This is a genomic window from Methylorubrum suomiense, from assembly GCF_022179765.1.
Classification (GTDB): domain Bacteria; phylum Pseudomonadota; class Alphaproteobacteria; order Rhizobiales; family Beijerinckiaceae; genus Methylobacterium; species Methylobacterium suomiense.
This window is the reverse complement of the sequence record NZ_BPRE01000005.1, coordinates 1-111,510: the sequence shown is the minus strand read 5'-3', so window position 1 is coordinate 111,510 and position 111,510 is coordinate 1. Positions and strand designations below refer to the sequence as shown.

The window sequence follows — 111,510 nt, the reverse complement described above, 5'->3', positions numbered from 1 at the left end:
GCGCGAAAGGCCTGGCGGGTCTCGGGCAGGAACAGGGCGTCCTGGGTCCAGGCGTCCGGGTCGGCAGCGTCCACGGGCTCCGGGATCACATTGTAGTCACCGGCCAGCACCAGGGCGTCCTCGCTCGCCATCATGGCGCGGGCATGGAGGCGCAGGCGCTTCATGAAAGCGAGCTTGTAGGCATATTTCGGCCCGGGCGCGGGATTGCCGTTCGGCAGGTAGATCGATGCGACCCGCACCGGCGCGATGCCCTCGCCGTGCACCAGAGCCTCGATGTAGCGGGCCTGCTCGTCCTCCGCGTCACCCGGCAGGCCGCGCAGGAGCTGCGTGGAGGTGAGCGGCGCGCGCACCAGCAGGGCGACGCCGTTATAGGCCTTCTGCCCAAGGGTCTCGACGGCGTAGCCCGCCGCCTCGATCTCGGCGCGGGGGAACGCCGCATCCTGGCATTTCAGCTCCTGCAGGCAGACCACGTCGGGCCGCGCCTCCTCGAGAAAACCGAGGAGATGCCCGACCCGCTGCTTGATCGAGTTGACGTTCCAGGTGGTGATCCGCATGGGGCCCCAAAGCGCGAATGGCGCGACCGATGGCTTCGTCATCGGGCCTTCGCGCCGCGCTGGCAAGGCGGTGCGCGAGCGGCGCACTGGAACCCGCGACGCGTGCCCCGCGCCGCCGTCTGCCGAGATGCCCGCGGCGGGGGCGACCCAGGGCCGGGGCACGGCCGCCGTTGCATGAGGCTCGGGACGAGGATCGGGGGAAGGGATTCGATGGACGCGTCCTGGTTCGAACCGGTGCGGGCCTATTGCGAGCGCACCGACGCGGCCTTCTGGTCCGAGCCGGTCAACGCGGCGACCAACGCCGCCTTTCTCGTGGCCGCGTTCCTGGCGGCGCGCATCGCGCCGGGCGATCGGCCGGTGCAGGTCCTCGCGGGCGTGGTCGGCGTGGTCGGAATCGGCTCCTTCCTGTTCCACACCTTCGCCAATCGCTGGTCTCTCCTCGCCGACGTCATCCCGATCGCGATCTTCATCTACGGCTATTTCGGGCTGGCCCTGGCCCGCTTCTTCGGCCTTTCCCCCGGGGTCGCCGGGCTGGCGACCCTCGCCTTCGCCGGGGCCGGCTTCGGCCTGTCGCCCGCCCTCGATGCCCTGACCGGCCGCGACGTGGCCGCGCTCACCAACGGCTCGATCGATTACCTTCCCGCGGTGCTGGCGCTCCTCGGCGTCGGCCTCGCGCTCGCGGGGCGGACCGCCTGGGCGGGCCGGGCTGTGCTGGTCACGGGCGGCCTCTTCCTCGCCTCGCTCGCCTTCCGCACCATTGATGCCCAGGTCTGCACCGCGCTGCCGCTCGGGACGCATTTCCTGTGGCACAGCCTCAATGCGCTGGTGCTCTACCGTCTCCTTACCACGGCGGCACGGTTCCGGGCGGCGCATCCCGGCTTGCCGGCAGCGGTATGACGGCCCGGCACGATAGGGGCAGCCGCGCCTGGTCCCGACGGCCATTCTCAGATTCGCCGCTTTTCTCGGGCTCCTCGCATTAGCGTCCGGTCTCTCGCCTCCGTCGTCGCACGGGGCTCCAGGCCGCAACCGACCGGCGAGGCCTGGCAACCGTGATCCGCTTCGAGAACGTCTCCAAATTCTACTCCGTCTACGGCAAACGGCGCATCATCCTCGATCGGGTGAATTTCACCCTGCGGCCGGAGATCAGCTACGGCATCATGGGCATCAACGGGGCCGGCAAGTCGACCACGTTGCGCCTGCTCGCGGGCGTCGAGGAAGCCAGCCGCGGGCGCATCATCCGGGGACAGCGGGTGTCCTGGCCGATCGGTTTTTCGGGAGGCTTCAACCCGAAGATGTCCGGACGCGACAATCTCATCTTCGTCTCGCGCATCTACGGCGAAGATCCGCGTCAGGTGCTGGAATTCGTCGAGGACTTCGCCGAACTCGGCGTCTACATGGACATGCCTGTCGGCACCTATTCCTCCGGCATGAGCGCACGCCTCGCTTTCGGCGTCAGCATGGCGATTCCGTTCGACACTTATCTGATCGATGAGACCCTCGCGGTCGGCGACGCGCGTATGCAGAAGCGCTGTCAGGAGCTGTTCGAGATGCGGCGAGCGACCGCCAACATCATCCTGATCTCCCACTCGATGGAGCAGATCCGCACCTATTGCAGCCAGGCCATCATTCTCGTGAACGGTCAGGCCGTGGTCTACGACAAGGTCGACGAGGCGATCTCGGCCTATCGCCGCCTGAACGGCTGATCGCCGACACGGTTTCGCCGCGAGCCCGCGCGAGACCACGGGCTGGCGCCGATCCATCGCCAACGACATCGAGGGCGTATGAGCACCGAAATCAGCACCCCGTCCGGTGCCCCCCTGACGACCGGGGAACGGTCGACGGCGGTGGCCGAGTCGCTCAAGCGGTTCGCTCGGGTCGCCCGCCACTCCGATCGCAAGAAGGGCATCCGCGCCTACCGGACCCACATCAAGCGCGATCCGATGATCCCGCTGCTGTTCGTGCTCGTCTTCGTGCTGCCGACGCTCGTCGGCGCCGTCTACCTGTACCTGATCGCCTCGGACCGTTACGTGACGGAAGCCCGCTTCGCCCTGCGGCCGGCCCTGGGCAACGTCGACAAGGTCGACAGCGAGCGGACGGGCACCGATTCGAGCCTGCCCAAGCAGATGGTGATCCAGGATACCCTGATCACGACGAACTACATTGCCAGCCGAAAGATGGTCGAAGTCCTGGAACGGCAGCTGCCGGTTCGGGAAATGTATACCCGCGACAGCATCGACTACTTCTCGCGCGGCCCGCAGAACCAGCCGATCGAGCGCTTCATGCGCTACTGGCCCCAGCGCGTCCACACCACGGTGGACAACCATGCGGGCATCATCACGCTCACCGTCTCGGCGTTCGACCCGACCGAATCCTACAATCTCGCCCAGGCGATCATGGCCGAGAGCGAGCGGATGGTGAACGAACTCAGCATGCGGGCCCGCAACGCGGCACTCGCCGAGACCGAGCGCGAATTGGCCGTGGCCGAGGAGCGGATGCTCAAGACCCGCCTCGCCGTGCGCGAGCTGCGCAACAGCGGCGGCGTCCTGGATGCCTCGGCGACCAACACCACCAATCTCACGACGATCTCCGAGCTGCGCAAACAGCGCATCTCGCTGTCCGTCCAGCTGACGCTGGGCCTGCGCGACCTCTCGCCCGATGCGCGCCCGATCCGGGATCTCAAGACCCAGATCAGCGATCTCGATGCCAATATCGAGAAGATCGAGAGCGAAATGGCGAGCGCCGACCCGAGCCGGAAGAAGGTTCTCTCGGACCTTCTCGGCCAGTTCGAGGCCTACGAGAACCAGCGCAAGGAGGCCGAGGCCTATTACGGCCGGGTGCTGGCCGCCAACGAGTCGGCGCGGATCGTGGCCGGTCGGCAGGTCGAGTTCTTCACGCCGGTGGTCGAGCCGATCATGCCGGTCTCCTCGACGGAGCCCAAGCGCGCCCTCTGGCTGAGCGCCATCGCCCTGGGTGCGATGGCTGCGTTCGGCTCGGCGATCGGCGTTCGCAAATACCTCTTCAGCTGAGGCCTACCGGCGCATTTTCGCGGACGGGGCCGTCAGCCGATGGCGCCGGGCGGGCGGCGGGTCGGCGGCGCGAGGGTCGGGTCGGCCGGGTTGTCCGGAGCGGGGGCGAGCGCCGGCTCCGGTTCGGGCGCGGGCGTGGCGGTCGCGACCGGTGCGGCGGGGCTGCCGGTCCACCCCTGCGCACGCCAGCCCTCCGCCCGCTCATCGAGATCGACCGCGCCGCCGCGCCGCATCAACGCGACGACGCGCTCGGCCAGATCACCGTCGGCCCGCACCGTCACCAGTGTGCCGCCTCGGCGCAGGCCCTCCGCATAGGTCTCCGCGTCCTTGCCGCTGAGGCCCGCGCCGGTCAGCGCACCGATCAGTCCGCCCGCGGCGGCGCCGACGCCGGCGCCCGACAGGGCGGTGATCAGCCAACCCGCCGCGACGATCGGACCGACGCCGGGAATCGCGATCAGGCCGAGCCCGGCGAGCAGTCCGGCCCCCCCGCCGAGCACCGTGCCGACGGTGGCCCCGGCTCCGGCCCCATCGGCGGCTTCGGCCTCCGCCGGGCGCGCGACCGGGCCCGGCTCGCCGGCTGCATTCGGCCGGTCGGTGGCGTCGAGGGAGACGATTCCGATCTCGGATTGCGGCACGCCCTCCGCCTCGATCCGATCGACGATGCGGGCGGCGTCCTCGTAGCTGTCGAACAGCGCGGTGACGGCTCGTCCTGCCATGGCGGTCTCCTCTCGGCGCTCCTGGGCGAAGTGCTCCACCAAGCCCTCGGCTTCCGGCTTGGTTCCGATCCGCCGCCGTTAACCCGGCGCTAACCCTGCGCCCGGCAAATCCTGCCGGGTAGGCGAGTGGGCCCGTGCGGGGGATGACGGCGACATGAGCGAGACGGCCAGCGCCGCTCCCGCGGGAGGACTCGGCTCCCTCTCGGCGTTCGTGCCGAATCGCGCCAGCCTCCAGGCGCTGTCGAAGCGCACCGATCTGTTCTTCGCCACCGCGGTGATGGGCATCCTCACGGTGCTGATCTTCCCGCTGCCCGCGATCCTGCTCGACCTGTTGCTCGCCGTCTCGATCATCATGTCGGTGCTGATCATGATGACGGGCCTGTTCATCGATAACCCGCTCGAATTCACCGTCTTCCCGACGCTGCTGCTGATCGCGACGATGCTGCGGCTGGCGCTGAACCTCGCCTCCACCCGGTTGATCCTCGGCCACGGCCACGAGGGCACGGCGGCGGCGGGTCACGTCATCGAGGCCTTCGGCCATTTCGTGATGGGCGGCAATTTCGTCATCGGGATCATCGTCTTCGCGATCCTCATCATCGTGAACTTCGTCGTCATCACGAAGGGTTCGGGCCGCATCGCGGAAGTGGCCGCCCGCTTCACCCTCGACGCCATGCCGGGCAAGCAGATGGCGATCGATGCCGACCTCTCGGCCGGTCTCATCGACGAGAAGGCCGCCAAGGCCCGCCGCGCGGCGCTCGAGGAGGAATCCTCCTTCTTCGGCGCCATGGACGGCGCCTCGAAATTCGTGCGCGGCGACGCGGTGGCCGCGCTCCTCATCACCGGCATCAACATCGTCGGCGGCATCGTCATCGGCGTGGCCCAACAGGGACTCGGCTTCTCGGAGGCCGCCAAGACCTACACCTTGCTCACCATCGGCGACGGGCTGGCGAGCCAAGTGCCGGCACTGATCGTCTCGACGGCGGCGGGCATCCTCGTCTCGAAGGCGGGCGTGAAGGGCTCCGCCGACAAGGCGCTGGGCAAGCAGATGGCGAATTACCCGAAGGCGCTCGGCATGTCGGCGGGCGTGATGGGGCTGATCGCGCTCCTACCCGGCATGCCGATGCTGCCCTTCCTCGGGCTCGGCGCGGCGGCGGGCTACGCGGCTTGGCGCATCGCCAAGACGCAGCGCGAGGCACCGCCGGCGGTCAGCGCCGACGGCTCGCCCGCCACCCCCGGCGCCGCGCCCGCGGAGGAGACGGTCACGGACCTGCTGAAGCTCGACGACCTGAAGCTGGAAATGGGCTACGCCCTGCTGCCGCTCGTCAACGGCGAGGGCCAGGACCGCCTGACCGACCAGATCAAGGCCCTGCGCCGCCAGCTCGCGGCGGAACTTGGCATCGTCATGCCGTCCGTGCGCATCCTCGACAATGTCAGCCTGGAGGCCAACACCTACACGGTGCGGGTCAAGGAGATCGAGGCCGGCACCGGGCAGGTGTTTCCGGGGCAGTTCATGGCGATGGATCCCATGGGCGGGCAGGTGCAGCTTCCTGGCCTGCACCTGATGGAGCCGACCTTCGGTCTGCCCGCGACCTGGGTCGACGCCGCCCTGCGCGACCAGGCGCAGCTTAAGGGCTACACCGTGGTCGATGCCGCGACCGTGATCTCGACGCACCTGACCGAGGTCATCAAGGCGCATGTCTCGGAACTGCTCAACCATGTCGAGGTGCAGAAGCTGCTGCGCGAACTCCCCAAGGATCACACCGAACTCCTGAAGGAGATCGTCCCAAGCCAGATCGCCACCACGGGCATCCAGCGGGTGCTGCAATTGCTGCTCGCCGAGCGGGTCTCGGTGCGCGATCTCGGATCGATCGTCGAGGGGATCGCCGAGGTGGCGGGCCATGTGAAGAATCCGCGCGACATCGTCGAGCATGTGCGCGCCCGGCTCGGCCGCCAGATCTGTGCGCAGTACCAGGGTCCCGACGGCACGCTGCCGATCATCACCCTGTCGCCCGCCTGGGAGCAGGCCTTCCTCGAATCCATCATCGGCGAGCGCGAGGAGCGCTATCTCGCGATGCAGCCCTCGCGGCTGACCGAATTCGTCAACACCGTGCGCGACCGCTTCGAGCAGGCCGCCCGCATGGGCGAGATGCCGGTGCTGGTGACCTCGGTTCAGGCACGGCCCTTCGTGCGCTCGATCATCGAGCGCTTCCGCCGGGAGACCCCGGTGATGAGCCAGGCGGAGATCCATCCGCGGGCACGGCTGCGGACGGTGGGCTCCGTGTGAGCTTAGGCAGCGGGCCACCTTCAGGCCTCATGGCGCCTCCCTCCCACTCCCCTCATCCTGAGGAGGCGGCGCGCAGCGTCGCCCTCGAAGGAGGGCTCCAGGAAACGCGCGACCTCCTTCGAGGCCCGCCGAGGCGGGCACCTCAGGATGAGGGGGGATGGGTGAGAGAGGCGCACTGAGCAGGCGCCGCAAAAAACCTCAGTCGTGGCCTTCGATGGCGCGCAGGACCGCGACCAACTGGTCGGCCTGATGGCGCGTGAGACCCGTGCTGATGATCGTGCCGTTGCGGCAGATCGAGCAGGTGCCGTCCTCGGACACCCGCACCTTGATGGAAGCCATGATGTTCGTAACCCGGACGCCGGACTGGCGCCCATGCTGCAAGCTTAACCGTTCGTGAAGGCCGGGCAAGCGTGCTTGTCCCGCCATCCACGATGGCGGCACGTAACCATACGGGGGCGCGGCGTCATCCTGCTCGAAACGGTCCGCAGCATCGCTTGCCATGCATGCCCCGCAAGCGACGCCGACCCCGCACGGGCCGGAGCCGCGCGCAGCGGTCTTCGGCGTTCAACGGAGCGGAAGCCTCAAGCCTGCGGAGGCGGGTGCCGGCGACGGAAGCTTATCGAAGAGCCTCAAACCGCCTTCTTCTCGAGGCGCTTCTCGATGATGTGGTTGTCGAGCCCCGGCGCCACCAGCGGGGGCTCGGGCGGGTTCTGATCGGTCTTATGGAGCGCTTTCGACAAGCGCGCGCGCTCGAACAGAACCACCACGACGATGGCGATCGCGAACGGGATCAAGAGGTAGAACAAGCGGAAGATCAGCAGGGCTGCGAGCACCGGCGCCTTCTCGGCATCGGTCTGGAGCTGCATGGCGGTGAAGAACACCAGCTCGAACACCCCGAGTCCGCCCGGCGCGTGCGAGGCGAGCGCCACCGAGAACGAGGCGAGGAAGATACCGAGCACGGCGATGAAGCCGGGGTTCAGGCTGTCGGGGAGCGCGAAATAGATGATGCCGGCCGCGCCGAGCAATTCCAGCGGCGCCGCGATGAGCTGGCGCACCATGATCTGCGGCCGGGGATATTCGATCTTGAAGGAGCGGATCGTCAGGGGGCGGAAGCGCAGCACCGAGCCGAGCACGTAGAGCGCCACGAAGGCGAGCAACGCGAAGCCGACGAGTCGGGCGGTGTGCGGGTTGGTGAGTGCGGCGGGCAGAAGGCTGTCGAGCCGCGACAGCAGGCCCGGATCGTAGACCAGCACGAAGCCACCGAGCAGGATCGTGCCGAGGCCGAAGGTGAAGGAACAGAGCGCCACCAGCACCGCGACCTGCGCCGCCGAGAGCCCCTTCGCGGTGTAGGCCCGGTAGCGCACCAGGGCGCCGGAAAAGACCGAGGCGCCGATATTGTGCGAGAGCGCGTAGGTGGTGAAGGAGCAGACCGAGACGAACATCCACGAGATGCCGCGCACGCCCAGATGCAGCAGGGCGATCCGGTCGTACCAAGCGAGCGCCGCGTAGGCGACGAGGGTCGAGAGGGCGGCGAAGAGGACGTGATGCGGCGGGATCGCCAGGAAGGCGGCTTCGATGCTCGCCCAGGACTGATCCTTGAGTTTGCCCCAGAGCAGGTAGCAAGAGGCCGCCACCGCCGCGAGGCCGATCAAGCCCCAAAAGATTTCACTGATCTTCTTCATGGATACCGGCCGCCTCCCTCGGGACCGGTCCCTCCTGCGCCAGGGCCGCTTGCATCGCAAGCGGGACCGAAGCAACCGGCTCGATGCGGCGGGCTCTTGCCCGCCGATCGTGACGGTTTCATGCCGCCACGAGACCTTTCGGTCGGCTCAAGCCCGGGCGCGCAGCCCGATCGCGTCCATCTCGGCCTGCTCGCGGGCGGCTTCCGCCGCGCGCTCGGCGGAGCGCTCGCGATCCTCCAGGATCTCGACCTTCTTGAGTTCCTCGAAGGCTTCGCCGAGTTCGGCCTTGGCCTCGGCGAGCTGGCCTTCCAGGGCGGCGGCGGACTGGCGCATGTTGTCCCGGCGCGAGGTCGCGGCGCGGGCATAGGTCGGATAGGCGAAATGGGCCGGGTCGGTGATGCCGGCGCGGGCCTCTTCCTGGGCGACCTCGCGCTCCAGCTCGGTCGCCATCCGGATGAAATCGGCCATCATCATCTCGATTTGCGCCACCCGGCGGCGCTTCTCATCCACTTGGAACCGCCGCAGCCGGATCAGCGTGTCACGCGATTTCATGTCGGGCCATCCACTCCTACGCTACGCCGGCGAAAGGGCTGGACGCGCTCGCCGGATCCTCGCGGACCCGAACCCCCGACGCGATGCCATCTCACCCGCCGCCCACGATGGCGGCCAGCCGTGCGTAACCCTCGCTGATGGAGGTTGCTTCTTCCTTACCCTGCCCCAGAAAAGCCGTCAGATCCGGCATGAGCGCGACCGCCTCGTCGACCTCCGGTGACGCCCCCGCCCGATAGGCTCCGAGCCGGATCAGCTCCTCCATGTCGGCATAGGTCGCCAGGACCTTACGCGCCCGCCGCACGGTGGGCAGATGCGCCGGATCGCAGGCGCGCGGCATGGTGCGGGAGACCGAGCGCAGCACGTTGATCGCCGGGTAGCGGCCCGTTTCGGCGATGCGGCGCTCCATCACGATATGGCCGTCCAGGATGCCGCGCACGGCATCCGCCACCGGCTCGTTATGGTCGTCGCCCTCGACCAGCACCGTGAACAGACCGGAGATCGCGCCCTCGCCGGTGCCGGGGCCTGCCCGTTCGAGAAGGCGCGGCAATTCGGAGAAGACGGTGGGCGTGTAGCCCTTGGCGGTGGGCGGCTCGCCGCCGGCGAGCCCGATATCCCGCTGTGCCATGGCGAAGCGGGTGATCGAGTCGATCATGCACAAAACCTGCGCGCCCTGATCGCGGAAATACTCGGCCACCGCCAGCGTCACGTAGGCGGCGTTGCGGCGCATCAGCACCGGCTCGTCGGAGGTCGCCACCACGACCACCGAGCGACTGAGCCCCGCCGCGCCCAGATCGTCCTGCAGGAATTCCTGAACCTCGCGGCCCCGCTCGCCGACGAGGCCGATCACCGCCACGTCCGCCGCCGTGTAGCGGGCGAGCATGGAGAGCAGCACCGACTTGCCGACGCCGGAGCCGGCGAAGATGCCCATGCGCTGGCCGCGGCACATGGTCAGGAAGGTGTTGATGCACCGGACCCCGAGATCGAGCGGCGCGCCGACGCGGCGGCGCCCATGCGCGGGCGGCGGATCGGCCCGAAGAGGATAGATCGCCGGTCCCTGGGGGAGGGGGCCGAGCCCGTCGATGGGGCGTCCGAGCGCATCGACGGTGCGGCCAAGCCATCCCTGGGACGGGCGCACCGCCCCCGCCGCCTCGTCGCGCACAAGGACCGGGCAGCCGCGGCGCACGCCCTCCAGCGATCCGAACGGCATGGCGAGCGCCCGGTCGCCCGAGAAGCCGATCACCTCGCAGGGGACGGTACCGGCGCCCCCCGCCTCGACCACCACGTCGAGCCGCCCTCCGAGCCGCATGGCCGCGACCGGGCCGGCAACCTCGACGAGCAGGCCGCGAATCGCCGTGACCCGCCCGAAGATCTCAAGGGTCTCGACCGTGGCCAGGGCGGCGAGCGCCGCGGACAATCCGCCGGTTTCCCGCTCGCCCGTCATCCTCTCGCCATGGGCCCGGTCCCTCCCCACGCCACCGATCCGGCCGATGTCTTAACATTGCCGGGGGCCGATCGGCACGGGCCGGGTCGGCCGCCGGCCCCTCGGAAAAGCGTGAGCGATAACGATCGCGCGATGTCTCCCATTTGCAACAAACGGGGCATTCTCAAGGATCAGAACGGCTTAACCCGACCGCCCGATCCGCGTCGGAGCCTTGCCGATCATCTCCGGAGAACAGATTGCCAACCGTGGTGGGAATCGCCCTCGGACTCGAAGAAGATGAACCTTGCAAGCGGGATTCGGCTTTTGTTAACGGTTAAGGAATAGCGTTTCTGAAGTGGGAATGAGGGTGCGTCCGCCGAGGCCGTCGGCGGGCGCCCGGCGGCGGCTTGTCTCAAGCGCCCTGATACGGCCTGGCCGGGGTGGGGACCGACGATGCGCGTACTTCTGATCGAGGACGACAGCGCCACGGCGCAGAGCATCGAGTTGATGCTCAAATCCGAGAATTTCAACACGTACACGACGGATCTCGGCGAGGAGGGCGTCGATCTCGGCAAGCTCTACGATTACGACATCATCCTCCTCGACCTGAACCTGCCCGACATGTCGGGCTACGAGGTCCTGCGCTCCCTGCGCGTGGCGAAGGTGAAGACGCCGATCCTGATCCTGTCGGGCATGGCCGGCATCGAGGACAAGGTGAAGGGCCTCGGCTTCGGTGCCGACGACTACCTCACCAAGCCCTTCCACAAGGACGAGCTGGTGGCGCGCATCCACGCCATCGTGCGCCGTTCGAAGGGCCACGCCCAGTCGGTCATCACCACCGGCGACCTGATCGTGAACCTCGACCAGAAGACGGTCGAAGTGTCGGGCTCCCGCGTGCATCTCACCGGCAAGGAGTACCAGATGCTGGAACTCCTCTCCCTCCGGAAGGGCACGACGCTCACCAAGGAGATGTTCCTCAACCATCTCTACGGCGGCATGGACGAGCCGGAGCTGAAGATCATCGACGTGTTCATCTGCAAGCTCCGCAAGAAGCTCGCCAATGCCTCCGAGGGCAAGAACTACATCGAGACGGTGTGGGGCCGCGGCTACGTGCTGCGCGAGCCGGTCGAGGGCGAGGACCGCATGGCGGTCTGAGCCGCGCGCCGTGACGACGAAAAAACCCCGCTCCGGCGGGGTTTTTTGTTTTGGGGTTTTGCTCGGGAAACGGGACCGACGACTTCCCTTGGCGGCGCGCCTCCCACCCATCCTCCTCATCCTGAGGTGCCGCGAAGCGGCCTCGAAGGAGGGCTTCAGGGATCGCGCACCAGCTGGAGTTCGCCTTCGCAGCATCTCAGGATGCGGGGAGGGGGGTGGGAGAGAGGCCCACCGGCCGACGAAAACCCCGCGACCGGTTCGATCGCGGGGCGTGTCGATCGATCAAGCCAGTCCGAGCTTCTGCGCGAGACCGATCCGCTGGAGCTTGCCGGTGGCGCCCTTGGGGATCTCGTCGAGGATCAGGATCTTGGCCGGGACCTTGAAGGCGGCCAGCCGCTCCGAGGCGAAGCTCTTGATGTCCTTCTCGCCTGCCTCGACGCCCTCGCGCAGCACGATCGCCGCGGCGACGTCCTCCCCGAGCTTGTCGTGCGGGATCGCGAAGGTGACGCATTGCGACACCGCCGGATGGTCCATCAGGATCTCGTCGACCTCGCGCGGCGAGATCTTCTCGCCGCCGCGGTTGATGATCTCCTTGAGGCGCCCGGTGATCGCGAGATAGCCCTCGGGCGAGAGCGTGCCCTGGTCGCCGGTGCGGAACCAACCCTGCTTCGTGAAGGCCTCGGCATTGGCCTTCTCGTTGTTCTCGTAGCCCTTCATCACGTTGTCGCCGCGGATGACGATCTCGCCGGTCTCGCCCGCCGGCAACGGCTCGCCGTCGGAATCGACCACCGCGATCTCCGGGCCCGCCGCGAGGCCGACCGAGCCCGCATAATGGGGCTTCGGCGGGAGCGGGTTCGAAGCCATCTGGTGCGCCGCCTCGGTCATGCCGTAGGCCTCGATGACGGGCGCCGAGAACGTCTCCTCCAGCTCCTTCATCACCTGCGGGGGCAGCGAGGAGGAGGAGGAGCGGATGAAGCGCAGGGGATTCTTGGCGATGATCTCGCCGTTGCGGGCCGCCCGCCCCAGGATCGCCTGATGCATCGTCGGCACGCCGGTGTACCAAGTGGGGCGCACCTCCTCCATCCAGGCGAAGAACTTGAGGGCGTTGAAGCCCGGCGTGCAGGAAACCTGCCCCCCCGCCGAGAGCGGCGCCAGGATGCCGGCGATCAGGCCGTGGATGTGGAACAGCGGCATGATGTTCAGGCCGCGATCCTCCGCCGTGAACTGGAGCGCGGTGCGGATGTTGCGCGCGGAGGCGCAGACATTGGTCTGCGTCAGCGGCACGATCTTGGGCCGCGAGGTGGTGCCGGAGGTGTGCAGCACCAGCGCGATCTCCTCCGAGCTGGCCGGGCCGCCCTTGGCGGCAGGTTCGGCGGCCTCGTCGGCGAAGGCGAGCGTGAAGCTGCCCGCACCCTCGTCGGGGGCCGCCTTCAGGCGGGCGACCGGCAGGCCGAGCTTCTCCGCCACCGCCACCGCGGGGGAGGCCGATCCGTCGGCGGCGATGAGGAGCTTGGCCTTGAGGTCGGTCAGGTAGAACTCGAACTCGTCGGCCTTGTAGCTCGGGTTGAGCGGCGCCGAGGTGCAGCCGGCCGCCACCGCGATGAAGGCGGTGGCCATCTCCGGGCCGTTCGGCAGCACGATCGCGACCCGGTCGCCACGGCCGATGCCGCGGGCGTTGAGGTCGGCCACGGTGCGGTCGACCAGGGCGCGCAGCGCCTGGAAGGTCAGCGGCACACCGCCGGGGCTCGACAGGGCGGTGGCCGCATCGTCGCCGGCCCGAATCAGGTCGTAGAGGGTGGTCGCGGCCACGCTGGCCTCCTTGGCGTCGATGGGGGACGAGGCGGAATTGTCGGGAAGGAGCATGGTGTCAGGCTCCCTGGATCGCGAGGCGGCCATTGGCGCGCTCCAGGCTTTGGGCCAGGAGACGCATCAGGGCGAAGACCGTATCGATATGCGGGGTCGGCGTGCCGGTGAGGCGGCCGAGTTCGATCACCGAGCCCACCAGAGCCTCGAGCTCGATCGGCCGGCCGGCCTCCACATCCTGAAGCATGGACGTCTTGTGCGGGCCGACCTTCTCGGCGCCCGCGATGCGCTTCTCGATGCCGAGGCGGAACGTGACGCCGAGCCGGTTCGCGATGGTCTCGGCCTCGCGCATCATTTCCGCCGCGATCGCCCGCGTGTCGGGGAAGCGGCAGATGTCTTCGAGCGTCGCGTGGGTCAGCGCGGAGATCGGGTTGAAGCTGAGATTGCCCCAGAGCTTGAGCCAGATCTCGGCGCGGATGTCGTTGGTGACCGGCGCGCGGAATCCCGCCTTGGCGAGGCGCTGCGACAGGGCCAGCACCCGTTCGGACTTGGAGCCGTCGAGCTCGCCCAGGCCGAAGCGGTTGCCCTCGATCACCTTTACGGTGCCGGGATCGGTCAGCACGGTGGCCGGATAGACCACCGAGCCGATGACGTGCTTCGGGTCGAGATGATCGGCGATCAGGCCGCCGGGATCGGCGCTCTCCAGCCGCGTGCCGGCATGCTCGCCGCCGTGCCCGCCCAGGAAGTACCACCACGGGATGCCGTTCTGCATCGTCACCACGACGGTGTCGGGGCCGATCAGATGCTTCAGATCGGCGGCGATGGGGCCGACCTGATGCGCCTTGACGGTGAGCAGCACGACCTCGTGCACCCCGGCCTCCTGCATCGAGCGGGTGGCCTTCACCGTCTTCGAATGGATCTCGGTGCCATCCTCCTCGATCAGGCGCATGCCGTCCGCCTGGATCGCCGCCGCGTTGGAGCGGGCGATGAAGGTGACGTCCTCGCCGGCTTCCGCCAGCCGGACCCCGAGATAGCCGCCGATGGCGCCGGCGCCGACGATCGCGATGCTCATATCCCTCACTCACTGTCTTGCGCGTGCTCCCAGCCGGGGCCGCGCGGTCGTTGCCGTCTCGGGCCGGGCGGATTCGTCGCTCCGCGGGCGGCCCGCCCTCATCACGTCTCTTCACAGCCCTGCGGCGCCGAACCGGGCCGCGCATCGGGCGCCGACATCGATGTTCCGCTACTCGAACCGGTTCGTCAGCGTGCCGATGCCGTCGATCACGATCTCGACATTCGCACCCTTGGGGATCGGGCCGGAGCCGACCGAGGTGCCGCAAGCGATGATGTCGCCGGGCTCCAGGGTCATTCCCTGCGAGAGCAGCGACACCAGTCGCGGCACCGGCATCAGCATGTCGCTGATCGGGAAGTTCTGGCGCTCGCGCCCGTTGACCAGGGTGCGCACGGTCAACGTCTCGGGCGCGAGTCCGGTGGCGATCACCGGTCCGAATGGACCGAACCCGTCGAGGCCCTTGGCCCGCGCCCATTGGGTAAAGCTCGCATCCGCCTTCAGGATCGGCGCGGAGGTCACGTCGTTGATGCAGGTGAAGCCGAAGACGTGCGCCATGGCGTCCGCCTCCGACAGGTCGCGGGCGGGCTGGCCGTCCACTTTGCCGATCACGATTCCGAGTTCGCCCTCGTAGAGCGCCCGGCCGGCGGCCTCCGGCACGATCACCGTCGCGCCCGAGGGCCGGTAGGTGTTGGCCGGCTTGATCAGGAACAGCGGTGCCTCGGGCCGCGCCAGTTCCAGCTTCTCGGCCAGCGCCCCGAAATTGTTCCACAGGGCAATCAGCTTCGAGGGCCGGCAGGGCAGATCGATCGTCACCTCCGCGAGCGGCAGAGTCCGCCCCGTCGCCGTCGGCGCACCGAACAGGTCGCCCGTGAACTCGGTGATGGTTTCCCCGTCGAGGCGGCCGAAGCCCGCAGCGCCGTCGTGGCGAAAGCCGATCCAGCGGGTCACGGAGGTATCCATGGTGGCGCTCATCGACCGCGCGCCGCCGGACCGGCGGCTTCGAATTGGGGCGGGGCGACGTCAGCGGCCATCGAACGGTTCCTAATCCTCACGTCTGGCGCGCTGTCGGCGCACAACTTCATGATCGGCCGAACGCTAAGCCGGTCGGTATTTTGGATACAGCATCCTTGACCCATCGAGACCGGAAGGTTGACTGGAAAATATTTGGGCGCCGCGCAGAAATTTTTTGAAGCAGAGGGCAGGGCTTGGCCCGATGCAAGCGGCGCAGGACAGGTTTGCCCATAACCTATGCTGGGAACCAATGCCCGCTGTCACCGTTCCGCTTGCCGAGGGCGCCGCAACCCGGCGCACATGTAACGAAGGGAGACACGCGATGAGCAGCACCACCGACAAGATCAAGGGTCTCGCCAACGAAGCCGCCGGCAACGTCAAGCAGTCCGTCGGCAAGGTGACCGGCAACGAGCGCCTGCAGGCCGAAGGCAAGGCGCAGGAAGTCGAGGGCAAGACCCAGCGCACCGTCGGCGAGGCCAAGGACGGCGTGAAGAACGCTGCCGACAAGGTCAAGAACAGCCTCTGATCCCATCCGGGCATCGGGCTCTGAATCCGGAGCCGCACCCGCGACGGGTGCGGCTTCTTTTGTTTCCGGCGCCGATCCGAGCGCCTCGCCATCGGAGATGAATCGATGAACAGGGACCAGATCGAAGGCGGTTTCCGCAATCTGAAGGGCCGTGGACGGACCGCGCTCGGCGCCGTGACGGGCCGTGCCCGGCCGCAGGTCGAGGGGGCCTACGAGCAGGTGGCCGGGGTCGCCCAATCGGCCTATGGCCGCATCCACGCCGAGGCCGAAGGCCTGCACCGCGACGGGCGTCATTTCGCCGATGAGGCCACGAGCCGTGGGCGCGCCTTGCGGGACGAGGCGTACGAGCGCGGCCGCTCCCTGCGCGACGAGGTCACCCACCGGGGTCGCCGCTATCGCGACGAGGCGAGCCGCCAGGGCCGTGCCCTGGTTGCCCGCGCCGAGGACAACCGCGGCACGACCCTCGCCCTCGTGGCCGCGGCCGCCTTCGGCCTCGGCTGGCTCGTCAGCCGCGGGCGCTGAGACCCGCGTGCCCCGTGCAGTCCACGCGGAGGTTTGAGACCGTTGACGCCGCCGCCGTGTTGCCGTCCCAAGGGGGCAGCAACACGGTTTTGGGCGTCTTCGACATCATGCCGGCACGATCCTGGCTCGATCTGACCACCGAGGAGATCCGCACCCGCGCCATGGCCCGCGCCATCGCGATCCTGCCGGTGGCGGCAGTGGAACAGCACGGTCCCCATCTGCCGCTCGGCACCGACACCTATATCGCGCAGGGCTATCTCGACCGTGTGGCGGATCGGGTGCCCGCCTCGCTCGATGTGCTGTTCCTGCCCGTGCAGGCGATCGGCAAGTCCGACGAGCACGACGCTTTTCCAGGCACCCTGACGCTGACCGCCGCAACCGCGCTCGCCGCCTGGACCGAGATCGGCGCCGGCCTGAACCGGGCGGGGTGCCGGAAGCTCGTGATCGTCTCCTCCCACGGCGGCAACAGCGCCTTGATGGATCTCGTGGCGGGCGAGTTGCGCGGGCGCTTCGGCATGGTGGCCGTGACGACGGCCTGGAGCCGGTTCGGCTATCCGGAAGGTCTGTTTCCCGAAGACGAGATTCGCTACGGAATTCATGCAGGCGGGATCGAGACCGCTTTGATGCTGGCGCTGCGGCCCGATCTCGTCCGTGGGGACCAAATCGCCGCGTTCGAATCCCGCACGGTGGCGATGGCACGGGACTACACCCTGCTGCGGGCCGGCCGCCCGGCGGCCTTCGCCTGGAAGACCCAGGATCTTCACGCTTCGGGTGCCCTCGGCGATGCCCGCCTCGGCACGGCCGAGAAGGGACGCGCCGCGCTGAACCACGGAGCCCAGGCTTTCGTGACGCTCCTCGGCGAGATCGATCGCTTCGAGCTCTGACGGAAGGGCGGCTCAAGAACCAACCATCGATCGGCCCAACCGACCCGCTTGCGCCTGCAGACGACGCAGCGATCTCGGTCCGGCGCGACGCGGTGAAGGTGGTCGTCTCCGCGGCTGAGCGTCGGCTCACGGCGAAGGCTGCGCTGCTTCCCCACCCGGACCGAGCGTTCTCGAAAGTGAAGGAAATTTCCGTTCGGATTGCTTCTCCGACCGACCGCGCATTGAGAATACACGGCCCGTGGCTGCACCCTTTTTCTCGTCCGCAGCCATGGCCACGGACAGATCATCATGGGTAATGGGCAGGGTGCCGCGGCATCGGCTACAGCGCCCAGGCGTGCGCCGACGTGTCAGTTGGCGTTTCAGCGAGCAGAATGACGGCGCGGAGGAAATGCCGAAAGCGAGCGTGTCACGATGAATGCTTCCTCCGTATTCTTACGCGCTTCAATTTGGCCCCTCTATTGCCTTACGTATTCCGGGCGCGGTGAGAGGCGGAAATCATGGACCAGCACGCGACACCAACGGAAGCACCGAGTTTGGGTGCCGGCGAGAGTGTGTTGTCCCGAGCCAAAGCTCTCGTCCTTCTCGGGCTCATCGGGCTCGGTGGCGTCCTGACCCCTGCATGGATGGGGCTGTTGGCGTGGGAAATGTGGAGCTTGGTGATCTGAGGATAAAAGTCGGATCGCTGCTCGTCACAGGCATTCGGCCTCGTCGATGAGGGGCGCGCGCGCCACCATCTCGAGGAAGAACGCGCCGGAAGCGAGCCATGTGATTGCGAGCCAAGTCATGCGATGTCCTCGCGTCCTCAGGCGGACAGCGCCACACCGATGGCCGTGCGGTTGCCCTTGCACGCAGAAAGCGCGGGCGCGGCTTGTAAGATAGTGCCGCCCCACCTGATCTATCCATTGATCCACGTCATTGTCACGCGTCGTGACGCTTCCACCGGTCAGAAAGTTTTCCATTGGACGCGCCCTGAGGACGCGCTGGCCCTGACCCAGGCCGAGACGGCGCGGAACGCTGCGCGCTGGACGTTCTGCGGCGTGACGTTTCGCGGGACGGCGCCATGTGCCGACCAGCGCTCTCCCGCCCGTGCGGCTTCCCAACCGGTCTTCCGGCCTGACGGGCCGCGGCGGCGCATGAGCGCCGGGCGCGCCCTCGCCGGCGCCGCGCCCACTCGCACTCCGTCGCAATCACCGAATCCTGGCCGTGATGCGTAGTGCCCGTTCGTCGATCCTGAGTGAGGTCGCCATCTCAACGCGCGCGCTTCTGGCGGTCGAGCGCGCGGCATGGCCGGCAGCGGGCCAGCAGCTACATCTTGCACCTGCCCGGCGTCGACAGGCTGAGGCGGGACGAGCGTTTCGCGAGGGGGGACTGGATCGGCGCAGGATCGACGGATCCTGGCTTGAGGGGTGACGGTGAGACACCCCATCCCGGGGCGAGGGGTGCCCATGTGTCACCTCCCATAGGGAATTCATCCGATTCAACTGTCAGAAGAGATTCCTCCCATCCCCCCGCCGGGGAGAGGGGCGGCTCGAACACTCCTCCGAAGAAACGTCATCACGGCGCCGCCGGTCGGCCCGTCGACTAGCGGTTTGCTGGGGTGGGCAGAACGCCGCCGGGCAATCGGCACGACTGCCCGTGATAGACAGACAGGTGCGCTCGTTCAAATTGTCACCATCAGACAATCAATCAAAAGGCGCAAATTAAGCCTGGGGCTTTCTGATGCCGTATATGCCGTGATCGCGCCTCACGGGCTGTGTACCGGGAGCCGGTTCACCCTGGGATCAGAAGCACCGTCCATAGGACGTTGCACCGGCAATCGGCTCCTGCTTGAGCCAAATTCGAGGCCGCACATTGGCACGCATCCGCCATTACTCGTTCAATGGCTACTGGGCCGTATGGACAGCTCTGTTTCTGGTTCCGCTGGCTCTCTTCGCTGTGGCTGGCGCGCCGGCGCGCCCAATTCGAGCTGCGACACGGCTTTGGGCGCGTGGCATCCTCTTCGGTCTACGCCACATCGTCGGCCTGAATTACGTCGAGGAGGGGCGCGAACACATTCCCTCCGAGCCCTGCCTGTTCGTGGCCAATCATCAGTCGGCCTGGGAGACGTTGGCCTTTCTGGTGTTGGTTCCCGACGTTGCCATCGTCGCCAAGCGTGAATTGGTGGCGATCCCGGTGGTAGGTTGGTTCTTGCGGCGCTCGCCGATGATCATCATCGACCGATCCAATGGGAGAGAGGCGCTGCGTACGATGATCGAGATGGGTCGAGAGGCCGTTGCCGCGGGGCGCTCGATCCTGATCTTCCCCGAAGGCACCCGTGGTGCGATGAGCGAACAGCTGCAGTTCAAGCGCGGGGTTGAACTGCTCTACGGCAAGCTCGGACTTCCCGTCGTTCCGGTGGCCGTCAATTCCGGCTTGTACTGGCCCGGGGGCTCTGCCACGCGGCCTGGCACCATCGTCGTTAGTTACCTTGCCAGACTTGCCCCAGGCCTTTCATCTGCTGCGTTCATGCAAGGAACCGAGCGCGTCATCGATCGAGAACTCGACCGCTGGCGCCCCGTGAGCCGGCCTGTTGCTGAAACTGTTGACGCGTGACATCGCGTTGATCGCAGACAGGCATACGCCGTCAGTCGCCCCTAACGTGTCGCCGGGTAGCCGATGCGGTAAGCTCCTGGTCCGGAAGCCTTTGCGTTGTACATGGACCGGTCGGCGTCGCGCATGACCGCAGCCACGTCGGCCAACGCACCTGATCCGAGGATGCAGGCCCCCATGCTTACCGTCACTGCAACCTCGGCGCGGGCGAGTCCCTCCGAGAGAGCCCGATGCAACGCCTCGACTCTGTGATGGGCCTCGCTGACCGTCGCCGCGCACAAGATGGCAGCGAACTCGTCGCCACCCAAGCGACCCAAACAGTCGTTCTTGCTCAAGGCCGCCGCCGCCGACGTGGCCAGAGCGCGCAGCGTGTCGTCGCCCGCTGCATGTCCGTGGCGGTCGTTGATGCCGTTGAAGCCGTCGACGTCGATCACGACGACGGCCAGCGCGTTTCGACCCTGCGCAGTTAAAGAGGTCATCGCAGCCGCACGCTCGTCAAAAGCGGCCCGCGCCAGCGCGCCGGTGAGGTCGTCCCGCTGGGCTGCGGCACGTTCACGCTCGTATGAGCGACGCAGCGAAACAGTCAGAGCAACGATGAAGGCGTAGGTGCTGAGCCTCAGGATTCCCCTGGCCAAGGCCACCGCGAGTGGTACCGCCTCCGCAACATGGTTTGGAAAGATATTGAGGAACGCAGCACCGAGAGCGACCAGGCAGGCCGGGGCCAAGCCGAGGCGCCACCCGGCCAAAGCGATGAGCGGAATATAGGCGGGACCCATTCCTACCAGAGGGAATGCACGGTCAATGCCGATCAGAGCGCCAGTGCTCGCTGCGAGCACGATCCAAGTCGTGCGGGCGGACCAATGGTCGAACCAGACACCTGATCGTTTATATCCTTCCGGCACAAGCATAGATTGAAATCCGGTAGGTATGATCTAGGCTATAATGCAATGCACGGTAAATTTGAGTCCTTTAAAATATCCTTGCCGTGAAGCGCTTTTCACAACAGCGCGGCTCAAGGGATTGTACTACGCACACGTTGTGGCAAATTGGCTTCTGTGACGAAGCGATAACGATCATATTTCAGAAATTTTGCAAATACGTTGAATTGTGATCTGCGATACGTTGAAATGCTGGAATTTTGCTTGCGATTATCGAAATCGTATTATGATAATTACCCATTTCAAATGATGAATGTTTTATATTTCTGTAAGAAAATTATGAGCGTATTTCACATGTCGTTGGGCAGGTGAGATCGCGCATAATTTGTTCCGACAACACAACATTCGAGCCGGCCGCTATTAGATTATGGGCTTTTATTATATATTACTATCTAATTAAAGTATGATCTTTGATAATTTACTGCCATAATTCCTATGGGGGGGCGAACTTACTCACGTAGTTTCGGTAGAGTATCGGCAGATGAATGCGATGTGCCGCCCGATCGTCGTTCGTCGGCTGTCTCAGACGCGCTTCGTCCTCGGCCGTATCCCGTATCCTGCCGCCGTAAACTGTAGGGACCGGATCCTGAAGTGGCACGGGCCATGGGCCTACGTGAGAGCTCCCCCTCCCTGACGCGAGTTAAATTTTTATCTGACTTAGCGATCGGGCAACATTGTCGTCCATGATTTCATGAAAAAAAGGGATTTAATGCTTTTGACGGGCGGGATGTAGGCTCATTATAAGTGATTGAGTTCGGTAATGTTCTTATAGCAACCGACGATCGCCTCGCTGACAACCATCGATACAGCTCGTGATCCATCTTCTGGCGCATGACTGTTTCCGTTCGACGGTTTCGAATTCAATGTTTGTACTTGATCGCCGAACCGCCTCGCCCAGCCGGCCGGCTTATCCGCGATCGTCCCGAGCAGCCACCGCCCGGGCTCCGTGGCGTCGGATGGTAGCGGGGGATGAAGACATCCTGGCCGTCGAGGGTTTGTCGCTCAGCTTCGGCGGTGCGGTGGCCTTCGCCGAGATCGATCTCTCGGTCGCAGCAGGTGAAATTCACGCAATCATCGGACCGAACGGGGCCGGGAAATCCTCGCTGATCAACGCGATCACTGGGCTCTATGCCCCACAGGCCGGGCGCTTGCGCATCGGCGACGCGCGCTTCGCTCGGGTTCCGGCGCGGCGGCTGGCGGAGCTCGGCGTCGCGCGGACCTTCCAGAACCTCGCGCTCTTCAAAAGCCTGAGCGTGGTCGAGAACGTCCTGTCAGGGCTGGCAAACGTCCAGCGGGCGGGGCTGACCGCACAGCTTCTCGGCCTATCCGCCGCGCGCCGCGAGGCGACCGAGCATCGGGCGCGAGCCGAATCCGTCATCGACTTTCTCCAACTCGGGATGTTCCGCGGGCGCGCCGCCGGCAGCCTGCCCTACGGCCTGCAGAAGCGGGTGGAACTCGCCCGCGCCCTCGTGGCCAATCCGCGTCTGCTGCTCCTCGATGAGCCGATGGCCGGCATGAGCGCCGCCGAAAAGGCCGAGATGAGCGGCTTCGTGCTGGCCGCACGGGAGATGCTCGGGACGGCCATCGTCCTGATCGAGCACGATATCGGCGTGGTCATGCGCCTGTCCGACCGGATCACGGTCCTCGATCACGGCCGCCGGATCGCCACGGGTACACCCCACGAGATCCAGGCGAACCCGGCGGTGATTGCGGCCTATCTCGGGGCCGAGGATGACCCCGAGAACGAGGCGAAGGCGGCATGAGCCCCGATCTCGCCTTTCTCGTCGAGGTCGTTGTCGGCGGCCTGCTCTCGGGGGTGATGTACGCCCTCGTCGCGATCGGCTTCGTGCTGATCTACAAGACCTCCGGCGTCCTCAATTTCGCGCAGGGCGCGATGGTGCTGTTCGCAGCCCTCACCTTCGTCAGCCTGATCGAGCGCGGTCTTCCCTTCCCGGCGGCGCTCGCCGCGACGCTCGCCGTGATGGTCGTGGTAGGGCTCACCATCGAGCGGGCGGTGTTGCGCCCGCTGGTCAACCAGCCGCCGATCACCCTGTTCATGGCGACGCTGGGCGTCGCCTACGTCATCGAGGGTGCGGCTCAGCTTGCCTGGGGGACGCAGGTCCACGCCCTCGATCTCGGCATCGACGACACCCCGTTCGACGTCGCCGGCGTGCTGGTGAGCCGGTTCGACCTGTTCGCCGCCGCGCTTGCGGGCTTGATGGTGGCGCTTCTGACTCTGTTCTTCCGCTTCACCCGCACCGGGCTGGCCTTCCGCGCGGTTGCCGAAGATCCGCTGGCCGCGCTCAATGCGGGCTTGCGGCTGCCGCGGATTTGGTCGGCGGTATGGATCGCCTCCGGCATCGTCGCGCTGGTGGCGGGCCTGCTCTGGGGAGCGCGGCTCGGCGTTCAGTTCTCGCTCTCGCTCGTGGTCCTCAAGGCGCTGCCGGTGCTGGTGCTCGGGGGCTTCGACTCGATCGCCGGCGCCATCGTCGCCGGGCTGATCGTCGGCGCCGCCGAGAAGCTAGCGGAAGTCTATCTCGGGCCGTTCATCGGCGGCGGCATCGAGGGCTGGATCGCCTACGTGGCGGCGCTCGCCTTCCTGCTGATCAAGCCGTCCGGCCTGTTCGGCCAGCGCAGCGTCGAGCGGGTGTAAAGCCGTGGCGACCGCTCTCCCCGTCACTTCGGCCCAGCCGCGCCGCGCGGGCGCCGCCGGCATCCTATTGCTGCTGGCGATCGCCTACGGGCTCGTACCGCTCGTCGGCACCAGCTACCTGTTCGAGGCGATCCTGACGCCGTTCCTGGCGCTGGCGCTCGCCGGCCTGGGGCTCAACCTGCTCACCGGCTATGCCGGCCTGCTCTCGCTCGGCTCGGCCGCCTTCATGGCGGTGGGGGCCTACGCCGCCTTCAACCTCTCACTCCGTCTGCCCGGCCTGCCGCTGCCGGCGACGATCCTCCTCGCCGGGTTGATCGCGGCGAGTGCCGGCGTGATCGCCGGACTGCCGGCCCTGAGGCTGCGCGGCTTCTACCTCGCGGTCTCGACGCTCGCCGTGCAGTTCTTCGTCGCCTGGGCGCTCAATCGGATCGGCTGGCTCTCCAACGACAGTCCGTCCGGCATCATCGATGCCCCGCGTCTCGTGATCGCGGGTCTCTCCTTTGACGACGCCCGAGGGCGCTATCTGTTCTCGCTGACGATCGTCGCGCTGTTGACGGTCCTGGCTTGGCGCCTCGTACGCTCGCCGACCGGGCGCAACCTCGTGGCGATCCGCGATCACGAGACCGCCGCCCGCATCGTCGGGGTAAAGGTGGCGCGCACCAAGCTTTTGGCCTTCGCGCTCTCCTCCTTCATCGTCGGGATCGCGGGCGTGCTGTGGGCCTTCGCCTATCTGCGCACGGTCGAGCCGGCGGGGTTCAACCTCGATCGCTCGTTCCAGATCCTGTTCATCGTCATCATCGGCGGGCTCGGGACGCTGCGCGGCGCCTTCCTCGGCGCGGGCTTCATGGTCGTACTGCCGCTGCTCCTGTCGCGCCTCGGCACCGCATTGCTCGGCGACGGCTTCGACACCGGCACGCTGGAGATGGTCCAGCGCATCGTCCTCGGAACGCTCATCGTCGCCGTGCTGATCCGCGAGCCCGCGGGCCTTGCCGCGCTCCTCGACCGCGCCTTCCGCCGGCTCTCGCCGCGCTCCTGAAGCCACCCTCCCACCGAAGGATCGTCCATGCCCCGCAAAGCCTTGGCCCGCGCACTTCTGACCGGCGCCGCTCTCCTCGCCCTCGGCGGGGCGGCGAGCGCCGACGAACAGTACTTTCCGCTGCAGAGCTACCGCGTCGGGCCCTATGCCGCCGGCGGGACCGGCTTCTTCGGCGGCTTCATCGACTACCTGACCCTCATCAACAGCCGTGACGGCGGCGTGAACGGGGTTAAGCTCACGTGGAGCGAGGGCGAGACCCAGTACGAGGTCGAACGCGGCGTCGAGGTCTACGAGCGGCTCAAGTCCCGGCCCGGCATCGCCGCCTGGAACCCGCTCTCCGTCGGCATCGCCTACGCCATGATCGACCGCATCACCGCCGACAAGGTGCCGCTCATCACGATCAACCACGGCCGCACCGACTCGACCGACGGTCGCGTCTTCCCGTTCGTGTTCCCGCTGCTGCTCAACCCCTACAGCGAGACCTCGGGCATCGTCGAATACCTCGCCACCCGCGAGGGCGGGCTCGACAAGCTCAAGGGTAAGACGATCGCGGTGCTCTATCACGGCTCGCCCTACGGCAAGGAGACGATCCCGATCTACGAGCAGCTCGCCAAGCAGCACGGCTTCAAGGTCGAGCAGATCGAGGTGCCGCATCCCGGCAACGAGCAGCAATCGCAGTGGCTCACCATCCGCCGCCTACGGCCCGATTATGTCGTGCTGCGCGGCTGGGGCGTGATGAACCCGGTGGCGCTCAAGACCGCGCAGAAGACCGGCTTCCCGGCGAGCCGCATCGTCGGCAACGTCTGGTCCAACTCGGAGGAGGACGTGATCCCCGCGGGCGACGCCGCCAAGGGCTACGTCGCGATCACCACCCAGGCCTCGGGCACGCAGTATCCGGTGATCCAGGAAATCGTGCGCGGCGTCTACGAAACGGGCGCGGGCAACCTCGCCGACAAGAAGCGCATCGGCAGCGTCTATCACAATCTCGGCGTGCTCAACGGCATCCTCAACGTCGAGGCCGTGCGGATCGCGCAGGAGAAATTCGGTCGCCGGACGCTCACCGGCGACGAGGTGCGCTGGGGCTTCGAGCACCTGCGCCTCGACGAGGCCCGCGTCGCCAAGCTCGGCGCCAAGGGCCTGTTCCACTCGATCAACGTCACCTGCGCCAACCACGAGGGCGAGGGCCGGGTCACCTTCCAGCAGTGGGACGGGGCGAAGTGGAGCGTCGTCTCCGACTGGATCAAGCCCGATTGGGCGGCGCTCCGCCCGATCATCGAGGCCTCCTCGACGGCCTACGCCAAGGAGCGCGGCCTTACGCCCCGCGATTGCGAGGCGGAGGAGCGGGTGGGCGATACGGGCAAGCGCGCCTCGGCGGAGGGCAAGTGACCTCGGATCGCGATGGCAGCCTCCTGCGCGTCGAGGCGCTGGAGGCGGTCTACGGTGGCGCCGTACAGGCCCTGTCCGGCGTCGATCTCGTCGTACGCGAGGGAGAGATCGTTGCCCTCGTCGGCGCCAACGGCGCCGGCAAGACCACGCTGCTGCGCGCGATCTCGAACCTGCTGCCGGCGACCCGCGGGCAGATCAGGGCCGGACGCATCGCCTATGCCGGTCGCGACGTGTCGCGCACCCGGACCGACGCCCTCGTACGCGCCGGCCTCGTCGGCGTGCTGGAGGGGCGCCACTGCTTCCGCGCCCTCACCGTCGAGGAAAACCTCATCGCGGGCGGCCTCGGGCGCGGCTCAGGCCGGGCCGACCTGCGGGCCGATCTGGAGTGGGTCTACGCGCTGTTCCCGCGCCTGACGGAGAAACGCCGCCTGCCGGCCGGTCTGATCTCGGGTGGAGAGCAGCAGATGACCGCGATCGGGCGCGCCCTGATGGGCCGTCCTCGCCTGCTCGTGCTCGACGAGCCCTCGATGGGGCTCGCCCCCAAGGTGACCGCGGAGATCTACCGCGTGCTGGTCGACCTCAACCGCGAGCGAGGGCTGACTCTGCTGATCGCCGAGCAGAGCGTCACCCTGGCGCTTCGCCACGCGCACCGCTCCGTCGTGCTCGAGAACGGCCTTTCGGTCCTGGAAGGCGGGGCGGAGACATTGCGGGCCCGCGACGACATCCAGCGATTCTATCTCGGCCCTCGCGTCACCGCCCCCGCGAGGGAGCGGCAACCGGCGTGAGGAACGGTTCGGTCGTTCCTTACCCGACTGCGGGAATGGAAAGCCGTCCCAATATACCAGCATAAAAAGCCAATCTATTTCATTGACGAAAAGCGCTTTAATCCAGATTATTGCTAGTATACGGACAATGCGGGGATGGCTTCCGACAGTTTATCCCTCATCCCCTCCTGATCGTGAAAGCCGGTGCAGTGGATGCATCGGTTCCTCTCTCACACAAATTCCTGCGCTTCGGGTCGCCCCCGATCCGCCTCCCTGCGCCGGCCTCCGCGCCGGACCGACGCCGCTTGCGCGGCTGCCTAAGACGAGTCCGATGACACACAGCCTGCCCTTGTCGTTTCCCGTGCTGCCTTCCCTGCGCCGCCTGGTGCAGATCGCCTGTCTCCTGCCGCTCGCGGCAGGGCCCACGCTGGCGCAGTCGCCGAGCGCAGTGGAAAGCTTCACGGGAGAGGCCGGTCCGCGCACCGATCCGGGCGCCATCGGCGTGGCGCCCGACGGGAGCGTCAGGTGGCACGGGCCGCTTGCCCCCTACGCCGCCGACCTCGCGCGGGCTGGGCTGAGTTTCGACGTGAACGTGTACGACTTCTTCTACGCGAACCCGAGCGCGGGTCTGCGCCCTGGTCAGCTCTCGCACTCGACCTACTACCTGCTGAGTCTCGATGCCGACCTCGAACGGCTCGCCGGCATCAAGGGCGGCCTGTTCCACTTCACGCAACTCTTCATCGGCGCGCGCTGGAACAACCGCAACATGGACGGTGATGTGGGCGACAGCACCGTCGGCTACCAGCCGACCTTCAACCGCGACTTCGCCCGCCTGTCGACGCTCACCTACGAGCAGCGCCTGCTCGACGACCGCCTCTCCGTCGAAGTCGGGCGCACGCATCCGAATCGATACTACGCGCTACCGCCTTGCCAATCGGCGGCGAGTTGCTTCCAGGATATCCTGCAGATCAATGCCGGCCTTACCTCGCCGCTCTACGGCGTCTGGGGCGGCAACGTCGCCTTCAAGGTCAGCCCGGAAAGCTACGTCCAGGCAGGCGCCTTCGCGGTGACGGGGCGCGCCAACTTCTCCTCGGGCTACGATTGGGGCACCGAACCCCTGAACGGCGTCGTGACCCTGGCCGAGATCGGCCGCGCGACCACCTTCGCGACCGACCTCTATCCGGGCCGTGTCGCGCTGACCGGCTTCTACAACACCGCCGACCATGAGGATAATTTCCGGACCGTGTTCGGGCGCTCGAAGGGGCTCAATCCGAGCGATCCCGTCCTGCAGCGCTCCGGCACCTCCGGCGTGATCCTCACCGGCTCCCAAGTGGTCTGGCGGGCCGATGGCGGGGGGGATGCCGCCAACCTCAACCCAACCTCGATCCAGGCCTATACCAGCCTCGCCTACGCCCCGGATCCGACGATCCCGATCCGCTGGAACGCGTTCGCCGGACTCACCCTCCAGGCGCCCGACCAGAGCCGTCCCCTCGACCGATACGGCATCAAGGTGAACTGGCAACGGATCGCCGCCGATTACGCGCTCTTCCTCGGCGATGCCAACCTGATCTCGGGCGGGCGCGGCGGCGCCTATTCGCGGGACAAGCTGGTATTCGAGGCCAACGCCCATCTTGCGCTCGGCGAGGGCATCTTCTTCGAACCCGTGGTCCAGTACCTCGTCAACGGTAATTCCTACTGGAACCCGTTCACCCCGAACCGCTCCAAGGACGGCTTCTACGTTGGCGCCACGCTGATCGTGCCGCTCGGCTCGATCCTCGGCCTCGCGCCGGGCTGATCCATAGCCGGATCCTATGTTCAAGATCCCCCTTGGGCGGTGTTTCAGCTTGCGCTCGGCTTTAATGAGAGCGAACACGCCGAATATTGCCTCTCCAGCTCCGGAAGTAGCGAAAGTACGACCACACTTAGCTGAATGCCTGGTCAGTTCCTGATTTCGATCGTACCCCCGAAGGCGTAGGAGATGGCAGGCCGCAATGGGTCGACAGCGCTGGGTTCGTACATGGCTGCCCTAGGTCGGCTCACTGTGTAGAGCCGCCGAGGTGGCGGTAACCGCACCAAGGAGGGGTGCCCGTCGACGGCCCCTACGGAAGAGCTAGGCTCAGTCGAGACATCAGAAAATTTCGCTCGCCCTGTGACCGGCGAGCGTCCGACGGCGAAAAGCACGTCATGAGCTTTCGATCCGCCTTGAGGCTGATGAGCCTGCCGCACGATCCACCGGATCGCACGAAGGACCGTGCGGTGGATCCGGCCGGCCCCGATACGTGGAGCGCGCTGATGGCGGCCGCGCAGGATGGGCATGGGGGTGCCTACCGCCGGCTTCTGAACGAGACGACCGATTGGCTGCAACGCTACTTCCGACGCCGGCTGCCGCCCGGCGACGTCGACGATGCCGTGCAGGAGGCGCTGCTCGCGATCCACCGGCGACGCCACACGTTCGATCCCCGCCAACCCTTCGGCCCGTGGATGGCGGCGATCGCCAAGCGCAAGTGGGTCGATCAGCTCCGCACGATCGCGCGTCGCCCGACGGAGGAGTTATCGGACGATCTCGCGGTCGCGGATCACGAATCCGCGGTGATGTGCGCGACGACGCTGACCGGCTTGCTCGTGCATCTCCGGCCCGCGCAGGCCCACGCCATCAGGATGGTGAAGCTGCAGGGCTACAGCATCGAGGACGCGTGTCGGGAGACGGGCCTCACAGCGTCGGCCGTCAAGATGAACATCCATCGAGGGCTCGCGCGCCTGACCGCCCTGATCGAGGACGCCGATGACCTCCACTGACGCCCTGATTCTCGGCCTGTCGGCCGATCTTGCTCCCGTGCGGCGGCGAAGCGTGCGCCGCGAGGTCGGCGCCCTCCTTGTGCTCGCCGCCGGTGAGCTGGCCCTCATCCTGATGGCCGGCGGCATGCGACCGGACATGGGCGAGGTGATTCTTTCCCCCTTCATGGCCTGGAAGATCGGCGGGCTCGCTCTTCTCGCCGGCGTGAGCTGCGCGATCGCGCTCCGGTCCTTCGCACCGCCGGCAGCCTCGCGCCGCGAACTCGCCTTCGCGTTCGCTCTCGCCGTCCTCGTGATGGTCGCAGGCGTCGTCGTGACGAACTCCGCCGAGAGCGGCCAGCCGCTGATCGAGCGCTTGGCCCCGGCACGCGGCCTGCGTTGCGCGATCGCGATCGTCGTCCTGTCGCTTCCGTTGATGAGCTTGCTCGCGGTCCTGATGCGCCGCGCGGCACCGGTCCACCCGAAGCGCAGCGCGCTGGCAACGGGCTTGGCCGCAGCGACCTGCGGCGCGCTGGTCTTCACCGTCTGCTGCCCGGCCAACGACCCACTCTACATCGCGGTCTGGTACGCGGTAGGAATTGCGGCCGTCGCTGCCGCGGCGCGATGGCTTCTGCCACGCCGCTTCCGCCTGTAGCCCACCGGGCCCGCACGGTCGCCTTCAATCTCACGTCGCCGATGGCCTCCCCCGATGCATCCATGCGCATCGGGACGGTCGGCACGCGCCCATTCCTCTCAAACTCAGGGAGATCGCCATGATCTCGACCGCCGCGCTCGCACCAGCCTCCACCGCTTCGTCTTCATCCTGGCTGAAACGGTACTACGGCGCCCGGGCGCTGTTCTCGATTGTATGGGTCGCCCTTGCCTACACGATCGGCAAGGCGCAGCCGACGGTCGGGATCGCCCTCCTGGTCATCTACCCGCTGTGGGATTGCGCCGCGAATGGCGTCGATGCCGCGCGCAACGGCGGCCTGCGTGCGAACCCCTCACAGGCACTCAACGTCATCGTCAGCGCCATCGTCACGCTGGCGATCGTTCTCACCGTAGCGTTCAGTCACGATCTCCATGCCGCCATCGGCGTGATCGGCATCTGGGCCGGCCTATCGGGCCTCCTCCAACTCGCGACCGGCATCCGGCGCCGGCGCAGCGTCAGCGGGCAATGGCCCCAAATTCTGAGCGGCGCGCAATCGAGCTTGGCAGCCGCGCATATCCTCATGATGGCGCTCAGCCCGTTGCTGATCGTCAGCGTCGCTGATGTCGGGCTCTACGCCGCCTTCGGCGCCGTCTACTTCGCCGCTTCGGCCGCGATGCTCCAGCTCAAACGATAGACGTGCCTCCTTCTCACGCTGCCTCGAACGACGGCAGCAGAACTTCGGAGTGAGCGATGATGAACCGTAGAACGATATTGGCCGGCTCGATCGCGGCTGCAGGAACTCTCTCGCTGCCGGCCCGGGCCGAAACGAGGAGCAAAGCGGTTCCCGCCCGCAACGTCGTACTCGTGCACGGCCTCTTCGCGGACGGCTCGTGCTGGTCCGACGTGATCGGTCGCCTCCAGATGTCGGGCCTGACCGTCACGGCCGTGCAGAACCCGCTGACGACGCTCGAAGAGGCCGCCGATTCGGTCCGGCGCGTGCTCGCGCGGACCGAGGGGCCGACCGTGCTGGCGGGCCACTCCTTCGCGGGCACGATCATCTCCGAGGTCGGGGACGCCGAGAACGTCTCCGCTCTCGTCTACATCGCCGCGCGGGCGCCGGATGCCGGCGAGGATTTCGCCGCGCTGGGGAAGAAGTTCGCGGTCGCACCTGCCACCGCCGGTATCCTCTTCGATGGCGACGAGGGACGCCTGAGCGAGGAGGCCTTCCTGCGCGACTTCGCCGGCGACATCGCGCCCGCCCGCGCGCGGATCCTGTGCGCGGCGCAGCAGCCCTTTCGCAAAGCTCTGACCCAGGCGAGAACGACGAAGGCCGCTTGGCACATGAAGCCGACCTACTACGCGGTGTCGGACGACGACCGCACGATCGATCGCGATCTGCAGCGTTTCCTGGCCAAACGCATGGACGCCCACGTCGTCTCGCTCGGTGCGAGCCACCTCTCGCTGATCTCGCATGCGCCCGAGGTCGCCGCTCTCATCGAGCTGGCCGCGCGGGGAAGTTGACCGGGCCCCGACAAGGCGATCGCGCTGATCCCGTCAGAAGCCGATGCCGCCCGGTTCATCAGCCGCTTTCACCTGCAAGGGCGATGCTTTACGCGCCATCACGATCGCCGAGGATTTCGACGGGCGCTGAACGTTGGCGGCGAGCTCTATGGACGTCGGACTGTCGAGTTGGACAGCGGAATTCCAGGGCCGAATTGGGATCGCCAAGGTGATCCGCTGGACGAACGATGCAGCGGTCACGGGCAAGATAGTAGCCCACTTGAAACCACCGTTTGTGACGCGTCGAAAGCGGCGGTTTGGCGCATAACTAGTTGAGTTTGGCTTGACGTGCGGTGCCGTGTCCCAGAAGTGAGAAGATCTCAGGTTGAGCCGTCTTGTCAAAACCACCATATATCCAGCGCCCGGTACCGCAGAACGCAGATGATAGTGGCGCGTGAAAATCGCCCTTTTCGGGCGCTCGATAGTGTCGAAGTTTGCGCTGGAGTCTTGTTTGCTGCCAAGGCGGCTCATGATCCTAAGCCGGCTTTGGAGACCGGGGGCACTGATCCGTGATCCCGCATCGAGAAGGGATACGGGGTCGCAGGGCGAAGCGAGGTCCAGGACCCCATCTGTGGGGGAGTTCGAGCGGCTTACGGAGAAGCATTATGGGTAGCGAGAGAGCGGTGCTGGCAGGCGGCTGCTTCTGGGGCATGCAGGACCTGATCCGTCGTCAGGACGGCGTGCTGGCGACCCGCGTCGGCTACACGGGTGGCGACGTGCCGGATGCCACTTACAGAAACCATGGGACGCATGCCGAAGGCATCGAGATCGTCTTCGATCCGGCCCGGACGAGTTACCGACGCGTCTTGGAGTTTTTCTTCCAGATCCACGACCCGACCACCCCGAACCGGCAGGGTAACGACCGGGGCCTCAGCTACCGCTCGGCTATCTTCTACGTCGACGACGATCAACGTCAGGTCGCCGAAGCTACCATCGCCGATGTCAACGCATCCGGTCTATGGCCGGGAGAGGTGGTTACCGAGGTGGCACGCGTAGGACCCTTCTGGGAGGCCGAGCCGGAGCACCAAGACTACCTGGAGCGTCGGCCAGACGGCTACACGTGCCACTTCGTTCGCCCGAACTGGGTGCTGCCGGCCCGGGCGCCTGCGACACAGGATACGGGAGCCTAACCGACAAGATCGGTCAGCGAACGGTTGCTGCTGTTCGGGTCTCGCGCGCGCCGATCAACGAGACGAGGTCGTTTAGTCGATAGGAGGGGTGCCGAAGGTGCCGTCGTCCCCAGATGAGACGACGGCCACGGCCTCTCAAACAGCTACGAGATACATGCCCCCTGGACGCGTGAGCTTCGGGGCATGGTCGCTCCTCAGGCCGGAATGCTTTCTGGCGAAGCGGTGTCCTCTGCACTCACACCGTTCTCCCTGTGCCGGAAGTCGCTGAGCGCCTGGTAGACCTGCAGACGGGCCCGCATGATCGAGCCCAGCGGCCGGTGCGCCGCGAGGCTGTGTGCCGGGCGGAAGGTCATCACCTCGTCGAAGTAGCGAACCCGGTCCGACCCATAGGCGTCTTGGCGCGGCAGGCGGAGCGTGGCGATCGTACGGTAGGGGCTGACCGAGACCGGCCAATCGACCGAGGAATCCTCGATGGGCTGCTTCTCGGCGTCCGCCCAGAGCTGCGCCTTCAGCTCGAACACGACGTCATTCTCGCGGAAGAAGGCGATTGTGGCGTGCCGGAAGCCGTCCTCGTCCTGGTGCGGGTCGAGCCGCCACTCGGACAGCGCACGCTGGGCGTCGGCGGACGGTACAGCCCCGAGCTTGGCGACGTAGTCGCCGTAGCGGACGGGCGCCTGGCTGAAGTAGCTATCGGCCAGCGGGTGACTGAACGGGTGGCCGAAGAAATCGGCCATCGCGCTCTCCGTGCCGAAGGCGTGCAGCGCCCTGTTGAGGTTGCGCGCGGTCGAGGAGACGGCGCTCTTCACCCCTTCCGGCAGGCCCGTCGACTGACCGATGACCGTGCCGTCGCGCAGGAAGCCGGCTGCGGTACCGGATGGGAAGGTGGTGCCGGTGGCCAGCACGAAGTCCTGGGTATCGACCGCGTGGCCGGGCAGCTTCTCGCCGCTCACGCCGAAGACCTTGATGGACATGCCGCGATGGGTCGAGACCCGGTCGCCCAGGGTTTCGCCCGGACCCTGGGCGAAGCGTACCGCGACCGGGTACGTCCCCGGCGTGGCGAACAGGCCCTGAGCCAGTTCGGGCGGCAGGCCCGCGGCCACCGTCATCTCGCCCGTGACGCAGGCGGAACTCTTGGCGTGGCTGGCGCGGACCGCATGATGTTCACGCTTCTCCACCGTCCGCGACTGTTGGGTCATGCCCTGGATGATGCCGTCGATGGTCTCCTGCTCGTTGGGGGCGGGCCGCTCGATGTCGGGGGCGTAGCGAAGGTAGGTCATGCCGATCTTTCTCGTGCGCCGCGGCCATTGGAACAGCCGAACGCTTTCCATTCCCGCCCTGCCGGAAGCCCGCGTGCCCGCAAGCCCAGGTTGGGTCACCCCGGAACAAGCATCCCGGCGCAGCGACGTTCCCAAGATCGTTCACGAGCGATTGAGTGGGGCGCAATCCGGAACGTCGGCCTTTCCGCCCCGTTCTGTCCCGAGACGAACGAGGGACGAGACCTTGCAAGCACCTGTCCGTTACAGCCCCGACGTCGAGGTAGTGAGGCCCGACGAGGCCCGGACCATCGAGCAGCTCAACGAGACATTCGACACCATCCTGGAGACGGTCGCGAACGACTCCGGCCATGCGGTTCGCTCGGTCCATGCCAAGTCGCATGGCATCCTGGAGGGCACGCTGACGATCGACGCAGGGTTGCCGCCTGAGCTCGCACAAGGGCTGTTCGCGACGCCGGGCGAGCACAAGGTCTACATGCGGATGTCGACCAATGCCGGCGACATCCTGCCGGACGCGGTCTCACTGCCCCGCGGCCTTGCCCTGAAGGTCTTGGACGTCGCTGGAGAGCGCTTGCCGGACGCGGAAGGGACGACCCAGGACTTCGTCATGGTCAACGGCCAGGTCTTCCAGGCGCCGAACACCGAGAAGTTCCTGGGCAGCTTGAAGCTCCTGGCCAAGACCACCGACCGGATCGAGGGTGTCAAGGTCGCCGCTTCCACCGTGCTGCGCGGAGTCAACAAGGCGCTGACCGCGATCGGTATCGAGAGCCCGACGCTGGGCTCGCTCGGCGGCGCGCCGAATGTCGACCCGCTCGGCGAGACCTATTACAGCGTCACCCCGTTCCGGTACGGCGATCACATCGCCAAGTTCTCGGTCGCTCCCGTCGCTCCGGCGCTCAAGGCGCTGACCGGGACCGAGATCGACGCCTCTGGACGCCCGGACGCGATCCGAGAGACCGTCCGGTCCGAGATGGCCGGCATCGAGGGGGTCTGGGAGTTCCGGGTGCAGCTCTGCCGCGACCTCGAACGACAGCCGGTCGAGGACCCCACGGTGCAGTGGGACGAGGAGGAGGCGCCGTTCCAGCGCGTGGCCATCATCACGGTGCGGCCGCAGGACAGCTGGAACGCCGAGCGCGTCGATGCCGTGAACGAGCGCATGCGCTTCGCGGTCTGGACCGGGCTCGCTGCGCACCGGCCGCTCGGCAACATCAACCGCGCCCGCAACGCGCCCTACCGCCACTCGGCCGAGTTCCGGCAGCGCTTCAACGGCTGCCCGATTCACGAGCCGGCTGGCCACTGAGAAAGACGGTGATGCGAAGCCTCGGAACGTTCGCCGCGGTGGCGGCCCTCACCACGACTTGCATGGGCACCGTTTGGGCGGAGGAACCGGCGAAGACGCCGTTGAAGCCGTTCAGCGTCACCATCCGGGTTTTCGACCCCACGAAGGGCATCGAGGGCGGTCAGGACTACGTGCTGCCGGTCGACAGTCCAGACGCCGAGCACGCCATCGCCTCGACGACCGCGAACGCGGCATCCTTCACGAGGAAGACGGAGGGCGGGAAGCCACTGCCCGTCGCCTTCACATGCATCAAGGTCGAGCCGCGCTGAGTGATCGGATCCATGTCGACGGAAGCGAACAAGGACTTGGTCCGCGCCTACTTCACGGCGTTCCGGGACCGGGACGCGGCGTGGTGGCAGCGCTTCATCGCCTCGGACTTCGTACGCCACGACCCTGGCCTCGACTTCGAGGTCCGGGGCCCGGACGGTGTCGCCCGGCTCGGCGAGGTGCTGCACGGCGCTTTCTCGGACATCGAGATGCACATTGCAGAGGTCATCGCGGAGGGTGACCGAGTGCTGGCGCGATTGCGCTTCACCGGGCGGCATACGGGCGAGTTCGAGGGAACTCCGGCCACGGGCAACGGGGTCGATATCGCCGTGATGGACTACTTCCGCGTCGCCAACGGGCAGCTGGTCGAGCACTGGGCGCTCATGGACAATCTTGGCATGCTCCGACAGATTGGCGCTGTAGAAGCTTGATTTCGCCGCCTCACCGAACGACCTAGGATCGCTTACGACGCCGGCTCCCATATTTCATCAATAATTCTCGCGACGGGATTGCGGCGTACCTGCAGTTTTCGACTGATCGGACCCTTGCAGGATTAGACAAAATGTCCGCTAATGGCGCATCGTAGCCAGCTAAGGCGAACTGATTTCTTGCTGGAAACAGGGGTCAAGACTACCGCGAGTCCGCCACCTGTACGGCCCTCGGGACCAAATGGGCGGGTGCGCGAAAACCGCGCTTTTCGAGCTGCCGGTAGCTTCAGTATCTCAACCGCATTTCATTCATCGGACAGGCCAGCCTACGAACCCAAGCGCAATTTGATGCGACTGATGCCGAAGGCTTGGATGGGTCGGTTCTCACGTCTTCCGCGGCCGCATCCAGCAACGGCGATGGCCGAGTGAAGGGTCAGAACTGGTAGCAACGCTCGGCGACGGAGGTGGCTTGAGTGGATCTGGAGGATCCACGTTTCTCCATGCTCCGCGCTGCGGAACAGGCAACCTGAATGGGTTGGGCGACTTGATAGCCGGGCGCGATGGCGCTCGCCAGGAGTGACGCCCGCCATGCCCGGAACCGAGATCCGCCTTGCCCTCGATGCGATCCCGATGGGAGGTATGAAGGAGGGGGCCGCCGGGGATGAGAAGGTGCTGTTCGTGCGCGACGCCTCTGGCGTGCGAGCCTTTCAAGCCAAATGTCCGCATCTTGGAGCGCCCCTCGCCAAAGGCGAGATCTGCGGTGAGCGCCTCTACTGCCCCTGGCACAAGGCTGCTTTCGCGCTGGACGACGGGAATCTGGAGGAGCCGCCCGCCCTCGATTCCCTGAAGCGCTTTCCTGTTCGCATCGAGGGGTCAGAGGCCATCGCGACCCTCACGCCGGAACGCGCGGCGACGAAGACAGCGAACACATCCGTGGAGAGTGTGCTTATTGTCGGATCGGGCGCAGCGGCCGTCGCTTGCGTAAAGACCCTCCGCCGCGAAGGCTATCGCAGCCGCATCACTATGGTCGGCCGCGAGGCGCACCCTCCCTACGACCGGACCAAACTGTCCAAACAGTTCCTGGCCAAGCCGACCTCGCCAGAAAAGGTGCTGATCGAGGCCGGGTTCGTCCAGTCCAACCAAATCGAGCATGTCATCGAGGAGGTCACCCAAATCGATCCTTCTCGACGCACCATCACCCTGAAGGACAACCGGACCTTGGAGGCCGATGCGATCCTCGTCGCCACCGGAAGCCGTGCGGTGATGCCGGACTTTCCCGGCAACCACCTCGGTGGGGTGTTCACCCTTCGCAGTCTCGATGACGCGATCCATGTGAGCGAGGCGGCAGACGAGGGCAAAAAGATCGTCGTCGTGGGGGCCGGCTTCATAGGCATGGAAGCTGCCGCGTTCCTAAAGAAGCGCGGGCTTCCCGTCACCGTGTTGGCACGCGAGAAGGTACCCTTCGCCAAGCGCTTCGGCGAGGCAGTGGGCTCAGCCCTGATGCAGTACCATATCGGCAACGGCGTCGTTTTCGAGACCGGTTCCGTTGCCCGGCTTGCCGGTACGGAACGCGTCGAAGCTGTCGAGACGGAGGACGGAGGACACCTTCCGGCCGACATCGTTCTCGTCGGAGCCGGTGCTCAGCCGGAAACGCAACTATTTGTGGGCATCGAGCCCGACGAGAGCGGCGGCATCACGGTCGGCAGCGACCTGAGGCTCGCGGAGGGCGTATGGATCGCAGGCGATATCGCCGCCTTTCCGGAGAAGGCGAGCGGCGAGACCGCGCGGATAGAGCATTGGCGCCTCGCTCAGCAGCACGGTACCCATGTTGCTCATGCCATCCTCGGCCGGGACGGCGTGTTCGCGGGCGCCCCATTTTTTTGGAGCAACCAAGGCGACAAGCGGCTCGATTACGGCGGCTACGCCAAAGGTTTCGACCGTATCATCATGCAGGGGGATCCCGCCGCCCTCGACTTCATCGCCTATTACGTCATGGGTGACAGGGTTACAGCCGCCTGCAGCGTCGGTCGCAACGAAGCCTTCACCGCCTTTCTGCACTTGCTCGGCCTCGGACGTCTGCCCTCGCCGGCCGAGATCGAGGCTGGGGCAGACCTGCCCGCCCTCGCTCGCGCGGCTGCCTAAGGCCCGGCAATCGGCAGCGAGGTTCCGGTTGATCGAGGGCCCGGATAGTCTGGGAGGCAACGCTCTGAGCTACTGCGAGTCAAATTCAGCATATCGCGCGACGCAGCTCATAGTTTGATAGCCGAGCTCAGGCTGAACGAGACCCAGTGACCGCTTCGATTGGCGACCGCCCCGTCAATCCGCTCACGATCGGTAAGAGTCAGACATGCGCCCCGGGCCGGAGACGGCCGCGAGGCGTTGTGTTTTCAGCGCCGCCTCTCCGCGCCTCTCCTTGCCGATTCCGCTATGACCGACCTCCCGGCCGTCGCCGACGAGTCGGATGCACTCGTGCGCGACGGCCGACGCATCCGACCGAGAGTTTTTGGCGTTCATGGCGGCGCGGCCTGACCCCGCTGCCCCATCTCGATGTGGTGCAGTGGGCTGAGGCATTCCGCAAGCTCAGCAAGGAATTCTCGAACGGGGGCAAGTTCATCACCGCGAGGGTCGAGGTGACGCGCGGGCCGATGCTGTGGGCGACCGTGCTGCGGCGTCTGCGCGCTGGTGATCGCGCGGATGCGGCTGATGCGATCCTGATGTGGAACCGCCCGGCCGTACTGATCCCGCGCCGGCAGGCGGCGGCTCGGCGGCGGTGGCGAAAGCGCTCGACTCGACGCCGGGCTGGATCGTCAGCCTCGTCGGCGGCCCGAACGGGCTCGCCGCGCGCATCTTCCGGTCACTCGACCTTGAGCGGACAGCACCGCAGCCAAGGTGCTCGAGCCAGCGCTTCACCAGATCGTCCCGACCGCGCGCCAGGTCCGGCCGACCCGCTTCCGCCTCCGTTGCCCGAATCTGCCGTGATCGGCGTCACGGCGATGCCGTAACGGCATTCTCATCGACCTGAGGCCCCGCCATGTCGAACGCTCCCGATTTTGGCGACGAGCTGCCGCTGCGGATCCATGTCGACCTCGCGCACATGGTCGAGCGTCAGAAGGCGATGCAGGACACCGCCGATGCGCGCGACGTCCAACTCATCTCGATGTTGGCCACCGAGTTTCGCGCGCCGAGGTCGAGGCCCAGCACGAGGCCGTCGATCGACACATCGAAGGGCTTGAAAGGCGAGTGACCGGGATCGAGACGCGGACGTGGACGGTGATCGCCTGGATACTGGTCTCGATCGGCACCAGCTTTCTCGGGGTGTTCGGCTTTCACATTTCCCGTGGCGGCTGACGTGCGGGCCTACCGTGTTCCTCACGGGTGTAACGTGCCCCCCTAGCTTCAGCTCGGGCGGTTTTTTCCATTCCAGAGGCGGAGCGAGCTGGAGATCGCCAAGGGCAAATTCGAGCGACGGGTTGAAACCGGAACCGACAGTTTCACCTCTCGCCGGAAAAAGTGGTGCCGGTTGCGGGACTTGAACTCGCGACCTACCGCTTACAAGGCGGTTGCTCTACCAGCTGAGCTAAACCGGCACTGCCCGTCTCGCTACCAGCCTGCTCCGAGCCACGCAAGCGATGGGTGTCGGGCCGGATGTTCCGGACGATGAAGTTTGGCTGAACGACGGTTTCAGAGGGGATTCAACCGCTTCGCCCTACAGCCCGCCTCGGCCCGGCCGCTCTGCGCGCCGGGAGGGGGCCGCCGGTCGCCGAGGATATCGCGCGTGCTGACTGGCCGCCCCCCGCAGCCCGGAGGGGAGGGGCTTCGCGATGCCAATGACGCGTTCCGCCGCCATGCCGGTGGATCCCGATCTGCGCGAGTGGCTGCTCGGGGCCGTCCCGGCGTTGCGCGCCTTTGCCCATTCCCTGACCGATGACGACGCGCGCGGGGACAATCTCGTGCAGGACACGCTGCTTCACGCCTGGACCGGCGCTGGCGGCATCGCGCGCGAGCAGGTCACGGCTTGGCTGTTCGGCCTGCTTCGCGCGCGGTTCTATGCCGAACCGCGACTTCCACCCAGCCGGTGGGACGAGGCGTGTCCGGTCGCTCGACGGTCCGATCCGCGGGTGGAGGCGGTGCAGTTCCGGGAGGCCCTGCGCCGCCTGCCCGACCCGCAGCGGGAGGCCCTGATCCTCGTCGGCGGGCAGCATTTCTCCTATGGCGAGGCTGCGGCGATCTGCGGTGTCGCGGTCGGCACGCTGAAGAGCCGGGTCCGCCGTGCCCGGGCTCGTCTCGCTGCGGAGTTGGACCGGCTGGCGCAGCCATGAGCGCCTATGGCCACGACGGGCGTCGGATGCACCCGGTCAGGCCGCGTGCGGCGCGTCGGACCCCGCCGCGGCGCCGGGCAGGCGTGGTCGCGCTTCCGGGCGACCGAACAGGTAGCCCTGCAAGTCCTGGCAATGTTCCTTGATGAGGATGCGGCGCTGTCTCTCCGTCTCGACACCTTCGGCGGTGACGGCAAGGCCGAGACTGCGCGACAATCCGAGGATCGCCCGCACGATCGCGGTCGATTGCGGATCGCGCCCGAGACCCTGCACGAAACTGCGGTCGATCTTGATCCGGCTCAGGGGAAAGCTGTGCAGGAAGCTCAGCGACGCGTAGCCGGTGCCGAAATCGTCCAGCGCGATGCGCACGCCGAGGGCGGCGATCCGCTGGAGGAGGGCGAGAGCCAGCTCCCGGTTGTCCAGCACCGCCGTCTCGGTGATCTCGATCTCGAGCCGGTCCGCCGGCAGGCCGCTGGCGGCGAGGGCCTCTTCCACCGTCTCGGCGAAGTGGGGATTGCGCAGCTGGGTCGCCGACACGTTCACCGACACGGTGAGCCGATCCGGCTTTCCGTCCGTGGCGTGGTCCGGCCAGCGCGCGGCCTCGCTGCAGGCTTCCTTCAGGATCCAGGCGCCGAGATCGGTCATCAATCCGGCTTCCTCGGCCAACGGCACGAAGGTGGCGGGCGGGACCGATGTGCCGTCCGCCCGGTGCCACCGCAGGAGCGCCTCGAAACCGATGGTCGCCGAAGTCCGGGCACGCACGATCGGCTGATAATGCAGGCTCAACCCGCCGTCGCGGACCACTTGGCGCAGATCGGTCTCCAGCATCGCGCGGGCGGTGACGACCTCACCCATGCTCGGCTCGTAGATCTGATAGCGGTTCCGCCCGTCGTTCTTGGCTTGGTAGAGCGCGAGGTCGGCGTCGCGCAGGAGCGTGTCCGGGGTGTTCGCCGTCTCGGATGAGATGGCGATGCCGATGCTGACGCCGACGGTGAGCGTCCGCCCATCGAAGGAGAAGGGGCGGTTCACCGCTGCGATGATGCGATCGGCGACGACCGGCAGATGGGCCATCTCGATGGCGTCGAGCGCCACGGCGAATTCGTCGCCGCCGAGCCGTGCCACCAGATCGCCCGCCCGCACCGAGACGCGCAGCCGCTGGGCGACCTCCTGCAGCAGCCGGTCGCCGACGGCGTGGCCCATCGTGTCGTTGACCGGCTTGAAGCGGTCGAGATCGAGGAACAGGATGGCCCGGCGCTCGTCGTCGCTCCGCTTGCCGCCCGGCCCCGCGAACCGAAGCGTCGCCGCGAGATGCTCATGAAGCGTCGCCCGGTTGGCGAGGCCCGTGAGCGGATCGTGGTGAGCGAGGTAGCGGATGCGATCCTCGTAGCGGCGGCGCTCGCTGGTGTCGGTGAAGGTCGAGACCCAGCCGCCCCCGGCGAGGGGGCGGGTGGTGGCCGAGAGGACCCGCGCGGGCCCGACGATCTCCGAGATGGCCGGGCGGTTCGTCGGCAGGGCGGGCTGCAGGTGATCGTGCCAAAAGGCATCCGCCGCCGCCGTGCCGAGGGCCGCACTCAGGCAGGCATGCGCGCTCCGGCCGATCGGCAGGGCGCCGGGGGCGATATCGAGGAGTTCGGCGAACCGTTCGTTGGCCAGCTGCAAACGCCCATCGGCATCGATCAGGCACAGGCCCTGGGACATGTTCGACAGGGCGAGGTCGAGGGTTCGACGCGTGGCCTCGAGGTTGAGGGTGCTCACGCGCTGCTCGGTCCGATCACGGGTGATCTTGGCGAAGCCCAGGAAGGTGCCGTCCTCGTCGTAGATCGGGTCGATCACGACATGCGCCCAGAACCGGGTCCCGTCCTTGCGCAGCCGCCAGCCCTCCGCCTCGAAGCGGCCCTCCGCCCGCGCGGTGGCGAGGCCGCGCCAGGGCAGACCGTCGGCCCGGTCCTCCGGCGTGTAGAAGCAGGAGAAGTGCTTTCCGACGATCTCGTCCGCGGTGTAGCCCTTCGCCCGCTGCGCCCCGGCGTTCCAATTGGCCACCGTGCCGTCGGGGTCGAGCATGTAGATGGCGTAATCCGCCACGCCTTGGACCAGCAGGCGGTACATCGTGTCGGTATCGTAGCGGCGACTCGGCATCGTCGGGTCTCGGACAGGCACCGCCACCCATAAAACTCACAAATGTTAATCAAGCTGCTTCGGCCCTGTCCAGTGCCGCGATCAGGGATGTTCGCGGCGTTGCATGACCGCATGCCGGTGGGTGCGACGCTCCGGCCTGAGGCCATCCGGCGGGGTGAGGGGTTCGGCAAACGCGAGCGACGTCGGTTGGGGTGCGATGCCCCGCTCCGGGCGAAGCGCGGCCGGGGCGACACTTCCGGCGGGTCATCGATCCTTAAGCTGCCGCGCGCAGGATCGGCCGGTCGAGACGTTCGGCGCGATCATCCTTCGATCCGGCGCCGGATCGATCCGACATCCGGAGCGAGAGATGGCCGAGCCATCGATATCCACCCCCGTTCCCGCCGCACCCTGGCGCCACGTCGGCTTCCTCGACGTCGAAGGGCGATGCCTGCTGGAGGACGGATCGGAGCATGCCTGTCTCGCGCAGCACCTCACCACCTCCGGAAGTGACATCGCCTGCGCTGCCCGACCCGGTCTGGGCGAACGGGTGATCTGCTACTTCGGCGGTATCGGCGCCCTGTACGGGCACGTCGCCTGGGTGGAGCCGTCGCGCTTCCGCCTCGGCTTCGGTCCGGGCGAAGCGCGGCGCGACCGTATCGCCGCCCGCCTCGCGTGGCATGAGACCCGCTCCGGCGAGCAGCGCCGGTCGCCGCGCCTCGTGCCGGTGAACGACCGCACCGAACTCTGCCTGACCGACCGGCGGGTGGTGGCGGCGCGCATCATCGACCTGTCGATGACGGGGGTCGCCCTGCGCGTGGAGGCGCCCGACGATCTCCTGCCGCCGGCCGGCACCGTGGTCCGGATCGGCCTGCGCTATGCCACCGTCGTGCGCCCGACCGCGAAGGGGTTCGCCGCGCGCTTCCGGCTGCCGTTCCGCCGCGAGACCTTCGATTCGGGGGTGATCCTCTGAGCGGAGCCGACGGATCGAAGCCCTACAGCGCCGAAGCCGGCGGCTTGGTCCTCACCGTCCGTCTGACACCCAGAGCCGCACGCGACGGCCTCGACGGCGTGCGCGTCGAGGCGGACGGGCGACCGGTTCTGGGCCTGCGGGTGACCGCAGCACCGGTGGATGGGGCGGCCAATGCGGCGCTGATCGCCTTCGTGGCTCGAAGCCTCGGCCAGCGCCGGGGCGACGTGGCGCTCGTGGCCGGGGACACGGCCCGCATCAAGCGGCTGCGCCTCTCCGGTGATCCGACCCGACTCGCCGCCCGGATCGACGATTGGATCGCCGGCCGGGACGGGAGGCGCTGACCCTGGCCCGGCCGAGACCGACGCGTCGTCCGCGATCAGGCGCGGGACAGGCCGCCGAGCCGGGTCACGATGGCGAGTGCCTCAGCGAAGGCCGCATCCGCATCGAGTTCGGTCGTGTCGAGGATGACGGCATCCTGTGCGGCCATCAGCGGGGCGGCGGCGCGGCTCGAATCCCGCGCGTCGCGGGCGCGGATATCGGCAAGGATCGCCTCGGGCGCGGCGGCCTCGCCGCGCCCGGTAAGTTCGCGGTGGCGGCGCCGGGCCCGCTCCTCGGGGGTCGCGGTGATGAAGAGTTTGACCCGCGCGTCCGGGCAGACCACCGTGCCGATGTCGCGCCCGTCGAGCACCGCGCCTTCCGGGCCGGCGGCGAAGCGCTGCTGCCAGGATAGGAGGGCGGCGCGCACCTGCGGCACCGAGGAGACCCGCGAGGCGGCCTCGCCCATCGCCCGCTCGCGCAGGCGCGGATCGACCAATCCCTCGGCCGAGAGCGCGGCGGCGGCGCGGGCGGCGGCGGCTTCGTCGCCGAGATCGGTGCCCGCATCGATCAGCGTCAGCGCCACGGCGCGGTAGAGCAGGCCGGTATCGAGATGCGGCAGGCCGAAATGCGCGGCCAGGCGCTTGGCCAGGGTGCCCTTGCCGGAGGCGGCCGGGCCGTCGATGGCGATGACGAGCGGCGCGCTCATACGGTGGCCGCCTCTTCGACGATCTCGGCGCCGAGCGCCGCCATGGTGGGACGGAAGCTGGGGAAGCTCGTGGCGATCATCGCCCCGTCATCGACCGTGACGGGATGGGCCGAAGCCATTCCCATCACGAGGAAGGCCATGGCGATGCGGTGATCGAGATGCGTCGCCACCGTGCCGCCGCCCGTCGGCGCCGCGCCGTTGCCCGTCACGATCAGGTCGTCGCCCTCGATCCGATGATCGACGCCATTGGCGGCCAAGCCCGCCGCGACCGCGGCGAGGCGATCCGATTCCTTCACCCGCAATTCGTGCAGTCCGTTCATCCGGGTGGTGCCCTCGGCGAAGGCCGCGGCGACCGCGAGAATCGGGTATTCGTCGATCATCGATGGCGCGCGCTCGGCGGGAACGTCGACCCCGCGCAGGCGGCTCGCCCGCACGCGCAGATCGGCCACCGTCTCGCCGCCCTCCTCGCGCTCGTCGAGGCGCTCGATCGCGGCGCCCATCTCGATCAGCGTGGTGATGAGCCCGGTGCGCAGCGGGTTCATCATGACGCCGCGCAAGGTCACGTCGGAACCCGGCACGATCAGCGCCGCCACCAGCGGGAAGGCCGCCGAGGACGGGTCCGCCGGCACGATCACGTCGGTGCCACGCAGCGTCGGCTGGCCGGTGAGCGCGATGGCTCGGCCGTGGCCGTGTTCGCTATAAGGCTCGACGGTCACGTCCGCCCCGAACAGGCGCAGCATCCGCTCGGTATGATCGCGGGAGGCGGCGCGCTCGATGACCGTGGTGATCCCCGGTGCGTTGAGCCCGGCGAGCAGCACGGCCGACTTGATCTGGGCCGAGGCCACCGGCAGCTCGTAGCGGATCGGGATGCCCTCGCGCGGGCCCCTGATCGTCAGCGGCACGCGCCCGCCCTCGGCCTCGGAGACGATCTGCGCGCCCATCTGCAGCAGCGGATCGAGAATGCGCCGCATCGGCCGCTTGCGGAGCGAGGCGTCCCCATCGAATGTCGCGGTGACGGGTTGGCCGCCGACGACGCCCATCATCAGCCGCGAGCCGGTGCCGGCATTGCCGAAATCGAGCACGCCGGCCGGATCCTGCATCCCGCCGATGCCGGTGCCGACGACGCGCCAGCGCCCCTCGCCCTCGCGGGTGACGGTCGCCCCCAGGGCCCGGGCTGCCTCGGCCGTGCGGAGCACGTCGTCGCCTTCGAGCAGGCCCTCGACCCGCGTCTCACCGATGGACAACAGCCCGAAGATCATCGCCCGGTGCGAGATCGACTTGTCGCCCGGCGGCTTCAGGTCGCCACGAAGTGCGTGGCCCGGACGCGCGGTGAGGGGCTGCGGTGCGGAATCGTGCGACACGAGAGTCCAGGGCTTCCGGCGAGAGAGAGGAGCCGAGACCTCGCGTGACGCTTCGGTCGAGGGACCTCCGCGCCGGGTACGGGGGCCGGCAGGATTGCGGCCCGTTACCATGCGGGCCCGTCCGCGTCATCCGGAAGGCCCGTCCGGGCTTTCATGCCCAGTTCTCGTGGCGAACGGAGATCGGCTCTGGCGATACGGGCCTGCACGGGTGGCCGGATCGACAGCCGACAACATATGTCTATGATGTGACGCCATGCTGCCCGTGCGCCGCTGCCTGCACACGATCGACCAAGCCGTTGCGGCTGCCGACTCGACCCTGTCCGAGCGGATCCACGATGCTTTGACCGAGCTGGAAGCGGCGTATGCCCGACCGAGCGAGCGCGTCGTCGCCCTCGAAGCGGTCCTTCACGCCATCGAGCGCGGACCGTCGGCGAGCAACGTTCCTCTGATCCGCCTCCTGCGCGTCGCCGTCGACCGGCGCCAGAGTGTCTTGGCTCGCCGCACGGACACCCGTCCCGATCCGGCATCGCGGGCGAGCGCGGCGGAGGCTCCGCCGCCTCAAGCCTGAAGGCCCGCTCTATGACGGATCGATGACGGCGGCGGGCCGGGGATCTGTGGCGATCGAGGCACATCGGACGCCGGAGGGATACGATAATCCTCTGGCCAGTTCCTTTGTGAGACCCGGAACCACCTGAAGGCGCGCGCATCCCGACGATGGCGCGCCTTTCTTTATTCGTGGTCGGTGCGAACGGCCTTCTCGGTCGGTTTGCCGAGGTATTCGGACGGGCCGCGAACCCATTTGACATGGGCAGGGGGTGCGACTAACGGGGCCGCTTCCCCAGACCCCTTCCTTCGACATCTGCCCAGAGGTTCGCTGCCGTGGCTAGACCGGAACTTGGCGTCAAACGCCAGTGTATGAATTGCGGTGCCAAGTTCTACGATCTCGACCGCGACCCGGCGACCTGCCCGAAATGCGGCACGATTTACCAAGTCGCCACCAGTCGCGTCGCTCCGCCAATCGCCAGCCGCGCCGCGGATGACGACGAGGAGGAAGAGGAGAAGGGCGGCCCGGAAATCGTCTCCCTCGATGAGGCCGAATCCACCGACGATGCCGATATCAGCGTCGACGACGAGGAGGGCGGCGACGATGCTAGCTCCGGCGGCGACGACGATACCTTCCTCGAGGAAGAGGACGGCGACGACGACGTCTCCGACCTGATCGACAACGATTCCGACAACGACGAGGAGGGCTGACGCCCCTTCGGCACGGCGCACCGGCCCGATGTTACGGTCCGGTGATCGAACGGCGCGGGGACCGGTAGCAGCACCCGTCCCCGCCGCCTTTGACCGGATCTTGCTCGGGGTCGTGCAGGAATCCCGGGTGGCATTGCCGTCGGATCCCGTGCTGCTGCCGGGATCACGGAAATTCGGTGCCGAGCCACTGTTGTCGCTAGCCTTCCTCGGGTCGGCCTTGCGGGCCGGCGAGGCGCCGTTCTCCGGTACGGCCGTCGGCGCCGCCGACCCGCCCTGCGCAGAGGTGAGAGTGAACAGTGCCGCAAGACGCGCCGCCGTAGCGATGGGACTTGTGATTTTTCTGTGTTGATTTCGCTTTTGGATAGGATGCATATCATCCGAATAGGCTGCATTCGTCAAATTTTTTGCAGTATTTTATTGTAATAAATCGAAATTTCAGCCTTCCGACTATTTATTGATTGATACTCTTCCCGTTGCTTCCGGCCTCCCGATCGAGGGGCGCGCCCCATCCCCCGGGCGGCCGGTCGGGGCGAGCCCGGTTTCCTTGCGTGCCTGCCGAAATCGTTGCAGAAGTGCCCGCCGTTCCGGACGCGCCGTCGCGCCTCTCGCCGGCCTCCCTTCGAGGCTCCGGGAAAAGCCACCGCCGCCCGGGCCGCGCATCCGAACAATCGAGACGGCACGCCCATGACCCAGACCCTTCGCCTCGGCATTGCCGGTCTCGGCACCGTCGGCGCCGCCGTGTTGGGCATGGTGGCGCGTCGCGCCGAGGCGCTGTCCGCCTCCGGCCGCACGGTCGCCGTCACCGCCATCTCGGCCCGCGACAGGAGCCGCGACCGCGGCCTCGACCTGTCCGGCTTCGCTTGGTTCGACGATCCGGTGGCCTTGGCCCGCTCCGAGGAGATCGACGTCTTCGTCGAGTTGATCGGCGGTGCGGACGGTCCGGCCAAGGATGCGGTGGAGGCGGCCATCGCCGCCGGCAAGCACGTGGTCACCGCCAACAAGGCGCTGCTCGCCCGCCACGGCGCGGCTTTGGCCAACGCGGCCGAGGAGAAGGGCGTGGCGCTGGCCTACGAAGCGTCGGTGGCCGGCGGCATCCCGATCATCAAGGCGATCCGCGAGGGCCTGGCCGGCAATGCCGTCAGCCGCGTCTACGGAATCCTCAACGGAACCTGCAACTACATCCTCAGCCGAATGGAGGCGGAGGGGCTGACCTTCGAGGCCTGCCTCAAGGACGCGCAGGCGCTCGGCTATGCGGAGGCCGATCCGACCTTCGATGTCGAGGGCTTCGACACCGCCCACAAGCTCGCGATCCTCACGAGCCTCGCCTTCGGGGTCGAGATCGACGCGGACGGCGTGTCCGTCGAGGGCATTTCCGGCGTCAAGCCGCTCGATCTCACCATGGCCGACGAACTCGGCTACCGCATCAAGCTCCTCGGTGTCGCCCAGGCGACCGAGGCGGGCATCGAGCAGCGCGTCCACCCGACCATGGTGGCCAAGGCCTCGGCCATCGCCCAGGTCATGGGGGTCACCAACGCCGTGACGGTCGATGCCGATGCGGTCGGTGAACTGACCCTGATCGGCCCCGGCGCTGGCGGGAACGCCACGGCCTCGGCGGTCGTCGCCGACATCGCCGACATCGCCGCGGGCGTGCGGCGCCCGACCTTCGGCCGCCCGGTCGCCGGGCTGGCGGCGCCCCGCCGGGTCGAGATGCAGCGTCACGAAGGCGGCTACTACATCCGCCTCACCGTTCACGATCGCACCGGCGTCGCTGCGGGCGTGGCGACCCGCATGGCGGAGGCCGGGATCTCCATCGAGAGCATCGTCCAGCGCCGATCCGCCAAGGCCGCCTCGACCGATCCGCAGGGTCGTTCCGGCCAGCCGGTGCCGCTGGTCCTCATCACCTACGCGGCCACCGAGGGGACCGTGCGCGAGGCGCTGGCCGCCATCGACCGGGACGGGCTGCTCGCGGAAGCGCCCCAATTGATCCGCATCGAACGCGAATAACGGGGATGCCGTGCCGGCAGGATTTTGCCGGGCTTTTCGACTGTCGACGGTTGCTGCATGAACTCCCGTGCATGTAGGCGGTTCTGGCAGCGGCGGCGACGGCCGGGCTTTCCGGGACGAGGGGATCAGGGCGATGTCGGCGGCCGATACCGGAATCTTCAGCGATCCCACGGCGCGGGGTCTGACCCTCGAATTGGTGCGCGTCACCGAGGCCGCCGCCATCGCGGCGGCGCGGCTGCGCGGCCATGGTCGCGAGAAGGAGGCCGACCAAGCCGCCGTCGATGCCATGCGGGCCGAACTGATGGTGCTCGCGGTCGAGGGCACCGTGGTGATCGGTGAGGGCGAGCGCGACGAGGCACCGATGCTCTTCATCGGCGAGCGCGTCGGCAACGGCACGGGCCCGGCGGTCGATATCGCCGTCGATCCGTTGGAAGGCACGACCCTCTGCGCCAAGGACATGCCGGGTGCCATCGCCGTGATGGCCGTGGCCGAGCGCGGCAGCCTCCTGGCCGCTCCCGACGTCTACATGCAGAAGATTGCCATCGGGCCGGGCTATCCCCCCGGCACGGTCGATCTCGATTGGAGCCCGGCCCAGAACATCGCCTCGCTGGCCCGTGCCAAGGGGGTCGATCCGTCCGGCATCACCGCGATCATCCTCGACCGGCCCCGGCATATGGACCTGATCGCCGCAATTCGCGCCACGGGTGCCGGCATTCGGCTGATCTCGGACGGCGACATCGCCGCGATCATCCATTGCACCAAGCCGGACGAGACCGGTGTCGACATCTATATGGGCAGCGGTGCCGCGCCCGAGGGCGTGATCGCGGCTTCGGCGCTCCGCTGCATCGGCGGCCAGATGCAGGGCCGGCTGATCCTCGATTCCGCCGACAAGCGGTCGCGGGCGGCCAAGATGGGCATCACCGATCCGACCCGGAAATACGACATGCACGACATGGCCCGCGGCGACGTAATCGTCGCGGCGACCGGCGTGACCACGGGAGCGCTGTTGTGCGGCGTACGCTTCCGCCCGGGTCGGATCGAGACCGAGACGGTGATCTATCGCTCGAACACCGGCACGGTCCGGCGCATCGCCAGCGAGCATCGCCGCCCGGAGGCGTCTCCCCCGGTCTGACGGGACGACGCTCGCACGCTCAGCGAGCCGAACGGCCGAACAGCATCTCGGCGATGCGGGCGGCCTCGACCGGCTTCTCGCAATGAACCGCGTCGCGCAGGTGCGGCGGGATCGCGGCCTGCTCGTAACCGGTGGCGAAGACGAAGGGGACGCCGCGTTGCCTCAAGGCATCGGCGACCGGGAAGACCATGATCTCGCGCAGGTTGATGTCGAGCACCGCCCCGTCGATCTTCGGCGTATCGGCGATGACTTTGAGCGCGTCGCCGACGCTGCCGACCGGGCCGATCACCGTCGCACCGCCCTCTTCGAAGATGCGCCGCATGTCGTCGGCGATGAAGTATTCGTCTTCGACGACGAGGACGCTCCGTCCTGCAAGCAATTCGGATCGTGGCGTCATCACGTCCCCTCGGCGTCTTGCTCGTCTCCGTGCCGGACGGCAGCGGAGACGAGACCCTCGCCAGGGAAACTTCGCGGTATGAAGCCCGGTTCGTCCTCGCTTCGAACTTCTCAGAACAAGCCGCCGCCGCCCTGCGTGCGGCCGATCCCCTGCTTGGCCATGGCATTGCTGGGATCGAGGCGGGCTGCCTGCTGATAGCTCTCGGTCGCTTCCTTGCGACGGTTCGTCTTCTCGTAGGCGAGGCCGCGATAGGCCCAGGACGCGGAATCCTTCGAGTTGACGTTGAGGGCCGCGTTGAAGTCCTCGATCGCCTTGTCGTACTGGTTCATGGCAATCAGGCTCTGCCCTCGGGCGGCGTAGGGGGCCGCGACGAAGGGATTGCGGTCGATGGCGGCGGCGAAGTCGCCCACCGCCTCCGGGTTGTGCCCCTGCTTCTGCCGCACGAGACCGCGGGCGTGATAGGCCTCCGCCGATTCGGGGGCCAGGCGGATCGCGACGTTGAGGTCGTTCAGCGCGCCGTCGAGATCGCCCTGTGCCCGCTCCAGGTTCGCCCGGCCGATATAGGCGGCGGAGAAGTTCGGATCGTTGGCGATGGCCTTCGAGAAGTCCTGCATGGCCGCATCGGTGCGGCCGGTCTGGCGATAGGCCAGGGCGCGGTTGTTGTAGGCCGAGGCCGAGTTCGGGTCGAGCTGGATCGACTTCGAGAAATCGGTGATCGCCTCGCCGAACTGGCCCGAGCGGGCATAGGCGGCCCCGCGGGTGTTGTAGGCACCGGCATCCGACGGATTGCGGGAGATCACGTCCGACAGCGAGGCGATGTTGACGTTGGTGGCCCCCGTCGTGTCGGCCTCGACCACCGCGAACTGGCGCGGCGCGGTCGCGGTGCCGTAGGTTTCGCAGCCGGCGAGCGCCGCGGCCGTCAGTGCGACGGCGCCGACCAGCCTCGCCTTCGGCCCCTGCAGCGTCATCCCGATCATTCCCGTATCTCCCCCGCGTCGCCGCCGCGGATGCCGGCCCCGGCGGACCTGTTCGCCTCGCGTCGGGCACACGCTGCCGCAACACGGTGAACGGGCGCTTAAGGTCCGCGAGAACGACGCCCGATCCCGCTGCTCAAGCGCTGCGATGTGGCGAAGGTGTGGCCCCTCCTCGGCGGCCGCGAAGGAGAGGTTCTGCTCAGGTTGGACTTTCGTCGGCTGTTGCCGATGCGTGACAGGCTTTACGATGAAGGCCCATCGCCGAGTGCCGGAATTCTCGACCCGATCTTGGGCGACCGTCACGGCATCGTTGTGAGCCCCATCTCATCACGATACCGTGACGATGAAGCGCATGGCGTTCGGGTCTCCTCAGCGGCCATTTGGGCCGCGTCGTGGAACGAGTCTTGGTAATGGCGTCGCAATACCCTCTGGCGGGCCTCCGCATCCTCCTGGTGGAGGACGAGTATTTCACCGCCCATGAAACACAGAGGGTCATCGAGCGGGCCGGAGGGGCCGTGGTCGGCCCGTTCGGGCAATTGCCCGAAGTGATGGAGACGGGGCTCGCCCAGCCGCTCGACGCGGCCGTCATCGATATCGGTCTGCGCGGGGAGACGGCCTACCGGTTGGCCGAAGCGCTCGATGCTCGCGGCGTGCCCTATCTCTTCGCGACCGGCTACGATGCGGCCGCCGTGCCGGAGCAATTCTCCGGCGTGCCGCTGCTGCAGAAGCCGTTCCGCGAACCCCAGCTCGTGCGGCTGGTAGCCGAATTGCGAGACGCGCAGGCGTCGGTTGGCAACGAGAGCGGAGCCTGACAGGTCGCCCAGGATTTCGGATCCAGCGCGATCCGCTCAGCTTCTGTATCGCGGCGGCTTTCTTCGAAAGCCGGTACCAACCTTACGGGCTGATCCTAGCCCTCGGTCTGCGGCGGAACCAACCGTGTGACATGGCCCATCTTGCGGCCGGGCCGGGCCTCGGCCTTGCCGTAGAGGTGGAGATGCGCGCCGGGCTCGCCCAGCAGCGCGGGCCAGCGGTCGGCGGCATCGCCGATCAGGTTCTCCATCTCGACCGCCATGCCGCCGGTGCGGGCGGTGTCGCCCAGGGGCCAGCCGCAGACCGCGCGGACCGCCTGGGCGAATTGCGAGGTCAGGGCGCCTTCCGTGGTCCAATGTCCGGAATTGTGCACCCGCGGTGCGATCTCGTTGACGACGAGGCGGGACGCGCCCGCCGGGCCCTCCACCTCGAACAGCTCCACGGCGAGGACGCCGACGTAATCGAGCGCCTCGGCGATGGCCCGGGCGATGTCGATGGCCGCCGCGCCGGTCGCCGCGTCGAGGCCGGGGGCGGGCACGCGGGTGAGCGCCAGGATATGGTCGCGGTGCTCGTTGGCGCAGGGTTCGTAGGCCGCGAAGGCGCCGTCGGGCCCGCGGGCCGCTACCACCGAGATCTCCCGCAGGAACGGGACGAAGCCTTCCAGAATGCAGGGCACGCCGTTGAAGCCGGCCAGGATCGCGGCCGCATCGTCACCCGCGCGGATGCTGCGCTGGCCCTTGCCGTCGTAGCCGAACCGACGCGTCTTCAGGATTGCCGGGCGCCCGAGAGCGGCCAGAGCCGCGTCGAGTTCGGCCGCGGTCTCGACCGCCCGGTAAGGCGCCGTCGGGATGCCGAGACCGTTGACGAAATCCTTCTCGACCAGCCGGTCCTGCGTGGTCAGCAACGCCCGCGCGCTCGGACGTACGGTGGCGTGCTCGGAGAGGACCGCGGCGGTCGCGTGCGGGATGTTCTCGAACTCGTAGGTGACGACGTCGCAAGCATCCGCGAAGGCCGCGAGGGCGGTCTCGTCCTCGTAGGGCGCGACCGTATGGGCCGCGGCCACATCGAAGGCCGGGCTGTCGGCGTCGGGGGCGTAGACATGGACCTTGAGGCCGTAATTCGCCGCCGCGAGCGCGATCATGCGGCCGAGCTGGCCGCCGCCGACGATGCCGAGGGTGGCGCCGGGCCGAACCTGCTGAGGCGTGGAGAGGGTCATCGCGATCTGAGAATCTGTCAGGGTTGGGTGGTATCCGGCCGCTCGGCCACGGATTCGCTCTGCCGCGCGCGCCACGCATCGAGACGGGCCGCGAGATCGGGATCGGTCAGCGCCAGCACCGCGGCGGCGAGCAGGGCCGCGTTGACGGCGCCGGCCCGTCCGATGGCGAGCGTGCCGACGGGGATGCCCGCCGGCATCTGCACGATCGAGAGCAGGCTGTCCTGCCCCGAGAGCGCCTTCGATTCCACCGGGACGCCGAAGACCGGCAGCGGGGTCATCGCCGCGGCCATGCCCGGCAGATGCGCCGCACCGCCCGCGCCCGCGATCACCACCTTGAAGCCGGCCTCCCGCGCCCCCTTGGCGAAGGCGACGAGTCGATCGGGGGTGCGATGGGCCGAGACGATGCGCGCGTCGTAGACGAGCCCGAGCGCGTCGAGCGTCTCGGCGGCATGCCGCATGGTCGCCCAGTCCGACTGGCTTCCCATGATGATCGCGATCGGGGGAGATCCCGCCATCGTCGTCCTGATCCGCTCTGACCGAGGGGCGGGCCCGGCCCGCGAAGCGGGTCGCATAACAGGCGTGCGCGCAGGGCCGCAAGCGCGGCCGGACCCGCGCGGCCGCCAAGCCGCGGATACCTTAAGAAAAAGCTGCAGATCGTGCGGATCGTCCGGAGCCGAAACCACTCCTCCGCGTTGTGAGCGAAACGGCCTTTTCGGCCTTCCTTCACATCAGCGAGCCTTCCGATGTCCGTTCAGGACCCGACCACGCGCGCCCGCACCCCGTCCCACATCGATATCCACGACACCGCCAGCCGCCGTCACTGGGCCGATCTGCTGCAGGTCTCCGACGAGCGTCTGCGCAAGGCCGTCCGCATGGTCGGCACCCGCGTCTCCAGCGTCACGGCCTATCTGGCGAAATAATCGAACCGCGCGGGCGCCCGGCCTCAGGCGATGATGTCGGGCGTCATCTGATCTTCGAGATGAGAGATCCGGTCGCGCAGCACGAGCTTGCGCTTCTTCAGCCGCTGGATCTGGAGCTGATCGCCCGCCACGCTGAGCTTGAGCGCCTCGATGGCCTCGTCGAGATCCCGGTGCTCCTCGCGCAGACGGGTGAGTTCGCCCGCTGGATCCGGGCTCACATCGTTGGCAACCTCGTCCGCCATCATCGCTCGAAACACGCCATCGCACCGACCGGCGCGACCATGCGCCAAGCCTTCCGGCGGGGCAAGGCGGCAGGTTCGGTACGCCCGATTCGAGCGGGGATGACGGCGGGAAAGAACGTTTCGCCAAGACCGCGAAATTTGAAATCAGCTTGTTAGAGCCGCATCCATTTTGCCGCCGAATGGCTTCGACAGGGCCGCGAATCCGTGTCAGTCTGCCCGAGTCGGAAACGATAGAGGAGCTACACCTCATGTCCTTGCAGACGCATTTGAGCCAGCTCGCCGCCAAGCACGACGCCCTTGAGCGCGAGCTCCACGACGCGATCCATTCACCTTCCACCAACGACCTTCGGATCGCCGAACTCAAGCGTAAGAAACTGCAGCTCAAGGACGAAATTCAGCGCCTGCAATCCAGCGAGACACTGCACTAGGCGCAGCCCCCGAGGCCCGCGGCAAACGCCGCCGGGCCTTTTCTTTTGGTCGATCGCGTTCCCCGCCGCCTGGGCAACCAGCGCGGCGGCTTTCGTTTTCGGGGTGCGGCGTGCAAATCCGCGCTATCATCGCCGCCGACGAGCCCGGACCGAACCGGGCCATCGAGGAAGCCCCGAGACGCCCCATGTCAGACGTTCCCGTGACCCAGGCCCCGCGCCTCTACGCCGATCTCCACGCCGCGTCGTTGAACGATCGCGAAGGCTTCTGGCTCGAGGCCGCCAGGGCGATCGATTGGGACGTCGCGCCGACGCGCGCCTTCGATGCCGGCCAGGGCGCCTATGGCCGCTGGTTCCCGGAGGCCCGCCTCAACGTCTGCCGCAACGCCGTCGATCGCCACGCCGAGGGCGGCCGCGCCGATCAGCCGGCGATCATCCACGATTCACCGGCCACCGGCACCCGGCGGACCATCACCTATGCCGAGCTGAGGGACGAGGTGGCGGTGCTGGCCGGCTTGCTGGCCGATCTCGGCGTCGGCCGGGGCGACCGGGTCGTCATCTACATGCCGATGGTGCCCGAGGCCCTGTTCGGCATGCTCGCCTGTGCCCGGCTCGGGGCGATCCACTCGGTGGTGTTCGGTGGCTTCGCCGCCAACGAACTCGCCGCGCGCATCGAGGATGCGGCGCCGAAGGTGATCCTGGCGGCCTCCTGCGGCATCGAGCCGTCCCGCATCGTCGCCTACAAGCCGCTGCTGGATGCCGCCATCGCCCGATCCGCCCACAAGCCGGATGCCTGCCTCGTCCTGCAGCGGCCCCAGGCGGTCGCCGCGATGACGGAAGGCCGCGATCGCGATTGGGCGGACAGCGTCGAGCAGGCCAAGCGCGACGGGCGGCGGGCCGATCCGGTGCCGGTCGCGGCGACGGATCCGCTCTACATCCTCTATACCTCGGGCACGACCGGGCGGCCGAAGGGCGTGGTGCGCGATTCCGGGGGCTACTGCGTCGCGCTGACCTGGTCGATGACCCATCTCTACGACGTGGCGCCCGGCGAGGTGTATTTCTGCGCCTCCGACATCGGCTGGGTGGTCGGCCATTCCTACATCGTCTACGCGCCGCTACTGCACGGCTGCACGACGGTGCTCTACGAGGGCAAGCCGGTCGGCACGCCGGATGCCGGCGCCTTCTGGCGGGTCGCGGCCGAGCACGGCGTCGCGACGCTGTTCACCGCTCCCACGGCCCTGCGCGCCATCAAGAAGGAAGATCCGCGCGCCGAGAAGCTCGCCGATTACGACCTGTCGCGCCTGCGCGCCCTGTTCCTGGCCGGCGAGCGGGCCGACCCGGATTCCGTCGCCTGGGCCGAGCGGGCGCTCGGCAAGCCGGTGATCGACCATTGGTGGCAGACCGAGACCGGCTGGGCCATCGCCGGCAATCCGCTCGGCGTCGAGCCGCTCCCCGTGAAGCACGGCTCCACGGCCAAGCCCATGCCGGGCTACGATCTCCACGTCCTCGACGAGGCCGGAAAGCCGGTGCCGACCGGCACGATGGGCACCATCGCCCTCAAGCTGCCGCTTCCGCCGAGCTGCCTGCCGACCCTGTGGAACGCCGATGCGCGCTTCCAGCAGAGCTACCTCACCACCTTCCCCGGCTATTACGACACCTCGGATGCCGGTGTGGTCGATGCGGACGGCTACGTCACCGTCCTGGGGCGCACCGACGACATCATCAACGTCGCCGGCCATCGCCTCTCCACCGGGGGCATGGAGGCGGTGCTGGCCTCGCATCCGGACGTGGCCGAATGCGCCGTCATCGGCATCCGCGATGCCCTCAAGGGCGAGGCGCCCTGCGGCTTCGTCGTGCTCAAGTCCGGGGTCGACAAGGCGCCGGAGACGATCGAGCGGGAACTCGTCGCCAAGGTGCGCGACGAGATCGGCCCCGTGGCGGCGTTCCGCCTCGCCCTGACCGTCGGGCGCCTGCCCAAGACGCGCTCGGGCAAGATCCTGCGCGCCACGATGAAGCGCATCGCCGACGGCGAGGATTTCGCCATGCCGCCGACCATCGAGGATCCGGCGGTGCTGGAGGAGATCGGGGTGAGCCTGAAGGAGCGGGGAATCGGGGGGTGAGGGGCGAATCGCTCCGATGATGAGGCCGTGCGAGGGCGGCAAACGATTCCTGATGTCGCGTGGTGTCCCCGTATGACGCCATGTCCCCGGTTCGAAATCGACCGATCGGCGCTGCCGATCGGGGATGCTCGAATCCTGCGCGATCGAAAGCCTGAATTGTTGAACGTGGGCCGTGGGCGATGGCCGATTCTGGCGAAGACAGTAGCTTGCTGCTGAATTTGAGCAAGAGGATGCGGCGCGACCCTGCTCTGTTCGTTAAAAGATATCGATGAAGCAGATCTGCTTATAAAGCTTGCGGCGATCACTCGTTGTGAGCTGTCTATGCAAGAAAACAGTATCCTTCCGATCACTCCAAGAGGGACGGAGCTCAACTTATCCGCTGCCCGCCCCTTTGAGACCATTCAAGAGGCGCGGACCCTGTTGAGAACGGCGCGGCTCATCGCGTTGGGGACCATCGATCCAGAGAGTGGCTATCCTTATACGATGGCGACGAATGTCGCGATCGAACCAGATGGCACGCCATTCTTCTTCGTCGCTCGCCTCGCCATACACGCTCGGAATATCGAAGCCGACAACCGGGTGTCGCTGTCCTTTGCCGAGGCCGGTGCGCCCGACGCGCTGACGCGGCCACGGCTCACTCTCGTCGGCCGCGCGAACGTGATCCCGGCTTGCCAGGTGGCGGATGCAAAGGAGAGGTATGCCTACCGTTATCCGAAAGCGAAGCTGTATCTCGACTTGCCGGATGCTCAATTGTATCGCGTTCGGGTCGAAGCCCTTCAAATCAATGGCGGTCCAGCTCAGAACGCCAACGACGTCACGGCCCTCGCTTTGAAAACAGATCTGGCGGGGGCGGACGATCTGATGTCTCGCGCAAAGGCCGAGATCGATCGCCTGAACCGCTCACCGGGGGAGATATCCCGGCTCGCCGCGTCTCTCGGCAAAGCGTCCGGCACTTGGCGTGTCAGTGGCCTCGATCCCGAGGGCATCGAGCTTTCCACGGGCAGGGAAACCCTGCGTTATTGGTTCTCACGCCGGGTCACGAGCGTCGATGGACTGGCCGACCAACTCGCGTGCTCGATCCATAGCCCGTCACACTCTCAGAAACGCTGAGACGACCAAACTCGACCGATTGTTTCGCGGCTGCGCAACGTGAGCCAAAGCTGCCGCGAGATGCACTATCGTCGCGCTCGGCATTTGCAGTCCAAAGACGCGTTTGAGCGGCAGCGGCCGTTCGTCGGGAGAGTTCGTCCAGGAATCGAGGATGCCGATGCCGGCCGCTTCGCGACACCTCCAGATTTCAGGGGGATGCGGAGCCCATATCGACCGAGCCGAGACCTGTTCGATAGGCTCCCCCCATTCCCCTCATCCTGCAGTGCCGCGCCAGCGGCCTCGAAGGAGGGTTCCAGACTGTTCGCGATCTCCGGAGCTCTCTTTCGAGGCTCCGCTTCGCTCCGCACCTCAGGATGAGGGAGGGGATGGGAGGGATGAATACTGAGGTATTTTCCGTTTGTACTGTAAGGTCAAGTGTAGTTTTTCGCCGCCTCACTTCATCTGCAGGCTATCCACCACCTGCCGAAACAGCGGCAGCACGTCGGAGCGCTGCTCGGCGCGGGTGACGCCGACGGCGCGGATGTAGCCGTCCGGGTTGAAGCGGATCGTCTGGGCGACGACCACCGGCGTGCTCGTCGGGACGTCGACGGCGCGGGCCACGATCTCGTGCCAGTCGACGCCGTTCTGGCGGTAGCTCTGCGAGCGCTCGATCTGGAAGTCCTTCATGGTCTGGTTGGCGAACAGGGCCTGACGGGCGAGGCCGTCGCGCTGCTCCTGCGGCGTCGGCGCCTGCGTCGCCTGGGCGATCACCAGGATCGGCTGTTCGATGGCGGAGATCTGGTCGCGGGGGCCGAGCGTCATGAGCACCGAGTTGCCGGCGAGTGCCCGAACCGGCCGGAAGCCCGCCGGATCGCCGATGCGGAATGGCAGGGCGGCGACCTGCTCGTCGAGGCTGAGCGCGGGGCGCAGCTTCACGCTGGTGAGCATTGCCCGGATGTTCTCATCGCTCTCGGTGCCCACCGCGACCTGAGCGATGATGAGGCCGGTGACGTCGCCGCCGCCGACGATCAGGAGCCACTTGTTGACGGCGGGGATGCCCTCGGCGGCGGTGGCCTCGCCGGTGAACAGCACGCCCTCAAGACCATCGGCGAGCGTCACTGGCTCGCGACTGCGCACCACAAGTCCCTGCGTCTTCAGGGTCTCGTCGGTGAAGCTCTGCTTCATCTCCTCGTAGGCCGGGCCGGGCAACTCGACCACCGAGACGACGGCGCCGCCGCCCCGGCGCTCGAACCCGGTGAAGCGCTTTGAGGCCGTCATCCCCGCGGGCGCCGAGAACCCGAAACGGGAGCTCGGTGGGAATACGGCGTCCTGGGCCTGGACCGCCTGAGCGCGAACGGGCGGGGTGGAGGTCACCGTCGCCGCCCCCGTGAGCAGGATGGCGACCGCCAGGCGGCGGAGGGACAGACGCACCGGGTTCACCACTCGTCTCCGAAGAACGCGTTCTCGACCGACTTCACGGCTGCGATGGGTCGACCGCCCGGCATTGACTGTCAAGGCGGTGCGACAGGCGGTGAACGCGATGCCGCAACCGGATGCGAAGTGATTCATAACAAATGTTGCAATTTTTCGTTGAAGGACGAAGATGCCGCCTACAAGCTTGAGCGCGACGACGGGAGCGTGCGGGAATGGTGCGGCGTGCGATCTGGGTGCTGGGTCTGTTGCTCCTCGGCCTCGTCAGCCTGTCCGCGGCACGCGCCAACGAGGTGGACGATCAGGAGGCCATACGGGCCCACCGGAAGGCGATCTTCCAGATCCTTGTGAAGCGGACGGAGAATGTCCGACATCCCCCGCCGGCCGGAATGGTCGTGATCCGTTTCACGATCGGGCGGGATGGCATGGTGACGCGATCGGAGATCCACGCATCGTCGGGCCACGAGACGACCGACCGCGTCGCTCTGACGATCATTCCGGTCGGGCTGAAGCTCCCGCCCCTCCCGGCCGCGGTGCTTCCGAAACTCACCCTCACGGTGCCCCTGCGGTTCCATGCGCGGCCGGCCGTCATGCCGGCGCAAATGGCGGCCTACCAGCGTGAACTCGATCTCTTCTTCCGCCGCCGGATCGACGGGCTTCCCGTCTCCACATTCGCCCGGCAATGGATCCAGATGCGTTACACGGTCGAGCGAGACGGCACCGTGTCGAAATCGGAGATCGATCGGTCATCCGGGCTTCAGCCCGTGGACGATCTGGGCCTCCGGATCGTCCCGGTCGGGCTCAAGGTGCCGCCGCCGCCGAAAGGTATGGGACCGCTCGAATTGACGCTGTCGCTCTCGATCAAAGAGACGAGGTGGATCATCAGTCGCGGCGGTCCGTTCCAGTCCCATCCTTCTTGAACCGGTCTTTCAGGCGCCGCCATTGCCGCTCGATCCAGAGGGCAGTCTTCTCCATCGGCACCTTGAGCGCCGGCACGTCCTGCGCCAGCAAAGCGAGGCCGAGGGGCAGCATCCACAGGCCGAGCACGGGCAGGATCGAGAAGATGCCGCCCAGGATCAGCAGAATCGCGGCCACGACCCGAACGGGAAAGCGGGCGGGCTCCCGCAGCCATGCGACGATCCGTTGGCCGCGCTCCGGCAGCTTGGCACAGGCGCGATCGACCCGCGCGTCCCAATCCTTTGCGGTGACCGCCTGCGCCGTGACCGTCATGGTTCCGTCTCCCGCTCCATCCATGCCCGCCATATGGCGATGCGAAGGGAAAACGTCAGGTCGCGATGAAAAGGCCGGCGATGGCCGCGCTCGTGAGGTTGGCGAGCGTCCCGGCCAGAATCGCGCGCAGGCCGAGGCGGGCGATCTCGGCCCGGCGTTCGGGCACGAGGCTCGTGAAACTCGCGAGCTGGATCGCCACCGAGGTCAGGTTGGCGAAGCCGCACAGGGCGAAGCACACGATCGCCGCCGTGCGCGGATCGAGCGTGCCGGCCTTCAGGGTCGGCGAGAGGGTGGCGTAGGCCAGGAACTCGTTGAAGGCGATCTTCTGGCCGATGGCACCGCCGACGAGGCGCGCCTGCTCCCACGGCGCCCCGAGCAGCCAGGCCAGGGGGGAGAGCAGCCATCCGAGGATGCCCTCGATCGACGTGTCGGGATAGCCGGCGAGCCCGCCGATCCAACCGACCAGGGCGTTGAGCAGGGCGATCAGCCCGACGAAGGCGATCAGCATGGCCCCGACCGCGACCGCCACGCCGAGGCCCTTCTGGGTGCCGTCGGCGGCGGCCTCGATCAGGTTGGCCGCCCGTGCCTCGCCGAACTCGACGCGCGTCGTCAGCACGCGGGTCGGTTCGTCGGAGGGGAACAGGATCTTGGCGTAGAGAAGCCCGCCGGGAATCGCCATGAACGAGGCCGCCAGCAGGTACTCCATGGGGACGCCGAGGGCGGCGTAACCGGCCAGGATCGAGCCGGCGGTGGAGGCGGCCCCGCTCGTCATCACGGCGAAGAGTTCCGCGCTCGTGAGAAGCGTCAGGAACGGCCGAAGGGCGACCGCGATCTCGCTCTGGCCGATGAAGATGGTGATGACCGCCGAGAACGACTCAATTGAGGACGTGCCGAGCAGGCGCCGCAATCCCGCGCCGAGGACGCGCGCGAGGCGCTGCATCAGCCCGAGATGGTAGAGCACGCCGATCAGCGCCGAGACGTAGAGGATCTGCGGGAGGACCCGCAGCGCCAGGATGAACCCCGAGCCCCCGAACAGCTCGAACATCCGCGGCTCGACGAGGCCGCCGAACAGGAAGGCGGTGCCCTTGTCGCCGAAGGACAGGATCGTCGTGACGAGTCCGGCAACGCGCTCGAGGCCCGCCCGCCCGGCCGGCACGAACAGGATCAGCGCTCCGATCCCGACCTGAAGCGCGAGCGCCGCCAGCACGACCCGTGGCCGGACCGCCCGCCGGTTCAGGGAGAACGCGAACGCCACTGCGAGGAGCAGGGCGATGCTCGCGCCGGCATGGAGCAATCTGTCGAGCATCTGTTTCCGCGCGGGCCCGAACCATCCGTATCGGGCGCATGCGCGATCCATCTCGGGATCGCAAGGGCGCGATTTCCGACGATCCGGGAGACTGCGCCGCGGTTCACTCGATTGGGATCCGCGTTGATCGTCGCGAACGTCGCGCCCACAGGCGAAACCTCACTTGGGCGGCAGGTTCGGGCGACGCTCCCGGTCGATTCCACCTTAGCCCGTCCGAACGCCTTCGACGATCGAACGGGCCGTTTCCCTAGCGACAGGGCACGCCGGGCGGGCAGCCATGTCCCCCGCCATTCCCGCCCGGAGGCGGGCCCGGACGCGGCATGGCCTGTTGGCGCTGCATCATCTGCTGCTGCTGGCGCGCCGCCTGTTGCGCCGCTTGCTGCGCCTGCATCTGTTGCTGACGTTGAGCTGCGGCCTGCTGCGCCTGCATCTGCTGACGCTGGGCGGCCTGCTGCGCTTGCATCTGCTGCTGGCGCTGAGCCGCGGCCTGAGCCTGTTGCGCCTGCTGCTGACGCTGGGCTGCCGCCTGCCGGGCCTGATCCGCCTGTTGCTGCTGGCGCTGGGCGGCTGCCTGCCGGGCTTGATCCGCCTGCTGCTGCTGGCGCTGAGCCGCCGCCTGCCGGGCTTGATCCGCCTGCTGCTGCTGACGCTGGGCCGCCGCCTGCCGGGCCTGATCCGCCTGCTGCTGACGCTGCTGCGCGGCCTGGGCTTGCTGATCCTGGATCTGCTGACGACGCTGGGCGGCCGCATCCTGCCGCTGCTGGGCGGCGCTCGGCTGGGCAGCGTTGGGCTGAGCGAGGCCGGCCGGTGCAGGGCCCGGCCTGCCGGCCTGCTGGGGCGCGGGCCGGTCGGGTGCCTCGGCACCTTGCGGGCTGACACCTTGCGGCCGGCCGGCGGGGCTGGCCGTCGGATTGCCGGGGAGGGCTTGGCGCCCGGTCTGCTGCGGCGGCAGCGGCTGTCCGCTTGCGCCGGGCAAGGGCTGGCCCGGTTGGGCCCGTCCGGGCGCGGCGTCCGGGCGGGCCGGAAGCGGCTGTCCCGTCGCAGGACGTGCGGCCTGCTGCGGGGGCAGCGGCTGCCCGTTCGCGCCGGGCAGCGGACGGCCCGCCTGCTGCGGAGCCGGCTGATTGGTGGCCGGGGCGCTGGGCTGACTCGGCGTGCCCGGCTGGGCGACGCCCGGGCGGCCGGGCTGCGCCGGGAGCGGCTGGCCGTTCGTTCCCGGAAGGGCCTGCCCCGGCGGGTTGCGACCGGCAACGCCCAGGGGCGTGTTCGGCTGGCCGGGCTGGCTCTGTACCGCATTCGGCTGCGCCACACCGGGGCGGCCGGCTTGCGGCGGCACGGGTTGGGGCTGGCCCGCCTGCTGCGGCGCCACTTGGCCTGGGACGGAGCCCGGCAACGGCCCCGAGCGCCCCGGCTGAGCGGTGTTGGGCTGTGCGGTTCCCGGTTGCGGGTTGCCGGATTGCGCAGTGCCGAACGAGCCCGGTGTTCCCGGGGCCGAATTCGTCGGCGGGCCGCGCAGGGCCGCTTTCTGTGCCACCGCCGGGGGCAGAGCCACGCGGGCCGCCGCCGCACCGATCGCGGCGCCGGCCACCGCCCCCGCCCCGGCAGCGAGCGCCGTCGAGACGGCCGGTGGGGAGCCGGGATCGCGGGAAATGGCGATGTTCCGCTCGTTGATGGTGTTGATGACCGTGACGTTGTGGATGTTCTGATAAATGACGTTGTTCGGCGGCGGCTCGACATAGGTCGGCGCGCTGACATAGGTCGGCACGGGCACGAAGAGCGGCGTCGGCAGGGCATAATAGGCCACCGGCGGCGGCGGCGGCGCGAGTTCGACGATGTAGGCCGGCGGCGGCGGCAGGAAGATCGGCGGCGGTGGCGGCGGCGGCGCGAACGCGTAGATCGGATCATCCAGATAGAGCGCCGGGCGCTCGACATAGACGATCTCCTCCGGCGGGGGCGGCGGAACGTCGTAGCTGATCGCCACGAAGCGCGGCGGCGGTTCGAGCGCGGCCGAGAGTTGGCGCAGGCGGCGGCGCGCGTCCCAGGCGTGCGGTCCGCGCGGGTACCGGTCGAGATAGGACCAGTAGGCGTCCCGGCTGTCGGCCATCCAGGTGCGGCGCCACGTCACCGCCTCGCGGCGGGCGGCGATGAGGGCGCGCACGCGCTTGGCCATGTCGTCGCGGGGATAAGCCTGGACGAATTCCTGGTAGCCGTCGATCGAGTCGCGCTGCAGGCAGACTGCGTAGGCATCGCGGGCGCCGATCTCCCGGAGGGGACGCGCGCGCAGGGACGCCACTTCCTCGGGCCGGCCGATCGCGGGCGCATCCGCCGCACGCTCGAAGAAGGAGAAGCGCGCGTCGATCCGAGAGGAATGCCAGGGCACTTCGGCACCCTTGGTGGTCTCGTCCACGCGCAGGCGCACCCGATCGAACACCTGAGCCGGGGCGAGGCCGCCCTCACGGATCATCTCGACGAGGGCCGTGGCGTAGGCGCCGTAGGGACCCTTCTCGTCCGGGCCGACCGTGCCGGGGCTGGCATTGAAGGCGATGAGCGAGCCGGGCTCCGCCTCGGTCAGGGCGAGGCCGCCCGCGAGGGGGTCGCCGGTCCGGGCGAAGGGGGCGTTGCGCGCCCCGTCCAGCACGACGAAGCGGGCGGCGAGCGGCAGGGCGGCGAGCTGGCGGGTATAGTCGGACAGGCGCAGCGCCCGGGACGGCACGTCGGCGGCGGCCGGGATGCGGGCATCGACCGGCACGAAGTAGTTCTCGCCCGCGAGTTGGAGGCCGTAGCCCGCGAGGTAGACGAAGGCGACCGTGTCGGGACCGGAACTCTGCGCCTTGTCGGTGAAGTCGCGCAGGGCCTTGCGCAGGGAATCCTCGTCGAGGTCGCGGGCACCCACCACGTCGAAGCCCGCGGCCTGCAGCGTCTGCGCCACGAGGCCGGCATCGTTGGCGGGGGTGGCGAGGGCACCGGCCTCGTAGGCCGCGTTGCCGATCACGAGGGCGATGCGCTTCTGGCTTCGCGCGGCGTCCTGGGCCGAGGCCAACAGCCCCGGCGCAAGGCCAATCACCACACAGAGCAGGGCTTCGAGGATACGGGACGACCAGGACATGGACGCATCTCCTGCCCGGCGCGCATCCGCGTCGGGTCATTACCGCATTGAAATCGCGCGGCTTGAATGCTGACTGAACACCAAGTTCGGCGTTTTCAGGATGGGGTTGCGCGCTCTAGCGGAAAGTCCAAACGCACGATTTCTTGATCTCGGCGTCTTCGAGATCGCGTGTGACCGGGACTTCATAGGTCGCGAGTGGCATCAGCCGCTCTCGCGGCAAATAGGAGCGGCCCGGATCGCCGATGAGAACAGTGCGACCGGCCGCGTGTAGCCTTGCCAGCCAATCCCCGACCGCTTTGCCGAGGTCGCGTTCATAGAAGACGTCCGCCGCCAGCACGCACTCGGCATCGCTCCCGATCAGGTCCGCGCCGGTCGTCGCGATCCGGTCGGCGACGCCGTTGACGGCGGCGTTGAGGGGGATGGCGTGGAGCGCGAAGGCGTCGAGATCGCTCGCCAGCACCCGTGCGGCGCCGGCCTTGGCGGCCGCGATGGCGACGAGACCCGATCCGGAGGCGAAATCGGTGACGGATCGCCCCGCCACCGTCTCCGGATGGTCGAGGATGTAGCGGGCCAGCGCCTGCCCACCGGCCCAGGCGAAGGCCCAGAAGGGCGGCGGCAGGCCGATCGCCTCCAACTCCTCCTCCGTCTTCTGCCAGAGCGCCGTCGCCTCGTCGGCGACATGCAGCGCGATCTCCGGCGCGTGCGGCACCGGCCGCAGGCGGGTGTGGGAGCGGATGAAGGCGAGGGGGTCGCGGGCGGGCGTCACGATGCGAGAAGCTCCGCGTAGATCGTCGCGACGGAGGCCGCGACCGCCGCCTCGGTGTAGCCGCCTTCCAGGATCCGCGTCCGCGCCGCCGCGCCCATCCGTGCCACCCGATCCGGATCGGCGGCGAGCTGGGTCAACGCCGCCGCGAGGGCCTCCACGTCACCCGGCGGTACCAGCACACCCTCGACCCCGTTCCGCACCAGGGCGCGGCAGCCCGGTACGTCGCTGGTCAACAGGGCGCGCCCGCAGGCGGCGGCTTCGAGGAGCGTACGCGGCAGGCCCTCGCCGCCGCGCGAGGGCAGGCAGCCGACATGATGGGCCGCGAACGCTCCGGCCACGTCGCGGGTGGGCCCGTGCCAGGTCACGCCGTCGCCGGCCCACCCGCGCAGGGTGTCTTCCGGAATCGCCCGGCGGTTCGACGGATCGGGCGCGCCGTAGAGCGAGAGTTCGACCGCCGCGCCCCCGGCGCGGGCGCGGCGCACCGCCTCCACCGCCACGTCGATGCCCTTCGACCACAGCATCCGCGCCACGATGGCGATCCTGAGCGGGGAGGGGGGCGGAAGCGGGCGGGGCGCGAAGGCGTCGGGATCGACGCCCGCGCCGCCGACGATCGTGACCGCGGTGTCGGATGGATCGAGGCCGAGGGCGCGGGCGTCGTCCGGATTCTCCAGGAGGAAGCGGGTCTGGCGGCTCGCCAACGGTCCCCGGATCAGGCCCTTGAGGGCGAGCCGCGACAGGCGGCCGGTGGCATCCTCACGGGCACCGAGCAGGCCGAGACCGGTCAGAGCGAAGACCCGGCGGGGAATGCCGGCCATCGCTGCCGCCGTTCCCCCGACCAGGATGCCGCGCAGGGCGATGCAGTGGACGATGTCGGCGTTCAGGGCCTTGAGGATGCCGGAGAGCTGGCCCGCGGCGTAGCCCGCCGTCATCGGGTTGAGGCTGGAGCGCTCGGCTTCCAGCGGCACCACCCGGACGCCCTCCGCCTCGATCACGGCGCGGTGCTCGCGCACCCGCGTCACCACCGCGACCGACAGCCCCATGCCGATCGCCGCGCGGGCCATCGGCAGAAAGTGCGAGGCGAAGAACCAATCCTCCGTGACGACGAAGACGAGGGTCCTGCGGGCATGCGATGCGCTCATCCGCTGGCCATAGCACGGCCGATCCCCCGGCAAGGAGCGGACGCTGCGCATCGTCCCGGAACAGGCCGCCCCGTCTTCCCGTTCTCGTTCCACGTCGCAGAGTCGTGAATAGAATGAGGCGGGAGGTCGCCATGCTGTCGGACGGGGGCGGGGCCGGAGTGGCCGAGCCGCGCGAGGCCGCCCGCGAGGCGGGATTGCGCTACGTGGACGACACCCGGCCGGGCCTGCGGCGCAAGCGCAGCGGCAAGGGGTTCCGCTATCTGGACACCAAGGGCGCGCCGATCCGCGACGCGGCGGAGATCGAACGTCTGAAGAGCCTCGCGATCCCGCCGGCCTATACCGATGTCTGGATCTGCCCGCATGCGAACGGCCATATCCAGGCGACGGGCCGCGACGAGAAGGGGCGCAAGCAGTACCGCTATCATCCCCGTTTCCGCGAGGCGCGGGAGGCCTCGAAGTTCCATCGGATCATGGCCTTCGCCGAGGCCTTACCGGGTATCCGCGCCCGGATCGATGCCGATATGAGCCAGCGCGGCCTCAAGCGGGAGAAGGTGCTGGCCACCATCGTTCACCTGCTCGAGACGACGCTGATCCGTGTCGGCAACGACGATTATGCCCGATCCAACAAGAGCTACGGCCTCACCACCCTGCGCGATCCGCACGTGAAGATCGCGGGTTCGGAGATGCGCTTCCGCTTCAAGGGCAAGAGCGGCAAGGAATGGTCGGTCTCGGTGCGCGACCGTCGCGTCGCCCGCATCGTCAAGGCATGCCAGGATCTGCCGGGGCAGGAGCTGTTCCAGTATCTCGACGACGCGGGTGAGCGTCGCGACGTCACCTCGTCCGACGTCAATGCCTATCTGCGCGAGATCACGGGCGAGGATTTCACCGCCAAGGATTTCCGGACCTGGGCCGGGACCGTCCTGGCGGCTCTGGCCCTGCGCGAGTTCGAGGCCTTCGACAGCGAGGCCGGCGCCAAGAAGAACCTGCGGGCGGCGATCGAGGGCGTGGCGGCCCGGCTCGGCAACACCCCGACCATCTGCCGCAAATGCTACATCCACCCCGAGATCCTCGGCTGCTACCTCGAAGGTGGGCTGCTCCTGCAGATCAAGGACGCGGTCGAGGGGGAATTGCGCAACGGCCTCGATACCCTTCGCCCCGAGGAAGCGGCGGTGCTTGGCCTATTGCGCGGCCGTCTCGCTGAGGTGACCGCACCGGACGCGCCGCGTCGAACCGGCAAGCGGAAGGGCACGAAGGCTGCCAAGCGGACCGCGACCGAGAGGGCAGCGTAAGGGCCCCGCTCGCCCCTCCTTCCCGGCAAGCCCGCCGTGAGCCCCGGTCAGGTGGGCCTCGACAGGGTGGAGGGATCGTGAGCCGGGCGGAAGCTCACGCCTTACGCTGGACGATCACGCCGTACCAGCCGAGGCCGCGATAGGTTTCGTAGCCCGGCGTGCGGTGAAAGGCCGTGACGGTGCCGGCGGCATCGCGAACGGTGCCGCTCTCGCGGGTGCCGGGATCGAAGGCCAGCGTATCCGTGAGGACGCCGCCCCCATCCGAGGCGGCGAGGATGCGCCGGGTGGCATCGACCAGCAGTACGCGGGTGCGGGCCCGGTCCTCGGCGCCGATGCGAACGCCCTGGACGATCGCCCGCGCTTGACGCTCCCAGTCGAAATGGATGGCAAGCACGCCACATGGGGAGCCCGTGCCCGATCCGTCGTGGATCGGCGCCGCGTAGGTCGCGACCGGAGCGCCGTCGAGCAGCTTCTCGGCACGAACCTCGCCGGCCACGTAGGCATCGCTCCCACGCTGCGCGATCGCCGTGCGGAACCAGGATTCCCGAGCGACGTCGTGCCCCCGAAGAGCCGGGTAGCGATCGGGGCGGCCATTGGCCAGAACGGTGCCTTCGCGCCCGCACAGCCAGATGTCGAGATAGACGGTATAGGCCGAGAGAATGACCCCCAGACGCTCGGTGGCGAAGGCGGTCGCGGCGGCGTCGGGATGGGCCGCGCAGGCGACGACGGATGGATCGGTCGCCCACCAGCGCACGTCGCAGGTCCGCTCGTAGAGATTGCGGTCGATGAGTTCGACGGCGTTGAGAGCGAGGTCCGTCAGGCGCTCGCCCTGCGCGTCCTCGCTGACCGCATCGGTGGCGCGCTGCAACGCGGTGATGCGGGCCGAGAGCTGCGTCTCCAGCTCGCGCGACAGGGTCTCAACCGCCGTCCCGATGGCCCGCACCTCCTGCGCCACCACCGAGAAGCCGCGTCCCTGTTCCCCGGCGCGGGCCGCCTCGATGAGCGCATTGAGTGCCAGCATCTTGGTCTGGGCGGTGATCCGCTGAATCTGCCCGATCTTGTCCTGAGCAATGCGACCGACCTCGGCGGTGAGCGCCGGAATCGTTCCATCCCCCGCGGCAGAAGTCTCATCGATCTGCCACGACAGCAACTGCCGGTGTACTTGCATCCGTCGACCTTCCCGTGCTCGGCGAAGATTGGTCGATCGTGTTAAAATATCGATAAATGCAGTCTTGATCCGTATCGTTCGGCATCGGCCGTGTGGCCTAGTCCGAAACATCGGACGCGTCGTCAGAGCCCCGCCGCATGGATCGCGTGACGCGCTGGCGATCGCGGCGGCTCCGTGTCGAGCACGGGCTTGAGGCCGAGCTGCCGTGCGAGAGAGACGAGGTCCTTGAGGCGGCCGGTCTGGGTCTTGCGGCGCAGATTGAGCCGGTGCGTCTCGACGGTCCGCACGCTGAGCGACAGCCGGCGGGCGACCTCCTTGTTGCTGAAGCCGGCGCTGAGGAACCGCAGCACTTCCGCCTCACGCGGCGTGAGGGCGACGGGATCGGCCGTCTTCTCGCAAGGCTCCGTCCCGAGGCGATCCGCCGACGGCGCCATGCCGCTGAGCGCCAGGAGAGCGGCGCAGATCTCGCGAGCCGGACTGCTGCGTCCGACGAAGGCGTCGGCGCCGGCCGCGATCAGCTGGAACATCGCATTCGCATCGAGGCTGCGGAACGCCACCAGCACCCGTAACCAGGGGCGTCCGTCGCGCAGGGCCGCGATCCGGGCGCAGCCCGCTTCGGGCTCGGCCTCATGGACGAAGACGAGGGCGACCACGGGTCGCCCGTCGATCATGAGGTCATCGTCCTCGCCGACCGTACGAAGCGCGGGCTCATGTTCCAGGATGGCGCGCTGGGTCGCGTCGAGGCCCGGCGGCTCGTCGATGATGAGAACGTCAACGGCTGAACTCATGCCGCTCCCCCTTCCGTGTCGGCGCGAGACGGCGCCGCATCGTACGGGAGACAGAACAAGAGTCGTTCCAGGCGTTTAGGGCCGGTTCAGGGGGGTGAATCGTCTATTCCGGAGAAAATACCGAGGTCACCTCGAAGCGACTGTCCCGCTTCGGAACGCCCCGTGGGACATGTGCCGCGCCGGCGTTCCGCGACGACAGCCGGGTGTTCAGCCCGTCCGGGCCAGCACGAGGTCGTTCATGGCCGAGACCACGCGGTTGCGGCCGCTGGTCTTGGCTTCGTAGAGGGCGATATCGGCCCGCTTCAGCAATCCCTCGACGGTCTCGCCCTCACCCCATTCGCTGACGCCGAAGGAGCAGGTGAGGCGCACCGGCCCCCGGGGGGAACGGATGCGCAGGTCCATCGCCTTGAGGCGCAGGCGATTGGCCAAGCCCTCCGCCTCGGTCAGACTATGGCCGGGCAGGACCACGGCGAATTCCTCGCCTCCGAGGCGTCCGGCAATGCCCGCCTCGTCGATCAGGCTGCTCACGGCCTTGATCGCCACGTCGCCGATATCGTGGCCGTACTCGTCGTTGATCCGCTTGAAATAATCGATGTCGAGGAGGATGGCCGAGAGCCGGCCGAACGAGCCCGCGCGCTCCGCCGCCTCGTTGGTGCGCTGGAGGAAGGCACGGCGGTTCAGTAGGCCCGTAAGCGAATCCGTTTCGGCGAGGCGGATCAGTTCGCTCTGGAGGCTGGTGAGACGCTCGGCGGCGCGCAGACGAGCCTGCAGTTCCTCCGCACCCGGCGGCTTGTCGATGAAATCGTCCGCGCCGCTGTCGAGAGCCTCGGACAGGTTGCGGGCGTTGCGCACCGAGGACATCACGATGATCGAGAGCGGCCGGCTGACCTCGGCCAGCAACCGGGCCGACCAGCACAATTCCAGCCCGGACAGAGGACGGACCTCGAGGCTCGTGATGAGGGCCCGCACACGGGGATTGTCGGTGACGTAGGCCAGGGCCTCTGCCGAATCGGTGAAGGGGGTCACGACATGGCCGCGCGGCTCCAGCATCCCGGCGACGACCTTGAGGATGACGCGGCTCGAATCGACGATGACGATGTGCACGATCTTCCCCTGTCCCGTCGGGCGGATCGTGCACAAGACTTCTTAACGGGCGGTCACGAGATGCCGCCGGTTTCGTGCGGCGCGGTCGGTTAGCGCGATGGCACGCGGACCGAGACGACCTGAGCGCCGCTGCCCTCGATGGCCGATCGTTCGGCGGCGCCGATCCCGGCCTGAGGGCCGACATCGGTCCAGCGGCCGTCATTTCCACGGGATACGACCTTGGCGCTCCGGCGGGGCAGAAGACGGGTCTGGGCACGGCCCTGGCGCTCGATCACGTAGAGCGTCGGGCGCGCCGACGGTGCCTCTCGAATGCCGGCGACCGTCGGCACGCCGTAGGTGCCGTAGCCCCAGGCCGGCGGTACGAGGCGACTCGGGCTGGGAACGCGGGTGAAAGGCGCACCGATATAGGCGCCGCTGACGGCGTTGCCCGCGAAGGCGTAGCTGGGGGCGCCGTAAACGGGCTGCCCGTAGCCGCCATACGACAGAGGCTGGGCCGTCGCACTCCCGCAGGCAAGCGCGAGCAAGGCACCCGCAACGAGAAGGCTGGCGGGGCGTCGGGGCTGGGTGGGCATCGGCTCTCCGGATAGGCGCGGCGCTTGGGCGGCGATTCGGGGGATCAAATCCTTCTGCCCATGCTCGTTCCGGCCCAAGGTTCGGCGCCAGCGATGCAGATTGCGGAGAGGGCCGCGATCAGCGGCAGATCGTGACGCGGCGGACGAGCCAACCCTCGCCCTCGATCCAGAGGCGCCGCCGCAGCTTGCTGCAATTGGCACCGTCATCCTCGGCTTCCGCTTCGGCGGGGCGAATGTCGGAGACGGGGCGAACCTGCGTCGCCTCCGCCATTTGCCGCGTGTCGCGATCGCCGCCCGGAGCGCCCATCGCCGGGACCGCACCCATGCCGAACAGGACAAGGCCGAGACCGGCCGCGGCGGAAAACTTGGAGGTCATGATCAATTGCCTGCGCGCCAAACTGGGGCGCGCTCCCTGTGCTCGCTGCGCACGGGCCGATGACCTGCTCCGCAAGCCACGCCGCGCCTTTGCCTATCAATCCCTGACCGGCCGGCATGGTTTCGCCCCGGATCGGAAAAGAGGCGGAAATTTGTCCGCCTGGCGGGACAAGCGTGCATTCGCCGCGAGGCTGCGAGGCTGAGGAATGCTTGCCGCGCCGTCGCGAAGAGTTGTAGGGCAGATCACGCGTGAACATTAACCGAATCGTTGCCGATCAGACGATCACGCGACTTGTTTAGAATCGTTTCAAATCCTCCTTTGCGTTGTTTTGCTTGAGGATTTTTAATCAAGCGACGGGCTCAGCGGGGCCGTGTCTCTTTCCGTCTCAAGCCGGCACGCCCGCTGTCGGAGCGAACCCAGGAGTCGTCGATATGGAAAATGGATCGACCTTCGTACAGGCCTTCACGATCCTGTTCCGCGAAGGGTTGGAGGCGATGTTGGTGATCGCGGCTCTCGCCGCCTTCCTGCGGCGGGCCGGTGCGCCCGACCGGATCGCACCGATTTACATGGGTGCGCTTGCAGCCGTCGTCGCAAGCCTCGGAACGGCCTGGGTGTTCCAAGTCTTCTACGACGGTAACCACAGCGATCTGTTCGAGGCGGTCGTCATGGTCGCCGCCGCCATCCTCATGTTCTACATGAGCGGTTGGATGTTCGTGCGACAGGATCCGAAGGCCTGGCAGGCGGATCTGAACCGGCTGGCCGAGCGGGCCCTGGGGGCCGGCACCGTTCTGTCGCTCGCGGGCATCGCCTTCCTCGCGGTCTTCCGCGAGGGCGCCGAGACGATCCTGTTCCTGCATGCTCTCGCTAAGGGCGGCAGCGGCTTCGACACGGCGCTGCTGTCCGGTCTCGCGGTCGCCACCGTGGCGCTGGCCGCGATGTTCGTGGCGATGCAGTGGCTCGCCTTCCGCTTGCCGTTGCGGCCCATGTTCGTCGTGACCTCGGCCTTCCTGTTCCTGATGGGCCTGCGCATGATCGGGCAAGCCTTCCAGGAGGTGCAGGAGCAGCAGCTGATCTCCTACACCACCGAGGGCGTGCCGGCCTTCGTGTCCGAATGGGGCCTCAGCAACGGCAGCTGGGAAGCCCTCGGAACGCAGCTCGCGATCCTCTTCATCGCGATCGTCGCCGGTCTCCTGACGCTGCGGCGCCGGGGAACGGACGGGCCGCTCCCGGTCGCCTCGCGCTGAGGCGTCAGGGCGCGTCGCTGGTGGAGACGCTGATCATCGGCAGCGTCACTTCCAGCGCCGCGCGGGGTGAGAAGGATGGGATGGCGGTCACCGCCAGGACGAGGGCGAGACTGAGAACGAGAAGCGAGGTCTCGACGCCGCGATAGAGCTGATCCATGGGACACTCCCGGCTCGCAGGGTCGAATCGGCCCCGCGTCCGGCTCAGGATCGGCCGCAAACGTATCCAAAGCGTCAATCAGGACGGGAGCCGGGGCCCCTTCGCCCGCTCGGATCGAAGCGCTGCGATCACTGGGCAGGCTGCAGGCCCTCACAGCCGTGAGGAACTGACGCGGACTGGCAGGCCCGCGCTCCGCCCCGTGAGCCATCATGGCCGCGGCCCTCACGCCCGGGACAGATTCCTGGCTCCAGACCCATGCTTGCGCAGCTTCACTGACCGTATCGGGAGGCGTCCCAACCGGTAGCGCCCATAGGGCGCAGTCACCGCAATTTCTTGAAAGAGACTGTCACCGGGCATGCTGGCCCGGCCCCTCCTTTCCGGCCGCGCCCTGTTTTGACGGGCGGATGAGAGGCGCTGCTGCCGTAGCGATCCCGCAGTCCTCAACGCGGATTGAGTCCGCTGCTGTCGGCGGCCACGAGGCTTGGAGGATCAGGAAGAAGTCGCTTCCCCGTCGCAAAGCGATTTAGGCGCGCCTCGGATGAGGCCTGGACGCGTGGAACTGCGGGTCTTGTCGTCGGCCTCGTGCGGGGTTGTCATTCCCGAGCTCCGGCATGGAAGGTCGCGCGGGCCGGCCGCGCGAGACCGCCATCAAAGCCGGTTCAACGGCGAAATCGCGAAGCAACCGCCACGAATCCGAAAGCGAGAGCGGACTTCGGGGCGGTGGCCTAAACTTCCGGAATTGTCCCGCCCTCGTCAGTGTACCGCTCGCATGCATCGGTGTTCGAGGGGCACGCGAGACGGGGCAGGGGTCATGACATGCCGGGAGGCCGGCCGCTCACGCCCGCCCGGCGGGCACCATGGTGGCGAGGTCCGCGGCGGCCGGAGGATGCATCAGGCCAGCGGCCAGCATCGCTTCGAGCATGATCAGGTCGGCTTCGGGGTCTGGCTCCCAGCCGCAGGGGCAGGTTCCATGGGGGCCATGCGCCGCGGCGACCTGCCGGTAGAGGGCGCCGACCGTTCGGGCGGCGCATTCCAGGGCGGCCATGGCCGGCATCGGCCGTTGCTGAAGCGCCTGCCAGAATGCCACGGTGAGGGCACGCTCCAGAGCCGTCTGGGCCCTGCTCTCGGCCGAGGGGGCCTGCGTGACCTTGGCTTGCGAGGAGCCGCTCATGCCCAGAGCCTCCGGCGCGGGGTAGCGTCGCCAGGTTCCAATCCGATCAGGGCTTCGAGTCCGGCCCGGCTCAGGCCGAGGGAGGACCCGTCCCACCACACGCTGCGCAGGCCGTCGAGCAAGGTTTCGAGCATGGGCTCGGATCGCGCCGGAAGCGTTTCCGCAGCAGGCCGCGTCGAGCGGGGGCGGGACGACGATGGAAAGCTGAAGATGTGCGCCATAACCTGATGATGGCGCGCGTTTTCCCATCATCGCAAGTCCTGCGGAAAACATTGGAAGAGCTTTAACTTGCTCTGGCTCGCCGGGGTATCATTCTCAATTTAGAAGAATTCAATCGGTCCCGAAAAGACGCCACTTTTCGGCGGTTTGAGACGTCGCACGGCGCGCGCTCATCGGACGGGTCGGTCGAAGGCGGTTTCCGGGAACGGTTCGCGCGCGAGGGTGAAGTGCCACCACTCCTGTGGATAGGGGGTAAAGCCCGCGCGAATCATGGCCGCGCGCAGGCGCCTGCGATGGGCGCGCGCCGTTGCGCTGACCCGCGGCGAGTCGGTGGCCGAAGCCTCGTCGAACAGGTCGAACGGCGTGCCCATATCGAGTTCGGCGCCGTCGGCACGCCGCACCAGGGTCAGGTCCACGGTCGAGCCGCGGGAATGAGACGAGCGTTCGGCGATGTAGCCGAGGCGGAACAGATCCGCCTTGTCGATCCGGGGATAATAGTCAGCCTTCATCCGGATCTCGGCCGGATCGCGGGCCCAGGTGGCGAAATCCGCCACCGCCTGAACCGGCCGGTAGCAGTCGAACACCTTGAGCCCCAGGCCCTCCGGCGCGAGATCGGCCTGGACCTGGGCGAGCGCCCGGGCGGCCGGCGGCGTCAGCAGGCAGCGGGGGGCCTCGTAGCCGGCGATGGGGCGGCCGACGAAATTGTTCGAGCCGGCATAGCGCATCTCGACGGTGAGCCCGGGCACGATCCCGGCCGCATCGACGAAGGGATCGGCCCCGGCAGGATCGGCGCCGGCCAGCGCCAGCAGCGTCAGGCTCGCCCGCATCACCCCCGCCATGCCAGCAACCCTGCTCCGAGGGCGATCAGGGCGACGCCGAGCCAGTGATGCGGCGCGAGCCGCTCGCCGAGAAAGGCGGCTCCGAACAGCGCGACCAGCACGACGCTCAGCTTGTCGAGGGGGGCGACGCGAGAGGCCTCGCCGAGGCTCAGCGCCCGGAAGTAGCAGAGCCACGAGGCGCCCGTGGCGAGGCCCGACAGAACAAGGAAACCGACGGTCCGCCCGGGCAGGCGGGCCAGGTCCGGAACCTGCCCGGCCCAGACGACGATGCCGCCGGTCAGGGCGAGGATCACCACGGTGCGCAGGAAGGTGGCCACATCGGGCGGTACGCCCTCGACACCGGCCTTGGCGAGGGTCGCGGTCGCCGCGGCGAAGGCGGCCGAGAGGAGAGCCCAGAAGCGCCAGGACGAGGACAGGTCGCTCATGGGTGCATCCCTCACAGCAGGTGCCGCATGGCCACGAGCGCCAGGGCGAGGCCGGCGATGCCGGCCAGCACCGAGACCAGCACGTAGGCGAGCGCCGCACCCCAATCGCCACGCTCGATCAACGTGACGGCTTCGAGCGAGAAGGTCGAGAAGGTGGTGAAGCCGCCGAGCACCCCCGTGGCCAGGAAGAGCCGCGCCTGGGGTGGGCCGCCACGCAGGGCGAACCACCCGGTGACGACACCCATCAGCACCGAGCCGACCACGTTGATGGTGAGGGTCCCCCAAGGAAAGGCTTGGCCGAAGCGCAAGGCCGCGCCGTTGACCCCGTGGCGCAGGACGCCGCCGAGGCCCGCGCCGAGGAAGACCAGGAGGGTGTTCACGACAGGTCCGCATTCCATGCCAAGGGTCGCACCGGACCCCGAGCAAGGCCGGTGCCGGAGGCATCATACCGGGTCCGGCACCGTCGGCGAGGCGCACAAACCCGTCCCGCGACGATATCGAGATCGCGAGCGCTGGTTCGGCCCGGTGTTACGGCTTCACGCCGTGCACGACGATGAAGAGGTCGACATTGCGCTGCCCGATCCCGTGGAAGCCGGCGCGGGTGAGATAATTCACGAGTTCCTGCGGCGTCGAGGTCTTGCTCACGAAGGGCGGGCGGTTCTCGGGTGGGAAGGACAACAGGTGTTCGAAGAAGGCCCAACCCCCGTCATCCAGGGCGTTGACGTTGTCGACGAGCAGCCGACCGCCGGGGCGCAGCACCCGGAACGCCTCGCGGACGTAGCGGTAGCGCTCCCATTCCTCGAGATGCATGAACACGACGGTGCAATAGACCAGATCGACCGAGGCGTTGGGGATCGGCGCGAGGTCGTGGCCGCTGATCTCGATCGCCTCGGCATTCGGCAGGTCGGCCAGCCGGCGGCGCATATGCCCGACCATCTTGGACGAGACATCCGCCCCGATCCAGCGCTTGCAGCCGGGGGCGAGCACGGCGCCGACCCGCCCGACGCCCGCACCGATCTCCAGGATCACGTCGTCCGGCTTCAGCCCGACGGTGTCCTCCAGCATGGCCTTCGTCTTGAGGCCATGGCTGCGGTACATACCCTCGTCGAGATAGCCGCTCACCGCCATCTTGGCGCTGTCTTCCGTCTCGGCCAGCGCCTCCCAGGTGCGCTTGTACTCGTGCCGGAACGGCGGCGGCGGGGGCGGCGGCGCGGTCTTGGCGAAGCGGCGTCTGATCTTTCGCAGAATGCGGCGCATACCCTCGTTCCGGCCCCTGTCCTCGCCCTTGTCTTGAGCTCGTGTCCTGAGCCCTCGTCCCGGCTCAGCCGGCCCTGACAGGCCGCCCTCTTCGCAGCAAACGCAGCCCCGGTAAACCGTAACCCCGAACGGGTGGAAGCGTCTTCGTTTCGTGCTGTCTCGTACGGACAGGCGCTTGCCGATCACGAGAACGGCCCGAACGCTCCTGCGTCGGGCCGTTCCGTTAATGCTACGCTGGAGGCCGCTCAGCCTTCAGCGACGATCTTGTCGATAGTGATCGGGAGGTGGCGGATACGCTTGCCGGTGGCGTGGAACACCGCGTTCGAGATCGCGGCGGCTACGCCGACGATGCCGATCTCGCCGAGGCCCTTCACGCCGAGCGGGTTCGCCTTGTCCTCCTCATCGACGAAGATCACGTCGATGTCGTGGATGTCGGCGTGGACCGGCACGTGATATTCGCCGAGATTGTGGTTCATGAAGCGGCCGATGCGGTGATCGAGCATCGACTCCTCATGCAGCGCCGAGCCGATCCCCATAACGATGCCGCCGAGAATCTGACTGCGCGCCGTCTTGGGGTTGAGGATTCGGCCCGCCGCGATCGCCGAGACGACGCGGGTGCAGCGCAGGACGCCGAGTTCCTCGTCGATCTTCACTTCGGCGAAGATCGCGGAATGGGTGTAGGCGTTGTACGCCTCCTCGAAGTCCTTGTCCGGCGCGGCTTCGGCGGTCGCCTCCAGCCGTTCCGTCCCGGTCGCCTTCAGGATGTCCGTGAGGGCGACGCCCTTCGAGGGATCGCCGGCGACCTCGATGCGCCCGCCGGTGAAGACCGCGCGCTCGAAATCGACGTTGGCGAGGGGCGAGTTGTCCATGCCGCGCGCCAGCTTGAACGCCTGCTCGGCGATATCGCGGCAGGCCTTCATGACCGCCGTGCCGGAGGACGCGGCGGTCCATGAGCCGCCCGCCACCGGTGCCTGGGCGAGCTTGGTGTCGCCGAGCTTCGTCGTGACGTGATCCAGCGGCAGGCCCAGGGTATCGGCGGCGATCTGGGTCAGGATCGTGTAGGTGCCGGTGCCGATGTCGCCGGTCTGATTGCCAACTTCCAACCGCCCGTCCGCACCGAGCACGGCCCGCGCGCTCGACTGCATCATCATCGATTCCCAGATACCCGTCGCCATGCCCCAGCCGACGAGTTCGCGGCCGTCGCGCATGGAGCGGGGCTCGGGTTGGCGCTTGTCCCAACCGAACCGCTCGGCACCCTGACGGAATGCCTCCTTCAACTCCTTCGAGCCGAACGGCTTATCTTCGGTCTGATCGCCTTCCGTGTAGTTCTTGAGTCGGAGCTGCACCGGATCCTGCCCGGTGGCGTGGGCGAGTTCGTCCATCGCCGTCTCGATAGCGAAGACGCCGGTCACGGCACCGGGGGCCCGCATGTCGCCGGGCGTCGGCGTGTCGAGCTTGGTCAGGCTGTAGGTGAGCGCAACGTTGTCGCAATCGTAGAGAACGCCCGACCAGTTGACGATCACCTCCTGGTAATCCTCGTAGGTCGAGGTGCCTTGAACCGCGTCGTGCTTGAGCGCGGTGAGCTTGCCCGAGGGGTCGGCCCCAAGGGCGACCGTCTGGATCGCCTCGGAACGGTAGGTGAAGGACCACATCTGGTCACGGGTCAGCGTCACCCGGACCGAGCGGCCGAGATCCTTCGCGGCCAGCATCGCCAGGAACAGCTGGTATTGCGGCCGTAGACCCGAGCCGAAGCCACCGCCGAGATAGGGGTTCAGAACCCGCACCTGCTCCGGCTTCAGGCCGAAGGCGCCGGCGATGTAGTCGTGGGTGTTCGAGACGCCCTGGATCTTGTCGTAGACCGTGTAGGTACCGTCCTTCTCCACCACGACGGTGGAGGCGTGCGGCTCCATCGGGTTGTGGTGCTCGTCGGCCATCCGGTACTGCGCGTTCACGCGGATCTCGGACGTGTCGAACGCGTGTGCGGCATCGCCCCACGGCTCCGGCGGCGGCTTGATGCCGGCTCGCTTCATCGGCGGATCGTAGGACGCGCCCGATTGGGCCGTGACGTCGGTGAGGGGCGCTGCGGTCTCGTACTCGACGCGCACGAGGGAGGCGGCGTAGCGCGCCGTTTCAAAATCCTCACCCACGACGAGGGCGATCGGCTGGCCCGAATAGACGATGCGGTCGCTCGCCAAAGCTTGGAACGGCGCGCCGGGAGGCGCCACCGCGTCCTGATAATCCTCCGGCTTCTGCGACGTCGCCGGGCGGTTCTCGTGGGTGATCACCTTGACGATGCCGGGCACGGCTTCGGCCGCGGCGGCGTCGATGCGCTTGATGCGGCCCTTGGCGATGGCGCTCGAGACGACGACGCCGTAGGCGAGGTCGGGAGCGGCGAATTCACCGGCATATTTGGCGAGGCCGGTCACCTTGGCCGGGCCGTCGACGCGGCTGATGGCTTGGCCGACGAAACGGTCGCGGCCGGCCGCCGGGCTGAACTGGACGGTCATGGACGGCTCCTTACTGGATGCGCTTGTCGGACTGGGACTGGGGCGTGCCCGCGGCGGCCTGCTCCAGGCCGCGGACGATGGCGCGACGCGCCAGCTCGATCTTGAAGCCGTTGGTCGATTGGGGCTTCGCCTCCTGCAGGACCAGGTCGGCTGCCGCCTTGAAGGTCTCGCGGTTGGCCGGCTTGCCCTGCAGCAGGGCCTCGGCCTGCGTGTTGCGCCAGGGTTTGTGGGCGACGCCGCCGAGAGCGAGGCGCGCGGTGCGGATCGTGTCCCCGTCGAGTTCGAGGGCGGCGGCGACCGAGACGAGCGCGAAGGCGTAGGACAGCCGGTCGCGGAGCTTCAGATAGGTATAATGCGTGGCGAAGGTCTTGGCCGGCAGATCGACGGCGACGATGATCTCGCCCGGGGCCAAGTTCGTGTCTTTGGCCGGATCGTCGCCGGGCAGGCGATGGAAGTCCGAGATCGGAATCGCCCGCTCGCCGTTCGGCCCGCTCACCTGCACGACGGCCTCCAAGGCGGCCAAGGCCACGGCCATGTCGGAGGGATGGGTGGCGATGCAATGCTCGCTCGCGCCGAGGATCGCGTGGATGCGGTTGACGCCGCCGATGGCGCCGCAGCCGGAGCCTGGCTCGCGCTTGTTGCAGGGCGTGGCGGTATCATAGAAGTAGTAGCAGCGGGTGCGCTGCAGCAGGTTGCCGCCGGTCGAGGCGGCGTTGCGCAGCTGGGCCGAAGCGCCTGCCAGGATCGCGCTGGACAGGAGCGGGTAGCGCTCCTTCACCTGCGCGTCGTAGGCCGCACTGGCGTTGGTCACGAGCGCGCCGATGCGAAGCCCGCCATCCTTTGCTTCGATGGCGCGCAGCGGCAGGCGGGTGATGTCGATGAGCCGGCCCGGCCGCTCGACATCGTATTTCATCAGGTCGATCAGGTTGGTGCCGCCGGCAATGAAGCGGGCGGCCGGGTCCGCGCCGAGAGCCTGCACGGCCTCCGCGACGGTGCTGGGGCGGACGTAATCGAAGCGGTTCATCGGCCGGCTCCCTGCATCACGTCCTCGATGGCATCGACGATGTTGGTGTAGGCGCCGCAGCGGCAGAGATTGCCGCTCATCGCCTCCCGGATCTCGTCGCGGGTCTTGGCGTGACCCTCGTTCATCAGGCCCACGGAGGAGCAGAGCTGGCCGGGCGTGCAATAGCCGCACTGGAAGGCGTCGTGCTCGACGAAGGCTTCCTGGATCGGGTGCAGACTGTTCTTGCCTTCCCGCGCGGCGAGGCTCGCCAGCCCCTCGACCGTGGTGATCTCGGCGCCGTCCTGCATCACCGCGAGGGCGAGGCAGGAATTGATGCGCGTGCCGTTGACCAGCACCGTGCAGGCGCCGCACTGGCCGTGATCGCAGCCCTTCTTGGTGCCGGTGAGATCGAGGCGTTCCCGCAGGAGGTCGAGTAGCGTCGTCCAGGGTGCCACCGCGATCTCGCGGCGCTCGCCGTTGATCGTCAAGGTGATGCCGATGGTTCCGACCGCGCCGGGCGAACCGCTGTCGATAAGCATGGTGTTGTCCGTGGCGAGGCGTTGCCCCGTGACGGCCGGGAGGATCGCCTCCTCGAAGCCGGGCGGGGGTTCGCGTCATGGGAGGGCGGGCCTGAAGCCCGCGCCGGGGTCGATTCCATAACCGTTCCAAGGTGCAGCCGTTCCGGGCGATCGGTACACGCGCGGTTGATCGCGGTGCGACAACGATGTCGCCCACGGGTTCGGGAGAGGGTTCGGGACCGCCCCGGCGATGCGAGGCTTTTCGTGGCGGCACGGCGGTGTTAGCTCGGCTCACATCGCCGTCCGCCCCAGGAGCCGCCCGTGTCCGCGACGCTCGATCCCGTCCTCAACGACATCGACCGCGACCTCGACAATTCTTTGGAGCGGCTGTTCGCGTGGCTGCGCATCGCGTCGATCTCGACCGATCCGGCCTATGCCGGTCAGTGCCGCGAGGCGGCGGCCTGGCTCGCCGGCAACCTGACCGCGCTCGGATTCGAGACCAGCGTGGAGGAGACCTCGCTGCATCCGGTCGTGCTGGCGCATCGGCCCAAGGCGAACGCACCGCACGTCCTGTTCTACGGCCATTACGACGTGCAGCCGGTCGATCCCCTGAACCTGTGGCACACGCCACCCTTCGAGCCGCGGATCGCCGAGGAGAACGGTTCGAAGAGAATCGTCGCGCGCGGGGCGTCGGACGACAAGGGTCAGGTGATGACCTTCGTCGAGGCCTGCCGGGCCCATCTCGCCATGAACGGCGACCTGCCGGTCGGCGTGACGATCCTGGTCGAGGGGGCGGAGGAGAACGGATCGCAGGGCGTGCCCGAATGGGTCGCGCAGAACCGCGAACGGCTGAAGGCCGATGTGGCGCTCGTCTGCGACACCGGCATGTGGGACCGGCAGACGCCGCAGATCACCACCTCTCTGCGGGGGCTGGCCTATTTCGAGGTCAAAGTCACCTGCGCCGACCGCGATCTGCACTCGGGCTTCTTCGGAGGGGCGGCGGCGAACCCCATCCACGTTCTCTCCAAAATCCTCGCCGCTCTGCATGACGAGGACGGCCGCGTGACGCTGCCGGGCTTCTACGAAGGCGTGCGCGAGCCGCCGGCCGAGTTGCTGGAGCAGTGGCGCAGCCTCGGCCTCACCGCGGAGAACTTCCTCGGGCCGATCGGTCTCAAGGAGCCGGCGGGTGAGCGCGGGCGCCTGCCGATCGAGCTGATTCAGTCGCGGCCCGCCTGCGATGTCAACGGCATCATCGGCGGCTACACGGGCGAGGGCACCAAGACCGTCATCGCCTCTCAGGCCTCGGCCAAGGTCTCGTTCCGCCTCGTGGACGATCAGGACCCGGAGCAGCTCGCCCGGACCTTCGAGGCCTTCGTACGCGAGCGGGTGCCCGCCGACTGCTCGGTGGAGGTGATCTGCTACAAGGGCTCCCGCGCCGTGGCGTTGCCCTACGACATGCCGCAGCTCGACGCCGCCAAACGGGCGCTCGCCGAGGAATGGGGACGCGAGGCCGTCGCCGTGGGCGCGGGCGGCTCGATTCCGATCGTCGGCGATTTCAAGCGGATCCTGGGCCTCGACACGCTCCTGATCGGCTTCGGCCTCGACGATGACCGGATCCACTCGCCCAACGAGAAGTACGAGCTGTCGAGCTTCCACAAGGGGACGCGCTCGTGGGCGCGAATCCTGCAGGCCCTCGCGGATGCACGGGGCTGATGCGAACCCAGGCTCATCCCACCCATCCCCCTCATCCCGAGGCTGCTGCGCGCCGCCACCACAGGATGAGGACGCGCCCGGGATTTCCGTCGCAATCCGCATGAGCCTCAATCCGACCCCGGGCCAGCTCTTCGCCGGCTCTCAGAACACCGCCGTGCTCCGCTTCCCCCTGCCAGCCTCGCTGCCGATTCCCCTCGGCATCGCGGCGCCCGAGGGCGTGACGCTCGCGACCTGGGCGTTCTCCGGCCTGGAGGAGGGCGCAACCGGTGGACCGGTCTGCCTGCTGGCGCTCGAAGGCATTCCCGGCAGCGATCTCACCCTCGCCACGCACTTTCGCGACCTCCCGATCCGCCCCGACGCCGCCTCGCCCGATGCACTGGGCGACCCCGAGCGGAAGCTGCTCGCCCGCGCCCTGCTCACGGTTGGCCCCGCGGGTCTGCCGGCATTGGCGGGCCTGTTTCCGTTGATCGAGACGGCACTCGCTGCCTTCGCGCCGGAGGACGGGGCGCCCGCCCTGATCGCCGAAGGGCCTCACCATGCGCTGACCGGCACGGCCGTGCCGCACGCCCTGTTGCTGCACGCCGCCGACGGTTGGGGCTGCTTCCGGGTCGCGGCGGGCCGGCTTCGCTTCGCTGGCGGTCCCCGGACAGAGCTGGCGCTCGATCCGCTCTGGGGGACGAGGCCGGAGGGCATCCGGGCGGCCTTCGCGCTCCACGCTCACGGCTTCACGCCGCTCATCGTCCGGGCCGCGTGATGGCGAGCCAACCGGCGATCCTCGTCCTCGCACCGATGCCCGCCGCCCCCGCGAGCGCCGGCAACCGCCGCCGGCTGGTGGCTACCTGCGAAGCCCTGATCCGCGGCGGCTTCGCGGTCGATCTCGCCTATGTCGCCCACGAGGATCAGATCTATCGCCGCTTCGGCCAGCATCCGCCGACCGATCTGGCCGCCATGGCGGCGGCGTTTCGCAACGTCTTCCTGATCGAGCCGCGGGCGGTGATCCCGCTAAAGACGCGGGCGCCCTTCTTCGACATCGACGATTGGTGTCCGGCTGAACTCGGCCCGTTCGTCGACTGGTATTTCTCGGAGTTTCCCGAGACCGGCGCGGCGCTGGTGAACTACGTCTTCCTGTCCGCCGCCCTGGAACGGGTGCCGTCCGGCGTCATGAAGCTGATCGACACCCATGATCGCTTCGCGGGACGTCAGACCCAGTATCGCCCTTTCCGTGCGGAGCCGAACTTCTTCTACACCGATGTCGCGGGCGAGGCGGCGGGCCTCAACCGCGCCGATGCGGTGCTGGCGATCCAGGCGGCGGAAGCCCGGTACTTTGCCGACATTTCCTCGACCCGCACCCTGCTGCTCCCACCTCGGTTTCCCCTTCAGCAGCCGTTCGCGGTGCCGAGCCGCGTCGGCCGCATCGGCTTCCTCGGCCACGGCAACGATCCGAACCTCTTCTCCATCGGCCGCTTCGCCAGGGCCTGGGCCGAGGATTGGACGCCGGACCGGCCCGAACTCGTGATCGCGGGCGAGATCTGCCGCAGCCTGACCGGCATCGAGGGCCCCGGCGTGCGGCTGCTCGGGTATCTCGACCGTCTCGCTGATTTCTACGCGCAGACCGATCTCGTGGTGGCGCCGATGCTGATGGGCTCGGGCTTGAAGATCAAGGTCGGCGAGGCGTTGTCGTTCGGGCGCCCGGTGATCGGCACCGAGATCGGCCTGGAAGGGTTCGAGCCGGAGGAACCGGCCCATCGCTGCCGCGACGCGCACGCGGTGAAGGCGGCAGTGCTGTCGGTCGTGGCGGATCGGGAAGCCTTGGCCCGGCTGACGGCGGCGAGCGAGCGGCTGTTCACGCGCTACGCGGCGGTGACGGAGGCGGCGGAAGCTGAACTGATCGCGTTGCTCCGTGCGCATGAGGAGGCCCGCGAACACCCCCTCCCACGGACAACGCGAGCAGATGGGCTCGGATCATCGGATATTGCCGGGATCGGTGAGCCTTCGGTCGTCTCGGGCGGCGGTCTCGTCCTCACCGGCGAATGCTCCGCGCGCTCCCTCCCCGCGACCGATCCCGAACGCGGCGTGCTCGTCGCCACCGAGCGGCGGCCCGGCGATGGCAGCGCCGCATCCTATGCGCCGGAGCGTCGGCGCTGGTTCGCGCGGGCTGCGGAGACGGGCGGCACAACCCCCAGTCTCGGCACCCTCGACGTCGCGCTCGCGCCCGAATGGGTCCGGACCCGCGCGCTGCCACAGGCCGCCCGTGCCGCCCTGGCGCTGGCCTTCGCCGACATGGAAGCGGATTGGGAGACGTGGGGGCAGGTCGTCGGCCGGGCCGGCGACCGGCTCGAGATCGCGACCCTCCTGCCCGGCGTGCTGGCCTCGGGCACGCATCCCGCCGCGGCGTTCTGGATCGGCGACGGCCTCGCCATCGAACTGCGCCTAGAGCGCGTGACGCCGCTGCAACTGCGCCGGCCCGTGGCCTACACGGACAAGACCGGGCGTCTGTCCGCTCCGGTTCCGGTCAGCCTGAGCTTTCGCGAGGCCGCCGACCCGCCCGCAGGCGACGGACGCCTGCTCCTCCTGACCGATGACGGCATCGGCCGCATCATCCTGAAGGCGTCCGCACCATGAGCGACACGCCCCCCATTCCGCGTCTGGACACCGTCGATCCGCAGATTGGCCGTCGCGCCGCGCTCGTGGAGGCCGCGCTGATCTGGGAGGCGATCCACCGCAACGGCGTGCGCCTCGCCTTTCGGCCCGAGCCCGAGCCCGACGTCTCGGTGGTGATCGTCGCCCGCGACGCCCGCCATCTTCTGGCCCTCACCCTCTATCGCCTCTGCGGCCAGCAGGCCCTCGCCGGGGTGGGCTTCGAGGTGATCCTCGTCGACAACGCGTCGAGCCCGGAAACCCGCGCCCTCTATCCCCGCCTCGACGGCGTCACGCTGATCGAGAATGACGAGAACACCGGCTTCGGCCCGGCCTGCAACGCGGGGGCGGCGCGGGCGCGCGGGCGCTTCATCCTGTTTCTCAACCCCGATGTCGACCTGATGCCGGGGGCCCTAGCCGCCATGGTCGCGGCGTTCCGGGATCATGCGGATGTCGGCATCGTCGGCGCCCGCCTCGTTTTCCCCGGCGGCTTTCTGCAGGAATCCGGGGCGGGTTTTCGCGACGACGCGGCACTCACGCATCCGCACGGGCGCGGCGACCCCGATCCCCTGGCGCCCGAGCATGCGGTCACCCGCGATGTCGGGTACGTCTCGGGTGCCGTGCTGATGATCGAGCGCGGCCTGTTCGAGCAACTGGGCGGCTTCGATCCGCTCTTTGCCCCGGCCTATTACGAGGACACGGATCTCTGCCTGCGCTGCCATCAGGCCGGCTATCGGGTCCTGGTGCAGCCGCGGGCCACCGCGATCCATTACGAGAACGCCACCAGCGCCAAGCGCGAGGAGGTCGAGACGTTGCTCGACCGCAACCGCACCCGTTTCCGCGATCGGCACCGCGCCAACCTGTTCGCGCAGGGGCCTCAGCCGCGACCCGGCGCCAGCCTCGACCACGATCCCTGGCGCCTGCGGGTGCTCTACGTCGATGATCGGGTTCCTCATCTCGATCTCGGCGCCGGCCTGCCCCGCGCCAACGCGATCCTCAACGCCATGGCCGGGCTCGGCTATGCCGTGACCTTCTTCCCGAACTACGAGGCGGATGCGGAGGAATCCCAGCGCTATCGCGATCTCGACGGGCGCATCGAGATTTGTCACGCCAGCGGCGACGAGGGCTTCGCCCGGCTCATCCGCGAGCGGCGCGATGTCTACGACGTGCTCTGGGTCAGCCGTCCGCACAACATCCTGTTCGTGCTCCAGGCCCTGAATGCGCAGGGACTCGATCCGCGCGGCTTCGCACGCTCCCGGGTGATCTTCGATTCCGAGGCCCTCTTTTGCCTGCGCGATTTCGTGACCGAGGCGGCCATCGGCGGCCACGCGGTTGCGGCCGATCTCGCATGGCAGGCCGAGCGCGAGGCGCGCTGCTTCGGGCTGGCCGATGCGGTGGTCTGCGTCTCGCCCGCCGAGGCGCGGGTGCTCGCGCGCTACGCGGCCTGCAACGTCGCCGTGCTCGGACACGCCCTCGCTCCGGCAGCAGCGAGCCCGGATTTCGCCGCGCGCTCCGGCTTCGTCTTCGTCGGCGCGCTCGGCCGCGAGGGACAGCCGAATGTCGATTCCCTCGACTGGTTCTTCCGGAATGTCTGGCCGCTCGTGCGTGCAGAGCTGCCCCAGGCCGAGCTGACCCTCGTCGGAGAGATCGCCGACACCATCCGCGCCCGCTTCATCCGCGACGGCGTCCGCATCACCGGTCGGGTGCCGCGTACGGAGCCCTATCTCGATGCCGCCCGGGTCTTCCTGGCGCCGACCCGCTTCGCCGCGGGCATTCCGCACAAGGTCCACGAGGCGGTGGCCCACGGCCTGCCCTGTCTCGCCACGCCAATTCTCTCGGAGCAGCTCGGCTGGCCTGAAGGTACGGGCCTGCTCGCCCGCGACTGGCGGGATCCGGACGCTTTCGCCTCGGCCCTGATCCGCCTGCACGAGGACGCCGCCTTGTGGCGCAGCGTGCGCGACGAAGGACTCGCCCGTATTCGAGCCGAATGCGACCCGTCCGCCTTCCGCGCCGCATTGCGCGGTTTGTGCGAGGCGCAGACCGTCGCATGAGCGCCCTGTCTCCCCCGTCCCGCCTCGTCGGCCTCGTCTCGGGCCTGCTGCGCCGCGCGTTGTACGGACGGGTGCCGCGCCTGTTCGACGCCGCCTATTACCGCGCCCGTCATCCGGGCGTGGCCAAGAGCGGCCTCGACCCCTTCCTGCATTACGTCTGGCTGGGCGCGCGGTCCGGCCACAATCCGAACGCGGATTTCGACACGGTCTTCTACCGTCGCCAGAGCGGCGCGACCCGGCTCGATCCCGTGCGCCATTATCTGCGGGAAGGCGCGGTTCGAGGTCTCGATCCGAGCCCGGCCTTCAGCACCGCTCTCTACCTCGCCCGTTACCCCGACGTGGTGGCGGCCGGCGTCAACCCGCTGGTTCATTTTCGCAACGACGGCCGGGCGGAGGGCCGCGAGGCCGCTCCGTCGCCGATCGAGCCGGATCGCCTGCGGGCGCTGGACGGCGTGGGCGAAGACCACATTCTCTTCCTGCCCGAGACCGAGGGCGGGCGCTTCTCGCTGACATGGCAGCGCGAACATCCCCTCGATCCGCGGGCAGCCTTCGCGCCGCGGGTCTGCCTTCAGCTCTGCGTCGACGGACTGGAATACGACGCCCTGCTCGACGCCCTGCGCGCCTTCGAGGCCGGTCGCCAGGACAGCCTCGCCCTCGACATCGACACCGGCGCGGGCCCGCACCCGCCGATGCCGACGCAGCTGCTCGCCTTCGAGCGCTGCTTTCTCACGCACTCCGGCGACGGCCGGACCTGGAACCTGCGCTACGCGGAACTGCGGGTTTGGGACTTGCGCCTGAAGCGGCCGGGCGTGGCCGCAGTGTTTCCGGGCGGATGCTTTTCGGCGCATCGACCGGCGAAGGGAGAGGCGTGGCCGGCCGTGTAAAGCGAGCCACTGCGCGTTCAACCCCCTCCCGAGATGGGAGAGGGTTTCGTCGGCGTCACGCGTCCGTTCACTCCGAGACCGGCGTCGCCCCCGGCTCGGCCACCGCCGCGATCTCGGCCACCGAGCCCGCCTGCGCCTCCACCACGGCGGCGGCCGTGACGTTGACGATGCCACGGGCCGTCACCGACGGCGTCAGGATGTGGGCGGGCTTGGCCGGACCGATCAGGAGCGGGCCGACCGGCAGGGCATCCGCCAGCACCTTGGCGAACTGGAAGGCGATGTTGGCCGCGTCGAGATTCGGGAAGATCAGGATGTTGGCGGCACCCTTGAAGCTCGAACCCGGCAGCACCCGGTCCCGCACCAGTTCCGACAGGGCGGAATCCGCCTGCATCTCGCCATCGACCTGAAGCTTCGGGGCGCGGGCACGGATCTGCTCCAGCGCGCCGCGCATCTTGCGGGCGCTGACCGAATCCGACTGTCCGAAATCCGAGTGGCTCAGCAGCGCGATCTTCGGCGTCAGGCCGAAGCGCGCGACATGGCCGGCGCAGGCGATCGCCACGTCGGCGATCTCTTCCGCCGACGGATCGGGGCGGACATGGGTGTCGGCGAGGAAGTAGGCGCCCTTCTTCGTGACGATCAGGCTCATCGCCGCGAAGTCGAGCACGTCCGGGCTCTGGCCGATGATGTCGCGGATCACCCTCAGGCGCGTCTCGAACCGCCCTTCGAGGCCGCAGATCAGCGCATCCGCCTCGCCGCGCCGCACGGCGAGCGCACCGATCACCGTGTTGTTGGTGCGCACCAGGGTGCGGGCGAGATCGGGGGTGATCCCGCGCCGGCCCGCCACTTCGAGATAGGTCGACACGTAGTCGCGGTAGCGGGGATCGTCCTCGGGATCGATCAGGTCGAAATGGTCGCCCGCGCGGATCGACAGCCCGAAGCGCTTGATGCGCGTCTCGATGACCCGCGGGCGTCCGATCAGGATCGGGCGGGCGACCTTGTCCTCTACCAGCGCCTGGGCGGCGCGCAGCACCCGCTCGTCCTCGCCCTCGGCGTAGACGACGCGCTTGGGATCCTCCTTCGCCTTGGAGAAGATCGGCTTCATGATGAAGCCGGAGCGGTGCACGAACCGGTCGAGGGAATCCGTATAGGCCTGGATGTTCTCCACCGGGCGCCCGGCGACGCCCGAATCCATCGCCGCCTTGGCAACTGCCGGGGCGATGCGCAGGATCAGGCGCGGGTCGAACGGGCTCGGGATGAGCGAGCGCGGTCCAAAGGGACGCGCCTCGCCGCCATAGGCGCGGGCGACGACGTCGGAGGGCGTCTCGCGGGCGAGCGCCGCGATGGCCTTCACGGCGGCCTTCTTCATCTCCTCGTTGATGGCATGCGCGCCGACATCGAGCGCGCCGCGGAAGATGTAGGGGAAGCACAGGACGTTGTTGACCTGGTTCGGAAAGTCCGACCGCCCGGTGCAGATCATCGCGTCCGGGCGCTTCTCCTGGGCGAGATCCGGCATGATCTCGGGATAGGGATTGGCGAGCGCCATGATGAGCGGCTTGTCCGCCATCTTCTCGAGATATTCGGGCTTGAGCACGCCGCCGGCCGACAGGCCGATGAACACGTCGGCGCCGCCGATCACCTCGGCGAGCGTCCGCGCCTCCGTCTCCTGCGCGTAGACCTCTTTCCAGCGGTCCATCAGTTCGGTGCGGCCCTTGTAGACCACGCCCTTGATGTCGGTGACCGTGATGTTCTCGCGCGTCGCACCCAGCGAGACGAGAAGGTTGAGGCAGGCGAGTGCCGCCGCACCCGCGCCCGAGGTGACGATCTTGGCGTCGGAGAGCTGCTTGCCGGCGAGTTCGAGCGCGTTGAGGACGGCGGCCGCGACGATGATCGCGGTGCCGTGCTGGTCGTCGTGGAAGACCGGGATGTTCATCCGCTCGCGACAGCGCTCCTCGACCTCGAAGCACTCCGGCGCCTTGATGTCCTCAAGGTTGATGCCGCCGAAGGTCGGCTCCAGGGAGCAGACCACGTCGACGAGCTTGTCGACGTCCTTCTCGTCCACCTCGATGTCGAACACGTCGATACCGGCGAATTTCTTGAAGAGGACCGCCTTGCCCTCCATCACCGGCTTCGAGGCAAGGGGGCCGATATCGCCGAGGCCGAGCACGGCCGTGCCGTTCGTGAGCACCGCGACGAGGTTCTGGCGGATCGTGAGAGTCGCGGCCTCCTGCGAGTCGTCGTGGATCGCCATGCAGGCGGCCGCCACGCCCGGCGAGTAGGCGAGGGCGAGGTCGCGCTGGTTGCCGAGCGGCTTGGTCGCCTGAATTTCCAGCTTTCCGGGCTTGGGAAGGCGGTGGTAGACGAGCGCCCCGGATTTCAGATCCTCGGACATATTGTCGGCCATGGCGATGCCGTCCTCTCCCGCATCCTCGTCGCGCACCGTCGCCTCTCATCGCGGAGGGGTGCGCCGTTGAGGCATCTGTTGCAACGGCTGAAGCGGGGGCGCAACCCGCACAACGAGACACGGCTGCATCTCCGTGTCCTGGCGCGCCGATGGAATTATCTAATCGGCCCATATTCTTACGGCCGACCGAAGGTGCGTTTCCCGGAATCCGGCCGGCGGCTGACGATCGGCCGCTATTGTTCCATCGCCGACAAGGTCGAGATCCAGCTCGGCGGCGGTCACCGGCTGGATTGGGTTTCGACCTACCCCTTCACGGCGATGCCGGACTTGTGGCCGGGGGCCGATGCGCCCGATCACCACCTCTCCAAAGGTGATGTGGTGATCGGGCACGATGTCTGGCTCGGATCCGGCTGCCTGATCCTGTCGGGGATCACCATCGGGCACGGGGCTGTGGTGGGCGCCCGGGCCGTCGTCACCCGCGACGTGCCCCCCTACACCGTGGTCGTGGGAAGCCCGGCGCGGATCGTGCGCCGCCGCTTCGACGAGGCGACAGTGGCCGCACTTCTGGAAACGGCTTGGTGGGAATTCCCGAAGGACACGGTGCAGCGGTGGATTCCGCTGCTTCAGAGCGGGCAGATCGACGCGTTGATCGCCGCAGTGCGGGCCGAGCGCGCCGTTGCGACGCCGCCGCGATTGCCGTAACCGGCCCGCATTCGCTCACAACCGAAGACAGCGCCGATGTCTGACCAGCTTCCCGACCGCTTGTCGGTCAATCCGAACAGCCCGTTCTACGACGAGGCGATCCTCGCCCGCGGCGTCGGTGTCCGCTTCAAGGGCGTCGAGAAGAACAATGTCGAGGAATACTGCGTCAGCGAGGGCTGGGTGCGGCTCTCCGCCGGTAAGACCCTCGATCGGGCCGGAAACCCGATGACGGTGAAGCTGAAGGGCCCGGTCGAGCCGTATTTCCGCGAGACTTCGGAGGCCTGAGTCCGCCCCGATGGGGGGATCGCCGCCGGAGGCGGTGATCGCCACCCTCGTCCGGAAACCCCGCGACGCAGCGACCCGGAATCGAAAGGGCCGGCGCCTTCAGGCGCCGGCCCTTTCATGTTGCGGTCGAGATCCCCGAAAGGTGATCAGTTCCGGGCGGCCATCATGTCGTGGGACAGGACGGTGAGCTTGCCGATGAGGCTCGCCACGTCGCCGTGGGCGCAGGACCACTGGGTGCCGATGGCGCCGCCGTCGTGGGACACCGAGACCACGGCGACCGAGCGCAGCTTGCCCTCGCGGGCGAGCTTGAGCTGATCCTGCAGCACCTCGATGATGGAGGCGACGTTCTCGTCGGCGACCGCTTCCGTGGCGGCGGACGGGAAAGCGACCACGTTGGCGTCGTTGAGGGCGCGTTCGAACTTGGACATTCAGGCTACTCGACGAGGCTTGAGGGAAGAGCGGCCGAGGGGGCCGGCATGAAGGCGGTCCACGAGACGGGCGAGGCGGTCGGGCAGGGCGGCGTCGCGCTCGACCGAGAGGCGCTTGCCGATGGCGTAGGCGACCCCCTTGGTCACCCGGCCGACCGAGAGGTCGGCCTCGCCCATCGGGGATGGAAATCTGTCCGGCTTGTCGGGATCGACCATCGCTTCCTCGCTCTCGGACATGGCGTAGGACGATCCTGCGCGCCGCAACGCGTCATGAAAATGGCAAGGGACCGGTCACGCTTGCGCATTTCCCTGGCTGTGGCGCCGGAGTGACACTTTCCCGGCCCCAAGCGGTTCGCTGTCAGCGCGGATCGCGCCAGCCCGACCCTGCCGGGGCGGGCGCCGCGCCCACCGAAGCCGGGCCGGTGCTGCCGGTGCGGGTCGGTTCCGCGGAGGCGGGCGGTTCGGCCATCGCCGAGCGGCGCGGGACCGGTGCGGTCAGACGCGCCTGACGGTGACGCGCCGCGGCGCGGGCGCGACGGGCCCTGCGGGGGCGCGCTTCGCTGTTCGACCCGATGACGCCGCCGGCCACCGCGCCGACCACCGCGCCGATGGGTCCGCCCACCAGCGCGCCCGCCACCGCACCCGCGCCGACGCCCATCGCGGTGCGGCTCTCGGCCTGTGCCGGTGCCGAAGCAGAGAGGCCGGCCACCACCGCAAGGCCGAGGCACATCATTCGCATCAGGTTCGTCCCTCAAGAAGTGTTGGGACGCCTCTGACGGTCGATCTTGACGAAAGGGTGACCTGTCGGAGCTGTCGTGACTTCACGAAACGGGGTCTGGGCCCGAATAGTCGCGCTTGTTCTTGCCGGATGCCAGCATCCGAAGAATGGACGGTGCGTTCGGCCTGGGATCATTCCTGGGTATGCGTTTGTGCTGCCTTGAGTGGTCCGCGCAGAGCCAGCACCAGCGGCACCGTCGCGAGGGCGGTCGCGGCGGCGGCGAGCAAACCGGCGGTCTCGCCTGCCCGATCGGCGAAGGCACCGTAGGCGATGGGGGCGATCCCGCCCGAGCCGATCACCGCCGTATAGAACAGGGCGAAGGCCCGGCCGGTATCGCCGCGGGGCGCGAGATCCGGCACGGTCCCGTAGAGCACGGAGGAGGTGCCGTTCAGGGCGATCCCGAGCGCTGGCAGCAGGACCAGGGTCGGCACCAGCGGCAGAGGCAGCAGGGCGACGACGAGGAGCGCCGTGATCGCTTCGGTGACGACGACGCTGCGCACCACGCCCACCCGTTCGCCGAGCCAGCCGCACGCGGCCTTGCCGAAGGCGCCGCCCGCGAAGACCAGGGCCAGGGCTAGACCGGTGGTGGTGCCGGTCCCGCCCTTGGCTTCCAGGAGGAACGGCAGGAACAGCAGGGTTCCCATCCGGGTGGCGGTGTCGAGGGCGCCGACGGCCATCAGCAGGGTGAAGCCCGTCCGGGATGAACCCGCCACGCTTTTCGCGGCTCGCGTCGGCGCCGGCACCAGGGGCCGGCGGGGCAGCACCGCGACCAGCGTGACGGCCGCGACGAGCCCGACGAGCGCCATCAAGCCGGCCACCGGCCGCCATGCGAGGACACCGAGCAGCAGGGCGACCGCCACCGGAAACGTCGCCTTTCCGATATCGCCCGCGAAATTGTAGATGCCGAGCGGCCCCCGCGCGGCGCGCCCGTAGGCGTCCGAGACGAGGAGCGAGGCGCGCGGATGCTGGATGCTCGAGCCGATTCCGGCCAGGACGAGGCCGGCGCAGAGCCCGAACAATCCGCCGCTGAGGCCCATCACGACGAAACCCGCCGCCGCGACCAGCGTCGAGAGAGCGAGCGCCGCGCGGATCGAGAGGCGCGCGGCGATCCGGTCGGCCGGCACCTGGAGCCCGCCCATGGTGCCGTAATAGAGGCTGCGAAGCGCCGCGAGCCCGGCATAGGAAAGCCCGAACTCCGCCTGCCAGACCGGCAGGAGCACGTAGAGCAGATCGGTGTAGCCGTCGTGCAAGGCGTGGGCGATGCAGGCGCCGCCCAGGCTGCGCCGTTGCGTCGTCGTCGCCTCCGGCAGCGCGCGGTCCGATCGGTCGATATCCAGGGTCCGGCTCACGCGGCACGATCCTCTCTTGGGCTCCGTGCACATTAGATCCGTGACAATTCCGGTATCAGACCCGGTTCGATCACGGATATCGTGCGTTTTCCTCACGGATCGGAGCGATCGGCCATGCGCCACCTGCCGCCTCTCCATGCCCTGCGCGTGTTCGAGGTCGCCGTGCGGGCCGGGAGTTACGCCGCCGCCGGCACGGAACTCGGCCTGACCCACGGCGCGGTCAGCCGGCAGGTCGCGGCCCTGGAGGCGTGGCTCGGACAGCCGCTCTTCGCCCGCGTCGGGCGAAGGATGGTGGCCACGCAAGCGGCGCGGGTCTTCGCCGCCGAGATCAGCCTCGCCTTTGACCGGTTGACGGAAGCCGCCGACATCTGCGGCCGACCGCTCGCACCGCGGGTGCTGCGGGTCAGTGCACCGACGACCTTCGCGATGCGCTGGTTGATACCGCGCCTCGACGGTTTCCGGGCGGCACGGACCGATACCGAGGTGACGGTCACGACGACCACGACCCTGCAGGAGGAACTGCGCGGGGGCTTCGACCTCGCCATCCGACGCGGGCCGGAACCCTGGCCGCAGCACCATGCCGTGCCGTTCCTGACGGAGGTCGACACGCTGGTGGCGAGCCCGGCCCTTCTGACGCGAGCGCCCCTCGCCAGCCCCGGCGATCTCGAAGGTCGCGTCCTCCTGGGGACTCAGACGCGACCGGGCGACTGGCGCGCTTGGCTCGCGGTGGCGGGCGCTGTCCGACCCGAGGGCGCACGCCCCCGGATCTTCGACCATTTCTTCGTCACGCTGCAGGCTCTGGAGGACGGCGCCGGGCTCGGCATCGGACCGTTCCCGGTGCTCGACCGGGCGGTCGCGGAGGGCCAGCTCGCCGCCCCCTATCCGGGCATCGTCGTCGAGCGGCCCGGCTATTTCGTGCTGACGCCGTTCGACGCCGACAAGACGCCCGCCCTCGCCGCCTTCGTCGAGTGGCTCGTGGCGGAGGGCGCCGCCTCGCTCACAATTCCCCGGTGAGGAACTGCGCCCGGCCATGGCCGAAGGACCAATCCTCGTCCGTGTTCTCCACGGTCGAGACCATGACATCCGCCGGCGCGATGCCGCAGGCGGCCTGGAGCTTCTCGGTCAGCAGCCGGTAGAACAACTCCTTCTTCTCGCGACCGCGCGGCCGGGTGATCATCTGCACCACCACGACGTCCTTCGTTCGCGGGATATCGAGCCCGGTATCCTCCACGATCATCCGCGTGGGCTTGTGCTCGGTCACGATCTGGTAGCGGTCGCCGGGGGGAACGTTGAAGGCTTCCAGCATCGCTTCGTGCGCCGCATCGAGCAGAGCTTTCAGCTCGGCATCGCTGCGTCCTTCCAGCAGGTCGAAGCGCATGAGGGGCATGGTGGGTCTCCGGAACGGGAAAAACGCGGCCTCTGGCGGTTGCCGGCCGTACCGCTAAGGTAGAACTGCGCCCGGCCGCTTCCAACCGAACCGGTTCTCTCGTATTCCGCATTCAAAATGGTGCGGCGCGGCATCGGTGCCCGCCTAACGGAGGAGACCATCGATGTCGGATTTGCGGTTGCGCCGCAGCGTGCTCTACATGCCGGGCTCGAACGCCCGGGCCCTGGAGAAGGCCAAGACCCTCCCGGCCGATTCGCTGATCCTCGATCTCGAGGATGCCGTGTCGATGGAGGAGAAGGAACTCGCTCGCGAGCAGGTCTGCGCCGCGGTGAAGGGCGGCGGTTACGGCCATCGCGAACTCGTGATCCGCGTGAACGCGCCCCAGACCCCGTGGGGCGAAGGGGATCTGCGCGCCGCGATCGAGGCCAAGCCCGACGCGATCCTCATGCCGAAGGTGTCCTCGCCCGCCGTCCTCGAGAGCATCGCCGACCATCTGGAAGCCCTCGACGCGCCCGATTCCATCGCCGTCTGGGCGATGATCGAGACGCCCGCGGCGATCCTCAACATCCACGAGATCGCCAAGGCCCGGCGTGACCGGCGCACCCGGCTGACCTGCTTCGTGCTCGGAACCAACGATCTGGCCAAGGATACCTGGGCGCAACTCGTGCCGGGCCGGGTGCCGATGCTGCCCTGGATCATGTTGACGCTCGCGGCCGCCCGGGCGGAGGGCCTGACCATCCTCGACGGCGTGTGGAACGACATCTCCGACGTCGACGGCTGCCGCACCGAGTGCCGACAGGCCCGCGATCTCGGCTTCGACGGCAAGACGCTGATCCACCCCAACCAGCTGGAGCCCGCCAACACCTCCTTCGCCCCGACCGAGGAGGAGGTGCGCCGCGCCCGTCTCGTCATCGAGGCCTTCAATCTGCCGGAGAACGCCAAGCGCGCGGCGATCAAGGTCGAGGGACGGATGTACGAGCGCCAGCATATCGGCATGGCACGCCGTTCGGTGGTGTGGTCCGAGACCATCGCGGCCCGCGACGCCGGTTCGAGGGCCTGAAACGAAGAAAGGCCGCGCCCCTCGGGAGCGCGGCCTTCGTCACGCCTCAAGCGTGAGCGGTCTTACCAGCCGTAGCCGTAGCCACCGTAGCCACCACCGTAACCGTAGCCACCACCGTAGTAGCTGCGGCGGTAATACGTGCGCGGGGCGTAGTAGCCGTCGTCGTAGTAGCCGACGCTGCGGTAGCCGTAGGCCGGGCGGGCGTAGCTGTAGCCGTAGGCCGGGGCATAGCCGTAGCCGCCACCGTAGCTGCCGTAGTAACCACCGCCGTAGCCGTAGCTGTTGGACGCCGCGGCACCGACCAGGGCGCCGGCGGCGAGGCCACCGATCACGCCCGCGGCGATCGCGCCGCCGCCACCGCCGCGCCAGCGCGCCTCGGCGCCGGTCGAGGTGAGGGCGCCGACGCCCAGCACGGCGGCGGCGGAGAGGACTGCGAGCTTCTTCATCGTGAAGACATCTCCATGAGGGGGGATCATTGATCCGATGGCTCCCCAACGGTCGCGCATCGGAATCGGTTCACTCCCGAGTTGGTGATGTTGACGCTACGTCCTGTCGCATGAACGACCCTTCAACCGGCCGTTCATCCAATCGACAGGATCCTGCATACAGATTTGGCGCGTCCAGACGGGCTCTCGTCCGGCCCGCTAACCTTGAGTGTCAAGGTGGGACGTCAGCGGCGACCGCCGACCTCGTCGAGATGCTCAAGCAGCATCGCCGGATCGTCGTAGACCCGTACCGCGCCGGAGCGCTCCAGCTCCTCTGTGCCGTAGCCCCCCGACAGGAGACCGACGCCGAGGCCGCGGCAGCGCCGGGCGGCCAGCATGTCCCAGATCGAATCGCCGACGATCACCGCATGCTCGATCGGTGCGTCGAGCCGTTCGGCGGCCGCCAGGAACAGGTCCGGATCGGGCTTGGCGTATTTCACGTCGTCCCGGGTCACCACCGGTACGCGTCCGGGGTCGACGCCGAGGGCGAGAAGGTTGTGGCTGGCGGTCTCCATCCGTCCGCTCGTGGCGATGGCCCAGGGAATGCGGTTGTCGGTGAGGGTCTGGAGGAGTTCGCGGGCGCCGGGCAGCGGCACCACGCCCGTCGAGAGGCGGCCATAGGCTTGTGCGTGAAGACGGCGGAGCCGGTCGATACGAGCCGGATCCATGTCGAGGCCGGTTTCGCGGAGCAGCTGATGGGTGAAGAGGCCGCCGCTCATCCCGATCTTGCGATGAATGCGCCAGACCGACAGCGGGATGCCCTCCGCGTCGAGCGCTTCCTTCCAGGCGAGCACGTGCTGGTAGACGCTGTCGACGAGCGTGCCGTCGAGGTCGAACAGGAAGACGGTCTCGATGCGCATGGTGGCCTCCGGGAATCCCTTGGGACAACGGGTGGCCCCCCGAGGCGATGCATCCGCACGGCGCCGTCGATACGCCGGGTCTCGCCCGTCGTGAGATTTCGGAGCGCGTACGGTTCGGGCATGCCTTCCGTGTCCTGGCCGGATCGCCGGAGCAGCACCGGAGGTATGGGGTCGAACGCGGAAGGCCGGGGATGAAGCGGGGTGACGCCGATTGCGCAGGCCTGCCGCGACGGGCCCGGCATTGACCCGCGGGACGCACCGCGCTTTGCCTGCGCTCAGGTCCGCCATGCTGTTCACCCATCTCGCCGACGACCTCTTTCGCCCGCTTGCCTCGCCGAGCCGCGTCTTCAACGCGGCCCTGCTGCTGCACCTGCATGCCACGGTGTTCGGCGACGCCGCCGAGCCCCTGCGCAAGGCGGACCTGATCGTCGCCATCGGCGAATTCTCCGCCGATTGGTCGCAGGCCGAGATCGCCGATGACGAGACCGCACCGGCCGATCCCATCGAGCGCCGCTCCTACGTCTATCGGCGCCTCATCGAGGCAGGCTGGCTGGTCGAGCGGCGCGAACGCTACGTGCCGGTGGTCGATTTCGACCCTGAGGCCCGCATCCTGATCGAGGAATTGGCCCGGATCGACCGGGGCGAGACTCGATCCTACGGGGGGGCGGTGCTGGAGGTGCTGGGCGCCCTCGAGAGTGCCATCGCCAACCCGGCCGACCGCTCGGAGGCCCTGCGCAACGCCGCCAAGGCCGCCCGCACCTTCCTGGCGCACCTGCGCGGACTGGCCGGCGGCCTGCGCAAGGTCGAGGAGCGCATCCTGCGCGAGCAGAATGTCGGTGCCGCCCTGCGCCTCTATTTCGAGGAATTCGTCGAGCGCCACCTCGTCTCCGATTACCGGACGCTGCACACGCGCTTCAATCCGTTCCGCTTTCGCTCCGGGATCGTGCGCGAGGCCGGACGGGCTTTGCGCGATCCGCTGACCCTCCGGGTGCTCGCCGAGGGCAATCTGCGTGAGGGGCGCGCCGGGGATCTGGCTGCCGCCGAACGCATGGTGCGGACCGATCTCGTGGAGATCCTGGCGATCTTCGAGGGACTCGACCCGCATCTCGACGCCGTCGCCGCGGTCGTGGCCCGGCTGGAGCGGCGCATCGCGGCGACGCTCCGCTACCGCGAGCCCCGCGACGCGGACCGGATCGAGCGCGTCGCCGCGGCCCTCCGCGCGGCGGGCGCAGCCCCGGACGCGGCGTTTGCCGACATGCCGGCCCCGGAGGTCTCGCTGCTGCGCCCGCCGATCGGCCCACCGCAACTCACCAACCCGCGCATGCCGCGGCGCGCCATCGAGTCGGAGCCATTGCCGGAGATCGAGACCGATCCGGCGATCGAGGCCTTCGTGCTCGCCAAGGACGCCTTCCGCCGCCGCACCACCGTGACGCCGGAGCGGATCGCGGCGTTCCTCGACGCGCGGCTGAAGCCCGGGCGAAGCCTGCGCGGCTCGGACATCGCGATCGCGGATGTCGATGCCTTCGTGGTGTTCCAGCGTCTGCGGGAGATCGACGTGCTGTTCGACGGGGCCCTGCGCGCGCGCTACCGCCTCGCACCGGGGGAGGGGCGGCTGACCAACGACTGGATCGACTGCCCGGATTTCACGATCGAGCGCGTCGCCGAACCGAAGGGCCGGCGCGGGGCGCCCGCCGAAGCCGAGACCCGCGAGAACCGCTGATCCCCATGCTCGACGCCTTTCGCGCCATTCTCGACGGGGACGAGCCGCCCCCGCCCGGCAGCCCCGTACCGAGCGAGGAGGAACTGACCCGCGCCCTCCAAGTGATCCTCAAGGGGCAATGCATCTACGCCGCGACATCCGGCATCGGTCGCTCCTACGAACTCGCGCGGCACTACGCGCCGTTCTTCCGCGATTACTTCGCCTGCCTCGGCTACCGCTTCGAGGTGGCCCACCGCGATCAGATGGTGTTTCTGGCGCTGCCTCCCGAGGGCGTGCGCCACGACGCGCAAGGCGAGCGGTTGCGCAAGGACGAGACCCTGGTTCTGCTGGCCCTACGGCTGGCCTACGAGGAGGGGCTTCGCGACTCCCGGGTCGCCACCGACGGCACGGTGGAATGCACCACGGACGACATCGCCGATTCGATCCGCTCCGCCGCCCGCTCGGACCCGCCCGACGAAGCCCGTCTCATCGAGATCCTGCGCCTGTTCTCCCGAAAGGGCGCCCTGCGGCTGGGCGAGCGCGACCGCCTGGAGCGGGTGACGCCGCTCACCGTCATGCCGGGGATCGCGGTGCTCTCGCCGGATGCCTGGATGGATCAGGTGCGGGCCTGGGCTTCCGCCGGGGAGGGGCGGAGCGGCGCGGGGTGAGACGGCGGTTCTGCCCACCGCCCCCAAACCGATCCCCTCATCCTGAGGTGCCCGCCTCGGCGGGCCTCGAAGGAGGGCTCCAGGGATCGCGCGATCGGCTGGAGGTCTCCTTCGAGGCCGCTACGCGGCACCTCAGGATGAGGTTGCATGTCGGAGGGAAGCGGGGGAACCGACTGGTTCCACCTCCTGCGCCCACGGGACGGCGGAGAAAGCCCGTTCCAGGTAAGAAATCAGCGCGCTCACCCGCGCCGGTCGCGGCAGGCCGGGCGGCATGACGAGGTTCAGCGCGATGGGCGGGGGCTGCCAGTCGGGCATCACCCGTTCCAGCCGGCCCGCGCGAAGGTCGTCCCAAATGGTGAAATCCGGCTGGACCGCGAGGCCGAGCCCGGCCCGGAGCGCGGGCGCGAGGGCGTCGGCGTTGTTGGCGCGCAGCGGCCCCTCCGGCACTACGGACGCGGCGGCGCCGGACGCGTCGGCAAAATGCCAGCGGTCCGGGGTCGGCAGATAGGCGTAGCCGAGGCAGGAATGGCGTCGCAGGTCGTCCGGGTGCTCCGGCCGGCCGTGTCGGTCGAGGTAGCCGGGGGTGGCCACCAGCGAGCGGCGTACGCCGCAGAGCCGCCGCACCCGGAGCGAGGAATCGGCCAGCGCCGCGATCCGCAGGCCGAGATCGAAGCCGCCGCCGACGAGATCGACTTGGGCATCCGAGAGATGCAGGTCGACGGAGACCTGCGGGAAGGCCGCCAGGAAGTCCGGAAGCACCGGCGCCACGTGGGCCACCCCGAACGACATCGGCGCGGCGAGCCGCACCCGCCCCCGCGGCGCACCGTTGGCGTCGAGCGCCCGCGCCTCCGCCGCCTCGCCGGCCGCGAGCAGGTTGGCGGCATCCTCGCGGGCGGCCCGGCCGGCCTCCGTCAGGGCGAGGCGACGCGAGGTGCGGTGGAACAGGCGTGCGCCGAGCCGCGCTTCCAGCCGCGCCACGGCCTTCGACACGGTCGCCTTCGACAGGCCGAGATCGTCGGCGGCACGGGAGAAGGACAGGCCTTCCGCGACCGTGGCGAAGACCGCCCAGGCCTCGAAATCCGGGAGACGGGTCATTCGCAAATTCCGAAACGATACGTTTCGATCGTTTCTGTTTTCGCGGGACAAGGCAAGGGCCAGATTGGGCTCACGCGGATCAGCCAAGATCCTTGAGCAGCGATCCTTGAGACAGGAGCCACCCCATGTCCGAGCACGGCATCCACCACGTCACGGCCTTTTCCGGCCCGACCGCCCGCACCGTCGATTTCTACACCCGCGTGCTCGGGCTGCGCCTCGTCAAGAAGACCGTCAATTTCGACGATCCCGGTACCTATCATCTCTACTTCGGTGACGAGGCCGGTACGCCCGGGACGATCCTGACATTCTTCCCCATCGAGCACGCGGCTCCCGGCCGCGTCGGGGTGGGCCAAGTCTCGGAGACGGCGTTCCGCGTGCCCAAGGCATCGATCGGCGCCTGGGCCCACCGCTTCGTCGCGATGGCGGTCGCCCACGAGGCGCCGGTGCAGAGTTTCGGCGAGACGGTTCTGCATTTCCGCGATTCCGATGGGATGCCGCTCGCCCTCGTCGGGGTCGAGGGGGCGGAGAGCGAGGCTGCCTGGGCAGCGTCCGGCATCGCCCCCGATCAGGCGATCCGCGGGTTCCACGGTGTGACCCTGCTCCTGCGCGCGGCGGGGCCGACCGCGGCGATCCTGACGGGCGTGCTCGGCTACGAGACTGTCGGCAGCGAGGGCACGCAGACCCGGCTGAAGGGCAGCGCCACTCTCGGCGGGTTCGTGACCCTGCGATCGGTGGGCGATTTCCTGCCCGGTCGCCAGGGGGCGGGCTCCGTCCATCACGTCGCCTTCCGGGCCGCCGACGATGCGGCGCAGGAGGCGATGGCGGAGGCGCTGCGCCGGGATCACGGGCTCTCCGTCACCGAGCAGCGGGACCGGCAATACTTCCGCTCCATCTACTTCCGGGAGCCGGGCGGGGTGCTGTTCGAGATCGCCACCGACGCACCGGGCTTCGCCATCGACGAGCCGTCCGACGCGCTGGGCACCACCCTCAAGCTCCCGCCCTTCCTCGAGCCGCATCGCGGGCGGATCGAGGCGGTGCTGCCCAAGGTGGCGTGACCGCCCGGCGCGGGTCATCGGGCTCCCTTCTCCCCGAAAATGGAGAAGGGAGCCGGAGACGCCGACATCATCGACGCGAGAAACCATCGCTCTCCACGGAGGAGGCCATCATGACCATCCACACTCTCGCCGGCTTCCATCACCGCTTCGAGCCCGGCGCCGATTCCGCAGCCCCGCCGCTTCTCCTGCTGCACGGCACCGGCGGCGATGAGAACGACCTGATCGGTCTCGGCCGCGCCCTCTCGCCGGGTTCCGCTCTGCTCTCGCCGCGGGGTCCGGTTCTGGAGAGCGGGATGCCCCGCTTCTTCCGGCGGCTCGCCGAAGGGGTGTTCGACGAGGCGGATGTCCGCCGTCGCGCGGGGGATCTTGCCGCTTTCGTGGCGCAGGCGCGGGCGGAATACGGGCTCGCGGCGCCGGTGGCCGTCGGCTTCTCGAACGGCGCCAACATCGCCGCGGCAACGCTTCTCCTGCATCCCGAAACGCTGGCCGGGGCGGTGCTGCTGCGGGCGATGGTGCCGCTCTCGGAGCGTCCCTCCGTCGTTCTCGGCGGGCGTCCGGTCCTGCTGCTGTCGGGCGCCCTCGATCCGATCGTGCCCACGGACAACGCGGCGCGGCTCGCGGACGACCTCCAAGCGGCCGGGGCGGAGGTGACCCACACGGTCCAGCCCGCGGGGCATAACCTGTCGCAGGCGGATCTCGCCGCCGCCGCCGACTGGTTGTCGCGCCGCTTCGCGCAGGGCGCGACCCTCGCCTGATCCTGTCGTCCCGCTTCTCTCCGCGCGGGGAGCGGGGCGGCCATCCCCCGGTGTCGCCGGCCCGGCCCTTGCGCGGGCGGGCCGCAGCGTCCATGCCCCTGACCCTCCGGGCAACCACAGGGGCTGGCGGGCGCGCCGTGTATCGCCTCACCGACATCGCGATCTCGAACTGGTACCTCATCCGCCGCGAGCAGATCCGCATCCGGGGCGCGGCGGCGCTCGTCGGTCCGACAGGGGCCGGCAAGTCGACGATCTTCGACGCCGTCGGCACCGTCCTGGCCGGCAACAATGCCAGCCGTCTCGCGCTCAACGCCTCCGCCTCCGGCCGCTCCGCCCGCACCGTCCGCGATTACTGCCTCGGCTGGATCAGCGACCCGGCCGAGGGCGGACGCCCGACCCGCGAGGCCTGCGAGACCGTCATCGCTCTGGTCTTCGAGCATGCGGGCAGCGGGCGCATCGTCACCGTCGGGCTGGCGCTGGCGGCGCGCGCCGAGGAGCCGAAGGAGGAGACGCTCTCCCGCTTCGTCGCCGTCGGCCACCGCTTCGAGATCGCCGACTACGTGCGCGAGACCGACCAGGGCAGCTTCGTCGCGCCCTGGTCCGAGATCGCCGCCGATCTGCGTCGCCGCTCCGAGACGTTCGAGGAATACCGCACCTCGGGCGAGCGCTTCACCGCCGCCGTGCTGGCGACCCTGCGCGAGGGCGCGCCCGTCCCCGATCCGCGCCAGTTCCTGCGCACCTTCTCCAACGCGGTCGCCTTCAAGCCGATCTTCGACACCAGCGCCTTCGTCCGTTCCTTCGTTTTGGAGCCCGAGCCGTTGGATGTCGCCCGCATCCGCCAGTCGATCGAGACCTGGCGACGGCTGCTCGAGACGATCGAGGAATTGGAGAAGCGCCTCGCCCATCTCGATCGTCTGTGCAAACGCTACGAGGAATGGGCGCGGGCGAGCCTCGCGGCGGCTCTCGACGAGGTTCGTGCCGCCGGCGCGGATCTGCGCCGACGCATTCTCGATTGGGCCGGCAACCGCGAGGCGCTGGCGGAAGTAGCCGAGCGCCTGCGCATCGCCCGCGAGAGCGTCGCGACCAGCCAGGGCTTCGTGCGCGAGATCGATGCCGAGATCGCGGCCCGGAAAGCGCTCCTCTCCGGAAGCGCGGCGGAGGCGCGGCTCGCCGCCTCGAATGCCGGCCTCGCGATGCTCGCCCGCGACCGGCGCGACCTCACCGTGCGCCTCGGCCACGTGGTCGGCCTCGTTCAGGATGCCGGACGTCTCGCGAGCGTGAGCGCGACTCTGCGCCGGGTCGCGCCCGATGCCGTCCGCATCGTCGAGGCCTGCGCCCGCTCGGGGCTGCGCCGCGAGGCCCCGCCGGAGGAGACGCTCAGGGCCGGCGGTCCGCTGGCGGGCCTCTTGGAAGGGCTCTGGCAGATGCCCGACCTGTCGCTCTCTCTGGAGAGTGCCGCGGAGGATCTCGGCCTGAAGGCGCGCGAGCGCGAGAACGAGGTGCGCGCCCTTTCGGCCCAGGTCCAGTCCGGCCGCTCCACCGCCGCCCGACTGTCGGCCGATACGGACGCGTTTCGCGAGGAGTTGGGCCGGCTCGGCATCGAGGCGGTGCCGATCTGCGAACTCGCCGAGATCGTCGATCCCAAATGGGGGCCGGCGCTCGAAGGCCTGCTCGGCCGCGCCCGCGAGGCCCTGGTGGTCGAGCCCGACCGGCTCGACCGCGCCTTCGCACTCCTCGACGCGCGCAAGAACCAGTTCTTCCGCTGCCTTCTGGTCAAGACCACCGACACCGCCCGCCGCGCCGCGCGGCGCATCGACGACGGGCCGATGGGTCTGATCGAGACCGACAGCCCCCATGCGGAAGCATTCCTCGCGGCCCGGCTCGGCGGCTACGACCTCGCTCCGGACGATGCCGCCCTGGCCCGCATGGGCCGGGCGGTGGCGCCGAGCGGGCGCTCGACCTCCGGCATGGCCTATTCGGTGGTGCGCCCCGTGCCGCTGATGATGACCCGCGGCCAGCGCGGTCCCACGGCCGAGACCCGTCGGCGGCTGGAGGAGGCGGAGATCGAGGCCCGGAGCCTGCGCTCCGAGGCGAACGTGATGCGCGAGGCCGCCCGCATCGCCGCGCAGCTGCGCGCGCGCCTGGCCGAGACGCCCGTGGACGTGGCGGCCCTGCGAGAGGAGGCCGATGCCATTGAGGGCCGCCGCCGCACACTGACCACCGAGCAGGAGGCGGTGGCCAAGGCCGACAACGGCGCCATTGAGGCAGAGCTCAAGGAACTGGCGCGGGAGCGCTCGGCCTACCTCACCGAACTGGTGCAGGTGCTGGAGCCCAAGCGCGACGCCCTGCTGGCCGAGGAGGCCGGGCTGAAGGCAAAGCGGAACCAGGGCCGTGAGGCGGCCCGCGCCGCCCTCGCGACGTATCGCGCGGCGGTGAAGCGCTGGAGTTCCGGCGACACCGTGCGCATCCGCCTCGCCGGGCCGGCGCCCGCCGATGCGCCGGGGGTGACGGACGGGATCGCCGGGGCGCGGGCCGCCCGGGCCGATCTCGACGCGAAGGCGCTCGCCGCGCTGGCGTCCCAGGCCCGCGCGACCGCCCGCGAGGCGACCGAGACCGCCCGTCATCAGGGCCGCGCCGCGGAGCGCGATCTCACCGAGTACTGCGCCGCCTGGCGCGTCGAGAACCCGCTGGGCTCCGGCGAGACGCCGGCCTCGTTCGGCTATGCCTGGGCCGTGCGCGCCCGCGACGAGGTGGCCGGGCACGAATTGCGCCGCTACCGCGATCAGTCCCTGCGGGCCGAGGCCGAGATGCGGCGGCTGATGACCGAGGATCTGCTCACGCGCCTGGCCGACAAGTTCGAGCGGATGCAGGCCCGCCTCGACGCGCTCAACGAGCGCCTGTCCTCGCAGACCTTCACCGGCCAGACCTACGCCTTCGAGGCGGCCTTGGACCGGCGCTACGCCGCCGTCCATCAGCTCGCCACCGAGGTCGCCCGCTCGCCCGATGCCGCCCAGGCGGTATTGCCCGCAGCCGAGGACGGCGCCCCGGCCGGGAACGCGCATCTCGCGGCGGCGCTCGCCGAGATCACGGCCCTGATCGAGGGCGAGGAGAACGCCGTTCGGCTCGCCGACTACCGCAATTACTTCGTCTACGAGATCGGCATGAGGGACCGGGCGGGCAACCGCACCACCCTGTCCAGCCGGGCCCTGCGGGGCTCCGGCGGCGAAGCGCAGGCGCCGTTCTACGTCGCGATCGCCGCCTCCATGGCATCCGCCTATTATCCCGGCGACCGCCCCGGCGAGGACGCGCCGGGCCTGGGCCTGTGCCTGCTCGACGAGGCTTTCTCGAAGCTCGACGTGCGCAACAGCCAGTCGCTGGTCGATCTGTTCGCCGGTTGGGGCCTGCAGCTCCTGATCGCCGCGCCGGAGGACAAGCGCACGACGTTGACCGAGGTGATGGACACCGTGGTCACCGTCTACAAGAGCCCGGATCTGACGTCGGTACGAATCGAATCGGAGCACCCGCTCGAAACGGCCAAGCGCGCGTTGGCGGCGATCAATCCGGAACGTCAGGGAATCGAGGCCTTTCGCATCTCCGACGCCGCCGAATAGAAGAAAGCGCGCGAAACACGCCCGCGGAACGTCAAATCCGGGCCGATCTTCACCGAACTTTATGCCCCACGGGCATTGACGCCCCCGAGTCCCCCGTTTAGAAGCGCGCCACTCCGGTGGATCGAGAGTCGCTTTCGGGTCGAGGCCAGGGGCTTCGGCGACCGTCGTCAGACCGATACCGGCACCATACCCTGACGTACTCGTCAGATCAGCGGGTAAGAACGCGTCGGTTTCCGGCGTGATCCTCTGCCTCACCATCGTCAAAGGCCCTTACCGGCCTCTGGCGCTATTCGTTTTGCCGCGGGTTCTCCCGCGGTGCGGGCGCCCCGCAAGGGGCTTCGACAGTTCAGACTTTGGTCGCTCGAGGGCGGCCGGATGAAGAGGGCACAGGATGCCGACGATCAACCAGCTGATCGCCCAGCCGCGTAAGGCGCAGAAGGCGCGCAACAAGGTGCCGGCGCTCAACGCCTGCCCGCAGAAGCGCGGCGTCTGCACCCGCGTCTACACCACGACCCCGAAGAAGCCGAACTCAGCGCTTCGTAAGGTCGCCAAGGTGCGCCTGACCAACGGCTTCGAGGTGATCGGCTACATCCCCGGTGAGGGCCATAACCTTCAGGAGCACTCCGTGGTCATGATCCGCGGCGGCCGCGTGAAGGATCTTCCGGGTGTGCGCTACCACATCCTCCGCGGTGTGCTCGACACGCAGGGCGTCAAGAACCGCAAGCAGCGCCGTTCGAAGTACGGCGCCAAGCGTCCGAAGTAAGTCGCTTCGGACGGTCGTTTCCACGGCCTCGCAAGGATGTCGCCGGCGTCATGCTCAAGGCGGCCTGCGCGAGGTGCTTAAGTCGATATTTCTGAGAGCAAACAGATGTCCCGTCGTCACTCTGCCGAGAAGCGCGAGATCATCCCGGACCCGAAGTACGGCGATGTCGTTCTGACCAAGTTCATGAATTCGATCATGTACGAGGGCAAGAAGTCGACCGCCGAGCGGATCGTCTACGGCGCCTTCGACATCGTCGAGAACCGCGCCCGGGCCAACCCGATCGAGGTGTTCCGCGCTGCTCTCGAGAATGTCGCTCCGGCGATCGAGGTCCGCTCCCGCCGCGTCGGCGGCGCCACCTATCAGGTGCCGGTCGAGGTTCGCACCGAGCGCCGTCAGGCCCTCGCCATCCGCTGGCTGATCCAGGCCGCCCGCGGCCGCAACGACCGCACCATGATCGAGCGCCTGTCGGCCGAGCTGCTCGACGCCGCCAACAACCGCGGCAACGCCGTCAAGAAGCGTGAAGACACCCACCGGATGGCCGAAGCCAACCGCGCCTTCTCGCACTACCGCTGGTAATTCGCCTGTCGAGCGCGGCCAAGGGGCCGCGCTCCTAGCCCGCTTCTTCCGGAGAGACCCCGATGCCCCGCACGCACGCGATCGAGGACTACCGCAACTTCGGCATCATGGCCCACATCGATGCCGGCAAGACCACGACGACCGAGCGGATCCTGTACTACACCGGAAAGTCCCATAAGATCGGCGAAGTCCATGAGGGCGCCGCCACGATGGACTGGATGGAGCAGGAGCAAGAGCGCGGCATCACCATCACGTCCGCCGCGACGACCTGCTTCTGGCGCGAGAAGCGCCTGAACATCATCGACACCCCCGGCCACGTCGATTTCACCATCGAAGTGGAGCGCTCGCTCCGCGTGCTCGACGGCGCCGTCTGCGTGCTCGACGGCAACCAGGGCGTCGAGCCCCAGACCGAGACCGTGTGGCGCCAGGCCGACAAGTACGACGTGCCGCGCGTCGTGTTCGTCAACAAGATGGACAAGATCGGCGCCGACTTCTTCAAGTGCGTCGCCGACATCATCGGCCGCGTCGCCGGCAAGCCGGTCTGCCTCCAGCTGCCGATCGGCGCGGAGTCGAACTTCAAGGGCGTGATCGACCTCATCAAGATGAAGGCGATCGTATGGTCCGGCGAGGCGCTCGGCGCCAACTTCTCCGAGGAGGAGATCCCGGCCGATCTCGCCGATCAGGCTGCGGAATACCGCACCAAGATGATCGAGGCCTGCGTCGAGCTCGATGACGACGCCATGACCGCCTATCTCGACGGCGTGGAGCCGGACGAGGAGACGCTGCGCAAGCTCGTGCGCCGCGCCGTGCAGCTGCGCGCCTTCCATCCGGTGCTGTGCGGCTCGGCCTTCAAGAACAAGGGCGTTCAGCCGCTCCTCGACGCCGTCGTCGACTACCTGCCGTCGCCGGCCGATCGTGGCGAGATCAAGGGTCTCGACTTCAAGACCGAGGAAGAGGTGGTGCGCCGTCCTAGCGACAGCGATCCCTTCTCCATGCTCGCCTTCAAGATCATGGACGACCCCCACGTCGGCACGATCACCTTCTGCCGCGTCTATTCGGGCAAGGTCGAGTCGGGTGCCAACGTCATCAACTCGTCGCGCGACAAGAAGGAGCGCGTCGGCCGCATGCTGCTGATGCATGCCAACAACCGCGAAGACGTGAAGGAAGCCTTCGCCGGCGACATCGTCGCGCTGGCCGGTCTCAAGGACACCCGCACCGGCGACACGCTGTGCGACCCGAAGGACGCCGTCATCCTCGAGAAGATGGAGTTCCCGGAGCCCGTCATCGAGATCGCCGTCGAGCCGAAGTCGAAGGCCGATCAGGAGAAGCTCGGCATCGCGCTCTCGAAGCTCGCCGCCGAGGATCCCTCCTTCCGCGTCTCGACCGATCAGGAATCCGGCCAGACCATCCTGCGCGGCATGGGCGAGCTTCACCTTGACATCAAGGTCGATATCCTGCGCCGCACCTATAAGGTCGACGCAAATATCGGTCAGCCGCAGGTCGCCTATCGCGAGAAGCTGACCCGCCGCCAGGAAATCGACTACACCCACAAGAAGCAGACCGGTGGTACCGGTCAGTTCGCCCGGGTGAAGTTCGTGGTCGAGCCGAACGAGCCGGGTGCCGGTTTCGCCTTCGAGTCGAAGATCGTCGGCGGCGCGGTGCCGAAGGAGTACATCCCCGGCGTCGAGAAGGGCCTCAACTCGGTCCTCGGCGCGGGCGTGCTCGCCGGCTTCCCGGTGGTCGACGTGAAGGTCGAGCTGATCGACGGCGCCTACCACGACGTCGACTCCTCGGCGCTCGCCTTCGAGATCGCCTCCCGCGCGGCCTTCCGCGAGGCGCTGCAGAAGGGCGGTTCGGTGCTGCTCGAGCCGGTCATGAAGGTCGAAGTGGTGTCTCCCGAGGAGTATACCGGCTCGGTCATCGGTGACCTGAATTCCCGCCGCGGCCAGATCCAGGGCCAGGACATGCGGGGCAACGCCAACGTCATCAACGCGATGGTGCCGCTGGCGAACATGTTCGGCTACGTGAACCAGCTGCGCTCCTTCTCGCAGGGACGCGCCAACTTCACGATGCAGTTCGATCACTACGAGGAAGTGCCGCGCGGCGAGGCCGACAAGGTCATCGCCAAGTACGCCTAAGCCCACTTTCTCTTCCGCAACTGATTACGAATTGAGGAGGCCCCGATGGGCAAGGAAAAGTTCAGCCGCACGAAGCCGCACTGCAACATCGGCACGATCGGTCACGTCGATCACGGCAAGACGTCACTGACGGCGGCGATCACGAAGGTTCTGG

108 protein-coding genes and 1 tRNA gene (1 of these 109 only partly in view) are annotated in these 111,510 nt (G+C 68.3%); 58 read left to right on the top strand and 51 right to left on the bottom strand.

Features of this window, described 5'->3' with window-relative positions:
• Positions 1 to 554, bottom strand: partial view of an exodeoxyribonuclease III gene (gene xth / locus MFF26_RS09465; protein ID WP_137827609.1) — the 5' portion only. The gene continues 241 nt to the left of window position 1, outside the view; 554 of the gene's 795 nt are visible here — the first part of the coding sequence; it begins with the start codon at positions 552 to 554; its stop codon lies beyond the left edge, outside the window.
• A 210-nt stretch (positions 555 to 764) separates the two neighbouring features.
• Here xth and MFF26_RS09460 point away from each other — a divergent pair, with 210 nt between their 5' ends.
• From MFF26_RS09460 to MFF26_RS09450, 3 genes are all read left to right on the top strand, one after another.
• Complete coding sequence (locus MFF26_RS09460) at positions 765 to 1,451, top strand: hypothetical protein (RefSeq protein ID WP_137827514.1); 687 nt, start codon at positions 765 to 767, stop codon at positions 1,449 to 1,451.
• A 152-nt stretch (positions 1,452 to 1,603) separates the two neighbouring features.
• The gene (locus MFF26_RS09455) at positions 1,604 to 2,257 is read left to right on the top strand and encodes an ABC transporter ATP-binding protein (RefSeq protein ID WP_137827513.1); all 654 of its coding nucleotides are present in this window, start codon (positions 1,604 to 1,606) and stop codon (positions 2,255 to 2,257) included.
• A gap of 78 nt (positions 2,258 to 2,335) precedes the next feature.
• On the top strand, positions 2,336 to 3,580 hold the full coding sequence (locus tag MFF26_RS09450; RefSeq protein WP_238307916.1) for a KpsE/RkpR family capsule polysaccharide export protein: 1,245 nt from the start codon (positions 2,336 to 2,338) through the stop codon (positions 3,578 to 3,580).
• A 32-nt stretch (positions 3,581 to 3,612) separates the two neighbouring features.
• On the opposite strand, the gene MFF26_RS09445 is transcribed toward MFF26_RS09450, so the two are convergent.
• Complete coding sequence (locus MFF26_RS09445; RefSeq protein WP_137827511.1) at positions 3,613 to 4,296, bottom strand: hypothetical protein; 684 nt, start codon at positions 4,294 to 4,296, stop codon at positions 3,613 to 3,615.
• Positions 4,297 to 4,450: 154 nt separating this feature from the next.
• Between MFF26_RS09445 and flhA the strand changes: the two genes are divergently transcribed.
• Entirely contained in the window at positions 4,451 to 6,580 is a 2,130-nt protein-coding gene (gene flhA / locus MFF26_RS09440) for a flagellar biosynthesis protein FlhA (RefSeq protein ID WP_137827510.1), read from the top strand.
• Positions 6,581 to 6,778: 198 nt separating this feature from the next.
• Here flhA and MFF26_RS09435 read toward each other — a convergent pair whose 3' ends face one another.
• The 4 genes from MFF26_RS09435 to fliI all read right to left on the bottom strand — a co-directional run bounded on the left by MFF26_RS09435 (position 6,779) and on the right by fliI (position 10,255).
• Entirely contained in the window at positions 6,779 to 6,919 is a 141-nt protein-coding gene (locus MFF26_RS09435) for a hypothetical protein (protein WP_171015377.1), read from the bottom strand.
• A 290-nt stretch (positions 6,920 to 7,209) separates the two neighbouring features.
• Positions 7,210 to 8,262, bottom strand: a complete 1,053-nt coding sequence (locus MFF26_RS09430) for a lysylphosphatidylglycerol synthase domain-containing protein (protein WP_137827509.1) — start codon at positions 8,260 to 8,262, stop codon at positions 7,210 to 7,212.
• A 147-nt stretch (positions 8,263 to 8,409) separates the two neighbouring features.
• Positions 8,410 to 8,814, bottom strand: a complete 405-nt coding sequence (fliJ, locus tag MFF26_RS09425; protein WP_137827508.1) for a flagellar export protein FliJ — start codon at positions 8,812 to 8,814, stop codon at positions 8,410 to 8,412.
• 91 nt (positions 8,815 to 8,905) lie between these two features.
• On the bottom strand, positions 8,906 to 10,255 hold the full coding sequence (gene fliI, locus MFF26_RS09420) for a flagellar protein export ATPase FliI (protein WP_137827608.1): 1,350 nt from the start codon (positions 10,253 to 10,255) through the stop codon (positions 8,906 to 8,908).
• 432 nt (positions 10,256 to 10,687) lie between these two features.
• Between fliI and ctrA the strand changes: the two genes are divergently transcribed.
• Positions 10,688 to 11,389, top strand: coding sequence for a response regulator transcription factor CtrA (gene ctrA, locus MFF26_RS09415; RefSeq protein ID WP_012452681.1), 702 nt, complete (start codon positions 10,688 to 10,690; stop codon positions 11,387 to 11,389).
• A 282-nt stretch (positions 11,390 to 11,671) separates the two neighbouring features.
• Here ctrA and MFF26_RS09410 read toward each other — a convergent pair whose 3' ends face one another.
• The 3 genes from MFF26_RS09410 to MFF26_RS09400 form a co-directional block, all read right to left on the bottom strand.
• Positions 11,672 to 13,252, bottom strand: coding sequence for an acyl--CoA ligase (locus tag MFF26_RS09410; RefSeq protein WP_137827507.1), 1,581 nt, complete (start codon positions 13,250 to 13,252; stop codon positions 11,672 to 11,674).
• 4 nt (positions 13,253 to 13,256) lie between these two features.
• Positions 13,257 to 14,264: a 2-dehydropantoate 2-reductase gene (locus tag MFF26_RS09405; RefSeq protein WP_137827506.1), complete on the bottom strand. Its 1,008-nt coding sequence runs from the start codon at positions 14,262 to 14,264 to the stop codon at positions 13,257 to 13,259.
• A 168-nt stretch (positions 14,265 to 14,432) separates the two neighbouring features.
• Complete coding sequence (locus tag MFF26_RS09400) at positions 14,433 to 15,209, bottom strand: fumarylacetoacetate hydrolase family protein (RefSeq protein WP_137827607.1); 777 nt, start codon at positions 15,207 to 15,209, stop codon at positions 14,433 to 14,435.
• Between the two features lie 385 nt (positions 15,210 to 15,594).
• Here MFF26_RS09400 and MFF26_RS09395 point away from each other — a divergent pair, with 385 nt between their 5' ends.
• The 4 genes from MFF26_RS09395 to MFF26_RS09380 all read left to right on the top strand — a co-directional run bounded on the left by MFF26_RS09395 (position 15,595) and on the right by MFF26_RS09380 (position 19,796).
• Positions 15,595 to 15,798 (top strand): CsbD family protein, encoded by a 204-nt coding sequence (locus MFF26_RS09395; protein ID WP_137827505.1) that lies wholly within the window; start codon positions 15,595 to 15,597, stop codon positions 15,796 to 15,798.
• Positions 15,799 to 15,903: 105 nt separating this feature from the next.
• A complete protein-coding gene (locus tag MFF26_RS09390) occupies positions 15,904 to 16,320 on the top strand; it encodes a CsbD family protein (RefSeq protein WP_238307915.1) in 417 nt (138 codons plus the stop codon).
• A gap of 107 nt (positions 16,321 to 16,427) precedes the next feature.
• Complete coding sequence (locus MFF26_RS09385; RefSeq protein ID WP_137827606.1) at positions 16,428 to 17,204, top strand: creatininase family protein; 777 nt, start codon at positions 16,428 to 16,430, stop codon at positions 17,202 to 17,204.
• A gap of 1,851 nt (positions 17,205 to 19,055) precedes the next feature.
• Positions 19,056 to 19,796 carry a lysophospholipid acyltransferase family protein gene (locus MFF26_RS09380; RefSeq protein WP_137827503.1) on the top strand — a complete coding sequence of 247 codons (741 nt, stop codon included), beginning with the start codon at positions 19,056 to 19,058 and terminating at the stop codon, positions 19,794 to 19,796.
• A gap of 41 nt (positions 19,797 to 19,837) precedes the next feature.
• On the opposite strand, the gene MFF26_RS09375 is transcribed toward MFF26_RS09380, so the two are convergent.
• The gene (locus MFF26_RS09375) at positions 19,838 to 20,701 is read right to left on the bottom strand and encodes a GGDEF domain-containing protein (protein WP_238307914.1); all 864 of its coding nucleotides are present in this window, start codon (positions 20,699 to 20,701) and stop codon (positions 19,838 to 19,840) included.
• 893 nt (positions 20,702 to 21,594) lie between these two features.
• On the opposite strand from MFF26_RS09375, the gene MFF26_RS09370 reads away from it, so the two are divergent.
• The 10 genes from MFF26_RS09370 (at position 21,595) to MFF26_RS09325 (ending at position 31,515) form a co-directional block, all read left to right on the top strand.
• The gene (locus MFF26_RS09370; protein ID WP_137827501.1) at positions 21,595 to 22,494 is read left to right on the top strand and encodes an ABC transporter ATP-binding protein; all 900 of its coding nucleotides are present in this window, start codon (positions 21,595 to 21,597) and stop codon (positions 22,492 to 22,494) included.
• Positions 22,491 to 23,384 (top strand): branched-chain amino acid ABC transporter permease, encoded by an 894-nt coding sequence (locus tag MFF26_RS09365; protein ID WP_137827500.1) that lies wholly within the window; start codon positions 22,491 to 22,493, stop codon positions 23,382 to 23,384. Before MFF26_RS09370 ends, MFF26_RS09365 begins: the two co-directional genes overlap by 4 nt.
• Before the next feature lie 4 nt (positions 23,385 to 23,388).
• Positions 23,389 to 24,420 carry a branched-chain amino acid ABC transporter permease gene (locus MFF26_RS09360; RefSeq protein ID WP_137827499.1) on the top strand — a complete coding sequence of 344 codons (1,032 nt, stop codon included), beginning with the start codon at positions 23,389 to 23,391 and terminating at the stop codon, positions 24,418 to 24,420.
• A gap of 27 nt (positions 24,421 to 24,447) precedes the next feature.
• Positions 24,448 to 25,806 carry an ABC transporter substrate-binding protein gene (locus tag MFF26_RS09355; protein WP_137827498.1) on the top strand — a complete coding sequence of 453 codons (1,359 nt, stop codon included), beginning with the start codon at positions 24,448 to 24,450 and terminating at the stop codon, positions 25,804 to 25,806.
• Positions 25,803 to 26,591: an ABC transporter ATP-binding protein gene (locus MFF26_RS09350; RefSeq protein ID WP_137827497.1), complete on the top strand. Its 789-nt coding sequence runs from the start codon at positions 25,803 to 25,805 to the stop codon at positions 26,589 to 26,591. Before MFF26_RS09355 ends, MFF26_RS09350 begins: the two co-directional genes overlap by 4 nt.
• Positions 26,592 to 26,901: 310 nt before the next feature.
• The gene (locus MFF26_RS09345) at positions 26,902 to 28,365 is read left to right on the top strand and encodes a carbohydrate porin (protein ID WP_137827496.1); all 1,464 of its coding nucleotides are present in this window, start codon (positions 26,902 to 26,904) and stop codon (positions 28,363 to 28,365) included.
• Between the two features lie 416 nt (positions 28,366 to 28,781).
• A complete protein-coding gene (locus MFF26_RS09340) occupies positions 28,782 to 29,366 on the top strand; it encodes a sigma-70 family RNA polymerase sigma factor (RefSeq protein ID WP_238307912.1) in 585 nt (194 codons plus the stop codon).
• The gene (locus tag MFF26_RS09335) at positions 29,353 to 29,997 is read left to right on the top strand and encodes an NrsF family protein (RefSeq protein ID WP_137827495.1); all 645 of its coding nucleotides are present in this window, start codon (positions 29,353 to 29,355) and stop codon (positions 29,995 to 29,997) included. The genes MFF26_RS09340 and MFF26_RS09335 overlap by 14 nt, the downstream gene beginning before the upstream one ends.
• A 118-nt stretch (positions 29,998 to 30,115) precedes the next feature.
• Complete coding sequence (locus MFF26_RS09330; RefSeq protein ID WP_137827494.1) at positions 30,116 to 30,688, top strand: DUF308 domain-containing protein; 573 nt, start codon at positions 30,116 to 30,118, stop codon at positions 30,686 to 30,688.
• Between the two features lie 56 nt (positions 30,689 to 30,744).
• The gene (locus tag MFF26_RS09325; protein ID WP_373324392.1) at positions 30,745 to 31,515 is read left to right on the top strand and encodes an alpha/beta fold hydrolase; all 771 of its coding nucleotides are present in this window, start codon (positions 30,745 to 30,747) and stop codon (positions 31,513 to 31,515) included.
• Between the two features lie 33 nt (positions 31,516 to 31,548).
• On the opposite strand, the gene MFF26_RS09320 is transcribed toward MFF26_RS09325, so the two are convergent.
• Complete coding sequence (locus tag MFF26_RS09320) at positions 31,549 to 32,025, bottom strand: hypothetical protein (protein ID WP_137827493.1); 477 nt, start codon at positions 32,023 to 32,025, stop codon at positions 31,549 to 31,551.
• A gap of 134 nt (positions 32,026 to 32,159) precedes the next feature.
• Between MFF26_RS09320 and msrA the strand changes: the two genes are divergently transcribed.
• Positions 32,160 to 32,684, top strand: coding sequence for a peptide-methionine (S)-S-oxide reductase MsrA (msrA, locus tag MFF26_RS09315; RefSeq protein ID WP_137827492.1), 525 nt, complete (start codon positions 32,160 to 32,162; stop codon positions 32,682 to 32,684).
• Positions 32,685 to 32,878: 194 nt separating this feature from the next.
• On the opposite strand, the gene MFF26_RS09310 is transcribed toward msrA, so the two are convergent.
• Positions 32,879 to 33,961, bottom strand: a complete 1,083-nt coding sequence (locus MFF26_RS09310) for a catalase family protein (RefSeq protein WP_137827491.1) — start codon at positions 33,959 to 33,961, stop codon at positions 32,879 to 32,881.
• Positions 33,962 to 34,184: 223 nt separating this feature from the next.
• Here MFF26_RS09310 and MFF26_RS09305 point away from each other — a divergent pair, with 223 nt between their 5' ends.
• The 5 genes from MFF26_RS09305 (at position 34,185) to MFF26_RS09285 (ending at position 39,236) form a co-directional block, all read left to right on the top strand.
• Positions 34,185 to 35,258 carry a catalase family protein gene (locus tag MFF26_RS09305; protein ID WP_137827490.1) on the top strand — a complete coding sequence of 358 codons (1,074 nt, stop codon included), beginning with the start codon at positions 34,185 to 34,187 and terminating at the stop codon, positions 35,256 to 35,258.
• An 11-nt stretch (positions 35,259 to 35,269) separates the two neighbouring features.
• A complete protein-coding gene (locus tag MFF26_RS09300; RefSeq protein ID WP_137827489.1) occupies positions 35,270 to 35,566 on the top strand; it encodes a hypothetical protein in 297 nt (98 codons plus the stop codon).
• A 12-nt stretch (positions 35,567 to 35,578) separates the two neighbouring features.
• The gene (locus tag MFF26_RS09295; RefSeq protein WP_137827488.1) at positions 35,579 to 35,995 is read left to right on the top strand and encodes an ester cyclase; all 417 of its coding nucleotides are present in this window, start codon (positions 35,579 to 35,581) and stop codon (positions 35,993 to 35,995) included.
• A 585-nt stretch (positions 35,996 to 36,580) separates the two neighbouring features.
• Positions 36,581 to 38,134 carry an FAD-dependent oxidoreductase gene (locus MFF26_RS09290; protein WP_137827487.1) on the top strand — a complete coding sequence of 518 codons (1,554 nt, stop codon included), beginning with the start codon at positions 36,581 to 36,583 and terminating at the stop codon, positions 38,132 to 38,134.
• A gap of 889 nt (positions 38,135 to 39,023) precedes the next feature.
• Positions 39,024 to 39,236: a hypothetical protein gene (locus MFF26_RS09285; RefSeq protein ID WP_137827486.1), complete on the top strand. Its 213-nt coding sequence runs from the start codon at positions 39,024 to 39,026 to the stop codon at positions 39,234 to 39,236.
• Between the two features lie 267 nt (positions 39,237 to 39,503).
• Here the strand turns inward: MFF26_RS09285 and MFF26_RS09280 are convergent.
• Positions 39,504 to 39,579: transfer RNA gene (locus MFF26_RS09280), tRNA-Thr, on the bottom strand.
• A gap of 234 nt (positions 39,580 to 39,813) precedes the next feature.
• Between MFF26_RS09280 and MFF26_RS09275 the strand changes: the two genes are divergently transcribed.
• The gene (locus MFF26_RS09275; RefSeq protein WP_238307911.1) at positions 39,814 to 40,311 is read left to right on the top strand and encodes a sigma factor-like helix-turn-helix DNA-binding protein; all 498 of its coding nucleotides are present in this window, start codon (positions 39,814 to 39,816) and stop codon (positions 40,309 to 40,311) included.
• Positions 40,312 to 40,347: 36 nt separating this feature from the next.
• Here MFF26_RS09275 and MFF26_RS09270 read toward each other — a convergent pair whose 3' ends face one another.
• The gene (locus MFF26_RS09270) at positions 40,348 to 42,444 is read right to left on the bottom strand and encodes an EAL domain-containing protein (protein ID WP_238307910.1); all 2,097 of its coding nucleotides are present in this window, start codon (positions 42,442 to 42,444) and stop codon (positions 40,348 to 40,350) included.
• Positions 42,445 to 42,790: 346 nt separating this feature from the next.
• On the opposite strand from MFF26_RS09270, the gene MFF26_RS09265 reads away from it, so the two are divergent.
• Both MFF26_RS09265 and MFF26_RS09260 read left to right on the top strand, forming a co-directional pair.
• On the top strand, positions 42,791 to 43,393 hold the full coding sequence (locus tag MFF26_RS09265; protein ID WP_137827484.1) for a PilZ domain-containing protein: 603 nt from the start codon (positions 42,791 to 42,793) through the stop codon (positions 43,391 to 43,393).
• A 44-nt stretch (positions 43,394 to 43,437) separates the two neighbouring features.
• Positions 43,438 to 43,734 carry a DUF167 family protein gene (locus tag MFF26_RS09260; RefSeq protein WP_238307909.1) on the top strand — a complete coding sequence of 99 codons (297 nt, stop codon included), beginning with the start codon at positions 43,438 to 43,440 and terminating at the stop codon, positions 43,732 to 43,734.
• Between the two features lie 35 nt (positions 43,735 to 43,769).
• On the opposite strand, the gene cmk is transcribed toward MFF26_RS09260, so the two are convergent.
• Together cmk and aroA are read right to left on the bottom strand one after the other, a co-directional pair.
• Positions 43,770 to 44,417, bottom strand: coding sequence for a (d)CMP kinase (gene cmk / locus MFF26_RS09255; protein WP_137827482.1), 648 nt, complete (start codon positions 44,415 to 44,417; stop codon positions 43,770 to 43,772).
• Positions 44,414 to 45,778 carry a 3-phosphoshikimate 1-carboxyvinyltransferase gene (gene aroA / locus MFF26_RS09250; protein ID WP_137827481.1) on the bottom strand — a complete coding sequence of 455 codons (1,365 nt, stop codon included), beginning with the start codon at positions 45,776 to 45,778 and terminating at the stop codon, positions 44,414 to 44,416. The genes cmk and aroA overlap by 4 nt, the downstream gene beginning before the upstream one ends.
• A gap of 253 nt (positions 45,779 to 46,031) precedes the next feature.
• Here aroA and MFF26_RS09245 point away from each other — a divergent pair, with 253 nt between their 5' ends.
• From MFF26_RS09245 to glpX, 4 genes are all read left to right on the top strand, one after another.
• On the top strand, positions 46,032 to 46,346 hold the full coding sequence (locus MFF26_RS09245; protein ID WP_308447734.1) for a hypothetical protein: 315 nt from the start codon (positions 46,032 to 46,034) through the stop codon (positions 46,344 to 46,346).
• Between the two features lie 311 nt (positions 46,347 to 46,657).
• Complete coding sequence (locus MFF26_RS09240) at positions 46,658 to 47,032, top strand: TIGR02300 family protein (RefSeq protein WP_137827480.1); 375 nt, start codon at positions 46,658 to 46,660, stop codon at positions 47,030 to 47,032.
• Between the two features lie 684 nt (positions 47,033 to 47,716).
• A complete protein-coding gene (locus MFF26_RS09235; RefSeq protein WP_137827479.1) occupies positions 47,717 to 49,036 on the top strand; it encodes a homoserine dehydrogenase in 1,320 nt (439 codons plus the stop codon).
• A 133-nt stretch (positions 49,037 to 49,169) separates the two neighbouring features.
• Entirely contained in the window at positions 49,170 to 50,168 is a 999-nt protein-coding gene (gene glpX / locus MFF26_RS09230) for a class II fructose-bisphosphatase (RefSeq protein WP_137827478.1), read from the top strand.
• A 19-nt stretch (positions 50,169 to 50,187) separates the two neighbouring features.
• Here the strand turns inward: glpX and MFF26_RS09225 are convergent, their stop codons facing one another.
• Positions 50,188 to 50,565: a response regulator gene (locus MFF26_RS09225; RefSeq protein WP_137827477.1), complete on the bottom strand. Its 378-nt coding sequence runs from the start codon at positions 50,563 to 50,565 to the stop codon at positions 50,188 to 50,190.
• A gap of 110 nt (positions 50,566 to 50,675) precedes the next feature.
• Positions 50,676 to 51,542 carry a tetratricopeptide repeat protein gene (locus MFF26_RS09220; RefSeq protein ID WP_137827476.1) on the bottom strand — a complete coding sequence of 289 codons (867 nt, stop codon included), beginning with the start codon at positions 51,540 to 51,542 and terminating at the stop codon, positions 50,676 to 50,678.
• Positions 51,543 to 51,949: 407 nt separating this feature from the next.
• Here MFF26_RS09220 and MFF26_RS09215 point away from each other — a divergent pair, with 407 nt between their 5' ends.
• The gene (locus MFF26_RS09215) at positions 51,950 to 52,351 is read left to right on the top strand and encodes a response regulator (protein WP_137827475.1); all 402 of its coding nucleotides are present in this window, start codon (positions 51,950 to 51,952) and stop codon (positions 52,349 to 52,351) included.
• A gap of 95 nt (positions 52,352 to 52,446) precedes the next feature.
• On the opposite strand, the gene MFF26_RS09210 is transcribed toward MFF26_RS09215, so the two are convergent.
• Together MFF26_RS09210 and purE are read right to left on the bottom strand one after the other, a co-directional pair.
• Positions 52,447 to 53,565, bottom strand: coding sequence for a 5-(carboxyamino)imidazole ribonucleotide synthase (locus MFF26_RS09210; RefSeq protein WP_373324391.1), 1,119 nt, complete (start codon positions 53,563 to 53,565; stop codon positions 52,447 to 52,449).
• A gap of 17 nt (positions 53,566 to 53,582) precedes the next feature.
• The gene (gene purE / locus MFF26_RS09205; protein ID WP_137827474.1) at positions 53,583 to 54,080 is read right to left on the bottom strand and encodes a 5-(carboxyamino)imidazole ribonucleotide mutase; all 498 of its coding nucleotides are present in this window, start codon (positions 54,078 to 54,080) and stop codon (positions 53,583 to 53,585) included.
• A gap of 228 nt (positions 54,081 to 54,308) precedes the next feature.
• Here purE and MFF26_RS09200 point away from each other — a divergent pair, with 228 nt between their 5' ends.
• The gene (locus MFF26_RS09200) at positions 54,309 to 54,485 is read left to right on the top strand and encodes a DUF3606 domain-containing protein (RefSeq protein ID WP_091943260.1); all 177 of its coding nucleotides are present in this window, start codon (positions 54,309 to 54,311) and stop codon (positions 54,483 to 54,485) included.
• A gap of 23 nt (positions 54,486 to 54,508) precedes the next feature.
• Here the strand turns inward: MFF26_RS09200 and MFF26_RS09195 are convergent, their stop codons facing one another.
• On the bottom strand, positions 54,509 to 54,730 hold the full coding sequence (locus MFF26_RS09195) for a YdcH family protein (RefSeq protein ID WP_137827601.1): 222 nt from the start codon (positions 54,728 to 54,730) through the stop codon (positions 54,509 to 54,511).
• Between the two features lie 245 nt (positions 54,731 to 54,975).
• Between MFF26_RS09195 and MFF26_RS09190 the strand changes: the two genes are divergently transcribed.
• The 3 genes from MFF26_RS09190 to MFF26_RS09180 all read left to right on the top strand — a co-directional run bounded on the left by MFF26_RS09190 (position 54,976) and on the right by MFF26_RS09180 (position 58,382).
• Complete coding sequence (locus MFF26_RS09190; protein ID WP_137827473.1) at positions 54,976 to 55,155, top strand: YdcH family protein; 180 nt, start codon at positions 54,976 to 54,978, stop codon at positions 55,153 to 55,155.
• Between the two features lie 185 nt (positions 55,156 to 55,340).
• Positions 55,341 to 57,272, top strand: a complete 1,932-nt coding sequence (locus tag MFF26_RS09185; protein ID WP_137827472.1) for a propionyl-CoA synthetase — start codon at positions 55,341 to 55,343, stop codon at positions 57,270 to 57,272.
• A gap of 321 nt (positions 57,273 to 57,593) precedes the next feature.
• Positions 57,594 to 58,382 (top strand): HugZ family pyridoxamine 5'-phosphate oxidase, encoded by a 789-nt coding sequence (locus MFF26_RS09180; RefSeq protein WP_137827471.1) that lies wholly within the window; start codon positions 57,594 to 57,596, stop codon positions 58,380 to 58,382.
• Positions 58,383 to 58,814: 432 nt separating this feature from the next.
• On the opposite strand, the gene MFF26_RS09175 is transcribed toward MFF26_RS09180, so the two are convergent.
• Positions 58,815 to 59,786 carry a hypothetical protein gene (locus MFF26_RS09175; RefSeq protein WP_373324435.1) on the bottom strand — a complete coding sequence of 324 codons (972 nt, stop codon included), beginning with the start codon at positions 59,784 to 59,786 and terminating at the stop codon, positions 58,815 to 58,817.
• Between the two features lie 221 nt (positions 59,787 to 60,007).
• Here MFF26_RS09175 and MFF26_RS09170 point away from each other — a divergent pair, with 221 nt between their 5' ends.
• On the top strand, positions 60,008 to 60,712 hold the full coding sequence (locus tag MFF26_RS09170) for a TonB family protein (protein WP_137827470.1): 705 nt from the start codon (positions 60,008 to 60,010) through the stop codon (positions 60,710 to 60,712).
• Here MFF26_RS09170 and MFF26_RS09165 read toward each other — a convergent pair.
• From MFF26_RS09165 to MFF26_RS09145, 5 genes are all read right to left on the bottom strand, one after another.
• A complete protein-coding gene (locus MFF26_RS09165) occupies positions 60,675 to 61,022 on the bottom strand; it encodes a hypothetical protein (protein WP_171015375.1) in 348 nt (115 codons plus the stop codon). The two genes, MFF26_RS09170 and MFF26_RS09165, sit on opposite strands and share 38 nt — an antisense overlap.
• 55 nt (positions 61,023 to 61,077) lie before the next feature.
• Complete coding sequence (locus MFF26_RS09160; protein ID WP_137827468.1) at positions 61,078 to 62,328, bottom strand: NupC/NupG family nucleoside CNT transporter; 1,251 nt, start codon at positions 62,326 to 62,328, stop codon at positions 61,078 to 61,080.
• 247 nt (positions 62,329 to 62,575) lie between these two features.
• Complete coding sequence (locus MFF26_RS09155) at positions 62,576 to 65,434, bottom strand: caspase family protein (RefSeq protein WP_238307908.1); 2,859 nt, start codon at positions 65,432 to 65,434, stop codon at positions 62,576 to 62,578.
• Between the two features lie 115 nt (positions 65,435 to 65,549).
• On the bottom strand, positions 65,550 to 66,200 hold the full coding sequence (locus MFF26_RS09150; protein ID WP_238307907.1) for a class I SAM-dependent methyltransferase: 651 nt from the start codon (positions 66,198 to 66,200) through the stop codon (positions 65,550 to 65,552).
• On the bottom strand, positions 66,197 to 67,339 hold the full coding sequence (locus tag MFF26_RS09145) for a glycosyltransferase family 4 protein (protein ID WP_137827465.1): 1,143 nt from the start codon (positions 67,337 to 67,339) through the stop codon (positions 66,197 to 66,199). The genes MFF26_RS09150 and MFF26_RS09145 overlap by 4 nt, the downstream gene beginning before the upstream one ends.
• Positions 67,340 to 67,470: 131 nt before the next feature.
• Between MFF26_RS09145 and MFF26_RS09140 the strand changes: the two genes are divergently transcribed.
• Positions 67,471 to 68,628 (top strand): DNA topoisomerase IB, encoded by a 1,158-nt coding sequence (locus MFF26_RS09140; protein ID WP_137827464.1) that lies wholly within the window; start codon positions 67,471 to 67,473, stop codon positions 68,626 to 68,628.
• Between the two features lie 94 nt (positions 68,629 to 68,722).
• Here MFF26_RS09140 and MFF26_RS09135 read toward each other — a convergent pair whose 3' ends face one another.
• The 5 genes from MFF26_RS09135 to MFF26_RS09115 all read right to left on the bottom strand — a co-directional run bounded on the left by MFF26_RS09135 (position 68,723) and on the right by MFF26_RS09115 (position 72,636).
• The gene (locus MFF26_RS09135; RefSeq protein WP_281405153.1) at positions 68,723 to 69,796 is read right to left on the bottom strand and encodes a methyl-accepting chemotaxis protein; all 1,074 of its coding nucleotides are present in this window, start codon (positions 69,794 to 69,796) and stop codon (positions 68,723 to 68,725) included.
• A 122-nt stretch (positions 69,797 to 69,918) separates the two neighbouring features.
• Positions 69,919 to 70,584 (bottom strand): LuxR C-terminal-related transcriptional regulator, encoded by a 666-nt coding sequence (locus MFF26_RS09130; protein ID WP_137827462.1) that lies wholly within the window; start codon positions 70,582 to 70,584, stop codon positions 69,919 to 69,921.
• 207 nt (positions 70,585 to 70,791) lie between these two features.
• Positions 70,792 to 71,688, bottom strand: coding sequence for a GGDEF domain-containing response regulator (locus MFF26_RS09125; RefSeq protein WP_238307906.1), 897 nt, complete (start codon positions 71,686 to 71,688; stop codon positions 70,792 to 70,794).
• Positions 71,689 to 71,777: 89 nt separating this feature from the next.
• Positions 71,778 to 72,260 (bottom strand): hypothetical protein, encoded by a 483-nt coding sequence (locus tag MFF26_RS09120; protein ID WP_210236176.1) that lies wholly within the window; start codon positions 72,258 to 72,260, stop codon positions 71,778 to 71,780.
• A 118-nt stretch (positions 72,261 to 72,378) separates the two neighbouring features.
• Positions 72,379 to 72,636, bottom strand: coding sequence for a hypothetical protein (locus MFF26_RS09115; protein WP_137827460.1), 258 nt, complete (start codon positions 72,634 to 72,636; stop codon positions 72,379 to 72,381).
• A 431-nt stretch (positions 72,637 to 73,067) separates the two neighbouring features.
• Here MFF26_RS09115 and MFF26_RS09110 point away from each other — a divergent pair, with 431 nt between their 5' ends.
• A complete protein-coding gene (locus tag MFF26_RS09110; RefSeq protein WP_137827459.1) occupies positions 73,068 to 73,880 on the top strand; it encodes an FTR1 family iron permease in 813 nt (270 codons plus the stop codon).
• Positions 73,881 to 73,884: 4 nt separating this feature from the next.
• Here MFF26_RS09110 and MFF26_RS09105 read toward each other — a convergent pair whose 3' ends face one another.
• The 10 genes from MFF26_RS09105 to MFF26_RS09060 all read right to left on the bottom strand — a co-directional run bounded on the left by MFF26_RS09105 (position 73,885) and on the right by MFF26_RS09060 (position 81,997).
• Entirely contained in the window at positions 73,885 to 74,037 is a 153-nt protein-coding gene (locus tag MFF26_RS09105; protein ID WP_171015374.1) for a hypothetical protein, read from the bottom strand.
• A gap of 835 nt (positions 74,038 to 74,872) precedes the next feature.
• Entirely contained in the window at positions 74,873 to 75,208 is a 336-nt protein-coding gene (locus MFF26_RS09100; protein ID WP_137827458.1) for a hypothetical protein, read from the bottom strand.
• Positions 75,205 to 75,342: a hypothetical protein gene (locus tag MFF26_RS09095; RefSeq protein ID WP_238307905.1), complete on the bottom strand. Its 138-nt coding sequence runs from the start codon at positions 75,340 to 75,342 to the stop codon at positions 75,205 to 75,207. Before MFF26_RS09095 ends, MFF26_RS09100 begins: the two co-directional genes overlap by 4 nt.
• 255 nt (positions 75,343 to 75,597) lie before the next feature.
• Positions 75,598 to 76,254: a M15 family metallopeptidase gene (locus MFF26_RS09090; RefSeq protein ID WP_137827599.1), complete on the bottom strand. Its 657-nt coding sequence runs from the start codon at positions 76,252 to 76,254 to the stop codon at positions 75,598 to 75,600.
• Positions 76,254 to 76,691, bottom strand: coding sequence for an EamA family transporter (locus MFF26_RS09085; RefSeq protein WP_137827456.1), 438 nt, complete (start codon positions 76,689 to 76,691; stop codon positions 76,254 to 76,256). The genes MFF26_RS09090 and MFF26_RS09085 overlap by 1 nt, the downstream gene beginning before the upstream one ends.
• A gap of 11 nt (positions 76,692 to 76,702) precedes the next feature.
• A complete protein-coding gene (gene crcB, locus MFF26_RS09080; protein WP_171015373.1) occupies positions 76,703 to 77,089 on the bottom strand; it encodes a fluoride efflux transporter CrcB in 387 nt (128 codons plus the stop codon).
• 130 nt (positions 77,090 to 77,219) lie between these two features.
• Entirely contained in the window at positions 77,220 to 77,948 is a 729-nt protein-coding gene (locus MFF26_RS09075; RefSeq protein WP_137827454.1) for a class I SAM-dependent methyltransferase, read from the bottom strand.
• A 245-nt stretch (positions 77,949 to 78,193) separates the two neighbouring features.
• The gene (locus tag MFF26_RS09070; protein ID WP_238307904.1) at positions 78,194 to 80,455 is read right to left on the bottom strand and encodes a xanthine dehydrogenase family protein molybdopterin-binding subunit; all 2,262 of its coding nucleotides are present in this window, start codon (positions 80,453 to 80,455) and stop codon (positions 78,194 to 78,196) included.
• 10 nt (positions 80,456 to 80,465) lie between these two features.
• A complete protein-coding gene (locus MFF26_RS09065; protein ID WP_137827452.1) occupies positions 80,466 to 81,479 on the bottom strand; it encodes an FAD binding domain-containing protein in 1,014 nt (337 codons plus the stop codon).
• A complete protein-coding gene (locus MFF26_RS09060; protein WP_137827451.1) occupies positions 81,476 to 81,997 on the bottom strand; it encodes a (2Fe-2S)-binding protein in 522 nt (173 codons plus the stop codon). The genes MFF26_RS09065 and MFF26_RS09060 overlap by 4 nt, the downstream gene beginning before the upstream one ends.
• A gap of 300 nt (positions 81,998 to 82,297) precedes the next feature.
• Between MFF26_RS09060 and MFF26_RS09055 the strand changes: the two genes are divergently transcribed.
• From MFF26_RS09055 to MFF26_RS09035, 5 genes are all read left to right on the top strand, one after another.
• Positions 82,298 to 83,689 carry a M20/M25/M40 family metallo-hydrolase gene (locus MFF26_RS09055; RefSeq protein WP_137827450.1) on the top strand — a complete coding sequence of 464 codons (1,392 nt, stop codon included), beginning with the start codon at positions 82,298 to 82,300 and terminating at the stop codon, positions 83,687 to 83,689.
• A gap of 100 nt (positions 83,690 to 83,789) precedes the next feature.
• Positions 83,790 to 84,443: a hypothetical protein gene (locus tag MFF26_RS09050; RefSeq protein ID WP_137827449.1), complete on the top strand. Its 654-nt coding sequence runs from the start codon at positions 83,790 to 83,792 to the stop codon at positions 84,441 to 84,443.
• Positions 84,443 to 86,311, top strand: coding sequence for a glycosyltransferase (locus MFF26_RS09045; RefSeq protein ID WP_137827448.1), 1,869 nt, complete (start codon positions 84,443 to 84,445; stop codon positions 86,309 to 86,311). Before MFF26_RS09050 ends, MFF26_RS09045 begins: the two co-directional genes overlap by 1 nt.
• Positions 86,308 to 88,377, top strand: coding sequence for a glycosyltransferase (locus tag MFF26_RS09040; RefSeq protein WP_238307903.1), 2,070 nt, complete (start codon positions 86,308 to 86,310; stop codon positions 88,375 to 88,377). Before MFF26_RS09045 ends, MFF26_RS09040 begins: the two co-directional genes overlap by 4 nt.
• Positions 88,374 to 89,261: a hypothetical protein gene (locus MFF26_RS09035; protein WP_137827446.1), complete on the top strand. Its 888-nt coding sequence runs from the start codon at positions 88,374 to 88,376 to the stop codon at positions 89,259 to 89,261. The genes MFF26_RS09040 and MFF26_RS09035 overlap by 4 nt, the downstream gene beginning before the upstream one ends.
• 67 nt (positions 89,262 to 89,328) lie before the next feature.
• On the opposite strand, the gene MFF26_RS09030 is transcribed toward MFF26_RS09035, so the two are convergent.
• Positions 89,329 to 91,662, bottom strand: a complete 2,334-nt coding sequence (locus tag MFF26_RS09030) for an NADP-dependent malic enzyme (RefSeq protein WP_137827598.1) — start codon at positions 91,660 to 91,662, stop codon at positions 89,329 to 89,331.
• Positions 91,663 to 91,740: 78 nt separating this feature from the next.
• Between MFF26_RS09030 and MFF26_RS09025 the strand changes: the two genes are divergently transcribed.
• The gene (locus MFF26_RS09025) at positions 91,741 to 92,364 is read left to right on the top strand and encodes a CatB-related O-acetyltransferase (RefSeq protein WP_137827597.1); all 624 of its coding nucleotides are present in this window, start codon (positions 91,741 to 91,743) and stop codon (positions 92,362 to 92,364) included.
• Positions 92,365 to 92,400: 36 nt separating this feature from the next.
• A complete protein-coding gene (locus MFF26_RS09020) occupies positions 92,401 to 92,649 on the top strand; it encodes a DUF3297 family protein (RefSeq protein ID WP_137827445.1) in 249 nt (82 codons plus the stop codon).
• A gap of 146 nt (positions 92,650 to 92,795) precedes the next feature.
• On the opposite strand, the gene MFF26_RS09015 is transcribed toward MFF26_RS09020, so the two are convergent.
• The 4 genes from MFF26_RS09015 to MFF26_RS09000 form a co-directional block, all read right to left on the bottom strand.
• The gene (locus MFF26_RS09015; RefSeq protein WP_137827444.1) at positions 92,796 to 93,077 is read right to left on the bottom strand and encodes a hypothetical protein; all 282 of its coding nucleotides are present in this window, start codon (positions 93,075 to 93,077) and stop codon (positions 92,796 to 92,798) included.
• Positions 93,078 to 93,314, bottom strand: a complete 237-nt coding sequence (locus MFF26_RS09010) for a hypothetical protein (RefSeq protein WP_137827443.1) — start codon at positions 93,312 to 93,314, stop codon at positions 93,078 to 93,080.
• Positions 93,315 to 93,435: 121 nt separating this feature from the next.
• Complete coding sequence (locus MFF26_RS09005; protein WP_137827442.1) at positions 93,436 to 93,816, bottom strand: hypothetical protein; 381 nt, start codon at positions 93,814 to 93,816, stop codon at positions 93,436 to 93,438.
• Between the two features lie 170 nt (positions 93,817 to 93,986).
• Positions 93,987 to 95,204 carry an MFS transporter gene (locus MFF26_RS09000; RefSeq protein ID WP_238307902.1) on the bottom strand — a complete coding sequence of 406 codons (1,218 nt, stop codon included), beginning with the start codon at positions 95,202 to 95,204 and terminating at the stop codon, positions 93,987 to 93,989.
• Between the two features lie 114 nt (positions 95,205 to 95,318).
• Between MFF26_RS09000 and MFF26_RS08995 the strand changes: the two genes are divergently transcribed.
• Complete coding sequence (locus MFF26_RS08995; protein WP_137827440.1) at positions 95,319 to 96,218, top strand: LysR substrate-binding domain-containing protein; 900 nt, start codon at positions 95,319 to 95,321, stop codon at positions 96,216 to 96,218.
• Here the strand turns inward: MFF26_RS08995 and MFF26_RS08990 are convergent.
• Positions 96,202 to 96,591: a tautomerase family protein gene (locus MFF26_RS08990; RefSeq protein ID WP_091942617.1), complete on the bottom strand. Its 390-nt coding sequence runs from the start codon at positions 96,589 to 96,591 to the stop codon at positions 96,202 to 96,204. The genes MFF26_RS08995 and MFF26_RS08990 overlap by 17 nt on opposite strands.
• A gap of 163 nt (positions 96,592 to 96,754) precedes the next feature.
• Here MFF26_RS08990 and MFF26_RS08985 point away from each other — a divergent pair, with 163 nt between their 5' ends.
• Positions 96,755 to 97,651: an HpcH/HpaI aldolase/citrate lyase family protein gene (locus tag MFF26_RS08985; RefSeq protein ID WP_137827439.1), complete on the top strand. Its 897-nt coding sequence runs from the start codon at positions 96,755 to 96,757 to the stop codon at positions 97,649 to 97,651.
• A 62-nt stretch (positions 97,652 to 97,713) separates the two neighbouring features.
• Here the strand turns inward: MFF26_RS08985 and MFF26_RS08980 are convergent, their stop codons facing one another.
• Positions 97,714 to 98,097 (bottom strand): hypothetical protein, encoded by a 384-nt coding sequence (locus MFF26_RS08980; RefSeq protein ID WP_238307901.1) that lies wholly within the window; start codon positions 98,095 to 98,097, stop codon positions 97,714 to 97,716.
• A gap of 224 nt (positions 98,098 to 98,321) precedes the next feature.
• On the bottom strand, positions 98,322 to 98,996 hold the full coding sequence (locus MFF26_RS08975; protein ID WP_137827437.1) for an HAD family hydrolase: 675 nt from the start codon (positions 98,994 to 98,996) through the stop codon (positions 98,322 to 98,324).
• A 286-nt stretch (positions 98,997 to 99,282) separates the two neighbouring features.
• Here MFF26_RS08975 and MFF26_RS08970 point away from each other — a divergent pair, with 286 nt between their 5' ends.
• The gene (locus MFF26_RS08970; protein WP_137827436.1) at positions 99,283 to 100,716 is read left to right on the top strand and encodes a Wadjet anti-phage system protein JetA family protein; all 1,434 of its coding nucleotides are present in this window, start codon (positions 99,283 to 99,285) and stop codon (positions 100,714 to 100,716) included.
• Between the two features lie 5 nt (positions 100,717 to 100,721).
• Positions 100,722 to 101,363, top strand: coding sequence for a DUF4194 domain-containing protein (locus MFF26_RS08965; protein ID WP_137827435.1), 642 nt, complete (start codon positions 100,722 to 100,724; stop codon positions 101,361 to 101,363).
• A 132-nt stretch (positions 101,364 to 101,495) separates the two neighbouring features.
• Here the strand turns inward: MFF26_RS08965 and MFF26_RS08960 are convergent, their stop codons facing one another.
• Positions 101,496 to 102,458: a LysR family transcriptional regulator gene (locus MFF26_RS08960; protein WP_137827434.1), complete on the bottom strand. Its 963-nt coding sequence runs from the start codon at positions 102,456 to 102,458 to the stop codon at positions 101,496 to 101,498.
• Positions 102,459 to 102,583: 125 nt separating this feature from the next.
• Here MFF26_RS08960 and MFF26_RS08955 point away from each other — a divergent pair, with 125 nt between their 5' ends.
• The 7 genes from MFF26_RS08955 to MFF26_RS08925 form a co-directional block, all read left to right on the top strand.
• Positions 102,584 to 103,513 (top strand): ring-cleaving dioxygenase, encoded by a 930-nt coding sequence (locus tag MFF26_RS08955; protein WP_137827433.1) that lies wholly within the window; start codon positions 102,584 to 102,586, stop codon positions 103,511 to 103,513.
• 110 nt (positions 103,514 to 103,623) lie between these two features.
• A complete protein-coding gene (locus MFF26_RS08950; RefSeq protein ID WP_137827432.1) occupies positions 103,624 to 104,268 on the top strand; it encodes an alpha/beta hydrolase in 645 nt (214 codons plus the stop codon).
• Between the two features lie 137 nt (positions 104,269 to 104,405).
• On the top strand, positions 104,406 to 107,879 hold the full coding sequence (locus MFF26_RS08945) for an SbcC/MukB-like Walker B domain-containing protein (RefSeq protein ID WP_137827596.1): 3,474 nt from the start codon (positions 104,406 to 104,408) through the stop codon (positions 107,877 to 107,879).
• Positions 107,880 to 108,270: 391 nt separating this feature from the next.
• Positions 108,271 to 108,642, top strand: coding sequence for a 30S ribosomal protein S12 (rpsL, locus tag MFF26_RS08940; protein WP_004447775.1), 372 nt, complete (start codon positions 108,271 to 108,273; stop codon positions 108,640 to 108,642).
• A 105-nt stretch (positions 108,643 to 108,747) separates the two neighbouring features.
• Entirely contained in the window at positions 108,748 to 109,218 is a 471-nt protein-coding gene (rpsG, locus tag MFF26_RS08935; RefSeq protein WP_137827431.1) for a 30S ribosomal protein S7, read from the top strand.
• A 62-nt stretch (positions 109,219 to 109,280) separates the two neighbouring features.
• Entirely contained in the window at positions 109,281 to 111,356 is a 2,076-nt protein-coding gene (gene fusA, locus MFF26_RS08930) for an elongation factor G (RefSeq protein ID WP_137827430.1), read from the top strand.
• Positions 111,357 to 111,401: 45 nt separating this feature from the next.
• A partial coding sequence (locus MFF26_RS08925) for a GTP-binding protein (protein WP_238307958.1) occupies positions 111,402 to 111,510 on the top strand: 109 nt, incomplete at its 3' end.

Coding starts and splice junctions, on each gene's coding strand:
- MFF26_RS09460 (WP_137827514.1), top strand. CDS start 765: ATGGACGCGTCCTGGTTCGAACCGGTGCGGGCCTATTGCGAGCGCACC.
- MFF26_RS09450 (WP_238307916.1), top strand. CDS start 2,336: ATGAGCACCGAAATCAGCACCCCGTCCGGTGCCCCCCTGACGACCGGG.
- MFF26_RS09445 (WP_137827511.1), bottom strand. CDS start 4,296: ATGGCAGGACGAGCCGTCACCGCGCTGTTCGACAGCTACGAGGACGCC.
- flhA (WP_137827510.1), top strand. CDS start 4,451: ATGAGCGAGACGGCCAGCGCCGCTCCCGCGGGAGGACTCGGCTCCCTC.
- MFF26_RS09435 (WP_171015377.1), bottom strand. CDS start 6,919: ATGGCTTCCATCAAGGTGCGGGTGTCCGAGGACGGCACCTGCTCGATC.
- MFF26_RS09430 (WP_137827509.1), bottom strand. CDS start 8,262: ATGAAGAAGATCAGTGAAATCTTTTGGGGCTTGATCGGCCTCGCGGCG.
- fliJ (WP_137827508.1), bottom strand. CDS start 8,814: ATGAAATCGCGTGACACGCTGATCCGGCTGCGGCGGTTCCAAGTGGAT.
- fliI (WP_137827608.1), bottom strand. CDS start 10,255: ATGACGGGCGAGCGGGAAACCGGCGGATTGTCCGCGGCGCTCGCCGCC.
- ctrA (WP_012452681.1), top strand. CDS start 10,688: ATGCGCGTACTTCTGATCGAGGACGACAGCGCCACGGCGCAGAGCATC.
- MFF26_RS09410 (WP_137827507.1), bottom strand. CDS start 13,252: ATGCTCCTTCCCGACAATTCCGCCTCGTCCCCCATCGACGCCAAGGAG.
- MFF26_RS09405 (WP_137827506.1), bottom strand. CDS start 14,264: ATGAGCATCGCGATCGTCGGCGCCGGCGCCATCGGCGGCTATCTCGGG.
- MFF26_RS09395 (WP_137827505.1), top strand. CDS start 15,595: ATGAGCAGCACCACCGACAAGATCAAGGGTCTCGCCAACGAAGCCGCC.
- MFF26_RS09390 (WP_238307915.1), top strand. CDS start 15,904: ATGAACAGGGACCAGATCGAAGGCGGTTTCCGCAATCTGAAGGGCCGT.
- MFF26_RS09385 (WP_137827606.1), top strand. CDS start 16,428: ATGCCGGCACGATCCTGGCTCGATCTGACCACCGAGGAGATCCGCACC.
- MFF26_RS09375 (WP_238307914.1), bottom strand. CDS start 20,701: ATGCTTGTGCCGGAAGGATATAAACGATCAGGTGTCTGGTTCGACCAT.
- MFF26_RS09370 (WP_137827501.1), top strand. CDS start 21,595: ATGTTTGTACTTGATCGCCGAACCGCCTCGCCCAGCCGGCCGGCTTAT.
- MFF26_RS09365 (WP_137827500.1), top strand. CDS start 22,491: ATGAGCCCCGATCTCGCCTTTCTCGTCGAGGTCGTTGTCGGCGGCCTG.
- MFF26_RS09355 (WP_137827498.1), top strand. CDS start 24,448: ATGCCCCGCAAAGCCTTGGCCCGCGCACTTCTGACCGGCGCCGCTCTC.
- MFF26_RS09345 (WP_137827496.1), top strand. CDS start 26,902: ATGACACACAGCCTGCCCTTGTCGTTTCCCGTGCTGCCTTCCCTGCGC.
- MFF26_RS09340 (WP_238307912.1), top strand. CDS start 28,782: ATGAGCCTGCCGCACGATCCACCGGATCGCACGAAGGACCGTGCGGTG.
- MFF26_RS09335 (WP_137827495.1), top strand. CDS start 29,353: ATGACCTCCACTGACGCCCTGATTCTCGGCCTGTCGGCCGATCTTGCT.
- MFF26_RS09330 (WP_137827494.1), top strand. CDS start 30,116: ATGATCTCGACCGCCGCGCTCGCACCAGCCTCCACCGCTTCGTCTTCA.
- MFF26_RS09325 (WP_373324392.1), top strand. CDS start 30,745: ATGATGAACCGTAGAACGATATTGGCCGGCTCGATCGCGGCTGCAGGA.
- MFF26_RS09320 (WP_137827493.1), bottom strand. CDS start 32,025: ATGAGCCGCCTTGGCAGCAAACAAGACTCCAGCGCAAACTTCGACACT.
- msrA (WP_137827492.1), top strand. CDS start 32,160: ATGGGTAGCGAGAGAGCGGTGCTGGCAGGCGGCTGCTTCTGGGGCATG.
- MFF26_RS09310 (WP_137827491.1), bottom strand. CDS start 33,961: ATGACCTACCTTCGCTACGCCCCCGACATCGAGCGGCCCGCCCCCAAC.
- MFF26_RS09300 (WP_137827489.1), top strand. CDS start 35,270: ATGCGAAGCCTCGGAACGTTCGCCGCGGTGGCGGCCCTCACCACGACT.
- MFF26_RS09295 (WP_137827488.1), top strand. CDS start 35,579: ATGTCGACGGAAGCGAACAAGGACTTGGTCCGCGCCTACTTCACGGCG.
- MFF26_RS09290 (WP_137827487.1), top strand. CDS start 36,581: ATGCCCGGAACCGAGATCCGCCTTGCCCTCGATGCGATCCCGATGGGA.
- MFF26_RS09285 (WP_137827486.1), top strand. CDS start 39,024: ATGTCGAACGCTCCCGATTTTGGCGACGAGCTGCCGCTGCGGATCCAT.
- MFF26_RS09275 (WP_238307911.1), top strand. CDS start 39,814: ATGCCAATGACGCGTTCCGCCGCCATGCCGGTGGATCCCGATCTGCGC.
- MFF26_RS09270 (WP_238307910.1), bottom strand. CDS start 42,444: ATGCCGAGTCGCCGCTACGATACCGACACGATGTACCGCCTGCTGGTC.
- MFF26_RS09265 (WP_137827484.1), top strand. CDS start 42,791: ATGGCCGAGCCATCGATATCCACCCCCGTTCCCGCCGCACCCTGGCGC.
- cmk (WP_137827482.1), bottom strand. CDS start 44,417: ATGAGCGCGCCGCTCGTCATCGCCATCGACGGCCCGGCCGCCTCCGGC.
- MFF26_RS09245 (WP_308447734.1), top strand. CDS start 46,032: ATGCTGCCCGTGCGCCGCTGCCTGCACACGATCGACCAAGCCGTTGCG.
- MFF26_RS09235 (WP_137827479.1), top strand. CDS start 47,717: ATGACCCAGACCCTTCGCCTCGGCATTGCCGGTCTCGGCACCGTCGGC.
- glpX (WP_137827478.1), top strand. CDS start 49,170: ATGTCGGCGGCCGATACCGGAATCTTCAGCGATCCCACGGCGCGGGGT.
- MFF26_RS09225 (WP_137827477.1), bottom strand. CDS start 50,565: ATGACGCCACGATCCGAATTGCTTGCAGGACGGAGCGTCCTCGTCGTC.
- MFF26_RS09220 (WP_137827476.1), bottom strand. CDS start 51,542: ATGATCGGGATGACGCTGCAGGGGCCGAAGGCGAGGCTGGTCGGCGCC.
- MFF26_RS09215 (WP_137827475.1), top strand. CDS start 51,950: ATGGCGTCGCAATACCCTCTGGCGGGCCTCCGCATCCTCCTGGTGGAG.
- MFF26_RS09210 (WP_373324391.1), bottom strand. CDS start 53,565: ATGACCCTCTCCACGCCTCAGCAGGTTCGGCCCGGCGCCACCCTCGGC.
- purE (WP_137827474.1), bottom strand. CDS start 54,080: ATGGCGGGATCTCCCCCGATCGCGATCATCATGGGAAGCCAGTCGGAC.
- MFF26_RS09200 (WP_091943260.1), top strand. CDS start 54,309: ATGTCCGTTCAGGACCCGACCACGCGCGCCCGCACCCCGTCCCACATC.
- MFF26_RS09195 (WP_137827601.1), bottom strand. CDS start 54,730: ATGATGGCGGACGAGGTTGCCAACGATGTGAGCCCGGATCCAGCGGGC.
- MFF26_RS09190 (WP_137827473.1), top strand. CDS start 54,976: ATGTCCTTGCAGACGCATTTGAGCCAGCTCGCCGCCAAGCACGACGCC.
- MFF26_RS09185 (WP_137827472.1), top strand. CDS start 55,341: ATGTCAGACGTTCCCGTGACCCAGGCCCCGCGCCTCTACGCCGATCTC.
- MFF26_RS09180 (WP_137827471.1), top strand. CDS start 57,594: ATGCAAGAAAACAGTATCCTTCCGATCACTCCAAGAGGGACGGAGCTC.
- MFF26_RS09170 (WP_137827470.1), top strand. CDS start 60,008: ATGGTGCGGCGTGCGATCTGGGTGCTGGGTCTGTTGCTCCTCGGCCTC.
- MFF26_RS09165 (WP_171015375.1), bottom strand. CDS start 61,022: ATGACGGTCACGGCGCAGGCGGTCACCGCAAAGGATTGGGACGCGCGG.
- MFF26_RS09160 (WP_137827468.1), bottom strand. CDS start 62,328: ATGCTCGACAGATTGCTCCATGCCGGCGCGAGCATCGCCCTGCTCCTC.
- MFF26_RS09155 (WP_238307908.1), bottom strand. CDS start 65,434: ATGTCCTGGTCGTCCCGTATCCTCGAAGCCCTGCTCTGTGTGGTGATT.
- MFF26_RS09145 (WP_137827465.1), bottom strand. CDS start 67,339: ATGAGCGCATCGCATGCCCGCAGGACCCTCGTCTTCGTCGTCACGGAG.
- MFF26_RS09140 (WP_137827464.1), top strand. CDS start 67,471: ATGCTGTCGGACGGGGGCGGGGCCGGAGTGGCCGAGCCGCGCGAGGCC.
- MFF26_RS09135 (WP_281405153.1), bottom strand. CDS start 69,796: ATGCAAGTACACCGGCAGTTGCTGTCGTGGCAGATCGATGAGACTTCT.
- MFF26_RS09130 (WP_137827462.1), bottom strand. CDS start 70,584: ATGAGTTCAGCCGTTGACGTTCTCATCATCGACGAGCCGCCGGGCCTC.
- MFF26_RS09120 (WP_210236176.1), bottom strand. CDS start 72,260: ATGCCCACCCAGCCCCGACGCCCCGCCAGCCTTCTCGTTGCGGGTGCC.
- MFF26_RS09115 (WP_137827460.1), bottom strand. CDS start 72,636: ATGACCTCCAAGTTTTCCGCCGCGGCCGGTCTCGGCCTTGTCCTGTTC.
- MFF26_RS09110 (WP_137827459.1), top strand. CDS start 73,068: ATGGAAAATGGATCGACCTTCGTACAGGCCTTCACGATCCTGTTCCGC.
- MFF26_RS09105 (WP_171015374.1), bottom strand. CDS start 74,037: ATGGATCAGCTCTATCGCGGCGTCGAGACCTCGCTTCTCGTTCTCAGT.
- MFF26_RS09100 (WP_137827458.1), bottom strand. CDS start 75,208: ATGAGCGGCTCCTCGCAAGCCAAGGTCACGCAGGCCCCCTCGGCCGAG.
- MFF26_RS09095 (WP_238307905.1), bottom strand. CDS start 75,342: ATGCTCGAAACCTTGCTCGACGGCCTGCGCAGCGTGTGGTGGGACGGG.
- MFF26_RS09090 (WP_137827599.1), bottom strand. CDS start 76,254: ATGCGGGCGAGCCTGACGCTGCTGGCGCTGGCCGGCGCCGATCCTGCC.
- MFF26_RS09085 (WP_137827456.1), bottom strand. CDS start 76,691: ATGAGCGACCTGTCCTCGTCCTGGCGCTTCTGGGCTCTCCTCTCGGCC.
- crcB (WP_171015373.1), bottom strand. CDS start 77,089: ATGGAATGCGGACCTGTCGTGAACACCCTCCTGGTCTTCCTCGGCGCG.
- MFF26_RS09075 (WP_137827454.1), bottom strand. CDS start 77,948: ATGCGCCGCATTCTGCGAAAGATCAGACGCCGCTTCGCCAAGACCGCG.
- MFF26_RS09070 (WP_238307904.1), bottom strand. CDS start 80,455: ATGACCGTCCAGTTCAGCCCGGCGGCCGGCCGCGACCGTTTCGTCGGC.
- MFF26_RS09065 (WP_137827452.1), bottom strand. CDS start 81,479: ATGAACCGCTTCGATTACGTCCGCCCCAGCACCGTCGCGGAGGCCGTG.
- MFF26_RS09060 (WP_137827451.1), bottom strand. CDS start 81,997: ATGCTTATCGACAGCGGTTCGCCCGGCGCGGTCGGAACCATCGGCATC.
- MFF26_RS09050 (WP_137827449.1), top strand. CDS start 83,790: ATGAGCCTCAATCCGACCCCGGGCCAGCTCTTCGCCGGCTCTCAGAAC.
- MFF26_RS09045 (WP_137827448.1), top strand. CDS start 84,443: ATGGCGAGCCAACCGGCGATCCTCGTCCTCGCACCGATGCCCGCCGCC.
- MFF26_RS09040 (WP_238307903.1), top strand. CDS start 86,308: ATGAGCGACACGCCCCCCATTCCGCGTCTGGACACCGTCGATCCGCAG.
- MFF26_RS09035 (WP_137827446.1), top strand. CDS start 88,374: ATGAGCGCCCTGTCTCCCCCGTCCCGCCTCGTCGGCCTCGTCTCGGGC.
- MFF26_RS09030 (WP_137827598.1), bottom strand. CDS start 91,662: ATGGCCGACAATATGTCCGAGGATCTGAAATCCGGGGCGCTCGTCTAC.
- MFF26_RS09020 (WP_137827445.1), top strand. CDS start 92,401: ATGTCTGACCAGCTTCCCGACCGCTTGTCGGTCAATCCGAACAGCCCG.
- MFF26_RS09015 (WP_137827444.1), bottom strand. CDS start 93,077: ATGTCCAAGTTCGAACGCGCCCTCAACGACGCCAACGTGGTCGCTTTC.
- MFF26_RS09010 (WP_137827443.1), bottom strand. CDS start 93,314: ATGTCCGAGAGCGAGGAAGCGATGGTCGATCCCGACAAGCCGGACAGA.
- MFF26_RS09005 (WP_137827442.1), bottom strand. CDS start 93,816: ATGCGAATGATGTGCCTCGGCCTTGCGGTGGTGGCCGGCCTCTCTGCT.
- MFF26_RS08995 (WP_137827440.1), top strand. CDS start 95,319: ATGCGCCACCTGCCGCCTCTCCATGCCCTGCGCGTGTTCGAGGTCGCC.
- MFF26_RS08990 (WP_091942617.1), bottom strand. CDS start 96,591: ATGCCCCTCATGCGCTTCGACCTGCTGGAAGGACGCAGCGATGCCGAG.
- MFF26_RS08985 (WP_137827439.1), top strand. CDS start 96,755: ATGTCGGATTTGCGGTTGCGCCGCAGCGTGCTCTACATGCCGGGCTCG.
- MFF26_RS08980 (WP_238307901.1), bottom strand. CDS start 98,097: ATGAAGAAGCTCGCAGTCCTCTCCGCCGCCGCCGTGCTGGGCGTCGGC.
- MFF26_RS08975 (WP_137827437.1), bottom strand. CDS start 98,996: ATGCGCATCGAGACCGTCTTCCTGTTCGACCTCGACGGCACGCTCGTC.
- MFF26_RS08970 (WP_137827436.1), top strand. CDS start 99,283: ATGCTGTTCACCCATCTCGCCGACGACCTCTTTCGCCCGCTTGCCTCG.
- MFF26_RS08965 (WP_137827435.1), top strand. CDS start 100,722: ATGCTCGACGCCTTTCGCGCCATTCTCGACGGGGACGAGCCGCCCCCG.
- MFF26_RS08960 (WP_137827434.1), bottom strand. CDS start 102,458: ATGACCCGTCTCCCGGATTTCGAGGCCTGGGCGGTCTTCGCCACGGTC.
- MFF26_RS08955 (WP_137827433.1), top strand. CDS start 102,584: ATGTCCGAGCACGGCATCCACCACGTCACGGCCTTTTCCGGCCCGACC.
- MFF26_RS08950 (WP_137827432.1), top strand. CDS start 103,624: ATGACCATCCACACTCTCGCCGGCTTCCATCACCGCTTCGAGCCCGGC.
- rpsL (WP_004447775.1), top strand. CDS start 108,271: ATGCCGACGATCAACCAGCTGATCGCCCAGCCGCGTAAGGCGCAGAAG.
- rpsG (WP_137827431.1), top strand. CDS start 108,748: ATGTCCCGTCGTCACTCTGCCGAGAAGCGCGAGATCATCCCGGACCCG.
- fusA (WP_137827430.1), top strand. CDS start 109,281: ATGCCCCGCACGCACGCGATCGAGGACTACCGCAACTTCGGCATCATG.